Source organism: Streptomyces zaehneri (genome assembly GCF_032248645.1).
Lineage (GTDB): Bacteria > Actinomycetota > Actinomycetes > Streptomycetales > Streptomycetaceae > Streptomyces > Streptomyces coriariae.
This window is the reverse complement of record NZ_JASTTJ010000019.1, coordinates 57,672-170,985: the sequence shown is the minus strand read 5'-3', so window position 1 is coordinate 170,985 and position 113,314 is coordinate 57,672. Positions and strand designations below refer to the sequence as shown.

Genomic DNA, 113,314 nt, shown 5'->3' with positions numbered 1-113,314 from the left:
CGCCGACCTGGGGCCGGCCTGCCCGCTGGGTCTGTGGGTCCGCGGCCGCGAGCGACTGCCGCGGCTGACCGGCAGCGCCGTCGCCGTGACCGGCAACCGGGTCCCCACCGAACAGGCCGTCGCCCGCGCGCACGACTTCGCCACCGCCCTCGCCGAGGCCGATCACACGGTCACCGCCACGCTCGCCTACGGCGTCGACGCCACCGCCCACCAGGCCGCCGCCGAGACAGGCCGGGCGACCCTCGCCGTCCTGCCCCGCGGCCTGGACGGTGCCCACCCCCACGCGCACGCCCCGCTGCTGCGCTCCATCCTCGACAGCGGCGGTGCGGCAGTCAGCCTCTACCGGCCCGGCACCGAAGCCAGCGGCGCGACGCTGAAGGCCAGCGCCGCCCTGCTGGCCGCGCTCGCCCGGGCAGTGATCCTCGTCGAGGCCCTGGACCACGTCGTGGCGATGCACGCGGCCGAGACCGCGGTCGGCCTACACCGGCCCTTGCTCGCCGCGCCCGCCACTGGCGACGTCCGCTCCAGCGGCAACGCCCGCCTCATCGACAAGCAGCTCGCCGTGAACAGTCCCGGCCCCCGTCTCGCGCTCGCCCTGCCGCACGCGCGCGTGTCCCGCGCCGGAGACGTCGCGGACGGCGACCTGCTCCTGGCCGCGGTCGGGAAGGACGGCGCCGACTACTTCAACACCCCCTACATCGCCCACCCCGAGCCCTTCGACCCGTCGTGCAAATGCGGCGTGTGCTGCCTCGTCACGAAGCCCGGCGAGGTGGTGGTGCTGTCCCAAGGCGATCCCTGGGAGTCCTGCGACCCGTGGCCCGCCGACGACCTCCTGCTCATCGTCTCCGCCCAGCGGCTGACCGACCGGCACCTCGAGGAGTGAGAGCCGCCATGTCCCGTACGACGTACACGCCGTCACTGCCCGGCCTCAGCGCCGCCGACGACGACCTGGACACCATCATCAACTGGGGCGCCGGCGCTGACTCCTCGGCCTACATCGCCAAGATGCTCACCGCCCCGGACGCGCACGGCATCGACCTCGACCGCACCGCCGTCCTCTACATGGCCACCGGCAGCGAGTGGCCCGAAACCCGGCTACTGGCCGACGAGTTCATGATCCCGCTGCTGCGCGAGAACGGCGTGCGCTTCGTCCAGCTGGCGCGCAACGGGCACCTCCAGTCCGACGGGTTCACGATCCTCGACGACTCCCGTCACCCCGAGCAGCTCATCGCGCGCGGGCCGTGGACGCTGTGGGACGACCAGGAGTCCGTCGGCACGGTGCCCCAGGTGGCCGGCACCCGCAAATGCTCCCTGTGGGCGAAGGGAGACGTCGGCGACTGGTGGCTCAAGCAGGTCTTCGGCGGCCGGCCGTTCAGGCAAATCATGGGCTTCAACGCCGACGAGGAAGGCCGCCGCCTCGGCGACCAGGTCACCTCGAAGATGCCCGGGCGCACCGGGGAGTTCCCGCTCATCGACTGGGGCTGGAACCGGCAGCGGTGCGAGGCCTACCTGCTGGAGCGGTTCGGCGTGCACTGGCCGAAGTCGTACTGCACGTTCTGCTGCTTCTCCGCCTCCATGGGATCGCTGCCCGCCCACATGGAGCGCATGCGCTCCCACCCGGACATCGCCGGCGAGGTGCTGCGCCTGGAGTACACGGCGATGAGCCTCAACCCGAACGCGAAGCTCTACGGCCGCAAGACCCTCCTGGAGATGTTCGACCCGACCCAGCCGCGGGACCGGGCCTGCCTGGAGGCGTTCGAGCGCGAGCTCGACATGCCGTGGGCGCTCTACCACGTGCGCCGCCTGTTCCTGGTGACGGAGGACGGCAGGCGCCGGCCGGTGAAGCGCTCCACCGAGCGCGTCGACCTCGGCCGCCCGCATCAGCTCGCCCGGCGGCTGATGTCCGTCTCCGAGCGGCACGGCATCGACGTCGAGCACGACCCGGTCTACGGGCGCGCCCGGGCCTGGGTCCGCCCCCGGGCCAAGGGCTGGCCGATGGCGGAGGAACTCTTCGCCACCGCCCCCGCCCGCGTGATCGACAAGCAGGACCAGAACTTCGAGCGGCACTGGGACGCCCTCGTCTCGGGCTCCGCCGCCCAACTCCCCCTCGCCTGAACCGCCCCTCACCGCCACCTCCGGAAGGACGTCCCGTGCGCGCACCCATGCCCTCAGCCCCTGCTCCTCCCCCGCTGCTTCGCCGTGCTGTACCTGGCCACGCCCTCCGGAGCTGACGTACGGGCCGCCATGCAGGCCGGACTCCTGGCCTGCATGACGACCCCGGCCCAGGGCAACGTGATCCCGCCCGGCGCCCTGTACGCGTGCGACAACGGCAAGTTCGGCAAGGGATGGCCCGGCGAGCAGGCCTGGTTCTCGTGGCTGACGGCGACGGTCGACCGCTACGGCCCCGAGCTCTGTCTGTGGGCCGTCGCCCCCGACGTCCCGATGGACGCCGCGGCCACCCTCGCCGAGTCGCTGCCCTGGCTGGAGCCCATCCGCGCCCTGGGGATCCCGGCCGCGTTCGCCGCCCAGGACGGGAGCGAGCACGGGCTCATCCCCTGGGACTCGATCGACGTGCTGTTCCTCGCCGGCAGCACCGAGTGGAAGACCTCATCGGCCGCCCACCGGCTGGCCGTTGAGGCCCGGGAGCGCGGCCTGGCCGTGCACATGGGCCGCGTCAACTCCCGCCGGCGGCTGCGCATCGCGCAGGCCTTCGGCTGCACCAGCTGCGATGGCACCTACCTCGCCTTCGGGCCCGACACCAACCTTCCCCGCCTCCTGGCCTGGATGAACGAACTCCACGCCGCCCCCACTCTGTTTGGAGACGAAGCATGACGACCCGCCTGCGCCATATCGGCGCCGCGATCATGGGCATCCTCGACCCCATTCCCTCCACCGTGCCCTCGCCGATGAGCGAGGAGGAAGGCGCCTGGGTCCGCGCGCACGCCTGGACCAAGGGACTGCGCAAGATCGAGAACGCCTACCCCCGCGGCTTCCACCGCTGGTGCTCCTGCGAGCGCGGCATCTGCACCGGCTGTGCCTCCGGGCACCACGACCGGTGCGTCAGTGCCGGCGGCCCCCGCGTCGACGAGCACGCCGACACCATCACCGACGCCTACGGGTTCGTCGTCGCCGTGATCCGGTACGGACCGGGCCAGCGGCCCTGTCGGTGGCTCTGCCCCTGCCCTCACCCGGCGGCCGTCGAAGAGACCGCCGACGCGGGCGAACCCGAGATACCCCCGGCACCCCAGCACGCAGTCCCCGCGCAGCGGCCTGCAGCCGCCCCGGAGGGACAGCTCCCCCTCTTCGCGAGCGGCACGCAGGAGCGCGGGGACGGGGAGGCACCGTGAGGTTCCCGGTCCAGGAGGCCCTGCCGTTCGAGGACCTGCCGGAGGTACCAACCGCGTCGCCCTGGTGCCAGCGGTGGCGCGACCGGAAGCATTCCTGGGCGCATGTTCGCGACGGAGGCTTCGACGCCCGCCGATACACCGTGGACGTCATCCCCGACGAGGAGCCAGCCAAGGGGTTCGTGCTCGCACACCATTACTCCGGCTCGTACCCGGCGGTGACGGTGCAGTTCGGCCTGTACGACGTCGTCGACGGCGAGCGGCGGCTGTGCGGGGTGGCTGTGTTCGGGGTGCCGGTCAGCACCGCCGTCCTCACCAAGCCACTGCCCGAGCTCCGGCCGTACACCGAGTCGCTGGTGTGCTCGCGGTTCGTCCTGCTGGATGAGTGCCCGGCGAATTCGGAGTCGTGGTTCCTCGCGAACTGCCTAAAACGCCTGCTCGCCAGTGGTGTACACGGAGTCGTCTCGTTCGCGGATCCTGTCCCGCGCCGGACCGCTTCGGGAGTTCTGGTCATGCCTGGGCACGTCGGCACGATCTACGCCGCCACGAACGCGCTCTACGCCAGCCGGGCCACGGCCCGGACCGTGAAGCTCCTGCCGGACGGCACGGTCTTCCACGAGCGCACGGCGCAGAAGATCCGCCGCCAGGAGCAGGGCCACCAGTACGCCGAAGCCCAGCTCATCGCGCTCGGGGCTCCGGTGCCGCGGGCGGGGTGCAATCCGGCCGTCTGGCTCCGGGAGGCCCTGGTCGCGGTCGGCGCCCGCAACGTACGGCACCGCGGCGCGCACCGCTACGTATGGCGGCTGGGCCGAAGCCGGCGCGAGCGCGAGCAGATCAAGCTCGGCCTCCCCGCCCAACGGCCCTATCCCAAGCAGCCCGACCCCGAAGCGATCGCGGTCTGAGGGCTGTTCAGCCGCGCAGTCCGTACCGCCCGCCGCAGTCGCCCCTCTCACCGCCCGTTGCCTCGTGCTCCCTCAGGAGGACACCCATGCCCGCCCTCTGGAAACCGCCGCCGACCCTCTCAGTGCACCAGCTCGAAGGCTTTCCCGTGATCGGCCACGCGCACGGCCCCAAGGACACCGCCCCCTGGTCGACGCGGCCCGGGAACCGAACCCGGTACAGCATCCACGCCGTCGACACCGCCCAGAACAAGTTGCTCGTGTCGGTCAGCAGCGTCGTCCTCGGCGGAGGCACCGAGTACCCGCACCCCCAACGAGGCGTCACCGGCTGGGCTCCCCTCACGTGTTTCGGCCTCATCCTCCTCACCCATCTGCGCACCAGCGGCTCGTACGCCGGACACCAGTGCCACCACCACGTGCGTGCCTACCCCGAGGCACGGCCCTGCTGGCACTGCAAAGCCCGTCCGCCGGAGGCCCAGTGCACCCACTTCACCGATTCCCAGCCCCATCAGACCGGCCCCGTCGGGGATGCCCGCTAACCCGCCCACCAGGAAAGAGGAACCATGTCGCACCCCACCCCCCTGTATGCCGACCCGGTTGCCTTCGCCGCGACCCGGCACCGCATCGTCATCAACCTGTCCGGCGGGAAGGACGGACTTGTGGCCGGCTTGATCGCGATGGACGCCGCCCGCCAGGCAGGTGTCGCCGACCGCGTCTGGACCGCCCACGCGAGTCTGGGACCGATGGAGTGGCCCGCCGTCACCGTGGACGGAGTTCGCTGGCCGAGTGCCAGCGAACTCGCTGCCCAGCACAGCGCGGCCCTCGGGGTGCCGCCTGAGCGGCATGTCGAGATCCGCCGCAGCCGTGAAGTCGACGGTGAACGGGTGCCGTTCGATCTGCTGACGTTCATCGCGGAACGAGGCGACTGGCCCTGGCTCGGCCGGGCCCGCACCTGCACGGGTCCGTGGAAGACGAAGATGGTGTACCAGGCGTTCACCCCCCAGGTCCGCGCGCTCAGGAAGGAGACGGACGGACCGCTGATGTTCGCCAACGTGCTTGGGATGCGGGCCGAGGAGAGCGCGGACCGGCGCAACCGGGAGGTGTGGCGCCGTACGACCGACAACTCAGCCCGGGTCGTCGACGAGTGGCTGCCCGCCCACCAGGTGAGCACCGAGGAGGTCTGGGAGCGCACGATCAGTGCGGGGCTGCCCTACCACTGGTGCTACGACTCGCATCCCGGTGCCGGGGACCGGCGTGGCTCCAGTCGTTGTTCGTGCTCGGCCTGCACCCTGGCCAACCACCGCGATCTGCTGCTGATGGCCGGGCGCCGGCCGCGGCTCGCCGAGCTGTGCGCGCTGGTCGAACGCGTCCGCCAGGTGCCGTTCAACCCGAACATCACCATGGCGGAGCTCATCGCCCTGTCCCGCCGGCGCGATGCCCCGGACCCCGGCATCGAGGTTGAGGAGAACGCGGACTTCGAGCGGATGGAACGCGACGTCCATGCCGCCCTGCGCAAGCCGCCTACATGGGACTCCAAGGCCCGCACCGGGCCGGGCGAGCTCCTGCACAGCGCCGCCGGGTGCGACAGCTGCCACTGACCACCACACCGCCCACCGTCCCTATGGAGGGATACTCCTCATGATGACGACGACCACCCAGCGCATCCTCGATCTCGCTGCAGCGGCGCCGGCCAGCCACGGCGAGGACCTGGTGCTGCTCCTGGGCGAGGCAAACGAGCTGTACCAGCAGGGCCTGCAGGCTCTGCACCGGGAAGTGGCAGCGCGTCTCGACGGGCTAGCCACCGCGGACCTGATGTTCGCCGCGGACACCGCCGGTATGCCCTGTGATCCCTCGCAGGACCGAGACGAGGTGATCCTGCTGCTGGCCCTGGTCGAGTGGGAGATGACTCCGGCCGCCATGGCGTTCATGGAAATGGCTGAGGCCGCCGCGCGTCGCGGGGTCTGCCTGATCCCCGAGGAGTAGGCCGGAAGCCAGCGCGGCCGCCGACGGAAAACTACGAGCCGCGGACTGGACCTCCCTCCACACCTTCTGCCATTATTTGGTTTGTGAGCCGGGCTGGCCGGCGCACGCTGACAGAACGGACGGTTCTGCCATGACCTCGCGCCGTGAGCCTCGCCTGGCCGACGCTGCCGAGATCGCGGCTGAACAGGGTCTGACTCCCGCGCGGATCAGCCAGCTCTACACCGAGCACACGGAGAACACCGCTGGCAAGAAGTTCCCCGAGCCTGTCGACAAACGCGGCCGCGCCCGCCTGTGGGACCACGCGGAAGTCACCGAGTGGTTTTCCCATCGCTCGTCGCCGCGGCTCACGGAACACAGGCCGCCCTCCATCGACCCGCAGACGCTGCTGAACGCCTCGGACGCCTCGAGGTACCTCGGCTACAAGAACACCAACCAGGTCAACACCTTCGTGCGCGACCACCCCGGTTACTTCCCCGAACCGGACGTCGTCGAAGAGAAGGGCACAGCCGAGAACCCCTACCGCCGGCAGCTCTGGAAGGTCGCGACCCTGCAGGAGTGGATGGCCAGCCGGCCCGGCCGCGGAAGACGAGCCGGAGCCAAGCAGGCGCCGCCCCTGCCCAAGGTCTCCGCCGACGGTGATCCCGACGAACTGCTGGGGGCAAGCCAGGCAGCCGCCCTGCTCGGGTACAAGAGCGTCGGCTCCTTCTCCAGCGCCCTGTCCCAAGGCAACCTTCCGCTGATGAAGACCACGGACGGGGTCGCCGAGAATGCCGGCCGCCAGAACGGGCGCCGCCGGTGGACGCGCCGGCGCATCCTGGAACAGGCCGCCAAACGGTCCAAGAGGTAGTACCCGGCGGTGAGCGGACCTCCGCACACCCCCCCATGAACGCGGCTCCCGGTTTTGGGAGTTGGTCCCTTGCGGACCGGGGGTCGCACGATGGCCGGCATGGCGTGGTTCGCCACCACGCCCCGCAGCAGCAGATGCTGCTGCGGACCGGCCATCGCCTGTCTTCCGACCGCTCGCGCGGACGGCTCCAAAGCCCCTTACGGCCAGTCGCGTGGTCGGGTCCCGTGACCCCGACCACAGCCCCGACCACGAATTCGTTCTTGGACCGTGACCGTGGTCGGGGTCTCGTGGTCGCAGGCTGGGTCGGGGCATGAGGGTTGTCTCCCTTCCATGACCCGACCCACATCAGGCGTTCCGACCGTCGAACTGGCCCCCAGCCCTTCTGAACCGTTGCGCTTGCAGGTCCTCACCGCGCTCGCCCTGCACCGGATGGCCACGACCGGCCAGCTGCTCCAAATGCTGCGGCCGAACGGCTCACGCCAACTGGTCTCTCGAGTACTGAACAAGTTGCGCTCCACAGGCTTCGTCGACCTCACTCCGCTGCCGGACTCGGACCGGTCGCGTACGCACGTCTGGTACCTCACCCCTGAGGGGGCGCGTCTGACCCGCGATCTCCCCGTCCTTCGAGGGCGACCGCCCTACCCCATCACCTCGACAACCGCAGCGTCGCTCAAGACGCCGCACACGCTGACCGTCGTACGGTCCCACCTGCCGTTCGCGGCAGACGCTCGCCGGCTCGGGCACGAGCACGGCCCGTGGGACTGGACTCCTGAGGTGGCTCACCCCATCGGTGAGGGCGAGCGACTCGTGGCCGACGCGGTCATGCACTACACCGTCATCGACGGCGAGCACCGACGGAAGCTGCGCGCGTTCGTGGAAGTCGATCGCACCACCATGAGCAGCGAGCGACTCGCCGTGAAGCTGATCGAGTACGCCAGACTGTTCCAGTACGAGGCCCAGCCCGTCGGCCGCCGCAGGCAAGCCTCCATGGGCCCGGCCTGGCTCCGCTGGTATCCGGTCTTCCCCCGCGTACTCTTCGTGCTCACCGGCGCCTCCCGTGCCAGGCTGGGAGACAGGACCAGAGACCTCCAGGCGATGGTCGCCCAGCACCCGCTCGTCGCAGCACTCGCCCGCGAGGTTCAGCTGGGAGCCGCGGTCCTCGATGACATCGAGCACCACGGTCCCAGTGGGTCAGTGTGGGTACCGCTGGCTGGGGGCGAGCCGCGCCCGTGGACTGCCTTGTGAGGGCTCCGACCGCGCCCCGGTGTGCAGCCACGTGACCTTTCGGCTGGACCTCACCCTGAGCCTGATACGCGAACGCTAGTTCGCGCGCGGGGCGACTACCGTTCGCGTGCGCATGTTCTGTGCGCCGCAGTCGGCACATAGCTCGGCTCCCCAGTCGATGACCTGGGGAGCCGAGCTATGTGCCAGGTATGTGGTGAGTTCTATGCCTTCACCGGCGGCCCGCTGAACAGCCCGGCCGCCGTATCCGTCTCTCCCACCTCGTCCGTATCTGTGTCCGTGGCCGGCTCACGAACGTCGGGCGAGCGGGGTGAGCAGGCCGTCGCCGGGCCACAGGTCCTGTTCGGCCACGAGGCTGGCGAGGAACGCGCCGACTTCGGCCAGCGCGGCAGCTCGTGCTTCGGAGCCGTAGTCGATGAACTCCTCAGCCGCGGCATCGAAGGCGCGAAGGTGGCTGTCCGGAGTGGTGCAGACGAGGGCGCGCGCGATCTCGGGCAGACCGAGGCTGAGGGCATCGCAGTAGCCGGAGTGGACGAGCTGTACCAGGTCGGTGGTGACGCGCTCCCAGTCGCCGACGGCCGGCCAGTCGGCGCCGCCGCCCAGATCGTAGGTGAGGGTCGACAGGGGAACGATCTCGCCCGGTTGCCGTCCTTGGGTGAGGAGGTCGTGGATCCTCATGCCGTCGGGCTGGCACACCTGCGGGTGGAGCAGAGAGCCAGCGGCAACGACGGTGGTGTTGATCTCCTCGGTTCCGGGGCCGGGGTAGTACGGCGCGTGCGCGAAGAGCAGGTACACGTTCTGGTTGCGGGCCGGGCTGGGTTCGGGCTTGGGCATGAGGAGGGTTCCTTCCATGGGTGGTGTGCCAGGGGTGCGGTGAGGTGCCGGCGGTGTCGTCGGCCGAGCGCCCGGCGGATACGGGCCTTGCTGCGGTCCGGGCTCACGGGTCTGGTCGGTGTGGGCCGCTCCGTGCTTGGAGGCGGGGCGCATCTGGGCCAACCGGTGGTCTAAATGCAGCATCAGCCGCTCGTAGGCGATGAGGCGGAGCGGGTGTCCTGGGCCTGGAGGAGGCCAGCGGCATCCCAGAGCAGGTTGTGGCCGAGTTCGGCCGAGCGGCGCAGTTCGTGGCAATCGCTGGTGACGGCGGCCTGGACGAGCGAGGCCTGCAGGGCGGCGAGTCGCTGCGGTATCCGCACGGACCGTCGCCTTCCACGATGTGGACGAGCACGAGTTCGCAGGTGGCTGCGCAGGTGTGGTCGCGGATGTGGCCGGTGAGCAGGGCGCGGGAGCGTTCCACCGTTCCGGGTCGCGGGCGAAGGGGCGCTTGTGACGCGTGGCTGCGGTCGGCGACGGGGTATTGAGGGTGGCTGTCACGGGGTGCTTCCTTCCATCGGGTCGGTCACGGCGGAGGTGCACGTCGTGCAGCGGCCGTCGCTGTCGGGGTGGGCGCGCCGGGGCGTGGGCCCCGGGCAGGTGCGGCACGGTGGCCAGCCGAGGCAGGCCGGGCAGAGGTCCTCGCCGGGGGCTGTGCCGGGATGGCCGCAGCCGGCGCATTCGACGAGGGCGCGGTAGGTGAGGGCCTCGCTCACCGTGCGTGCGGCCGCGGCGGGGCTGGTCGGACGTGGCTGCGGGTCGTCCCACGCGGGCTCGTCGTGGTGGTCGGCCGCGATGGCGGGCGGGGGGTAGGCCTGGGCGGCTCGAAGGCGGGCGGCGATGATCGCGCCGACCGTGGTCCGCACCGGATGGGGCAGGGGCCGGGCGGCGATGACGTGAAGCAGTTGCTCGCGGCTCCAGCCGGACTCCAGCATCACCGTCACGACGCGGCCTTGATCGGTCAGCGCCTGCCCGGTCAGCAGCAGCTCGGGCCGAGCCGCCGCGAGTTCGAGCAGCAGCTGGATCCCGGGGTGCATCTCATCCGCCGCAGGCCCGGCCGGCGAGGACGTCAGTGTGGCCGGGTGGTTGGTCCATCCCGGTGTTCGCGTAGCTTCGGCGCGGCACGGACGGAGGGGTCTGGTGTTCTGCTTGGTGGTCTTCTTTCTGTTGGTGTTCTTAGTGGACCGATCAGCCAACGTAGGGTCATCCACTGGTGGAAAACCCGACTCTGGCTGTGACCTGCTTCTTTGCAGAGCGGGCAGGTCGGTGAGGCAATAGGCCGCCGCACCGAGGGTGCCGTCTGGGCCGCGCTCGCGTTCCCGCACCAGGAAGCCATGCTTCCCCAGCTCCTGCAGCCCGCTCTTGACGGCTGAGTCACCGTCGCGGCCACGGCGGGCGATGTCAGCAACCGTCATCCGCCAGCCGTCCCGATGCGTGGAGAGCAGGCCGAACAGGCCCTTGGCCTTGAATGACAACTGGGAGTCGCGGAAGAGCCCATTGGCGATCTGGGTGAACTGATCGCCCGCCATCACACCCCGGCGAATCCCCGCCTGGAGGCCGCCAGGCGGCTCGGTATCGAGGGACGTGACCATCACGTCAGCTTCGATCAGCGCGATGTCCAAGGTGGCCGGTCGGTCCGTAATGCAGTAAACGATCTCGCCGAGGGTGCCGTCCGGGCGGCGCAGGCGTTCACGGATCAGGTAGCCGTGCGCCTCGAGCTCCCGCAGGCCGGTGCGTACCGCTTCTCGTCCGTCCGGTCCCAGGCGGACGAGGTCGGTGACCGTCACCTGCCAGCCGTTCCTGTGCGTACTGACGTACCCGAAGATCCCCTTGGCTTTGAACGACAGCCCGGAGTCACGGAACAGCGCGTTGGCGATCTGGGTGAACTGATCGCCCGCCATGACACCCCGGCGGATCCCCGCCCCGAAGCGGCTCACCGCCGTGTCCCCGGCGCATGCCGCGGGCGGTGCCCACGGCTCCACACCGGGCTCGACGCGGTGGGGCCGGCCGGGGGTCCTGGGCGTGGAGGCGTGCGTGTGTTCCATGTCGTCAGCTCACCGGCCGGCCCCGACCATGCTGACGGCCACGAACCCCGACCATCGGTCACGATCCGGCAACGGAGCCGTCTAGCTGCCATGGTCGGGCTCATGGTCGGACCGACCATGCGCCTTCAGCCCGGGCGCTCAGTGATTGCGCAGCCGACTGCGCAGCCCCGGAGCGGCGTTGCGCAATCGGGCTGCGCAACCGGCCGGGGATCCTGCGCAGTCGAGTTGTGCTGCAGCGGCTGCGCAGTCCGCCCGGACTTCCTGATCTCTTTGCGCAGCTCCGTCTCACCCACTGCGCAGGCGGCGGTCACGGCTCGGCCGGCTTCCGTCTGCGCATCGGATTTCACCCCTGTGGATGGGTGGCATGTGATCGCGCGGCGGTCGCCGGTCCGGGCAATGTGCGCCGGACGCGGTGGCCTGCCGCCAGATCGCGGGCAGACCCATGGTCGGGGTCATGGTCGGGCCGACCATGACCCCGACCATGGACTTCGTGTCCCCATCGTGACCATGGTCGGGGGTTCATGGTCGGTGGTCGGGTCGGGGTCGACGGGTTTTCTCAAGGTCAGCAACATCCTTTCTGACCTGGGAGTTTGACCATGTCCCCTGGCAAGCAGGCCTCACAGAGTGAGGCCGCTGCTCCGATGGCGGCTGGCACCCGGCTGGAGGCGATGCGCCGCCGTGTACGCCTCTCACGCGTGGCGGTGTGGACCGTCATCGCGGCCGGCCCCATCGCACTGTGCGTCGCCGTCGCCTCCGCCTCGACCACGGTCGCGGCCGGCCCCGCGGCCAAGCCCACCGCCGTGCGCACCGCAACATCCGTCGCCGACCCGGGCGGCTATGCGCAGGTGTTTGTCGGCGCCTGGCTGCGCAGCAGCGCGAACGACGAGACGAGTGCGCAGGCGCAGCTTGCGCACTCGATGGCGCCGGACGTCGAGCTGCCCGACCCGGCCGCCGATGCGCAGTCGGCGCCGGGCTCCGTGACTGCGGTGCGCAGTGCGCAGCGCGGCGCCAGCGCGTGGTCGGTGACGGTGGCTGCGCAATACGCCAACGGGTCGGTGCGGTACTACGCCGTGCCGGTGGCCTCCGACAGCACGGGCTCCTCATTCACGGTGACCGGTGCGCCCGGCGTGGTGGCCGGCCCGGCCCGGGTCGAGGCGCCGAAGTCGTCGTACGGCGCGAGCGTCCCGGAGGGTGATCTGTCGTCCACCGTCGGGCAGTTCCTCGCCGCCTACCTGACGGGAGCTGGTGAGGTCGACCGCTACCTCGCGCCCGGCGTGCACCTCACCGCCGTCTCCCCCGCCCCGTACTCGGCGGTCGCCGTCCGGGAGGTGTCTTCCGTCGAGGAGGCCGCGGCCGCCGAGCCGGTGCCGGCGGACGGCATGACGGTTCGGGTGCTCGCCTCGGTGGAAGCTCGTGACGCGACCGGCCGGTGGCCGCTGGCGTACGAGCTCACGCTTAAGGCCCGCTCTGGCCGGTGGGAAGTCGCCGCGCTTCGGTCCGGGTCTGCCCAGGCCGGAGGTGCCCGATGAACGCCGTGCACAGCCTGATGCTCGCCGGGCAGCTGGACGACCTTGGCAACTCGTGGATCACCATGTTCGAGGAGTGGGCGACGAAGGGTCTGCAGGCCGGTCTGATCTGCCTGGTCGTCGTCATCATGATCCAAAAGTTTTCTCTGAAGGCGGGGATCGGCGCCCTGCTCCTGATGGTGATCGCGCTCGGTCTGTACAACTCGCGCAACGACCTGGCGAACATGTTCACCGACGAGGTGAAGAACCCGTCCAAGGGTGCGCCCATCGTTCCTGGGGTCGTCCGGTCCGAACTCCCGGCCTCTCGTGACCACTCGCCGGGCGTCGGAGGCTGGCTGTGAGCGCGGCCGCCGCGGCACGGGTGGGCCGCTTCTACACCTCAGCCCGCCGCCACCCCTGGGTACTGGGCAAGGTCGCGGACTGGAAGATCCCGCTCGGCCCCTACACGCCCGCGCAGATCTCGGTCGCCGTCGGCGGCGGCTTCCTTCTGGTCAAGACGATCAGCTGGTGGTCGTGGATGGGGCCGGTCCCCATCGTCGGGTGGTTCCTGGTCATCTGGATGGTGCGCCGGCCGAAGGTCCGGGGCCGGGCCCCGATGCAGGCCGCGTTGGGCTGGCTGCTGCTCGGCTGGCAGCCCCACGGTGGGCGGATCGGCGGGCGGGCCGCCCGCGACCGCACTGCCCGCCCACTGCTCGGCGGCTTCACCATCGAGGGCGCGCCCTCGCCCGGCCCCGCTGCGCAGGCCGCACCTGCTCGTGCGGTGCAGCGGCGTCAAGCCCGGGCGCCGTACTCGAGCCCGGCCGCAGGCCGCGCGTCCTCACCCTGCCGCACACAGTCGGCTGCTTCCGCACCGGCAGCGGGGCCGGTGTCGGGCGTACAGCAGCTGCTGGCGCTCGCCCAGCAAGAGGGTGCGCGGTGAGGGTTCCGATCCGTCACATCGCTGGGCACCTGGTGTGGTCGATGCAGGGCAGCGTGTGGGCCGTCTACCGCCTGCACCCCGGCCCGGACGCTCACGGCCAGCGCGAGGAGACCGTCCAGGGCACCTACGTGCCCGCCCCCGTCCGCGACGAACAACTCGCAAAGATCACCCACTTGGTGCGCTCGCTGTCCGGGGCCCCGCGCCTGTACGGCATGTGCGCCCAGGTCGACCCGGGCGAGATCGCCCTGCGCATGATCGAGGGCATCGAACCGGCCGAGCCGGCACCCGGTGCAGGCCGGCACCCGTGGGTAGAGAACGTCGAGGCCGCCCTCGACCTGCTCGACGACCAGGAGATGCACCACCGCACCCTGTGGCTGGCCGTGCCCCTGCAGACCGAGACCGGCGGACTGCAGGTGTCGACGTCCCTGGGCGCGGCGTGGGCCGAGGTCGCCCCGATGCTGGGCATACGGCCGGCGCCGGTGGCCCGGCGCGAGGTGAGCGCGTATCGCGAGCAGGCCTCACGGGTGGAGGCCGCGCTCGCCGGCGGCATCGCCTTCCGCCCGGCCCGCCCAGCGGAGATCGTGTGGATGATCCAACACACCCTGCACCGCGGCCTTGCCGAGCCGCTGCTGGCGGAAGCCGAGACCAGCGAGATGTACGGCGGGCAGCTCAGAGACGGGGTGCTGCGCTCCCCCAGCTACGCCGACCTCGGCCAGGTCCGCTTGCAGGAAGGAGGCATCGACCCGGAACTCGACGGCGTCGACGAGCTCAAGAGCGTGGGCCGGATCACCCGGTCGGGCCGCAAGGCCTGGTGGCGAGTGAACACCGGCTCGCCGCTCGGGCGGCGCTGGCTGCAAGTCGAATCCGACAACGGAGTCGGCTACCAGGCGCAGTTGGCGCTGGCCGAGTGCCCGCCCGCGGTCAGCCAGGATGCCGCCGACCTGTTCGCCCAGCTTGAGATGCTCGACTTTCCCGTCGACTACACCGTCGACCTGACGCTCGTGCCTGCGGAGAAGGCGCGCGACCAGGTGCGGCGCAAGAAGAACGAGCTCATCGACCAGGCCGACCAGTACGACGCCCGCCCGACCGGGATGCCCGCGTCCCTGAGCGAGGCCGCCCGCGACTTGGGCGAGCTGGATGCCCGTCTCTCCCGCACCAGCGTGGAGGTCGAGGTGCAGTCCGTCACGGTGCTGACGGTGTGGGGGCCGACTGGCGCCGTGTGTGACGCCCGGGCGCGTGCCCTGGTCGCGCTGCTGGGGGGCGCCGACTACCGGGCTGTGCGCCCGGCTGGCCTGCAGGAGGCCCTGTTCACTCTAGGGCTGCCCGGCACCGTGCGGCCTGGTGTGGTGCGGGAGTTCACCCAGCACCAAGTCTCCGAAGACTGGGCGCTGGGCGGGGCCTTCACTGCTGCGGAGGTCGGCGACCCCAACGGCATGTTCCTCGGCATCGATCTGGACTGCGGTACCACCCGACCCGTCATGATCAACGTGGCGGATGCGCCCAAGGTCGACGCCTCCGCCTCCATGGGCATCGTCGGGGATCTGGGCGCGGGCAAGAGCGTCCTGCAGAAGCTGATCGCTGAGGCGGTGTGGGCGCGCGGCGGGTGCGCGATCTGCATCGACCGCACCCCTGTCCGCGAGTGGGCGACCTTCGCCCGCACCGCCGCCAAGGGACGTGTACAGATCATCGACGCCGCCCAGGCCGAGGTGTCCATCGACCCGCTGCGCATGTTCGACGGGCCGGAGGGCCGCCACTACGCCCTGTCCTACCTCACCCTGCAGCTCGGCATCGGCCCGATGAGTACCAACGGCGAGGTCCTCCACCACGCTGTCGAGCAGGCCGCCCTCAGCGACGCCCCGTCCATGCACCGCGTCCTTGAGGTCCTCGAGGAGATGGCCACACGCGAGGCGGGCAAGCGGCAGGACGCTGCTGCCACCCTCGCCGGCCTCATCCGGGTCGTCGCCACCAACTCCCTGGCCCGCATGGTGTTCGACCCGACGCTGCCGCCGGTGCGGCTGGACGCCTCAAGCGCCTCCGACATGATCGTGATCACCACCACGGGTCTGAAGCTGCCCCCGAAGGCCGCATTCGCCAACCCCGAGATCCTGCACCAGCAGCCGCTGGAGGCGCTGATCGGCCGGGCGGTGCTCTACCTGATTGCCGCGATCGCCCGGCAGACGGCTTTCGAGGATCCCGAGAGGTTCACCGCGGTTGTGCTGGACGAGCTGTATTGGCTCACCTCGTCCGCCGAGGGCACCGCCCTCGTCCACGAGATCCTCCACGACGGCCGTAAGCACGGCGCCGGTCTATTGGCGGGCTCGCACGACGCCGAGGAACTCGGCCCCGACCGCGGGCTGATGGCCTACCGCGCACTCGCCCGCACCGCCGACCGTGAACGCGCACGTCGCGGCCTGGAGTTCGTCGGCCTCGACCCGAACGACGGCGAACTGTTGCGGCTGGTGACCACCGGTCTGTCCCCCGTCGGTCAGAAGGGCCGGGAGGGCGAGTTTCTGCTGACCTGCCCGCGGCAGAACACCGGCCGCATCAAGGTCTCCATCCCCCGCATCCAGCGCATCACCACGTCCATCACCACCACGCCGGGACGCCGCACGAGCGGTGTCTCCCTCTCCGTGCCGGAACCGCTTGCCGGGGAGACCGCACAGACTCGTCCGAAGGAAAGCGTCTGATGACCACTTTGTCGTGGGACCGCTCGCGGCGCGTCGCCGCCACCGTGAGCGTCTTCACCGTGATCGCCGTCGTCGTCGCCGCACTGGTGCTCGTCCTCGGGGTGGGCGTGCCGCAGGGGTGGTGGCCGCACACCGGGCAGGCGTTCGCCTCCGACACCAGCCCCGCGCACCACGATCACTGTGCCTCGATCGTGGGCCCGGCCAAGCGGTACTGCGAGCGCGGCGCCACCACCACCGCCGCCGACCAGCAGGACATGGCCGCTGCCGCGTGGCGGCTGGTGCCCGCCGGTGCGGGTGTGGCTGCCCTGGTGGTGTGGCGGCTGCGGCACACCGCTGGGCAAAGGTGGCGCTGACGTGTTCCGTCCAGATCGCGCGACCGTGCGTTCCGCCGGCTGCGTCGTGCTGCTCACTGGTGTGTTCGTCATGGTGAACAGCCAGGTCGTGTACGCGGCCGCCAGCAGTGAGACCGGTGACCTGCTCGCCCCTTTGAACATCTACTCGTCCGAGGGTGTGCCGATCGACGGGTACGACCTGAACGCTTCAGGCGGTTCCATCGTCGCCTTTAGGACGCAGGCCCTGGCCTTCGCTCTGTCCGGGCTGTTCACCCTGATCCGGCTGCTGGTCGGTCTGGCGGGGTGGGCGATCGAGGTCGCCTTTCGTTTCCCGCTGCTGAAGATCCTCACCCGCCCGGCGCAGAAGGTCGCCGACACCTACGACAACGTGGTCGTCGACGCCCTCGGGCTGAAGGGTCTGCTGCTCGCGTGGGCGTTCGTCTTCGCCGGGTTCATGATTGTGCGCGGGCGGGTCGGGCGTGGTCTGGGCGAAATTTTCCTCACCCTGCTCATCGGGGCGTTCGCCGCCTCGGCTCTCATCCGCCCCGACACCCTGCTCTCGCAGCACGGACCGCTGGGACAGTCCCAGCAGGTGGCCGCCGAGGTCGCCCAGCGATCCGTCAACTCCTACGACTGGGGCGGGAAACTCGCCAGCTACGACCCCTGCGCGGGCATGGCCGGCAACGCCGAGATCAAGTGCGAGGAACGGGAAGGCGAAGGACCGGTCTCCTCAACCGAAGTGGCCCGTCCTATCCAGGACAGCGTCACCAACGCCTTGATCGTCAAGCCGTACATGCTCCTGCAGTACGGACGCATCCTCGACCCGGCCAAGCCCGCCGACCGCAAGGCCTACGCCGTCCACCTGAAATGGATCACCGGCGGATACAAGGTAGGCAGCGCCAAGGTCACCGACAAGGGCAAGAAGGCGTGCAGCAAGATTCACGGCCCGGCCAAGCAGTACTGCGAGCGGGGCTACATCGAGGGCGTCACGAACGCTGACAGCAGTGGCGACGGGCTTCCGGCGCTGACTCCCGGCGGTGAGCTGCTGGACACCACCAACGCGCTCGTCACCGACGAAGACCGCGAATTCGACGCCTTCCTCGCGGACATGAAACGGGCCGGCGAGGTCGGCAAGTCCTGCGCCGCCTACGCCGAGAAGCCCACCTGGTGGCGGGTCGGCGGCGCTGGGCTGCTGCTGATCGCCGCACTGTTCATCTGCGGCATGCTGCTCTCCTCAGCGATCGTGCTGCTCGGCACCCAGGGAATCTGCGCGGCCGCGGCGGCCGTCGGCGGCGTCACCTTCATCGCCGGCATGCTTCCCGGGCCTGCCCGCCAGTCGGTGTGGAAGTGGCTGTCCCTGTGGGGCATCGCAGTCCTGGCCGTGGTCGGGATCTGCGCGTTCATCCCCTTCTTCGGCATCGCCATCGACGCGACCATCACCGATGGGCCGGACCTGATGGTGGAGCGGATCCTGCTCATCGACGTCCTCGCCATCGCCGGCGCGGCCGGGCACCGCCGCCTGCTGAGCGGCATCACCTCCTTCGGCCGGCGCATGGCCCTGCGTATGCGCTACGCCAAGGTCGGCGGCACCCACCTGCCCGGCGACACCTCCGAGCTCGGCGCCGCCCTCGCCATGCACTCCCCCGCCGCAACGGGCGGATACGGCAGCGGACTACGCATGTTTGCCGGCGGCGTGGGCGGCCGGTACGGAATGCTCGGCACCCGCCAACGGCTCACGGGCGCGCTCACCTCGTTGCTCGACGGCACAGGCATGCCAGCAGACACCGGCGGAATCCTCGCCGAGGCAACGGCCGAAGCCAGGCGGGGGCTGGCCCCACTGACCGCAGCCTCGGCCGTGGGCGGGCTGGGCGCACGACTCGGCGCAAAGGGCGCACACTGGCTACTCATCGGCCGCAGCCCGGACAGAGAGCAGTTGGCCAAGTGGCGCAAGCCCACCGCCGACGGCGACCCGGGCGCGGACGGGCCGTTGGACGGCGGGGACGGTGGCCCAGGCGGCATACGACCGCGTCGGCCTTCCGGCCCGCCCGACCGGTACCGCAACGAGCATGGGCAGGTCGTCGACCGCAACACGGGCCAGGTGCTGCACGACCAGAACAGCGACCGGACACTGCTGTCGACGCGGGCCCACAACCGGCTGGTCCGCTTTCGCGGATACCGCATCCTCAACCGCGGAGGCCGGGCGGCGTACGGGGCGACTGTCGGCTTGCCGGCAGGCGTCCACCGGACGCGGTCGGGTGGCTCGCGCTACTCACAGGACGCCCGCCAGCAGGTGCGGGTGTGGGGCAACACCGTCCGCGAGGACGGCCGGGTCTGGGCAGAGACCGGGCGTCAGGTGGGCCAGGTCCTGCGGGAGAACAGCGACGCCGACGGACCGGGTCCCTTCACCGGCCGCCGCCTGCCGACCGTAGCCACACCGGCCGCCACCCCCCGACCGCGGCCTGCTGCGGCCCCTCCGGCCCCCGCCCCTGTACGGCGGCGCACGCCGTCTACGGACGGTCCCACGTCAGCTCCGCCCCCGGACCCGCGCCCGCAGCGGGACGACCCTGCGCCGCGGCCTCGCCCCGATCTTGGCGGGCCGGTTCTTCCCGGGGTGGGGAGAGCACGCAGCCGGGCGCGCGAGGAGGCACAGGAGCGGATGCAGGAACTCATGCGGCGGACCGCCCCCGAGGCCGAACGCGTGCGCCAGGAGCGGGCCCAGCGGCGGAACGAGAACGGTGAAGACGAATGACCCGGCCTGGACGCCGCATCCGGCGGTGGGGCTGCCTGGTGGCGTTGCTGATGTTCGCCGCCGTGTGCTGTGCCGCACCGGTCGGAAGCGCGATCAGCGCGTACGTCGCGCTGAAGACAGGGGCCCAGGACGACGGCGGGATCGCCGACGGCGGCAGCGCCGCGGACATCCCTCCCCGGATGCTGACCGCCTACAAGAAGGCCGTCCAGCAGGTCGGGGCCTACGCGCCCAAGTGCCAGGGCATGCGCTGGCCGATCCTGGCCGGGATCGCCAAGGTCGAGTCGAACCACGCAATCAGCCGCAACGTCGCCGCCAGTGGCGACATCCGTCCGAAGATCTACGGGGTCCTCCTCAACGGCTCCGGCACCGGCGGGAACACCACAGTCTTCCCTGACACCGACAACGGGCGCTGGGACGGCACCGCGACCGGGGAGCGTGCGGTCGGGCCGTTTCAGTTCCTGCCCTCCACCTGGGAGTCGATCGGTGAGGACGGCAACGGGGACAAGACTGCAGATCCCCACAACGCCGACGACGCCGCCCTCAGCGCCGCCGTATACCTGTGCGGCAATGGGCGTGACCTGGCCAAGCGCGGCCAGCTCCGGGCCGCGATCCTGCAGTACAACCACTCGGACGCATACGTGACCAACGTGCTCGGGTGGATCGACCAGTACACGGCGGCCGCCACGGACCCGGACCTGAAGAACGTCACGGGCAAGGTCCGCACCGTCATCGGGGCCGCGCTCTCCCAGCGCGGTGTCCCGTACTCCTGGGGCGGCGGCAACGAGAGCGGCAAGTCGTACGGCATCTGCTGCTCACCGAGCGGCAAGAGCGGCGCGGCGATCAAGGGTTTCGACTGCTCCGGGCTGACCCAGTACGCCTACGCGAGGGCCGGGATCAGCCTGCCGCGCGTCGCGGCCTCCCAGGCCGGTGCCGGCAAGCGGATCCCGGCCAGCCTCGGCACACTCGCGCTCAAGCCCGGTGACCTGGTTTTCTTCGCCACTGCGCCCGGCCGCGATTCCACCATCTACCACGTCGGGATCTACCTGGGCAGCGGACAGATGATCAACGCCCCCCGCCCGGGCGCCGTGGTGCGCCTGGACGCCGTCAACACGATGTCCGGCTACGCGGGGGGAGCACGGCTGCTGTGACCACCACCCCGCGCTCACCGCGTCTGCTGATGCTGAGCACCGTCATGCTCGCCGTCGCCGGCATCACCTTGCTGGGCGTGCCGAACGGCCAGGAGCCCCCTGCCGTGGCAACGGCCTCGCACGCGACTACGGACCCGTCGTCTGCGGCCGCTGTGCCTCCTGCCAGCAAGCCGGCCACCAGCACGGCTCCCTCCATGACGCACACCGCATCGACACCACCGGTCCTCGAGTCCGCTCTGCCGCCGCACGGCGAGGGCGTCGCCGGCGACCGGGCTGTCCAGCAGAACCTGGAAGACGCCTGGCCCGCTGACCTTCCCGCCGATGACGAGCGGGAGTTGCTCACCGCCGGCCGCGCGCTCCTGCGCGCAGACGCCACCGGAGTCGGCCGCGCGAAGTGGCCCACTGCCTTTCCCGACTCGGGCCAGGCGGTGGCCCCGGCGTTCGCCACCGCCCGTTTCCGCATCCAAGCCGCGATCGCCCGCCGCGACGGCAGCCCGGACAAGGCAGTGGTCCATCTGGTGTGGGCCGGCATGGACCGCGGCGGCACCTTCACCGACCTCCGCATCACCGACTGGTTCTTCACCCGCACGAGCAAGAAGGGAACAGCGACGTGGACTCCGCAGCCCCGTACCTGACAGGCCGGGCCAACGAGACAGCTGCCGGTCAGGCAGTCGGGCTGCTCAGCGCCCTCATCGACGCCGTCGGCTGGATCTACGACCACTGGTATCTGCTCGCCTTGGCTATCGCCGTGTGCTGGAGCGTGGGCGGGACGCTCGTGCGTCGGCTCGCGGCGCGGGCATCGGCTGAGCGGATGGCCTTGGAGCTCGTCCCGAACCGGCATTTCGACCCGAGCCTGGAGGAAATTTTCCGGCGCGGTGTCCAGCTGGCCCGGGCATCCACGGCCATGCCCTGGTGGGCGCCGCGCCGGGCGAAGACCGTGCAGATCCGACTGCGCGCGGACGGCAGTGCACCGCTGCGCTACCGCGTCGAGGGCCCGGCGGGCGGTGAACGGCTGCTTTCGATCACTCCGTTCGGACCGGACATCACCGTCAAGCGGACCCGGCCGATCGTCGACAAGCCACGGACGCACACCGTGCGGGCCGAGTTCATCCTGCGCGGCAAGCTCATCGCTCCGCTGCGGGAGGTGCCGCTCAACCCCGACCCGCTCCAGCCACTCGTCGATGCTGTGTCCGACCTTCGGGCGGAGCTCGGCGATCTCGCCGAGATACGGCTCGACATCCAGCGCGCTCCGAAGTGGGCCCTGAGGGCGCGCCGCCTGCAGCTGATGAGCGCCGCGCGCCGGTCCGAGCGCCGGGAGGCACAGCGGGCCGCGCGCTGGCTGCGGCAGGACGCCAGCGGCATCGAGGACTCCTGGGCCGGGCAGTTGCAGCAACTCCTCGGTGACAAACCCGGCTCAGGTTCCGGGCGGCGGCTGGTGATGCCGCCGGTGCCCCGCAGAGTGGATCCGGCCGAGGCGCTGGGCAAGCTCGCCGACGATGACCACCTGGTGAGGGTCCAACTGCTCGTGATGTGCGCCTCGAACACAGAGGGTCGCGCGCAGGCAAGGCTCGCCCAGCTCCAGGCCGCGTTCGATGTGTTCGGCGGCCGCTCCCGGTGGGCCATGCGCGGCTGGAGGCTGGGACCGTGGCGGGTCGGTGCGGACCATTGGCCCACCAGGGGTGGTTTCGAGCGCCGCTGGAATCTGGGGCACTGCCAGCCTCCGCGAGCGAACTGGGTCCGTCTGGAGGAGTTGTGCGGCCTGCTCAAGCCGCCGACCGTCAACTGCCGCCTGCCGGTACTCGCCGGGGACCTGCCGACCTTCGCCTTCGGCAAGCCCGAGTTGCTGCTACAGGGCATCTACCGGGGGCCGGACGGCCGGGAACGGTTGGTCGCGACATACGCAGAGGAGACTTTGTTCGAGGTCGGGGTGGGCAAGGCGGGTGGTGGCAAGACCGAGCGGGCCCTGGCGCAGGCGATCGGCTGGGCGCACGCGGGCGGAGGGCTGGTCTTCGTCGACCCTCACCGTGACTCGTGGCCGCGGGCCACCACGTTCCTCGCTCACGGTCACCTGATGCCGCGGATCGCACTGGTCGACCTCAACGGTCTCGGCCCCAACCCGCGCGTGAGTTCGTGGAATCCGCTCGGCATGCACCACGGACAGACGGCGTACGAGGTCGTCGAGGCAATCGCCGACGCCTATGCCTCCGCTCTGGGCTGGGACGACGCGACCGCTCCACGCGCGCTCACCATCCTCACCTCCGCGCTCGCTGTCCTGGTCGCGGTGAATGAGGCGGCCTGCCAGGCCAGCCGGCCGGAGGACCAGGCCACGATCTTCCATGTACGGGCCCTGCTTACCGACGCGGGGTTCCGCACGGCCGCGCTCGCCGCGGTGGCGGGCCGGCTGAATGAGGAGACCCGCTCGTGGTGGAACGTGGTGTTTCCGGCCCTGCCGCCCGACGCGTTCGCCGTGGTCCTCAACCCGATCGCCCGTCTCGCCGCCAACCCGGTCACCCGCGCCTTCCTCGGCCAGCCGGCCGGCGTCTACAACATCCGGGCGGCGATGGACTCGAAGATGATCGTGTGGGTATGCCCGGGCGGCAACGGGCCCACCGACCGGTTGCTGACCGCGCTGCTCGCCCGCGATCTGTTGCGGGCCGCGCGCTCCAGGCGTGACATGCCCGAGGAGAAGCGGGTGCCGTTCCGCCCGTATTTCGACGAGCTGATCACCCTGACCGGCGCGGCCCCGGAGACCATCGCCGCGATGTTCGAGGATCTCCGCAAGTACCGGTGCCACGTCCACGGCATGACCCAGCTGCTCTCCCGCCTGCCCACCCCGGTGCGGCTGTCCTTGGTGCAGAACGCGTCCACGCTGGCCACGACCGCCGGGTCGAAGTCCGCGATCGCGCCGGTCACCGCCGAGTGGGGCGACATCCCGAGCCCGGACCGTGTCGCCACCATGGAGCGCTTCGAGCACTACGTCTCCCTGAACGTGCGCGGCCGCCGCGTCGGGCCTGTCCAATTGCGCGGCCCTCATCTCGACGATGTCTTCGCCGCCCAGGCTCGACCGAATCAAGTCCCCGCGCTAGAGCGGGCCGCGCAGGCGAACGCCCAGGCGCTCCCTCTGGACCAGCTCACCGACCGCGCCGCGAAGCAGCTCGGCCGGGTCGCCGCCTTCCTCGCCGCGTGCGCTCCTGCCAGCGCCGCCGCTGTCCCCCTGTCAAAAGAGGAAAACGAATGGCACTGAGCACCGCAGCCGAAGGACCGGAAGCCGGCGGGTTCACTCCCCGCCCTGCCGATCCCATAAGCCTTGCGATTTACTCAAGCGAACATATAGTTTACACCTGCATAGCCCGGCTGCAACGAGAAACGCTCGACGAAACAAGGATGTTGGGCGACCCTGCGCGCTTCGGGGACGCCTACGCCATCCAGGGGATCGGTGACTTCGATCTCCCGGACCTGAACACAGTGCGCTCCCGCTTCCCCGACCGGCGCGTCACCCTCGACGGTGACGTGATCACTGTGTGGCCTCAGGTCGACAGCAGCAGGGAGCCTGGGGAACCCCCTTCGCCGAGGCCGACCGCAGCTAGAACCGGCGGAGCGAGATCCCGTTCTCACGCACAGCGGATTCACAAGGTGCGCTCGAAGCTGCGAACACGCCTCAAGACGCACGGGAGGAACGAGAGAAGACACAGACCTGCAAATCGACTTTCAGTTCCGAAAGCGACCAGATACGTCCCGAGTTGTACGAGTGAACTCGACTATCGAGCTGGGAAGTTGACTGGCATATGCGTAATCTTGCCGCTACGCAAACGGATCACCGCAGATGGACCAGGCCGCTGCCCCTGACTGCCGCCCGTCGGCGGCCCAGGAAGCGGTCATGTCACACCGCGCCGTACGGGGAGGCATCGTGAAACGTCGCGCACACAATCCTCAGTCCACTGTTCACTTACGAAGGGTCGGCGCCGCCACCATCGCGCTGGGCACTGCACTCGCTCTAACCGCGTGCGGCTCATCCGATGGGAAGGACGAGGCGCAGGACGAGACCCCAAGCGTCACACAGTCCCCCCCACCGTCTGCCACCGCCGACGCTGAGGACACGGCGAAGAAGGAAGCGATCGCCGCATATAGGGCCTACTGGCGGGAGATGGAGAGGCTATACGCCGACCGCACCGGCAAGAGCGCGCATCTCGATCAGTACGCCTCAGCCGCCGCTTTGAAGAACGCCGAAACAGACGCTAAGCGCGCCCATGACCTCGGCAGCATCTACACCGGCAGCATCGCCCTCACCGACCAGACAGTCACCAAGGTCATCCCAACGGGCAGGGTCCCCAACGCGACCATCTCCAGCTGCCTTGACATCTCCAACTGGCGGACCGTCGATGCCGAAACGAAGAAGCCGGTGCCTCTCCCGTCGAACCGGCTGACCAAGTACCTGATCGTCAGCACAGTCGAGAAGTTTGCGGAAGGTTGGCGTGTCACCAGCGATGAGCCCCAGGGGAAGCCATGCTGACACGCCGCATCGCCATCACCGCAGCATCCGTCCTGGCCGCGCTCTCCATCCCCGTCACCAGCTACGCGGAAGATGACCCCAAAGGCAGCGGCGGCATCCACTGCGGCCTGTTCAACTGCGAGGTCAACGTGGACGCCCCCGGGCAGGCCGGAGGCCAAGCAGGCGGCAGCGACAACACAGGGGGAACCGGCGGAGGCGGCGCATCCGACCCCACCAACAAGAAGGTCTGCAAATACAAACTCGCCGACCCGCAACCACGCGCCGGCAGCTTGGATTGGGAAGGCCACGAACCGGGCGACGGTGCAGTCTACGAACAGACATGCGGTTGGGTTGACTTCACGAACACCATCACCCGGCTGGTGTGGATGGCTGAACCGCCCGCCCAAGAGTCGGTCGATCCGGCTGTCTTGGCGCAGCGGGCAGTCGACTCGATGACGCTGCTTGGCCCGGACATCGCCAGCCCGCGCGCGGCCGGCAAGTACACCGTCGGTGTCCCGATGTGGTTGTGGGTCAACCAGAGCGCCACAACCTACGGACCGAACACCGCGTCGGCCACAGCAGGCGGGATCACCGTCAGCGCGACCGCCCAGGTGTCGAAGATCGTCTGGACGATGGGCGACGGCGACTCCGTGGCCTGCACCGGCCCCGGGACCCCCTACACATCGTCCGAGGGCATGGCCCAGTCACCGACCTGCGGACACGTGTACGCCAAGACCTCGGCCGGTGCCAGTAACAGCAAGTTCCCAGTGACCGCGACCTCAACATGGACGATCGACTGGCAAGGCGGCGGACAAGCCGGCCAGCTAACCGAGGTCCGGCAGACGAACGTGCAGGTGGCGGTCGGCGAAATCCAGGTCGTCAGGTAAAGCCGCCGGAAGGACAAAACCGTGAGCAAGACCCAATTAGACACAGCTCCGAACGGCGTCCCCCAGCAGGGACGTACAGCCAGGCCCGTGGCACCGCCCCGAGTGTCGGCCCGAAGGCGACGACCAGGTGTCATCGCCCTGTCGCTGGCGCTGATCGCCGCTGGAGGCGCCGGGGTTTCGGTCCTCCTGCTCCAGGTCGGCAACCGCACCGGCGTGGTGACCGTGGTCCGCGATGTCCAGGTCGGCCAGATTCTCACTGAGAACGACCTGGGCAAGGCGTCCATCGCCCTGGACCCAGCCGTCAAGGCGGTGCGCTCCGACGACCTGAAGTCGGTGGTCGGCAAGCGGGCCGCTGTGGAACTCAAGCCCGGCTCTCTCCTCGCCCCATCGCAGGTGACGAAGGATTCGCTGGTGAAGGCTGGCGAGCAATTGGTGCCGATCGGCCTCGAGCCCAAGCAGATCCCCGCCACGGCGCTGGTGCCGGGCCAGAGGGTCCAACTGGTGCATGTCCCGGCCCAGGGGACGGCGGACACCGGCGAGACGTCCGATGCCGCGCCGCAGACCATCGACGGCCGGGTCGTGAAGGCTTCCGGCGCCGCCCCCGGCACCGGGATTGTGGTGGTCGACGTCGCCACATCTGCCGCGGACGGGCCCAAGGCTGCCGCATGGGTAGCTACCGGGGCGCTGCGCCTGGTACTCGCCGCCCCGGACGGTAGCTGATGGCCGTCATCGCGCTGGCCGGATGCAGTGGTGCGCCTGGCGTGACCACCACCGCGTTGGCGTTGCTGTTGTCCTGGCCTCTGGCACCGGGCCGGCGGATGATCCTTGCCGAGTGTGACCCGGATGGCAGTGCTGTGTTGCACGGGCTGCTGCAGGGCACGCTCGGGGACCGCTACGGGCTGCGGAACCTCTCCGTCGCCGCCCGGCAGGGCGACCTCGGCGACGCGTTCTGGCGCCAGCTGATCGATCTGGGCAGCGAGGACGGCACGAAGGACACGCCCCACGACCGGTTGCTGCTGCCTGGCATCACTGATCCCGCGCAGGCGGCGAGTCTGGGCTCGGTGTGGAAGGCCCTGGGAGTCATCTTCCGCGGCATCGCGGCCGATCACGGTCACGACGTTCTGATCGACCTCGGCCGCCGAGGGGCCTTCGGACCGTCCGGTGTCCTGGCCGAGCAGGCCGACGCCGTGTTCGTCGTCGTGCGCAACACCCTGCGCTGTCTCCAAGCAGCAGAGGGGCGGGTGCGCGCGCTGGAGGAACGGGTCGGTGACGTCAGCGTGCTGATGATCAACGAGGGTCCGTATCCCGCGGGCGAGGTGCAGCGCGTGCTCCAGGTGCCGGTGGTCGCGACCCTGCCGTATGCACCCAAGGACGCCAAGGTGCTGTCCGACGGCGCGGAGCAGCCGCGTCACTTCACCAAGTCACCGCTGATGAAGGCCGCCCGTACGGGCAGCGCGCTGGTGGTTCAGCGGGCTGCGCTGCGGCGGGCCCGCCTCGATCCGGCCGGCGTGCGCGCCGGGGACGGCGAGGCGACCCGTGCGTGGTAAGCCCCTGCACACCGATCCCACCGTGGCTCCGCCGCCTGGCCGGCCCCAACAGGCGTGGAAGCACCAGGTAGACGTCGCCCCTGCTGGCGCTGCCTCGAGTACGCATCTGCTCGGTGCCACGGCACCTCAGGTCACGGTCGATTACAAGGTCGCTCGGCATATCGCGGCGCAGGTCGCCAAGCAGCGCGAGGAGCTGCTGAAGACGACACCGGACATGGACCGGGCGAGCGAGGAGCAGCGCTGCCTGGACTGGATCAATGAGGCAGTCGCCTTGTGGTCGGATGCCCAGGCGATGGCGCCTCAGGAAGACGAGGCTCTGCGGCGTGCCGTCTACGACCTGCTCTTCCGTGCTGGCCGGCTCCAGCCGTACCTGGACGACGACCGGGTCGAGGACATCATCATCCAGGGCCCGGGCGAGGTGTGGCTCGACTACGGCGACGGCGAGCGCCGCCGGGTGGGCCCGATCGCGGACTCCGAGGATGAACTGCTGGAGCTGCTGCGGGAGTTGGCCCGCGGATCCGGGCACAACGAGCGCACCATCTCCACCGCAAACCCCACCCTCGCTCTGTCCCTGCAGGACGGCTCCCGTCTCCAGGCCATCACCGGACTCGGCCCGATGACCTATGCCGTCATCCGCCGGCACCGGGTCTCCCACGCCGACCTGGACGACCTCGTACGGCTGGGCACCATCGACCCGATCCTGCGGGAGTTCCTCGGCGCGTGCGTGCGCGCGGAGAAGAACATCATGATCGCGGGGAAGCAGAAGGCCGGGAAGACCACTCTCCTGCGGGCGATGCTCAAGGAGTTCGACCCCGAGACACGCTTTGCCACCATCCAGACCGAGGACGAGCTGTTCGCCCACGCCAACGGCTACCACAAGCAGGTCGTCTCCCTGGTCGGGCGCGAGTCCAACGGGGAGAAGGACGTCACCGGCCGCAGCGCCGGCGAGGTCACGCTGCTGGACTTGATGCACCCGGCGCTGCGGATGTCGCTGGAGCGGATCGTGGTCGGCGAGGTCCGCGGCCCCGAGGTCGTGGCCATGATGCAGGCGCTGACGAACGGCTCGGGCGGCAACCTGTGCACGATCCACGCGCGTCGCCCGGACATCATCTTCGACCGGATCGCCGAGCTGTACGCACTCGCTCAGGGCAATCTGTCCGAAGCGCTGGCCTACCGGCAGACCGCCAACGGCCTGGACTTCATCGTCTACGTCGACATGACGGACGAGACGCAGATCGGCGGCCGCCGCCACCGCTACGTCTCCCACGTGCTGGAGCTGACCGGGATCGGCGAGAACGGCCGGCCCGCCACGAACACGGTCTTCTCCCCCGGAAGGGAGTGGGGGGACCTGCGGGCCGTTCCCCGGATGGACCCGGGCTGCGTCGACGACCTGCGCCGCGTCGGCTTCGACTCCTCCCTGCTCCAGCAGTCCTACGGGGCCTGGCAGGCACCGCTGCCCTTGCTGGTGGAGGCGCGCCGATGACGTTGTTGTGGGGGCTGCTCAGTGGCATGGCCGTCATCGGCGGAGTGATCGGCCTTGTGGCGGGTGTCGTGGGCACCACGGCGCCACGCCGGGCCCCGCTGCACCTGCGCTGGAAGGCCGCCCTGCGCAGCGGGAGGAACCAGAGCGAAGACACCTGGATGCGGCGGCGGACGCTCATGGTCGCGGCCGTCATGGTCTTCGTGACCGTATGGCTGGTCTCGGGGAACTTCGTCGGCGGCGCGCTGCTCGGCGCCGGCGTCATCGGCGTGCCCTGGCTGATCACCCCGGCGCAGATGGCCAAGGACCGCATCGGCCAGCTGGAGGCCTTGAGCGAGTGGACCCAGCGCCTGGCCGGCCTGCTGCGCCTCGGCATGGGCCTGGAGCAGGCGATGATGACCAGCCGCAAGGGCGCACCGGACGAACTCGCCCCGCAGATCGTCACCCTGTCCGACCGGCTGCGCCTGGGGTGGCGGCCGGAAGGAGCGCTCCGCGCGTTCGCCGACGAGCTGAACGATGTGACGGCAGACAAGGTGGTCGCCTCGCTCATCCTGTCGGTCAACGACCGCGGCCCGGGGCTGGCCCAGGCACTGGAGGACCTGGCGGGCACGGTCCGCGACGAGGTCGCGAAGAAGCGTGCCATCGAGGCGGACCGGGCGAAACCGCGGACCACGGTGCGGTGGATGACCATCATCACCGTGGGCGTCGTGGTGGCGGGGTTCTTCGTGCCCGGCTACACCAAGCCGTACTCCACGCTGCTGGGACAGCTGGTGCTGGCCTTCCTGACGGCCGGGTTCATCGGGGTGCTCGCCCTGATGCGGCAGCTGGGCAACTTCCGCCGCATCCCGCGCTTTTTGGTCACCGACCCGTCCAGCACCGTCCGCCTGCCCGCACCCGCAACGGAGCCGGACGCCCCGGTCGCCGGCCGCGAGCCGGAAGGAGTCGCGTCGTGAATCTGCTTCCCGTCGTTCTCACCGGCGGCACGGTCGGTGCCGGTCTGTCCTTGCTGGTGCGGGAACTGCTGCGCCCTCAGCCCGCATTGGGGCCGGCCCTCGCGCGCAGCGCACCGGCCACTTTGACGATGCCCGAGCCGGAGCTGGACCGCGAGGAGGTGTGGGGCCGGTGGCTGCTGGCTCGCCTCGAGCGGCTGCCGGGAGTTCGCGTCCCCACGACGAACCTGGCCCTGCTCGGTCAGGGGCCGGGCCAGTTCATGCTCAAGAAGACCGCGCTCGCCGCGCTCGGGCTGCTCTGCCCGGTGATCGCGACGATTCCGTGGATCATCGCGGGCGTCTCCCTGCCGTTCTATGTGCCTGCCGGTGTCGGAATGGTCATCGCGGGGCTGCTGTTCATCACGCCGGATCTCGCGGTGCGGGACCAGGCCAAGCGGGCGCGGGAGGAGTTCGCGCACGCCCTGTCCGCCTACCTGGACCTGGTGGCGCTCAAGCGGGCAGCCGACGCCGGCCCCGCCGAAGCGTTGGAGAAGGCTGCCGAGGTCGGCGAGGGCTGGCCCTTCCTGTATCTGCAGGGCGCCCTGCGCCGCGCCCGTTTGGAGAAGATCCCGCCGTATCAGGCACTCACAGAGTTGTCCGCCCAGTACGACCTGCCCGTCCTCGACGACGTCGCCGACATCATGCGCGGCAGCGCCACCGACGGCGCTGCCGTCTACAAGGCGCTGCGGGCCCGCACTGCCGCCCTCAACGCCGAACTGCTGGCCGATCAGGCTGCGGAGGCGAACGCCGCCAGCGAGAAGATGACCGCTCCGGGAGCCCTGCTCGCGGTCCTGGTCATGCTGCTGATGGCGTTCCCCGCGGTCATCCGCATGCTCACTGTCTAGACCCCCTCGAACTGCTGGACCGCTGAAGGAGCAAGGAGCACCGATCATGAAGGACACCGCAGCCCGCACCTACCGTGCGGTGCACTGGCTGACCACACGCCTGCAGGAGAGCCTGGAGGAGGCCAAGGAGCGACCGGACCGCGGCGACATCAGCACGACGACCGTCATCATCTGGGTCGCTGCCGTCACCGGTGCCGTACTGATCGCCGGGACCATCGCCCTCGTGATCACCAAGTACAACGGCAAGCTCAGCGGGCTGTGACCCGTGATGATTCGTCCCGATCGGCTGACGGACTGGTGGCGGGGGCGAAGATGGCGCGACGACCGCGGCGACACCAGCATTCAGATGGCGATCATCTTCCCGTTCGTGCTGCTCGCCACGGTCGCAGTCATCCAGGCCTCCATGTGGTACTACGCCCGGCAGATCGCCCTGACCGCCGCCCGGGAAGGAGCCACTGCGGCCCGCTCCTACCAGTCGAGCCCGGCCGACGGTGCCGCCCAGGCACGCAGCGTGCTGGAGCGCACCGCGGGAGACAGCCTCGGCGACTACAGCGTTTCCGCCAGCAGCAATGGTCAGCGTGTACGGGTACAGGTGTCGGGAACAGCCATGTCCATGATCCCGGGGGTTTCCGGCCTGCAGGTCACCCAGTCCGCGTCCGGGGCCGTGGAACGGTGGACGGTCCCGGGAGGGTGAACGAGGTGCGATACACGCCCCGCTGGGTTCGCATGCTCCGCAGCGATGAGGGCAGTGCTGCGATCGAGGCGGCCATCATCCTCCCTTCGCTGATCATGTTCCTGTGTCTGGCGATCGCCGGCGGCCGGATCGTCACGTCCGGCGCGAAGATCGACTCTGCGGCGGAGGACGCGGCCCGGGAAGCGTCCATTCACCGCACGGCAGCTGCCGCGCAGGGCGCCGCGCAGTCGGCGGCCGCTGAATCCCTCAACGACCAGGGCATCGAATGCGCGTCGACCAGCGTCAGCATCAACACGGGCGGCCTCAGTGTGCCGGTGGGCCAGGTGGGGACGGTCACCGTGACCGTGACCTGCACGGTCAATCTGTCGGACCTCCTTCTGCCGGGCGTGCCGGGTGCAAGGACGCTCACCTCGACGGCTACCTCGGTAGTGGATCAGTACAGGCAGCGGGGTGACTGATGACCTTCCGACAGATGTGCCTGCGCCAAGGACGGCTGGACGACCGGGGAGGCGTCACCGTGTTCGTCGCGGTGTGTGTCGTGGCGCTGATCGGCATCATCGGCGTCGCCGTCGACGGCGGCAGCAAAATGCGCGCAGTGGAACGAGCCGACTACATCGCCGGCGAGGCCGCCCGGGCGGGCGGCCAGGCCATCCATCCCGCCGAGGCCATCAACGGCGACCCGATCGTCGTGGATCCGCAGAACGCCCAGGCCGCAGCCCAGGCGTACCTGCGCTCGGCCGGCGCCACCGGCACGGTCAGCGTGTCCGGCGACGGCAAGACCCTCCACGTCCGTGTCACCGGCACGTACGACACGAAGTTCTTGTCGGTGGTCGGGATCGGCTCGTTGTCGGTGTCCGGCCAGGGCAAGGCCACCCTCCTGCATGGCGTCACCGCTCCCGAAGGAAACTGATGCGCACCCCCCACTCCCCCGCCGCGACAGTGGGCCGAACCCTGGCCCGTGTCGTCAAGGCCGTGCTGAGCCTGTTCGTCCTGGCCGCCGCGGTCGCGGGGCTGCCGTTGCTGCTGGTCTGGGTCACTCCGGTCATCTGGGCTTCCACCCACGACGACCTCACGCACCTGCTGGACCGGCAGGACACGGGCGCGGCGTTTTTGCTGCTGCTCGTCGCGGTGGGCTGGATCGGGTGGGCGCAGTTCAGTTTCTGTGCGGTACGCGAGCTGATTGCGCAGGTACGGGGCCGAAGCTGGTACGCCCCCCGAGGGATGGGTGCCTCACAGCGCGTCGCGGCCCTGCTGGTCGGCAGCATCCTGGTGCTGCTGCCGACCAGTTCGGCCCTGGCCTCCGATGCCCAGGCCGCACCAGCGACGACGGCGCCCACTGTTCCGGGCCAAGCTCAAGCCTCGCGGGGCGCTGACGGCGATCAGGCCGCGCCGTCGTCCATCGCGAGCACGCCGGCGTCGCGCACGTCGTACACGGTGCGCGAGACACGGCCGGCGGAGAGCCTGTGGGGCATCGCCGAGAGGGAGCTGGGCGACGGCGAGAGGTGGCGGGAAATTGCGAGCCTGAATGAGGGCCGCATCATGTCCGACGGCGAGACCTTCCGCGCGAACAGCTTCCTGCAACCCGGCTGGCAGCTTCAGATGCCCGATACCACGGCTCCGGCAGGAGGCGTCCGTACGCAGCTGGGGGACAGCCCCACGGCTTCTGCCGGGAAGAGCGCACACACCGTCACGGCCCACTCGGGCGACTACCTGTCGAAGATCGCAGAGGAGGAACTCGGCGACGGCGACATGTGGCCCGAGCTGTTCAAGGCCAGCGAGGGCAAGCCGCAGCCGCACGACCTGCCTGAGATCACGGATCCGGATGTGATCTACGCAGGGCAGCAGATCACGGTGCCCGGCGCTCAGCCTGCCCAGCAGGCACCGCCGCGAGACACCGGTAACAGCGATGAGACGGGCAGTCAGGAGAGCACTCCCCCGGCTACCCAGGCGCCAGACGGCGAGCAGAAGCCGGGCGATGACACGGGCGAAGGGCAGGCGCCCGCTCCGGGCCAGCCCACGGCGCCCGCGCCGAAGTCGTCGGCTCCCAGTACACCGAGCAGCCATCCCGCCGAGCAGCCCGGCCAGGAGCACTCTCCTTCCACAGCTGCTTCAGCAACACCGCAGCCCACCACCAGCGCCTCCCCCTCTGCCGCCCCGCCGTCAGCGTCGGATGGGCAGTCCGGTGGGCAGTCCGGTGCCCGGGTCTCCCCCGCCGCCACGGCGTCCCAGACTCCGGCTGCGGCTCCGGCCGACGGTCCGTTGGTACTGCGCACTGTGCTGGGCGCCGGTGCGCTGCTGGCCGCAGCCATCACCGGCGCTCTCGCCCTACGGCGGGCGCTGCAGCGTCGCCGCCGCAAGCCGGGCGAGAAGATCGCCATGGCGTCAGAGACGTCCCCGGCCGAGGCGAAGCTGGCGGCGGCCGCCGAACCCGGCGGCGCCGCCCGCCTGGACACGGTGCTGAGGACCATGGCCCACCAGGCGGCCCAGCAGGAGGACGCTGCAGTCCCGCCACCGCTGCGGGCTGCTCGGATCGACACCCGCACGGTAGAGGTGCTGCCCGAGGACCTGGTCCAGGAGCCGCAGGCGCCGTTCGTCTCCGGGAAGGGCGGTTGGTGGGTCCTGGACTCCGATGCCGTCGTCCTGGACGAGGAGGCCGCCCGCGAGGTGCCGGCGCCGTATCCGGGGCTCGTCACGATCGGCAGTACCGCAGCGGGGGACCTTCTGCTGCTCAACCTCGCCCGGGTGCCGGCCGTTCTGCTGGACGGCAATCCGGTGCACATCACCGAGGTGTGCACCTCGCTCGCCCTGGAGCTCGGGGTGAGCCCGTGGGCGAGCGAAGTCGAGATCGTGACGGTGGGGTTCGGCGAGGACCTGCCGCAGCTACTGCCCACCGCGCGGATCGCCCACATGCGGCAGGCGACGCATGCGCTGCGCGACCTCAGCGAACGCCTGCTTGAGGCCCACCAGATGCCCGAGACCAGTCACCAGCCCTACGTGCTGCTATGCGCATCGCCTCTGGACCCGGACACAGCGTGGGAGTTCGCCGACGCCATCGACAAGGCCGGGACAGTTCCCGTCACCCTCATCGCCCCAGCCAGCACGGCTGCTGCGCACTTCCCCGAGGCGGAGATCCTCAACGCCTCACTCAGCACACCGCAGCAACTCGACTCTGTGGGCGCCGAGATCACGGTTCAGCGCCTCGAGCACGCCTCCTACCTCCAGATCACCACCGCGTTGAAAGTGTCCGCGCAGCCGGCGCACCCGGCTGAGGGCCCGTGGCAGGACGTCCCGGAAGAGCCCGACAGCGTGCACCAGCCCGAGCACCCCCATCCCCACGAGCCGACCGCACCCGCGACCCACGCGGGCACGAGGTCCTCGGTGACGTCGGCAGCAGACGTGAGCAGCGACGTCTTCCCGGCCCTGTTCACCGCCACCACCGACCCGACCGGACTTCGTCTCCTGCCTACCGCCGCACCGGCACCTCAGGCCAAGGAGAACCCCGCGCCGGTGACCGAGACTCCGGTAGCCCCGGCCGCAGAGGGTCCAGAGCCCAAGGAGACTGACGCCGAGCACGCCGCTGAGGAGGCCTCGGCGCCGGAGGGGGAAGCGGGCGCCGTTGAGGGGGCGGCTCATGACCTGCACGCGCCGGAGATCCGGGTTCTGGGCCCGGTCGAGGTGACGGGAGTGGACAGCACCGGCCACGGCCCACGGATGGCACAGCTCGCTGCGCTCCTGTTCTTCCGGCCCAGGCGGAGCGCGGAAGTTGTGTGCTCCGACATGGATCCCGTCAGCCCGTGGGGACTGAGCACCCTCAACGCCCGGATGCAGGGCCTGCGCCGCTCCCTGGGCAACGATCCCGCCGGCAACCCCTACGTGCCGCGCCGCAAGTCCGGCGAGGACCCCTACCGACTCGCCCCCGGCGTGCGGTCCGACTGGACCCGCTTCCTACAGCTCGTCGAACGCGCCCTGCCGCTGGGCCCGGCCGGCCTGACCGATCTGGAGAAGGCGCTCATCCTGGTCCGCGGCAGGCCGTTCGGGGGCACACCGCTGCCCTGGGCCGAGCCCTATCAGCAGGAGATGATCACGCGGATCATCGACGTGGCGCACACCGTGGCCACCTACCGCACCCCCGCGGGACCACACCACGATCTCAGCGCAGCCCGTCAGGCCGTCGCAACCGGCCTCGACGTCGACGACACAGCAGAGCTGTTGTATCGGGACTGGCTCAGAATCGAGTATGCGGCCGGGAACCGGCAGGGGCTGCACACCGCCATCACCCGCGTCCAGCTGGTCAACCGGGCGTTGGACTGCTCTCTGGAGATGGAGACCGAGCAGCTCATCAACGAGCTCCTCAACGGCTCGGGCTCGCCAGCGCGCAAGGTTCTGTAGCGGTGGATACGCAGATGCGCAGCGCGCCGCTATCAGCTGGGGGCGACGTCGCGTGCTGCGTACGCAAGCAGTTCGCTGATGGAGGCCTCGTTGGAGCGGGAGGTCGCGCCACTGCGCCAGCGTCTCCCGAACGGTCTGCGCAACTGCGGTCGCGTGCTGGACCAGGTCGTCGTTGATGGCGCTCTTTGATTGAAAGCAGCCACCCCCTGCTCTGGGTAAACCCAAACCTGCTCAGTGGCTCTCCCCACCCATCAGGCACCTGACCTGCGGACGTGCACCACGAGGAAGGGGCCGCCTGTATTGGCCCCCGCCGCGACGTCTTCGTCTGGCCGCGGCGAGGAACGAGCGGAAGTGGTCCATCTCAGCCGTCGCGTCGTGTTCGTCCCTGGGCGGGCTCTGTCTGACCGTGCTGATCGGCTGGCGGCCTGCTCGATCTGTACCTGGTTCTATGTCACAGGTGTGTTCGGCGGTCCGACCGTCGCGAATACTGGCGGGCATGACTGAAGCCTTCGGCGCGGCGATCTCTCACCAGGCGCCCATCGCCGTCTTTGTCAGCGCGGATGATCCTGTTCTGTCGCGCGAGTTTGAGTACGGTCCAAGGATCAAACGGGCGATCCTCTCTGCCATCCTCACCGTTGATGAACCCCGACGGTGCCAGTTCCAGACGTACTGGGGCTCACTCATGTTGCCGACTCGCCGCTGGGAGAGTTCCTCCTCCGACGGCAAGTTGACGTTGGCGCACGATCCGTTTCTCTTGTGGTCTTCAGCCTCCACGCTGTGCCGAGGCAGGGAAGGCCGCTGGAGCACGCTGGGTGCCCACGCGCCGTGGGTTCTCGGGACATCAAATGTCTACGTCGGTGTGATTTCGCAGCTGCCGAGCGAGCTGCGTGCATCGCTGGACGACCGGCTTCGGGCGTTTAGCTGGTACCTCGGTGCGATCGAAGTCGACCCGAACGACCCCCTCCACCAAGAGGTGTTCTCCCTGCTTCCCGGGTGGCGGTATTCGCGGGGGTGGATGGATCACCCGGGCGAAGAGGGCATCTCGACGGAGGAACTCTTCGCGGGTATGGCGGTGGCTGGCATTGGCCTGGAAGATCATCCGATCGCCGAACGCCTCTGTCAGATCCCGTGGAACCCCGCCCCGGTTCCGTCCGAGGCTCCGGTAACGCTAGGCGCCCTCGCGTTCTCCAGTGGCAGGACCTACCAGGAGTCGGTCGCGGCCCTCGTTCATCAGTACCAGGAGGCCGAACGTCGCTTGTCATTCGAGGTAGGCCGTCAGCAGCCCCTGATGGACGACCTGCGGAGCAAGTTGCACGACTACGCTCTGAAGCTTGACCATCCCGATGGCGGACCGAAGGCGAGGTTCTTCCAACAAGAGCTGGGAATCGAGCAGAGCGACTGGAGACTCCTCGCGATCCAGCTGCTCTCAGCCCTGCATGGTGCCGAGCCGCAGAAATTCAGAGACGAGCCAGCGCATGGAGACACGCAGCATCTCCGGTTCGAGATCAGTGCTCCGGTTGTCGGTCTAAACGGCCAGACCAAGCCGGTCACGGCTGCGTGGAAGATCGAGGATGGTGCTCCCGCCCAACTTGTCACGCTGACCCCCGGGAAGAAGATCCCTGGCGCCGTTGACTCGCCAGCGATAATTCCTGGCGACTGGGCCGGCCTTTACAAGATCGCGCTGAAGGTCGCGGACCGGGCCAGGCAGGAATGCCGATCTACGCCCATCGCGCTGGAAGGCCCGGAAGGAGTCGAGGTCATCGCTGAGGGGCTGGTGGGGTTCGCGTGGGTCTGTTTCCCCGACGCTGATACCGAGTTTGTCCAGTGGCTCCTGCGTGCAGGGCGTGCCTCAGAGAGCCAGCCCGGAGCACGAATCAGCGCTCCGTGCTTCGACCTTGAGCCGGCGGCAGCGTGGGCCGAGGCGATGGCCAGCGTATTCCAGGCAGCGGACCAATCCTGCTCCGTCATACAAGAGGTGGACTGACCCTCCGTTCCTCTTGCGCTTGGAGGCAGCGACCAGTAACCGTCGGGTCAAGATCATCCCGTAGCGGGTTTTCGGCGTATCTGGGTCACACCCCGCCTGAGGGCGGGCGAGCGCTGCCGCAGGCGCCCTCGACCGGCTGGCACGGGCCGCACACTCCACGAGCGGGCGGCCCCAGTCGACAACCTGCGAGGCGCTCGCTGAAACTCCTCACTCGCTTGAACGACGGAGCAAGTGGGGCGACGAGCGGCCCTGGCCGATTCCTCATCATCGTCAAGTGCTGTCACGTCCCCGGTCTCTGTGCGGCCCGTGACGACGATGGCCCCGGTTAGCGGGCACAGGCTTATACCGCGCCAGGCGCTGGCCGGCGCCCATGCGGCCAGTGTTTGCGGGAGCCCGGCCTGCCGGCCGCTGCCGTGGATGTGCATCACGGCCCGCGGGTGGTGCGCCCCCTGATCGACGGCGTCAGGGGCTCCGAGGAGCTCCCGGATCTCCGGATGCGCATCGGTCTGCGTGAGGTTGAGGTCCGTGACGTTGGCGTCCAAGTCGATGCGCAGGGCTCGCATGGGGCTCCTCCCCGTAGGGGCGGTGGCTGCGCAATCGAGTGCGCGCAGGGCTGCGCAATGATCGCTTTGGCTGCGCATTCGTACTCTGATCAGGGGTTTCGCTGATTGCGCAAGTTGAAGGCACTGCTGATACGCACGTTGTGTCGGAGGCGTCTACAACTACGTACTGGCGTGGTGGCGGATGAGCGCTTGCCACCGGCGCTCGAAGTCCACGGCCTCTTCGGCGATGAAGTCGGGGGTGATGGGCTTGTTGTGCTGGCCGGTGATCCCCCGGTCTGCGCAGGCTTGCGCAAGGTCCGAGTGCGCAGGGCCTTCGGCATGCGCCCGCTGCTCAGCCCAGACTTTGTAGACGCGCCATCGCAGGAAATGACGCCGCAAGTTGGCCGGGCTGATGGGTTTGTTGCCGCGGCCGAGCAGTCCCTTGGCTGCGCAGTAGGCCGACAGCTCCTTGTCGCTGGGCTCGCTCCCCTTCTCCTCTTGGTACTCCATCCATGCGAGGTAGTACCGGTCGGGAGTGGTGAGGCCGCCTCCGTTCGAGGCCTGCGGCGGCTCGTCAACCGGAGCATCCACTCTGGGACCGCGCGGCTCCTTCGCCGCCTGTGCTCCAGCGCCGACAGGTGCCGACTGCGTGACACTCGTCTCCGGGAGGGGTTCTTCGGCTTCCTGCTCGACCGGATCGGCGGCGTCCTCGGATGGGGGCTCGGGCTCACCGAACTCTCGCTCCTGGAAGGTCGCGACGAAGTCCGCCAGGTCCTCGCCCGTGATGGGGTTGCCGCCGTCGCCCGTAATGGTGTCCCGCTCGTACACGTATGCCGCGAGGGCAGCAGCGTCGGGATGGATGCCGCGCTCATCCGCGTAGCTGCGCCAGGCGCTGTAGAAGTAGTCGTACCAGGACTGGTCGGTCGACTGCGGCTCTTCCAGGTCGGCGGTTCCCACGGTGGAAAGCGCATAGCGGTTCTGCAGAACTCGGAGCAGGGGCTGCAGTTGCCCTTCAGAGAGCGGTTCGCCGGCCCCGGTGGAGATGCCGTACACGTCGCGGAGCCAGAGGGCCCACTGCGTGGCAGTCGGCTCGGCTTGGAACTGCGTGATGAACGCCTGGTACGCCTCAGCAAACCGCTCGGCGTCCTTCTCAGCGGATTCCGGCAGATCACGAGACCGCTCGGGTACTTCGGCCGGAGACTGCGCCGGTCGCACCTCGAGGCTCTGCACCGCCGGATCTGGCTGCTCGTGTGGCGTGGCCTCGAGCGCCGAGCTTTCAGGCTGGTCGGGGGAGGAGACGCGCTCGACAGTGAAGAAAATCGGTGGTCCTTCGATGCCGGCAGCAGCGAGGCCAGCAGGCGCAGTCTCCCTGAGCGGGACGCCGAACCGGGCAAGCCGCAGGGGCAGCAACGCCTCCACAGGGGCCTTGCGCCGCCATGCGCGACCGAAGCGGGAGCGGAGACTGGCCTGGTAGACAAGCCGCTCCTGCTCCAGCTTGATGACCTGCTCGTAAGAACGCAGCTCCCACAGCTTCATCCGGCGCCAGAGCAGGAATGTGGGGACCGGAGACAGGATCCAGCGAGTGAGACGGACGCCCTCCATGTGCTTGTCCGCGGTGATGTCGGCTATCCGGCCGATCGCGTGACGGGCCGCCTCAACGGCAACGATGAACAAGATCGGGATCACCGCGTGCATGCCGACGCCGAGCGGGTCGGGCCAGGCTGCCGCGCCGTTGAACGCGATCGTCGCCGCCGTCAGCAGCCACGCCGTCTGACGCAGCAGCGGGAAGGGGATGCGGATCCAAGTCAGCAACAGATCCAGCGCGAGCAGCACACAGATGCCGGCATCGATGCCGACAGGGAAGACGTAGGCGAAGTTCCCGAAGCCCTTTTGGGCAGCGAGGTCACGGACTGCCGTGTAGGAGCCTGCGAAGCCGATTCCGGCGATGATGACTGCGCCGGTGACGACCACGCCGATGAGGATCCGTTGTGCCCGAGTCAGCAGGATCCGGTTCCCCCTGCCCGGTCGGCGCATCTCGCCGCTCCCCGTGCTCACGTCCCACTCCCCTGTCTCGCCTCACAACTGAGCTGTTCTCACACTCCCACGATGTGCGTCGGGTTGTGGCCCTTCGGGATGGGCTCTGGGCGGATCGTCCGCGAAAAGTGATCAATGAGGACCATCTGCGGCAGTGGGCAGTTGGCCCTCCGGGTCAGTGTTGTCTTGCTTACGGCAGCAGTGCGGCGCCCGCCCCGGGCTGCGGGGTCAGGCGCCGCGTGCAGGGTATTCCGTCGGAATACGCGTCATCGCTTCCGCGTGGAGTTGAGGCGTTGGATGCCGAGGGCGTCCGCAACAGCAGCAATGTCCTCAAGTGCCTCGTTGCGGGGGTCAAGGAACCGCAGTGGGCGCTGGGTCACGATGGTGTCCTTGAAGCGCTGCTTGCGTCGGATGATGGGCAGCAGCTTGTCGTGCCAGTCGGGGTTGCTGCGGATGGCCTTGATGGCATCGTCTGCGACAGCTCCCCCGCTCCGCCGGATGTTGCCCTGGGCGTCGAGAGGGATGTTTGTGGCAAGGATGTGCTGGACCTCGGTCTTGAAGCCGAAGCGGCGGAACTTACGCGCACCCTTGTCCAGGGTGTCTTCGAGGTCCTGCAAGCCGATGATGTACTTGAACTCGTCGGCGACGCATCCGATGACCTCAGGGCCGACCATGGCGATCGACAGCAGGAGAATCCCGAGTGTCGGTCCGCAGTCGAAGAACATGATGTCCCAGCGCCCTGCGGGCAACTGCTCGTCCAGCACGTTCTGCAGCCACAGCACACCGGCGGGGTCGAGACCGAGGTTGACTTCCGCATCCGCCATCTCCGGCGTGCCGAGGATGAGGTCGAGGTTGGGGATATGGCGGAACGCGCTGTCGTCTTCGCCTTCACCGACGCGGTAGCGGGCCGGTACGACTGCTTCCTCAAGACCGTTCTTCCCTTGCAGAACATGGAAGATGGTGGGCTGACCCTCAGGTGGGTCCTGGTAGCCGAGGATGTGGGATGCGGTGCGCTGGGGGTCGAAGTCGGCGACAGCGACGGAATACCCTCGTCCGGCTGCTTCAACGGCGAGGTTGATGACGTCCTGAGTCTTGCCGGCGCCACCGGCGATGACGGAGCAGGCGAAGATGCGCGGCGCATCGGACGCGTTCGTGGTCTTCGAGGTTGGCAATGGTTCTCCTGAGGGTCGTGCTGGGGCGCCCTCGTATTCCGTCGGAATACCGCTGACTCAGCGATCGCCGTATTCCGACTGAACACGATCCTGCCTCACTTGCCGCCGAGGCGGTCCAGCTCCCAGTTGGTGGGCTGATAGTTGACGGCGGACTTGAGGTGGGCGAGATAGTCGCGGTCCTGGACGTCCCAGGGCCGGCTGTCATTGGCCGCGCGCTGCTCGGCAACTGCCAGGGCGACAGCCACGGCGACGTGGGCGGTCAGCCTTGCGTCGCCGGATGCGGACACCTCCGCGAAGTACTTGTCCGGCTTGCTTACGTTAGGCCCGATGGGCTTGGCGGCTGACTGGAGCCACTCGTGGGCCGTCTCCCGCGCGGTCTTGCTCGGGGCAGCGAGAAGGGCGGGGGCGAGAAGACGCAAGGTCTCCCGCGGGTTCGATGGGACCCCCAGTTCCAAGATTGTGCGGCAGGCCTGCACTCGCATTTGTGCCGCTTCAGCGCTTGGATCGGGTTTCGGTTCATTCTGGGTCTCGAGGGTCGTCCGCCCGGTTTGTTGGACGGAGGAGTCGAGGCCGGAGCCGCCTGGCTTGGTCTTTTCAGAGGCGGCGACCGTTTTCGGAGCTACCTCGGGTCGTGACTCGTCGGGGGAATGCTTCTGCTGCTGCGGGACGGGAGGAGCCGGCTCGGCCTTGGAGGTTGTGGGTGTCGGCGGTGCCAGAACCTTGGCCGCGGCGAAGGCGGCCTTGATTCCCTCCTCCTTCATGACCAGCCAGGCCTGCAGGTGGTGCTCCGGCGTAGGCAGCCTGTCGAGCAGGATCTCTGCCTCGCTGACAGCGAGTCCGTCCATAACGGCCTTTTGAACTTCGGTGGGCAGCTTCAGGAGCTTGATCCGGCGCGAGATGTGAGGCTGCCTGCAACCGGTCTGTGCGGCGACCTCCGCTTGAAGCAGCCCGTCGTCGAGCGCTCCTTGAAAGCCCAAGGCCTCTTCGATCGGGTTGAGCGGGATCCGCCGCATGTTCTCCGGCAGGCCGAGGAGTCGCGCCCTGGGGATCTTCGAGTTCGTGACTTTGCAGGGAGCAGTGTCGTGGCCAGCCCGTGCCAGCGAGATAGCCCTGTTGTGCCCGATCAGGGTGACGTAGTCCCCTGCCGGGACCGATCCCAGCCTTTCCTCCAGCTCGTCAAGCTTCTCCGGCTGGGTCTCAGCGAGGCGGGCGCGCCAGTACTCGAGGAAGCCTTCAACTTCAGCGACGGACAGGTCCTGCAGGACTCCGCCTTCTGCCTTGATCGACTCGGTGAGATCGTCGATGTCCTCGTCCCGGTAGACGAGACGGGGGTTGAATGGGTTGGGGTGGAGTTGCTCAAGGGGGATTTCGACGACCTCAACGGCATCAGGGTCGTCCCAGATGCTTCGGGACTTCTTCTTCTTGCCGAAAGTCATCGTGGGCCCGGAGGCGCCAGCGGCCATGAGGGGTACTCCTGAGACGAAAGGGTGCTAACTGCAGGTGACCCTAGCGGGCTGGTAGCCCGGTCCTCGCCAACGGGGCGGTATTCCGTCGGAATATCCGAGACTGCGAGGCGATCATTACACCCACTCTTGATAGCTCTCGTCCCGTTGTGTCCGCCCATCCAGCATGCAGCCGTGCATCGGCCTGGGGGACCGATATTCCGTCGGAATACTCGATCGGATGACCTCTCCCTGCGCCGCGTACCACGCTGGGTGTCAGGGACGGCCGAGCCAAGGTCCGGCTACAGCACGGAGAGACTCACAAACACGAAAGGCCCCGCACCCCGGATCTGTGTCCGGGGTGCGGTGCCTCATGGTCACGGTCTGTTGGCTGGACGGCCGCCAGTGGGTGGCCGTGGTTATCCGGCTTCCACGGAGCCGAGGAGCGCGCCGTACGCGAAGCAGGCACTCTTCCAGATACGGGCGGCTTCTTCGTATCCCTCCTGTGCGTGCAGGCGTGCCCAGAGATCAGGGAAGTTGCGGCCGGAGCCGTCCCCGTCTGGGTCGCTGTCCATCAGCATGGCGAGTTGGTCCGGGTCCCTCGGAACGTGTGGGTCGAGGTAGTCGAGCCAAGGGAGATGGGGATGCACGGTCACGGTCGTGCCAGGGACGTGCTGGGTGCTGGTCCGTTGCAGACGGAGGCCGGTGGCGATGGACACGGCCTGGTGGAGGTAGTCGTAGGGGCCGAGGCGTATGTCGGGCAGGCCCGGCCTGGCGAGGACGACGGCGTACTGCACTTCTGTTTCGGACGTCAGGAGACGGGAGGGTCGGGCTTCCCAGGGTTGCGGGGTGAGATCTTCGCGAAGCCGAAGCGGGTGGTGGGGGTGGCCGCCTTGCGTGATGGCGAGCGTGCTCAGCCGGTGCATGCCGGGAAGAGCGAGGACGTCGGTGACGCGTTGGGGATGGGCGTGCGTTCCCCACCCCGCGACGAGGGGGCCGCCGGTGTGTTCGGCGACGGCGGCCGCGACTCGGAGATAGGCAGCGCTCTCCGGCCCGACGGGGTCGTCCACCGTTGCCAGGTCGCGGGGCTTGGTGGCCCGCCACGCGTACAGGTTGACGATGAGGAGGGCTCCGCAGCCCCAGCTCTGGGCGTACTTGATGCAGCGCGCGGTGGTGGCGTCGTCCGTGGTCGCGTCGGCGGTGGACGGGTTCAGGAGGACGAAGACGGCGCTTTTGCCTGCGTCTGCCCACTCGCGTGCAAGCAGGTAGCGGTACTGGCCGCAGTCGGACAGGACGGCGGAGCGCCGCACCTCACGGGGTTTGACGGGTAAGGGTTTCGCCATCGGTGATCCGTTTCGTGGTCGGAGTGAATCTGGTCTTGGGCCGGCCGGTGTCCAACGCGGGCGGAGCGGTTCGACGTCTAGTCCTGGAGCTGACCTGTGGTTCAGGTCAGCCGGTCGGCGTGTTGAGAACGCGAGGCAGGTGGACGTGGAGGTGTTCGACCTCAACCTCCAGGCCTTGTTTGCGCAGGTTTCGCGCGAGGAGTTCGGTGAGGCCGCTGGCCCGGTGGCGGCCGCCGGCGCATCCGATGGCGATGTGTCGGGGCCCGGCGGGCAGCTGGGCGTAGGCGGTGAGGTTGTCGAGGAGCTCGCGGGCGCCGGGGGTGGCCAGGACGACGTCCTGCACGCGGGGGTTGAGGCCGTCGAGGTCCAGGATGTCGCGGGCGGCGGCAGGGTCGCGGAGGCGGTCGCGGACGTCCTCGATGCGGTCGGCCTGTGGCGGGACCGGGCGACCTTTCGCGTCCTGGTCGAGGTGGAGGTATCCGAACGACGTGAGCTTGATGCTGCGCTCAGACATGTGGATGGAGGGTCCCTTCGAAGAGGTGGGGGATCAGCGAGCGGCCGGAAACGGAGAGCGAGCCGCCCCGCGCGGTCAGTTGGCGGCGTGTGCGGTGGCTGCGAGGAGGGCGGCCAGGGCGCGGGGCTGGTCGGAGGCTTCCAGCGTCCACAGTCGGATGGGGGTCTGGTCGACGGTGGTGTCGATGAATGTCATCCGCCACCAGAGCCAGTCGGGCATGCCGTCCTGGTGGGGCTCGGTGGTGCCGTAGGCGCTGGCGCCGGTCCGGTGGGCGGTCGTGTTCAGTGCCTGTGCCCAGGTCTGTAAGGCTGTCCTGTCTTCGACCTGGATCAGCGCGGCCGGTCCGAGGCCTTTCACGTCGGCGGCGTCCACTGACTTCGCGGAGAGGTCGGGGTGGGCGGCCAGTAGGGCGGCGGCCGCGTCGGAAGCCCTAGTGCTGGGGGTGGGAGGGGCGGTCATGGTTCCTCTCGTTGCCGTGGTTCGCGGCGGCCGTCGTCAGGCAGTGGCCGCCGGGGTGGTGGGGTCGGCCGGCGGGGTGCTGGTGGCGGCGGAGGTCGCCTGCCGGGCGCGTTGGGCGTCGAGTTCGGCGTGGCGATGCTGGAGCTGGTCCATGGCCGTGTGGTCGGTCAGGGCCGTGGTGATCAGGTCCCGCTGGTATTCCATGCCGGCGACGACGCCTGCGTGGTAGCGGCACTGGTCCTAGGCTTCGAAGCAGGCCGGGCAGTCCTCCCAGGACACGTCGTACGGTGCGGTCTCCGGTCCCGGCCGCTCCGGGTCCGGCCGGTGGCCTGCGGGGGAGTCGGGGCTGGGGGTGAACAGGTCCTCCTGCCAGGTGGGCGGCAGTTCACGGAGGTAGCCGGCCAGGGCGGCCGCGATCGGCCGGTAGTGCTCGAACAGCGACGCCCAGACCCTGCGGGCTTCGGTGTCCGGGTCGAACCGTGGGGGCAGCTCATGGGCCTCACGGGCGTAGGAGCGTGCCTTCTCGCGGCGCTCTTCCCAGTGGTTGGTGTCGATGCCGGCCTCCACGGCCGCGCCCAGGATCTGGGTGTCGTGGAGGAACTCCGGTGCTAAGAGCGACGCGGCGAGGGTCTCGGCTGCGGCGGGGTCGCGGCGGGCGAGCGCGCCCACGGCCCGGTCGGTGAGGAAGGCCCAGCGGCGAGCCCAGAAGTCCGCGTCAGTGTAGGCGGTGGCGAGCATCCGGGTGCGCAGGCGGGTGAGGTGAGGGGTGCCGGTCATGAAGAGGAGTGCTCCTTCGTGCGGTGGGTGCCGGCGGGCGGCCGGAATCTGCGTCGACGGCCGCCCCGCAGGCATGAGGCATCCCGGTCGGGCCGGGCATGGGTTCAGCGCGTGGCGAGGGCGGCGCGGTGCTCCTGGCGGTGCTCGGTGGCCGCGGGCTCGGCGAGCTGCTTGACGTGGTGGGGCGTGCCGACGTCGCCGTGCTCGGAGCAGACGACGGCGTAGGCGGTGCGGCCGGTGCAGCCGGAGGCGGGGTCGCGCGGCTTGCCCGAGGGCTTCACCTTGTGGTCGCAGGTGGCGTTGTCGGCGTGTCGGGGTTCCACGTGGATGGTGACGCTGGCCATGGCTCTCATGTGGGGACGCAGGGAGCGCCGTGCCCTGTCGACGGGGACGGGGCACGGCGCTCGGGTTGAGGTGGTCAGGGGGTGTCGACGACAACGAGGAACTGGTCCGTCGGCAGGTTCATCACGACGCGGGCGCCGATGCCCTGGTCGCGCCGGGCGGCGGCGAACTCTTCCGCCGGCCACGAGCCGCGGGGATCTCCGGCGGGGAACCGCTCCAGGACGGTCCGGGTGGCCTGCGCGGTGGTGGTGGCCATCAGGCGTCGCCGCCGTTCACGCGCTCGTGGATCTCGATCAGCGTGCCGATGGTGTCGGGGCTCTCCGCCTCGCCGACCCACTGCCCGAGGGCGGTGAACACGGGCACGGCGTCGGTGTCGGCGTCGAACACCACGACGTAGTCGCCGTACCTGTCGAGAACCATCTCCTGGAGTGCGCGGGCCGGTGCGGTGGCCAGGACCTCCAGGGCATCGACGGTGAGCCGGGCGGGCTTCGCCGGGTTGTCGGGCTGGGTGAGGACGCCGGAGACGTGCAGCAGGTCCCCGGGCTGGATTTCGGTGAGCAGTGCGTGCACGATTTCGGGTTTGCTGGTGGTGCAAGACCAGATCACGTCGTCCACGACGTTGTCGGTGGGCGAGACGACCAGCTGGAACTGGGCGGTGTACAGCGTGGCGCCGGGTGTGGGGACGGTGTCGAGGAAGCCGTTGACGGTGAGGTTCTTGGTATCCATCAGATCGCCTCCACCAGGGCGGTGGTGCGGTGGGCGGCGTCGTAGGCGTCCAGGACGGCCGTGGCCGGGTTGCCCGTGTCGGCGACCCGGTATCCGTTGGCCCGCGCCCACGTCCGGATCGCGGCCAGCTCTTCCTTGCTGCGCTTGCCGGTCGCGGCCGGGGCCGTTGCGGGGGTCGGGGGTGTGGCGTCCTGGACCGCCGTGGCGGCGCGGCCGCCGGCCTTCACCGCGCGCAGCTGCTCGTGCGCGGCCTCGAGTTCGGCCTTGGCCTTGGCGACTCGTTCCTCTGCCTCCCGCTGGGCGGCGTCGGTGGCGCGGCGCTCGGTCAGCTCAGTGAGGTTGCTGCGGACGCGGGCAGCCCGGTTGCGGATGCTGGCGGCGGGGTGGCTCTCCGCCCAGGACAGCAGGGCCTCGATCCCGTCGGTGTCCGGCGTGCCGTCGAACGCCGGGACCACCGCCTCCGGGGCGTTGGTGCTGTCGTCCGTGTTCGGGACGGGGACGGCGGTGGGGGTGGGCAGGTCGGCGTGCTTCACGGCTTCGGCGAGTTCGCTCTCTGACAGTCCGAGCGTGCTGCGGACGTGCTCGGGGCTGTCGCCGTTCTTGAGCATGGAGGCGGCCGTGGCGGTGAAGGCGTTGGCGGTCATCGGATCTCCGGTGGCGGTGTCATCGGTGGTGGTGAGGTGCGGGAGCAGTCGCACGAGGTCGTCTTGGGCGCAGGGCAGTCCGAGGGCGCCCAGCAGGTCCGCGAGGTCGTCTTTGTCACGGGCGTGGTGGGCGACCACCACGGAGGCGGCGCTGCTCTGGTCACTGCCCAGCGGGGTGAGTTCAAGGGCCTCGGCTTCGAGGGCCTCTTTCATGTCGGTGAACATGGCTGGCCCTCCTACGCGGCGGTGGTGCGGGGCTTGCGCTGCGCGAGATCCAAGAGCTCGCGATTGCGATTCCGCTGCGCGTCGGTGAGCGGCCGAGCCTTCGCGCCGTGCCGGTGCCAGAGCGAGGATGCGGGCGGCTCCGGGTAGGCGAGGGCGTGGTCGACGCCGCGGTGGGTGTCACTCATGGGAGCCTCCAGGCGGAGGAGTCAGGCATGGTCGTCGCCTTGGCCCTGGGACTTGGGCTTCGGCTTGGTGTCCGAGGCGAACCGCCCGAGGCGGGCCTCGACGGGGTTGGCGGCTAGCCAGCTTTCGGCGCACACCTTGTGCACGGGCTCTTCGGAGTGCGAGCGCATCGGTGTGGGCCTCCCGCACAACACGCACGGCAGGTCCCTCCAGCGGTCGAAGTGCCGAGCGTCGCGCCATTCCAGGAGGCCGCCGGGAGCCGGGATCAGGCCCGGCTCGAACGGCGACTCCTTCTTGCTGGGACAGCCCTTCACGGCCTGAAGCCGGGCAGCTGCTGGAACACTTGCGCCACCAGGTCCGGCGACGGCTTCCAGGGCACGACCTGCCCACGTGCGGGGATGGGCAGGGCGAGCTCCTGGACGTCGTCGAGGACCAGGTGCCAGGCGGCCGGGTGGGCCCACTCCGAGCAGAGCGGCGCTCCCTCGGGGTCCTGGTGGCAGTCGGTGATCCGGGCAACGCCGATGACCGCGCCCGTGACCAGCTGACGGCCGCGGATCGTGCGGCCGATCAGCGGGGTACGCAGGGCGGGCTGGTCGATGGTCTTGCTCGTGTGCAGCAGCACCCAGCCGGTCCGCCACTGGCCGGGGCGGTTCTCCACGGTCTTGGCCCCGGCGAGGATGCAGGCCGCGTACGGCTGCCGGATGCTGATTCCGCGGATCCAGTCGCCCTCGGGCAGGGTCGCGGCGCTCATGCGGCCCGCCCCCACACCGCCGTGCCCGGACGCCCGACGCGGCGGCCGTTGATGGTCGGCACCATGGCGTGCTCGGGTGCGACGATGGCGGCGCGGCCGGTGTGCTTGCCGTCGTACAGCGCGGCGTCGGCGGCCCGCTGCAATAGGCTCAGGTCGCGGGAATCGACCGCGGCCGGGATCGCGGCACCCACCGAGGCAGCGACGTCGACGGTGCGGCCGTCGTCCAGGACGACGGGCGTGTGGAGCATGCGGACCAGCTGCGCAAGGCGCTGCTCCAGGCGGCCGGCGGGCAGCTCCAGGACGACGGCGAACTCGTCACCACCGAGGCGGCCGACAGCGCCGCGCGGGCCCGCCCAGGCGGTGAGCCGGGCGGCGGTGGCGGCCAAGACGGCGTCTCCGGCCGCGTGGCCGAAGTCGTCGTTCACGGCCTTGAAGTGGTCCTGGTCGATAAGGACCACGGCCGTGTCGTCGCCGTGGCGGGACAGGAGCCGGCGGGCGCGGACAGTGTATGAGTCGCGGCGCAGCAGGCCAGTCAGCGGGTCGCGGCGGGTGGCCGCAAGCTGCCGGTGCAGGGCGACAGCGTGGACCGCCCAGCCGGTCAGCGGCAGGGCGGCGGTCGTCAGTAAGAGGGTGCGCTGGCCGATCCGGCCCTGAACGCGCAGGAGGGAAGACATACTTGGGTTCTCCGTCTCGTCTCGTACGGGATGGATGGGCCCGGGGCAGCCGACGAAGCCGCCAAGCAGAGCGGCTGTCCCGGGCAGAGCTACAGCTAGTGCTCGGTGATGAGGCACTACCGCGACCGCCCCGACCTCCGTCGAACGGGGGCCGGGGCGGCACGGAGCGTCAGTCACGCGTGGCGCGGCTGGTCAGAACTCCCGATGGATCGTGATCGGCCGCCGGGGAGTTCGACCGGAGTGAGGGGTCGGTCACGTGGGAGGTGCTCCTGGTCTCTGTGGTGGGTGGCTGTAAGGCCATGGGATGGCCTCAGTGGTGACGGGCTACGTCAGTCGTCTGTCAGGTGTCGGGGGCGCGGGCTGCGTCGACGCTGTGGTGTGTGCGGGTCGTCGCAGTGGTCCGTCAGCGGGGTGTGCGGTGGACGCGCCGGAGGCCGGCCGAGCAGGCATCGCACAGGAAGCGGCACACCGCGGCGAAGGGGTCGGTCGTGCCGGTCCCGAGCTCGGCCAGGCAACCGCAGTTGTCGCAGACCAGGCCGAGGAGCTTGCGGAGTTCGTCGAGCTGGCTCGCGAACGCGGCGCGCTCGTCGGGGAGCATGGCGGCGACGATCCGCTGAGCGTCGTTCCGGTCACCGTCGAGTACGGCATGCACGGCTGCCGTCTCCGGGATCGTGGCAATGGCGCGTCGGTCGGGGGGCAGCAGGTCGGCGGCTGGAGGTCGAGGCCGTCGTCTTCGGCCGGGTCGGCGTCGGGGGGGCACCAGCGTTGCGGGCGTCTCGTACGGGGCGGTGATCTTGTCGAGGGCGGCGCGGATGCGGTCGGCGTTGCCCAGGACGAAGGAGCGCTGCTGCTCGGGCGTGATGCCGTTCAGGTGAGCGGCGGTCTCGTCCTCGGGCGGGCGGGCCGTCTCGGCCAGGTGCTCCAGATGGAGCGTCGCCACGACCAGCTCGCTGATCATCGGTGTTTCCGTGGCTCGGGTGCTGGGGCCCACGGCCTCGGCGGACTCGGGTGCCTCCGTGCGGCTGTGGGTGATGTCCATGGTCGTCATGGGGCGCTGGCCCTCCGTGTCGGTCGGAGCCCGTCTGCCGGGCCTCTGCACTGCCCCGGCCCGCGAGGGGTCGGGGCGGCACAGGGGTCCGGCAGGTCAGGCGCTGACCGGCTGGTCCTCCACCTCGTGGTTGAGGTGCTGCTCCAGGAGGTCGCGCACCTGGTCCATGGACGTGACGGGGACGGGCTCGTCCTCGGTCTCCGGGGCGACGAAGGCGTATTCGTGGGTCGCGAACCTGCCGTTCTCGTTCTTGCGGTAGTGCACGTAGGCGCCGTCGGTGAGGGGGAACAGGGCGCTGGTGGCGTCGATGCCCACCCACAGCTTGGTCTTGTGCAGGAGGTTCCCGGCGGGGTCGACCCTCCCGGAATACATCGCGGCCTCGTGGGCGCCGCCGGCCCGGGCGGCCTCGGTCAGGCGGTCGATGAGGTCCTCGGCGTCGGTGGGCAAGTCCTCGTCCGTCTCCTGCGCGCCCAGCCCGTAGGCCGGGGAGGTCGAGGTGCGGGTGAGGGCGCGCAGCGGCGACATGAACGAGTCGAGGAGCTCGCTGACCCCGAAGGCGAAGGCGATTGCGATGAGGCCTGCGGAGAAGGCGGCCCAGGTCGACGTGGTGCTGGCGGGCCAGCCGTCGACCCCGGCGTCGATCAGCAGGGCGGGCGCGTTGTAGCCCAGTACGCCGCCGGTTCCGGCGGCGGCCAGCATGACGACGTTTTCGAAGCCTGCCAAGGCGATGGCGGCGGTGGTGCGCATGGTCTTGCCCATGGGCTTCTCCTCCTTGGGGAGTCCGGGAGCAGGGTGGAAACGCGGGGAGGCCGCCTGATCCGGGATCAGGCGGCCTGTGCGAAAGGGCCGAGCAGCTGGTGGTGCGCGTCGCGTTGACCGGCGACGGTCCCGTGCTCGTCCTGAGGTTCGATGGGGTTCTCTGCTGCGTTGCCGTCCGGGGCGGGCACGGGCGTGAGGTCCATGGGGGCACCTCACCGTGGAGCCCCGACCAGGGCGGCGACCATCAGCCCCGACCACCGGTCACGATCAGGCAACGTGTTCTGGGCTGCCGTGGTCGGGGTGATGGTCGGGCCGACGATGACGGACCCGGGCGCTGGAGTGCTCGGTCCGATGCTGTGGTCGGGCCGACCACGCGGTGGGGAGGTCGTGGTTTCAGGCCGCCGTCGTGGCGGGGCCCGGGCGGGCGTCTGTCGGCGACGCGTCCCCGCTTGTCTCCTGGTCTTCGGGGGCGGCGGGCGCGAGACGGAGCCTGCGCTGGTAGAGGCGCTCGTTGATGACGTCGACGGCCTCGGTGTGCGTGACGTCGACGTGCCTTCAGCAGCCGCCCGCCGCTGGATGACGTCGCTGGTGATGCTCGCGCACGTCAGGTCGTCGTCGGGCTGCTCGGCGAGAGCCCGGTCGACGATGCGGGCGAGCTGGTCGGCGCGCTCGTCGGCCGGGAAGGGCATGGCGTGGCGGGAGTCGAGCAGCTGCAGGAGGTGTGCCGGTCCGGTCGGGACGGTGGTGCCGTCGCCGGTCTCCAGCGTGTACTGCTCGGTCCAGCCCGCCGACAGCGTGGTGCCGAGATCGCTGTAGTCGGGCTGGTATGTCCGCGTCGTGCATCGGGCCACGCATCCGGGCACCAGCCAGCGGGTTCCGTCGGGTTCCTGGGCCCAGTAGCAGGCCAGCGGCGGCCGGGGGCTGTTCGTCGGCGTGCTGGTCAACTGCAGTGTCCTTTGCGGGGTCTGGCCGTTCTCCGCCCGGTCCGCGCGGCGGGGGCGGGCCGGACGGGCAGCGGTCAGGTTCAGTTCAGCGACGGCGGCTGCTGGGTGGGGTCGTACGGCTTGTACGGGGTGATTTGGGGTGGCACGTGGATCTCGGCGCGCACCGCGGGGGCCTCTACGTCGACGTGGACGTCGACGATCACGGGCCGGGTGAAGCTGATGCCGCGCAGGGCGAGAAGGGACAGGGCAGTCCAGGTGAGGACGGCGATGCCGGCGGCGACCTGGCGGCCCGGCTCGGGGGTCGCGATCCACACCATGGTCACGGTGGCCGCTCCCCATGCGGTCCAGGTGAGGCGGGCCGGGGTGTTGCGGAGGTAGCCAAGGAGGAAGGCGACGACGCCGACGGCCTGCCAGGTGCCGTACGCGGTGGTGGCGGTGATCGGCAGCGTCTGGGTGTGGGTGGAGAGGTAGGAGCGGACCGGCTGGTCGATGGTGGCGAGCAGGCCGGTGTGGTCGTCGCTGGTCGGGGTGGACCACGGCAGGGCACGCGCCATGTCGATCACGGTGGTGCCGATGCCGTACATCGAGAAGAGTGCGGCGAGGACGGCAGCCATGATGATGCCGGTTTTGATCCATCCGGCCATGAGCTTCCAGCCGTAGGTGGGGGCCATCCGCAGTTCGTTCAGGCGCAGGCCGAGCCAGCCGTGTGTGCCGCTGAACTGCCTCCACCAGGTGTAGGCCGGGGCGTGGGCGGAGGGCTCCTGCTCGCGCTCGGCGTGGGTGTCGGGGAACGGGGTGACGCTCATGTCGTGTCGCCTCTCGGGTCGGCGGGATCGCTTCGGTGAGTGCTGGCAGGGCCGGTCGGCCTGGCCGGTCCCCGGAGCCACCGCGAAGGTGCGGGGCGGCGGGGACCGGGCGGGTCGGCGGGTCAGGTAGCTGGAGCTTGAGTGGCTGCGCAGTCGCGGCACAGGTACTGCCGCTGGGGGCTCAGCGGGTCAGTGAGAACGTTCGTGCCGATCGGGGTGAGGGCGTCGCAGCGTGGGCCGAGCAGCTCGCGCAACTGATTCACTTGCTGGGCGAGTTTGCGCGCGTTCGCTCGGCAGCATGCCGTCGACAATGCGCCGGGCGGCGGCAAGGTCCTCGGTGAGGACGGCGTACAGGGCCGCGGTTTCCGCAAAGGTGATGATGGCGGGAGCGGTCATGCGCTGCTCCCGGCGGTCAGGGTGGTGACCTTGTCTACCGGCCAGCAGGGCCCGGCGCACGGCGTCCGGTCGAGCAGCCGGTGGGGGTGGAGGATAGGAGCGCCGCTGGCGGCGTGCATGCCGCGGTAACGCCACACGATGCCGGGGCGGCGGCGGGCGTCGTCGGCGGGCACGTAGTCGGCGGCCAGGTCGTAGGTACGGCCGGTGGCCGGGTCGGTCCATGTGGTGAGCTGCTGCGATACCTGGTTGATGAGCCCCTGGCCGGGGTCGGTGTACCGGTTGACGAGGGCGTCCAGGCTGGAGCGGATCTTGTCGGCGTTGGTACGAATCCAGGCGAGGACCAGGTGCTGCTGGCCACCGGGCGCGTAGTAGGCGGCGCTGACGTGCGGGTCGGCCTCGCGTGCCTGGTCCAGGTGGGCGAGGGCGGCGACCATCTCGGTGACGACAGGGGCTTCGACGCGGACGACTCTGGCGGCGTGCTGGCAGTACTGGATCTCGGTAGGAGGGGTGGGGGTGGTGGTCAACGGGGGCTCCTTGCGGGCGGGTTGAGGGGGTGGGGCCGGGCGGCCTGGCCGGACCTCGGGGACGCCCGTTGGGGCGGACCGAGGACCAGGCAGGTCGGCAGGACGAACTCGGCGACGGCTACTGCTTGTTGCGGTTGCCGTCGCCCCACTGGATGTTCACGTCACCGCCACGGCCGATGACCCGATTGCCGCCGGTGTCGATCTGCGGGGCGAAGATGACCGTCTGTCCGCTGTCCGTACCGGAGCCGGTGTCGCCGCCGGCGTAGGCGGCGGTCTTGGCGAACAGGCAACGGACGACGACTGCGGCGCCGAAGAGGATGACGGCGAGGACGAGGGCCACCTTCCACAGCATGTCGAGCACGTCCACGAGCCCTCCCAGGGCCGGCGCGGCGATGCGGAGGGCCAGCGCGCCTCCAAGGGCAAGAGCGGTGAGGCTTCCGGCGACCATGCCGATCGCCTTGGCCCAGCCCGGCATCGGATCGTGCGGCGGTCCTGCGGGGAGGGGGTCCAGGCAGTGTTCCACGGGGCGGCCCCACGCTATGCGGCCGTCGGGGAGCTGCACCTGGACGGCGCCGGGTACGGGCACCTGGTAGAGGGTCAGAGAGGGGGCGGCCGCCTGCTGGACAAGCGGGTACTGCTGAGGCGCGGGCTGCCAGATGGCGGTGGGCACGGTAGGGGAGTGGTGGCCGACTTCCTGGTCGACCAGGTGCTGCTCGGTGTTCATCGGGCGCTCCAGGGGAGTCGGGCACGGCCGAGGCCGGCCACTGGGGAGAAGGGGCCGGCCTCGGTGACACGGGGGTGGAGGGTCGGAGGATGTTCAGACGAGGAGGAGTTCTGTGCGGGCGCAGGCGCTGAGCGGCTTCTCGGCGCCGCAGGTCTGGCACCAGAACTCGTCTTGCGGATCACCGCACGAGCGCATGCGGCCGTCGGTCCAGGACGCCACGCGGCAGCACTGGGGGCATTCGTAGAGGCCGCTCCAGTCGGTGGCGCCAATGGTCTGGAACTTGGTGATGGCGCTCATGGCTTCGTCGCGGTCCATCAGGACCGGGTGCGCGTGGGTGGTCAGGTCGACCTTCCCGACGATGCCTGCTCCGTAGAGCTGGGCGAGGATCGCGCGTGCGACTTCGAAGCTGACGTCGATGTGGTGGTCCTGGTGGAGCCGCCGTTTGATCATTGATGGCGAGCCGTGCCGAGGGCCCTCGGTGACCAGTTCGGTGGCGATGTGCAGGATGGTCCTGTTCTTCACGGGCTGTCTCCTTCGCGGATCAGGTGTCGACCAGGTGCTGTCCGGTGTTCATGAGGTGCTGTGTGACGGGCACGGCCGCAGCCGTGCCCGTCAGGGGAGAAGGGGCCGGCCGCGGTGACAGGGGCGTCTACCGCTCGCCGCGGTCTGCGGCGTCGTTGAGCTCAGCGAGCGTGGCGTACTGGGGGTACAGCCGGGAGCGGAGCTGTACGCGGATACCGACGGCGCGGCCGCTGGCCGCGAGTTCGGTCAGCAGGTCGCGGGCGGCCGGGTCGGTGAGGAGGTCGGTGGCCTCGTCCAGGACGACGGTGACCGGCCCGGCGGGGGCGGACTCGCTACCGCGGTGGGCGGCCCGTTGGCGGACCAGGTCGGTGGCCGCGTTCAGGAGCGGGAGCGCACTGAGGTCGGTGCTGGACATGGGCTATCTCCTTCGCGAGGGGGATCAGGCGGCGGCCATGTAGTCGGCGTGGTCGGTGTGGACCCAGGCGCCGTGACCGAGGTTGGTGACGGGCACCTTCGGGTCGTCCTTCATGCGGTTCAGCGCGGTGCGCACCCGGGGGCCGGGCACGCCCAGCGACCTGGAGATGATCGCCGGGGCTGCGGGCTTGCCGTGCTTGAGGAGGAACGCGACGATCTGCCGGGTTGTGTCGGACATCGTCGGGCCGTCGGGCTCCACGGCGTCCGGCACCTTCTCCATGGCCACGCCGGGCACCGGCGGCCTGGCGGGGTTCTTCGCCGGGGACGGAGCCGTGCCGGTGAACCGCTCGGGGTCGTAGGTGTACTGCTGGCCGGCGTTTCGCAGGGCGAGCATCAGGGCGTGCTCTTCGAGGATGTGCCGGATGATCGGCAGGGCGTCGATGCTGGCCTGCTCGATGCCGGTGGTCTCGCCCTCGTGGGCCAGGCCGAAGGGGTCCTCGACGTACGGGGCGCGCCACATCGCGGCACGGTTGTCGGGTCCGGCGAGGTAGCCGAGGCCGCCGGTGCCGGTGCCGTCGTTGAACTCCTTCGGGATGGCGCCCGGGTCGACGCCGGCCAGCGCGGTGCCGGCGGCCCGCTTGCCGGTCGCGGACGAACCGGAGCGCAGGACGGCGTTGTTGCCGCCCTGTAGCAGGTCGCGGATCAGGGTCTCGCCGCCCAACTCGCTCGCGTTGGGCGACTGGTTGGCGAGGCGGAACTTGATGCCGACCTTCCGGGCTTCCTTCGCGAGGTCCCCGATGATCCTTACGGCTTCCTCGCCGTACTCGGGGTCGTTGAGCAGGTCGTGCGCCTCGTCGAGGGTGATGGAGATCAGCGGGTCGGGATCGCCGGGCACGAAGAAGGCGCGGCCGACGCGGGTGCGGCCCTTCTCGTCGACCCACTTCATGCGGTTGTAGCGCTGGCTGCGCTCCTTCATCAGGGCGTGGACGGCGCGCAGGACGACGATGCCGAACGCGTTGCCGGGGGCGAACACGGCCACGCCGTCGGGCCAGTCCGGCAGCGACAGGCCGGCCTGCGGGTCGATGACGATCGAGCACACCAGCGGGCTGCGCCGTTCGATGCCGAGCAGCCCGTCCAGCAGGCGGGACTTGCCGGAGCCGGTGGTGCCGGTCACGAAGGAGTGCACGGCGCCAGAGCCCGGCAGGAAGAACCGGTAGTGCGCCTCTTCGCCGTCGTAGTAGATGCCGATCGGGGCAAGTCCGGTCGCCGGGTCCAGGACGTGCTGGGGGCCGAAGAGGGTGCCCTTCTTCAGCGGGTTCTCGGTGAACACGCTGATGCGGCCGCGGCGGGGACCGAGCCGCTCCATTGCGATCAGGTCGAGGTCGTCGATGTCGAGCGCGGACGCGGTCTCCACCAGCCGGATCTCGAACGTCTTGTTCCGCGGCAGGAGGATCTCCGACGACCAGCCGCCCTTGGGCAGGGCGAGCGGCGAGACGAGCTTGCTCTTGGGGTACGGGCCGTCCGTCACGGCGGCGTACTCCACCCAGTCCAGCATCTGCCGGGTGAGCTCGGGGGCTTTGGCCGTCGGGCGTCGTCCCCAGCGGCGCCAGGTCCAGGCGCCGTAGCCGAGCGACCAGGCCAGGGAGGCGCCCCACCAGGGGTTTTCTCCCCACTCGGGTCCGCCGACGCTCGCCATGATGGTGAGCAGGGTGGAGCCGGTGACCGGCATGGACAGGCCGATGTAGCGGTCGGTGTCGGAGGGCAGGGTGCGGGCGGGCCGCCACTCGCCCTTCCACTTGATGAGGCCGGGCACCCAGCCCCAGGCGCCGGCGCCCGCGGCCCCGGCGAAGCCGAGGGTGAGGGCGGTCTTCCAGCCGTCAGGGGTGGCGGACAGCACTTCACCGGCCGGGCCCATGTTGGCGGCCAGGGAGGCGAGGGTGAGGCGGCCGCGGTTGTCGAGCGCCCACTGCTGGAGGGTGCGGGACTGCTTCTTGCCGGTTGCCGCCTTGGCCAGGGTCTCGTTGTTCTGCGCAGCGACAAAGGAGGCGAAGTCGACCACGCCTTTCAGGTACTGGGGGCTGTGTTCCTTCGGGGCACGCACGGCGGTATTCCCTTCATGCTCGGGGCGTTGGAGGACGGGGTCGGGGGCCCGGTGCTCCCCACCGCCTCCGAACCGCGCCGGCTGGGGCGCGGGTCGGGGGCGTCTGGGCAACACAGGGACCGGGCCCGCCAGATCGGCGGGCCCGGAAGCCTGGTCTGCTGCGGCTGGTCGGCGCTATTCGGCGTCGTAGAAGGTGTTCTGCGCCATCGGGACGTCGGCGTCGTCGACGGCGTCCTGGATGCGGCCGTGGTTGCGGTGCGCGGTACGCGCGGCGGTCTCGGCCTGGTTGACGGAGATGTCGGTGGCGTTCTTGTACGCGTCGGCGGCCGTCTTCTGCCCGTTGATCAGGTCGCCGAGCATGTTGACGTTGCCGACGGTGTACGTGTCGACCTTGAGTGCCTTCAGCTCCTCCGCGATGCCGTTCATCCGCTCGGCCATCTCGGCGGACCAGGCGGCGAGGTTGTTGACGTCCTCCTGCCGCGACTCGACTTCCGCGCGGATGGTGTTCAGGGCGTTGAGCAGGGCGCGGTGGTTGACGACGTCACCGATTTTCGTGATCGCCATGGGGCGGGTTCCTTCCTGTTCGGGGCCGGGTTCGGAGGCGACGTCCTCGATGACGCCGCTGAAGTCCTCGGGGGCGTCGATGTCGGCGTCCGGGGCGATCAGCCCGTATCCGGGGTCGTCGGGGGAGCCGAGAGTGACGATGTCGCTGTCTTCCCAGCGGCCCCGGTCGCTGTCGCGCTCGTAGTCGGCGTCGAACCAAGGCAGTTCGTCGCCGGGGTGGCGGGGGTCGTAGATGACGGTGGTGCCGATCCGCGTGTAGTGGACGTTGACCTGCCGGCGGATGCCGTGCACGTCCTTGTACTCCCACACGTACGGTTCGACCCGCCGGGGCTCGCTCACCGGTCGTAGTAGCCGGCCTGGGCGGCCCGCTCGACCGGGGACGACTGGACAGCCTCGGCGATGCCGCCGTGGGACTTGTAGGCGGCGGCCGCGGCGGCCACGGCGAAGTCGCCGGCGTCCTTGGCGGCCGCCCCGTATGCGGCTGCGGCCTGGGACTGGGTGCGGATGGAGTCGCGCAGCTCGTCGATCTCGGCGCGGGTCTTGTCGTCGACCTCCAGGTCGGCCAGCTCCGCCTCGATCTGGTCCAGCCGGTCGGACAAGGCCTTGTCATCGGCGGCGATCGCGATGGCCTCCTCCGAACGCATCTCGCACATCGCCTTCGTGAGCGTGAGCGCGTTCATCAGCCCGTCCAGGGTGCGGATCTCCGGGATGACCGAGGCAGGTGAGGACATGAAATCTCCGTTCTGTGCGGGGTCGGGCACCACGCTCAAGTGGCGGCGCTGTGCGGGTGCTTCGGGTTCGGTACCGGCGGGCTTCGGCTCGGAGGCCTTGGCTTCGGCCGCGCGGGCCCGCTCCTCGGCCGCGGCCTCACGTTCCTTCGCCTCGCGGGCTTCCTTCTGCGCGGCAAGGACCTTGTCCCTGGCGGCCTGGGAGCGGGCTTCCTCGGCTTCCTTCTTCGCCCTTTCGGCCTTCGCCTCCGCCTCCTTGATCGCCTGATCGAGGGCGGCGTTGAGGTCTATGTAGGGGCCGCCGGTCAGGAACGGGATGCCGGTGCCGTCTTCGGGGGTTGCCGGGGCGGCTTTCGCCTCCTCCGGCTTTTCATTCGCGTCCGGATCGTCGGCCTTCGCGTCGAGGTCGACGGTCTTCGGCGGCTCGGTCGGCTTCGGCGGGTACGGCGGGTACGGCGGGCGGGGTCCGGCTTTCGCCTGCGCCGCTTCCGCCCTCCTTTTCGCCTCGAGCTCTTCCTTCTTCCGCCGGCGTTCCTCCGCCTTCACCTCCATCTTGCGGCGGTGCTCTTCGCGGATCTCCGGCCACCGCTCGCGGTAGCCCTCGCCGACGGCCTTCCACATGGTGGAGCCGGTCTCGGTGATGACCGCGAGCGGGTAGGCCGCCTTGCCGCCAACCTTGGCGCTGCGTGGCGCCCGGGAGCTGAAGGTGCCGCCCGGCTCAGTCGGGCTGGGCGACTTGACCACCGTGGTGGTCTTGTCGTCTGTCGAGCCGCTGGCGGCGACCTTCTCGACGACCTCGCGGGACTCGGGGGTGTCGTAGCGGCGGTTGTTGACGCCGGCCACCTTCTCCACGCCGCGTGCTCCGGCGTAGGCGATGGCGACCAGCAGCAGCAGTTCGAACACGACTCAGCTACCTCCCTGTTCAGGCCAGGCCGAAGGCGCCGGCGACCAGGCGGCCGACGGTCGTGACGACCCAGGCCAGGGAGGACTGGATGAAATCGCCGATGGGGCCGGGGATGGTGGAGGCGAGCACCGGCAGGATGGCGCCCAGGATCCGGGTGCGCATCTCGACCTTGCGGGTGACCAGGTCGTTGACGAACACGAAGGTCACGGCCAGGGCGGGGAAGCCGGTGACGATCAGGCCGGTCCACTCGCCGATCGAGCTGGTCGCCCAGGTGTTGATGGTGTTGACGGTCTCGTTCCACCAGCGGCCGGCCGGGGTGGCGACCATGGCGGCCGAGGCGGTCGCGATCAGGAGGGCCTGGGCGCGGTCGGTGTGCAGCTTGTTGGTGATCTTGTTCAGGCCGGGCAGCTTCTCCGCGTAGTACAGGAGAGCGGCGGACCCTGCGCAGGCCCCGCCGGCCGCGGCGCTCACAGTGGCGTCGATCATGGAAAAGTCGTCCTTCCGGTACTGGGTTGGGGATTTGACGGTTAATCACGGAACGTCGTAATCTCGCGCGCGCACGGGCGCGCCTGTGCGCACGGGTGTGCGCGGCCGCACGGGTGGGGTCTGTTTCCTCTGTTACAGCGGCTTGTCACAGGGCTCGTAACAGCTCGCGTAACAGCCGGGCGGTCACTGTGCGTGCGTCTCGCGGATGTTCTCGAGGGCGGCCGCGACGGCCTCGTAGGCGCGGTCCCGGGCCTCCTGGGGGAGCTTCTCGAGGACGCTGCGGAGACGGTCGAAGGTGACCTCGGCGACCGCGTCCGGGCCCTCCTTGCGGGCGTCCTCCAGGCGCCGGCCCCAGTGCTCTGCCTGCCGGGCCTGCTTCTCGGCCCGCTTGCGCCTGAGCGGTTTCTTGCGCTGCGGCGGGTTGTTCCACGGCGCGGTCTGCGTGTCGCTCACCTGCGGTTTTGTCTCCTTCCGGGGCGGGTTCGTGGCAGGGTTGGTATCGGCGCTTCGGCGCCTTCACCGCGTCCCCGAGTTGTCATCAGCAGCTCGGGGGCCGGTGGAACCGTCGAAGCGGATCGTTTTCGCAGGTCAGCGGGCTTTCCGCCGGTGCGGGAAGTGCGGGTGGCACCACCAGCAGCCCGGCCCGTGGCCGTGCTCGGTACGGGCGTGGGCGAGGAACGTGAAGGTGGCCGGGATGCCCAGGAGGCCTGCGGCCACGGCCAGCGTGCTGAACACGTACAGGACGGTGTTCACCGTCGGCTCCTCTCGATCGGTTGAAGGTGCTGGTCAGGCCGCGTCGGCGATGCCGAGGATCCGGCGGGCGCGCTTGCGGCGGTCGTGGGCGGTGGTCACCGACACCCCGAGGTACTCGCTGATCTGTTCCAGCGTCAGGTTGTCGTCGCCGTGCTCGCGGATCAGGTCCGCGACCTTGCGGGCGTCCCTTTCGACCGGCGTCATTCGGGCTTCGGCTTCGAGCTCCGCGGCTTTCGCCTCGGCCTGAGCGGTCGCCTCCCGGTCCTGTGCGATCCGGCGTCCGGCGGCGGTCTTGTCAGCTTCCGCTTGCATCGCCTTCGCCTCTTCTTCGAGGCGCAGCCGGTTGCTTTCGGCAGCCGCGCGCCTGCTTTCGGCGGCCTCGGCAGCGGCCTTCTCGGCGGCGGCTTCGGCCTCCTGGGCCAGCTGGTCGGCCTGCGCCTGGCGGGCGCGGGCCTCCGCGATCTCCGCGGACTCCTCGGCCTGCGCCGCCAGTTCCTGCCGGCGCCGCTCGGCGTCCCAGTTGAGCTGGGCTTCTTCCTGCTCGCGGCGGGTGCGGTGAATCTCCGCGTCGGTGTCCGCCTTGAGCTTGATGACCTCCGCCTCGGCGCGTGCGGAGCGCAGCCGAAGCTCTTCTTCGGCCTTGCGAAGCTCGATCGTGGCGGCGTTCTGGGCCTCGGTCCGGGCGATCTCCAGACGGCCTTCGGCGCGGATCGCCTCGGCCTCCGCGTCCAGCTTCGCGGCGCGGATCCGGGCCTCCGTTTCGACCTGGCGAAGCTCGCTTTCGGCTTCCCGAAAGCGCGCCCGCTCGGCCCGAAGGCGTTCCTTCTCGGTCTCGGCCTCGGGGACTTCGAGGGCCTCTTCAACCGAAAGTCCGAAGTCGGCGAGCTTGATCGGCAGAAGCTCATCCGAAGACGCGGTCCGCCGCCACTTGCTGCCGTAGCGTTTGCGGAGCATCTGCCGGTAGACCATCCGCTCCTTGTCGAGTCGGAGGGCGACCTCGTACGAGGTGATCTCCCACAGCTTCATCTGCCGCGAAATGCGGGCGGTCGCGATCGGGGAGAGGAACCAGCGCGACAGCCGGACACCGTCCATCGACGGGCGACCCTTGGCCTCACCGATGTGCGCCGCGTACAGGTGGGCGAAGATCTCCGAGAAGACCACCCACAGCGAGGCGAGCACCGCGTGACCCAGCTGGGCGGGCAGTGAGACCGACGACTCCCAGTTGAGGTAGATCGTGGCGGCGGTGCCCAGGCGCGGCACCCACTTGACCCAGCCGAGCGGCTTGTCGAATCGGATCAGCAGCAGGTTCGCCAGGGAGAACCCGAGGATGGATAGGTCGATGCCGATGGGCAGCATCCACGGGAACTCGAACTGCCAGCCGCCCTCCGTGATCGGGGTGGCGGCCTTGTCCTCCACGGCGCTGTAGGAGGAGACCAGGCCGAGGCCGGAGACGCCGCTGGCGAGCAGAATGCCCAGGCCCATCAGCCACTTCTCGCCCGTGCCGAGCGGCAGGGACTTCTTGCCGGGGCCGCCGTCGGCGTCGACGACGCCCTCCGCCAGGACGACCTCGTCGTCGGCCGGTGCGGGCAGCCGCTCGCGCTCCTGGTCGTGGGGGGCGTCCGGGGGACTGGGCGCAGTCATGAAGAACTCCTTGATTGTCCGGGACAGAGACGGTGGGGGCCCGACCCAGCCGCCAGGGTTCGGCGGTCGGTGCGGGCGGATCAGGCAGCCGTCAGGCCGTGGCCACGAAAGGCCGGCGCGGGGCGATGACCCGGCCGTCGGGGAGCAGCTCGCCGGTGTCCTCGAAGAGCAGGAGGCCGTTGCAAAGCAGGCTCCAGCCCTGCTCCGGGTGAGCGGCAACGACGTGCGCGGCCTCGCGGTCCGAGCTGTGGGCCGTCGGGCACTTCGGGGTGTGCGTGCACAGCGAGTCCGGCAGCCGAGTGGTGTCGGTGGTGGTCGTCGCGGTGTCGAGCTGGGTGTTGCTGCGCATGGGCTCTCCTGCGGGGATGCGGGCCCGAGACTCTCCCGGGCTGGAGGCGTGCGAAAGGCCGGCCGCCCGTCGTGCGGGCGGCCGGCCTGGTCGAACAGTGCGGAGTAGGAGCGAAGTTGGATTCCCGTCCCGTGTGCGGGTCAGCCTCGCGTCTTCTTCTGCCGAGCGAGGTAGGCGTCCTGGAGCCGTTCGAGCGACTCGGACAGGCGCTGGCCGGTGCCGCATCGCGCGTCCGGCGAGCACCCGGTGCAGGTCTCACCGTGTGCGCGGTTGGCGGCCGCGGCCTTCATGTAGCGGTCGTACAGGGACTCAGCCATGGGCACGACGGCCGAAGTCGTGTTGCTCGTTGGTCCGGCGAACCGGGTCCTCCAGGCGCTTCTGGTCGGCGTCCGTCATGCCGTCGCCGCCCTACTGGCCTGGAGCCGGCTGCGGGCGGCACGGCGCTTCATCGAGCGCCGTTCATCCTCGGACAGTCCGCCCCAGACGCCCTCCTGCCCGGACTCCAGCGCCCACTGCAGGCACTGCTCGATGACCTGGCAGCGGCGGCAGACCGCCTTGGCCTCCTCGATCTGCAGCAGCGCCCCACCGGTGTTGCCGATCGGGAAGAACAACTCGGGGTCTTCCTCCCGGCAAACGGCGCGATGCCGCCAGTCGACGCCGGCCTCGGAGGCGGGCAAGTGGGGAGCCGAGAGGCTGACGAGGTCCTGGATGTCCTGCATGGGGGTCCTCCGTTGAGATCGCAAATGGGGCAGCCCCAGGAATGCGGCGTCCCTGGGGCTGCGGGGGGGGAGTGGGGGCGGCTGGGCGCGGTGATCTGCGGCCCCGCCAGGTGCGGTGGTGCTGCAATGGCAGAAGCTGACCTTCCGACCGTCCGCCCGTAAAACAGCTGGTGTTACTCAGCGCGAAGGCGGCACCTGATCCGCTTGCCGAGCGGCGACGGCTCGACCGTCCAGTGATCGGTCAGCAGGTCGAGCAGGTGCAGACCACGTCCGGACATCGCCTCGGCGCTGTCCAAGGCGCCATCGCGGCGGTCCGGCTGGCCCGGCACGGCGTCGTGAACGATTACCTCGACGCCGGACGGGACCGCGGACACCTCGGCGATCAGCAGGACGGGCTCGTTCTCCGAATTGGCCCGCAGCACGTTGCCCATCAGCTCGGACACCACGAGTTCGGCGGAATCGGCGAGGCCCGGGTCAGCGCTGTACGTCGTCGCCACCGCGCGGGTCAGCGCGCGAACGGCGCTGAAGGCCTCCCGGGAGGCCGTCATCTCAGCGCAGAAGCCCCGCCGCCGCTCGGTCAACGCCAGACCCGGCACCGAGTCGGGGACCATGAGTCGTTCGTCCACGGCCGCGGCGTGCAGAGTGCCGGTACCGAAGACAGCGACCGTCACCGGGCCCCACTCCTCTGGTCGTGCTCCCTGGCCCGGCGCAGGCCCTCGTCTTCCTGGCTCGGGTGCTCGTCCCCCTGTGCACCGAGCGGTGCCCGGGATGCCAAGATGTTCTTCAGCAAGGTTGTTCTTCCTCTCACTTGAGATGGGCGGACGATCGACGACGGCCCCGGGGCGCAATCCCGGGGCCGTCGTCGTTGTTCGGTTTTCTCGGGCTGGGTTGGCCTCCCCTAGCGGAGGCCAACCCAGCAGGGCTGCTGTGACCTGAAGGATCCTGCTGCCCCCTGCCATCGCCGCTCGTCAGACGGGCGGCGATCACAGGTAACGCAGGTCACGCGGTGCGCGGGGATCAGGTGTAGAGGTTCTCGCGCTGCTGGTAGGCGTCCTGCGCCTGCGCGAAGTGCTCCAGGATCGGCGCAGCCGCTGCGCAGTACTGTTCTCTCCTACCTGCCGATGCTGGGCTTGACGCGGCGTGCGCGGTGGTGGGTAGGAGGGCGAACCCTTGCGGATGCGAGGCCCGGGCCAGATTCCGAAGCCAAGCGGTCCTGGATCGCACGGCCGGTCCCGCACAGGTGTCCTGGGCGGCAGTCCGTGCAGGCGTAGAGGGCGTGGTTCAAAAGCGGGCCGCGCAGCCCTTGTACCTCGCGTTCGCGGTCGGTGCGCCGGACGGTGGGCTCCAGGCGCCGCCAGTCCGATGCCCGCCTGCGGGCATTGCTTTGGTCGCGGCCGCGCGCCCAGTTCTCATCCTCCCGCTGTTCGCGGATCTGCTGCCGGGCCACGTCCTCGCGGGTTCGTGCCGTCCAGGCCCTTCGCTCGGCCAACTCATAGCCCATGGGGCAGTACTGGCCCCGCTGGCAGTCGGCGCAGTCGACTCGGTGACGGGCGACCGCACGTAGTGCCTGCTCCAGCGCCGCCAACCCCGATCGGCCTGCCTCGCGTTGGGCCAGAACCATCGGCATCCGGCACCGCTTGCCGCCACGGCAGATCTTGCAGTTGCCCTGGTGCCGGACGATCGCCTGCCGAGCACGCTCGAGCGGCGACATCTGGGCGGTGTGGGACATGCGGTGGACCGGCTGCCCTGCGGGCGGGGCCGGCTTGCTGAACTGCCGTGCACTCCGCCGCGCACGAGTCGCGAGGTCGCCCTCGACCAGCGCGGCGCCCCACTTCTCCCGCCATTCCTCAAGGGTGAGGTCGCCGAAGTCGATGCGGCGTGCGCTCCCCGGACACCGCTTCCCGGGCTTCGGGTAGTGCGGGGTCAGGAGGCTGCGCTGCACCGAATGCCAGCACTCGCACTCCGGGCATTTGAGCAGGGGAAGCTCGCCTTCGCGGAGGTTGATGTGCTGCGGCCGGAAGTCGCTGAGCCGGTACGGGGGGAGCTTGCTGATACGCAAGGCGGGCTCCTAGACACGGGGGAGTGACATGGGCTGCGTTCCCTGCCGACCAGGAGCCGTCAGCGGAAATCCGCTGGTCGGATCGTGGAGGACAGGCAGCGCAACTGCTGTCTGGCTGCCCTGCTCTCACCCATCGGGGGACATCGTGTCGACCTTGTGGTCGGTCACCCCGGTGCCGCATGTAAGCGATGGCGAGCAGGCTGCGCTTTTCGGTTGGTCGTGCGAGGTGTCAGGACTCGATGTCCGACTCCCTGTCCGGCTCCGCTTGCAGCGGTTCTGGGTGGCCGATCTGCCTAGGACGCAGCGCCAGGTAGCCAGCCCGGCGAATCCGGAAGCAGGTTCTCCACAGCTTCGATATCGAAGATGCTTCCAGTGAAGGCTATGCTCGCTATCGAAGTCAAGGGTCTCGCTATCGAAATGTAGTCGGAGAGTCACAGATCGGACCGTCCAGCCGCCGCGATACTGGCGTTAGACATCGAAGCCCCTAGGATCGCTAGCGAGGTGAGGAGTCGAATGGCGGAAGAATCGGGTGCCGAGCCCAAGTACCTTCAGATCGCTGACGCGCTGAAGGCAGCGATCGAGATGGGGGAGTACGGCCCTGGGGACCGGCTGCCTGGGGAAAACGTCCTCGCGCCGCAGTACGGCGTTGCCCCCATGACTGCCCGCCGAGCACTCCGTGTGCTTACGAGTCAGGGCCTCGCCGAGTCCCGGAAGGGGGCCGGCTTCTTCGTCCAGGCCTTCCACCCAGTCCGACGACGAGGCATTCAGCGCCTGGCGCGCGATCAGTGGGGCAGCGGAAAGTCCATCTGGGCCGCAGATGAGAGCCGGCCGCTGACCGTGGATCAAGTCACTGTCGAGGAGGTCACTCCGCCAGCCCACATCATCCGCATGCTTGAGCTTGGAGAGGGGGAGACGGCCTGCGCTCGCTCGCGGCGCTTCGTACTCGAGGGACGTCCCGTCATGCTCGCGACGTCCTATCTGCCTTTCAGTCTCGTAGCAGGGTCGGCGATCACTCAGGCGGATACAGGACCAGGTGGGACGTACGCGCGTCTCGCCGACCTTGGACACGCGCCGGTCCACTTCCGCGAGGAGATCCGCGGCCGTCTGCCGACCAGTGTCGAAGCAGCTGCCTTGGGGATGTCCATGGAGCGGCCGGTGCTCAAGGTCTGCCGAACGGCGTTCGACGCTGACAAGCGTGTGGTCGAGATCAACGAAATGACTCTCGACTCGGCTAGCTACATTCTCGACTATGAGTTCGACGCCTGACGCCATGGGTGCTTCCGACCGATCGCTGAGTGGCTGGTTCCGACGTCAACCAGCTTCTGAGGTTCGGACGTTGAGCGAGATGCCCCTGCGTGGAAGCAGTGTGGACTCAGCGTGGCAATACGGTATCGTCTGCCTGGTCAAGGACCATTTAGGGGGTGTGTAGTGATCGCTGTGGATCGGTGGACAGGTGAAGAGGCGCTGCTGCTGCGGTCGGTGAAGCGTCAGTCGGTACGCGCGTTCGCAGAGGACCTCGGCATCAGCCCCCGGACGGTTTCCCACTGGCGTGAGAACAAAGATCGCGAATGCCGTCCTTCAATGGCACAGATCCTCGATGCGGCACTCACTCAGTGCACTCCAGAAGAGCAGGAGGCATTTCGCTTCCGGCTGGCGGCACTGCGGGGGGACTCTGTTAGTAGTGCCACAGGGACTGAGGACGCCCAGCCGGCGCCTTGCACCGTCGTCTCCCACAAGTTCCTACCCGTGTACCTGGGTGAGCGGCTCGGCTCGCTCTACGAAGCCGGGGCACCACGACCGTCGGGTCCTGGAGGCCTTGAGCAGCGAGTGCTACCCGGTGGGCATCGAACGGCACACTCATCCACGGTCCACGTCTACGCATGTGGGATCGCGTTGGTGCTGCTGGAAGAGCACCACCGTGTCGACTCCCTCACTGAGTTAGCGGTGTGGCGGTACCGCTCGTATCTGACTGATCGTGCCTGGGTTGGCCAGCGCATGACGCACCTGTTGGGGCAGTACAGCCCGGGTGGGACTGCGGTTGTTCCTTCGCCGGATCCGGAGTACGTCCTGTCGGTGTACGAATTGCGTGACCACTCGTGGACCAGGCCCGGGCTCGGCACCGCTCTGCAGCTATTGACGACACCGTCGGTTCTCGTCAACCGCCAAAACCCGCAGAACATCACGCCTCTCGGGACCGGTGTCGAGGACGTCAAATTCCGCGACGGCTGGGCGCACCCGGAAGCCGTGGCGTTCGACGGTGGTGCTTCGCGGGGAGTGGCTGGCTGGTCTGGGGTGGCTTACCACCCGCAGCCGGACGAACGTGCCCTGACAACGAGCCAGATTGTGTCCTTGGAGTTGGATGTTCAGGCGCTGTGGGCTCTGTCCTCGCACGTCCTGCACATGATCGAGGAAGGCAAGGACCCGGTGATGCCGGCCGAGTACGGGTGGCGCTTCCTGCGCGGCGCCTACGTCCGGCTTACCACCGCCCGGCCGACGGAGACGGCCCAGCACCGCGTAATGCGAGAGGCGATCCTCGCCACGAGCGAACTTCCTGATCGGCTGCGTGCTGCCCAGGATGCCCTTCGGGACAGCATTCAATGACGGTCATGGGAAGGCGGACTGTGTGGAACCTCGTTCGACGGCGCTGCTGGTCATCGACGTACAGCAGGGCTTTGTCAACCGGCACAGTGGTGGCGTTCTCCCCACTATCGTGCGGCTCGTTGAGGGGTGGCGGGCGGCTGGCGGTCCCGTGGTGTTGACGCGGTTCTACAACGCAGTTGGCTCGCCGTACGAGACGATCACTGGCTGGACGAGGCTGCGCACACCTGAGGAGCAGGCTCTCGTTACTGAGCTCGCGCCTTTCGTCGATGCTGCGGCCGCTGTCATCAACAAGGCGCAGGCCTCCGTCTTCACACCCGAGGGTGCCGAGATCCTTCGGAGGTCGGGATGGACCGATCTCGTGCTGTGCGGCATCGACACGGACGCATGCGTGTACGACTCCGCAGTGGCCGCCTATCAGGGCGGCTATCGGCCGTGGATCGTGACCGACGCCTGCGCGTCCAGCGGCGGAGCTCAGTACCACGACGCCGCACTGCTGCTCGCCGCGCGGAACATCGGCGCATCCCAGCTCATCACCAGCGAGGCCGTCCTATCCCGAATCAGCGGAACCGAGGGAGCGCAGACGTGAGCGCATCGTCGTACGACGCAGACGTGCTTGTGGTCGGCGCCGGCCCGGCCGGGGTGGCAGCCTCGCTCATGGCGGCCAGCGTGAACCTGCGGGCCATCGTGGTGGAGTCCGGCCCGGTGGGCGGCAAGCTGCACAGGATCGGCGCCATGGACAACGTTCCGGGCTGCTGGTCGACCGGCCCTCAGTTGGCCGAGGCCCTGACCGCAGACCTTGAGCGTCTGCAGGATGCCGGCCGATGCACCCTTGTGCGGGGCCACGGGCTGAAGGTCAGTGGGCACGACGACCGAGCCGAACTCGTCCTCGCCGACGGACGCGTGTTCACTGCGGGGTCCATCGTGGTCGCCACCGGTGTGACTGAGTTGTCTCCCTCCGAACTGGAGTGGGTGAGCGCACCCACCGACTTCTCCCCTTCTCCGCTCTGGCGCGCCACTCCCCAGGAGCTCACGGGCCGAACGTACGTCCTCGGAGCTGATCGTCCGCTCGGGACCTGGCTGCGAGCGCACCCGGACGCGACGACGACGTTGCACGTGCTTTGCCCACCATCCGACGAATACAAGGCGGCCGAAGTCGAGGACGACGGTCGTGTACGACTGGTCCCTGTGTCGCACGCCGCCATTTCCAGGCCCGCGTCCGGCGACGGCTGGACGGTCGAGGTGAAGGGCCAGGACGGGACCAAGAACGTCTACGCAGCTACGTCGATACTCAACAACCTCGGGAGCAAGCCAGCTGGTCTAACTGGATTGATCTCTGATGGTGACGGCTACCACCCGTCCAATCAGCAGCACCGGCGCATCCGAATCGCGGGGGACCTTCGATCTGCCCGCTTCCAACGCATTGCAACCGCCCAGGGGTCAGGGGCCGAGGCGGTGCTCGCTTACTACTACGACACCGCGCTTCGACCGATGAATGGAGCCACCAGGTGATCCGCCGTGTCTCGGTGTGCTTCCGGCCGTTGGCCGTTGCCGTCGACCGGCCGGAGAGCGTCCAGGGCGGCCTGGAGCGTGGCCGAGTCGCGGCTCCAGCGTTTGGGAGCGATCAGCTTCAGCCTCGGCGCCTCGGACGGCGCCATGACCTGGCTCTTGCAGTCGATGACGGGGACGAGGCCGAGGTTGTGGGTGAACAGCAGGACGGGCTTTTGCGCGACCATCGAGCGAAGCTCGAGGCGGGCAACGGGTCCGAGGACGTGGACACGACTACCGAGGCGCTTTGGCCTTCCGATGACGACGAGTCCGTCGAGCTGGTCTACGAGCGCTTCCCAGGCGTAGGGCTGCCCCTCGAAGGCGGACCCGTAGTGGAGGAGCTCGACGCCGTCGGGCAGGTCCTCGGTGATGCGCTTGAGCCAGCGCTGCCAGTTGGCGTCGGTCGTGGTCTTGGGGGCGGCGCTGACGTATACGCGGACCGGGTCCCCGGTGCGGCGCTCTGCGGCGATGCGGTGCATGGCCGCGGTGTAGCGGCGCTGCTGCTCAGGACGGGCGAAGGTCTCCACGTCCAGGGGATCGTCGTGCGTTGGCATCTGCGTCGCGTGCATACCCCTCATCATGCCCGGACGGTGCCCCGGGTGGGGAACAGGGCAGGTGACCGAGAGGTCTGGCGCTCCGTCAAGGGGCGTTCATCCATTAACGACACGAGCGGTACCGGGGTGTCGCCGCGGGATCTAGGAGGGGTACCGTGTCCCCTAAATAAGATCCATATGGACATGGTTAAGCCCCGCGAGGTGGTGCTCCGGGGCACGGCCGCAGACCTATCTAGGGAAGGTCTCGACATGATGCAGGGTACCCGTACCCTCCGACAGGCACACACCAAGGCACCCGCCGTGGCAGCGACAGCTCGTACGTCGCTCCGGTCGGGTGCCTTCTTTGCCTTCCCGCGCCGATCCGGCTGCGGGCGTACCTCTGCCCCGGAAGGGGGCGAGATGGAGTAGGTGCGATGGGCGGCGCCCGCTGAGCGGGTCTTTCAACCGCCGGGACGCCCGGCCACCCAGGTGATTAGCAGTCACCTCGGCTATGGCGTCCCATCTTCCACCGGGCGGGCTTAGCAGGCCCTCCCGAAGGAGTCGACCAGGCAGTTAGCAGCTGTCCGGTCGGGTCGAACTCGGTTCTCCCCAGAACCAGCGCCAAAGGCGCCTTTTTCATGCCTCCAGAACCATCCAGGAAGGCACGACCTATGTTGCAGCATGCTGCTGCCCTTTGTCAGCCCATCCATGCCCGGTTGGCGCATTTTGCGCCGTCTTACCGGTCACACTTTCCCTATCACTCGGCCACTCCGCCATGTGAGCGGGCCAGGACGGCGTCCCGAGCGTGGTTCTCCGGGATGTCGACGTGAGCGCCGTTTCGGCAGTGGCCACGACGCTTCCGGAGTTCACCGACGACGCCGTGATCGACGCTCCGGTACTTCCCCGGCAGCGAGATGTTCTGCGCTCGGTGCCGGGCGAGGGGCGCTCCGGCCGCGAGGACCTGGGTGACGCGCTGCGGCTGGGTCGGGGAATGCGGCTGCGGCTACTGGCCGCGATTCGGGCGCTGCTGGAAGATCCGTCGATCGCCGGGCTGAAGGATGCCCCGAAGCTGGCGGCGGTGGTGCTGTACGCGAAGTCCCGGGCGCCGCAGGGCCGCGAGGGCGACAACCAGTCGTCGATCTGGGGTGCGGAGCTGGGCCGGTGGCTGGGGATGAAGGAGTCCACGGTCCATCACAAGGTGCTGCCCGCGCTACGCGGCTCGGACGCGCTGCACACGAGGGTCGTGACGGACGCGAAGGGGCACCCGACCGGGCTGGACTGCCTGGTCATGCCGCTGTGGAGGGCGCGCAAGAGCGGGGGAACGGCCGATCCGCTGGCGTTGTCGAAGGCTGAGCTGGCGACGCTGCTCCGGTTGATCGAGGCGTTGTTCGGGCCGGGCTGGACACCGAAGGACAAGGACCCGATTCCGGCCGGGCTGCTGGCCGGCCGTACGGGCAAGGGGGCTGCGACCGACCGGCTTGGGCTGCTCTTGATGGTGCTGAACACGAGGGCGTCGGGCTGGCTGCAGCTGTGTGGCGGCTCGGTGCGGAAGAAGGAGGGGCGTGGGGCGGCGACGCTGGCCCGGCTGCTGGGCTGCTCGCCGTCGGGGGCGCGGAAGGTGCTGGCCAGGTTGACGAAGGCGGGTGTGGTCGCCCGGGGGCGGAAGGCGACGGTGACGCGGATGAATGGTCGTGGCCGGGTCATGCTGCTGCCCGTCGCCCGCGCGTACGGCCGTGTTCTGGACCCTGTGGAGCCGGTTTCGAGCTCCCGGTCGGTGTTTTCGCAGCGTCCCGATGGTGCGGTCGGAGATCATGTTCCCGGCTATGGTGCCGACACCCTTGGTACGTCTGGAGTTTGTGGTGCTGAGGCGGCCATGGAGGCGGAAGATCGGGAGCGTCCCGATGGTGCAGAGTTCCACGCAGACCACGCTTCTGTGGTTACTCCCGTCTCTTCTCCGCCACTCTCTGGGGGTTTTTCCGGCGAAGGCCGTGGGGGTGAGGGCCGTCGGCCGGAGCGCGTGTACGTGCGCGAGGACCAGGCCGTCGGCGGCGAAGACGCCGCTGCCGAGCCAGCGTTGCCGGTGGCAGAGGTCGGCCCGCTCCGCGGGGAAAAGCCTGGCAAGTCCGCGGTCAGTGAGCAGGGTGGACAGCGTGCTGCCGGGTTCCAGGCCGGTGGACGGCCTAAGGCCGTGGTGGGTGGAAAAACGCGGCAGCAGGGGAGGGCGGACCTTCCCGAGGATCTTGGTCTGCGGGTGGCTCTGGGGCCGGTCGCGTGGCTGTGGGCGGGGCTGAACCGCTGGCAGCAGGACCAGGTCGTGGCGGCCGTGAACGCGGAGCTGGAGCGGCTGAAGAACCTGCTGATGCAGCCGGAGGGCGCGCCGCGGCTGCTGGCCGATCGGCTCACCGACCGGCTGGAGGAGACCGGGGGCGAGGCCCGGATCAACAGCCCGTTCGGCTGGATCACCCGGCGGGGCCTGGTGCAGCGGCCGGCCTGCTCGGACCTGCGCTGCGACGACGGGATCCGGCTGGACACCGGCAGCGACTGCGCCAACTGCGGCAACGTGATCCACATCCGCCGTGCCCGCCGGGTGCGGATCGCGGCTGACGTCGACCGGGAGTTGCCCGGCATCGGTGGGGCGGAGCGCCGCCAGGTCCTCGAGGACCGGATGCGTGAGCACGCCGCGATCGAGGCGGAGGACTTCGTGTGGCGCCGTGAGCAGGCGCTGGCGGAGCAGGCACGGCGGGAGGCGGCCCGTGCGGCTGCTCGGGAGCGGGGGGAACGCGAGCGCCAGGAGGTGGCGGCCGCCGAAGTGGTCCGCCAGGCGTTGCCGTGCGAGGACTGCGGGCAGCAGCGGTCGGCCGGGCTGTGCGAGACGTGCGGTTACCGGCGCCGGACCGAGGCGGCGCTTGCGGAGGCCGGGCTGGTCGCGGCCACCTGGGCGGCCGACCTGACCGACCCGGGCGACGTCGCTGCGGTCACCGCCCATGTCCGCGCAACGCTGGAAGCCGACATCGAGACCGCCCTGAAGCAGTTCCTGGAGCTGATGGAGCCGGGCGAACTGGAGGCGGACCCGGTCGCGGCGGCGTCCGTGCTCGCCTTCAACGCCCTCCAGGTCGTACAGCAGGCCCTGCCGGAGTACCGCAGCAGCGCCCTCGGGCGGCTTGGCCGGACCGAGGAAGCCGACGCGGAGGCCCGCCGGGCGTACAAGACCGAACAGAACCGCAGGTGGTTCCGCGCGAACCCGACCCGCGCGGACGCCGTCGCCGCCGCGACAAAGGCCGCCGACGCCGCCCGAGAGCGCACTGCCGAGTACCTGCTGGCGGTGCGGCTGGAGCAGCTGCGCGAGCTGACGGCGCAGCGCACTGACACGGCCGCGGCCGCTCCGTGGTCGGCCCGGCTGACCGATCTCGCGGCCCGGCCCCTCGATCACGAGACGGCCGAGGCGGTGATCGCGTGAGCAGCGAGCTGAGCGGGGTAGACCTCGCACGCCAGGCCCTGGCCGCGGCCCGGGAGGCGGCGAAGAAGAACGGCGGCCGCCGCCAGGAGAAGCCGAAGAGCTCCCGGACACAGGTGGTGCGGCACGACGGCCGCGAGCCGCTCGGGCTCCGTGCCGCGATCAACATGCTGATGACCGAGCGCGGCATGGTCGCCCCGGCCGCCGGCGGCAGCGTCCTCGCCCAGTTCAACGACGTCCTCGCTGCGGCCGCGCCTGAACTCGCCGGTCACGTCCAGGCCGTGGGGTTCGACGCGGACACCGGCCGCCTGGACGTCGTCCCCGAGGCCCCCGCGTACGGCACGAAGCTGCGCTGGAGCGCCCCGAAGCTGATCGAGACGGCCAACGCTACGGTGCCAGGCGCGAACGTGCGCATCCTGAACGTCCTTTCGCCCGCACCCGGAAAGGCCAGCCTTGCCACGCCGGTCGCCGACCCGGACCCGCGCCCGACTGCGCCCGCCGGACCGGTGCACACCCGTGAGACCGCCTCGGACGGTTACCACCAGGCGCTCGCTGCACACCAAGCAGCCCGGCCAGAGCGACACGTAGACCCAGCCATCGCCGAGGCGATCGAGGCACAGACCCGTGCCCTGCGCGAGCTCAGCCGACGCGCGTTCCCCGATCCGGACCCGGACTCGATCGAGAACACCCGGGCCAAGCGCCACCGCAAGGCCAAGGCCACGCACGCCCAGGCTCCGCGCCGAGCCCGCGCCGAGCGCGCCCAACGCGTCAGCACCGCAGCTGGGGAACAGACCCTGTCTGACCGGCGTACAGCATGAACGTGCAACTTGGCCAAATACCGCTGTACTAAAGGGTTTTGGTTCGTTGTAGAAGGGGGCATTGAAGTGCTGTACTAGATACACAGCACTCACCGGGAAAAGAAGGGCAACACTTTGTCGCACTACTTCCGACCGTTCGCGAACGGCACCCGAACCGATCACCCGGTCCCAGGCCTGCCGTTCGTCGACGACTCCCATCTCCCGCTGGACGAGGGCCCCGAGGCCATCGAGGCGGTCGGCCGCCACGAGGCCCAGGGCACCTGGGGGCGCTTCGACCCCGAGCGCTCCAACGGCGGGTGGCGGGCCTTCACCACGGACCCCATCAACCACAACCTCGCCTGGGCCGTCCGCTACCACCCCGAGCACGGCCGGACCGTGATCCTGATGAGCGACGGACACACCTCATCCCTGCACAACGACTGGGCGGGTGACCCGCTGCTGTACCGGGCGGGCGGCTACTGGTGGGACGGCACCACCTGGTACCGGCCCGGCCAGATCTGGGACCCAGTCAGCCAGGACTACGAACGCCGCAAGGCACAGGCCGCGGTCACGGTCACCGCGTCCGACATGCTCGACGGCCGCGCCGACCCCTCCCGCGCGCACGTTCTGAAGGTCGCCACCTTCGACCGCGAGGCGCCGACGCCGGAGAACTGGCTCGACCACCTGGCCATGTGGGCACAGCTGCACGCGCAGCAGGAGAACGCCCTGCCGCTGGACCGGTGCGTGGTCAACGTGGCCAGCCCGGAGCTCTCCGGCGACCAGCTGCTGGGGGTCCCCGAAATGGCCGCGAGGGGGGAGATCAGTGCCTCCACGCTGCGGGCCTACATCTCGCGCCGTGAGAGCGACGTGCCGCTGCCGCAGGCGACCGTCGGGGGCCGCGCGCAGTGGTCGCGGCCGGTGGCCGAGGACTGGGTGGAAGCACGCCGGCGCTCCGCCGACGGGGTGCGGGCGGCCATGTCCGCCGGTGACCGCGACGAGCTGTCGCCGGGGGCCGCCGAGGTCCGGGACCGGTTCGCCAACGACTTCCTCAGCACCCTGTGGGAGCGCCCGGACGTGCGGAAACGGTGGATCCTGCGGCAGCGCAACGAGGCGTCGGTCAAGGAGGTCGCCGACAAACTGGCGTGGAGCGTCGCGGTCAGCCTGGACCGCATCCTGCCCACCGACATCCTCGGCGCGACGATCCGGCACGCCGTCCTCGACGACTTCGCCGAGATGCTCAGGCTCCGCGATGCGAAGAGCAGGAAGAAGGCCGCCGAGAAGCCGTACTGGTGGGACCTCAATCTGACGATCCCGGTGGCGAAGATGCTGGACTGGTTCGTCCGGCACCATCCCGACGCGGCCCACTGGACGATCGGCGAGATCATGCGCGAGGCGCACAACCGCTGGGACACCCCCGCCGACGCCACCGTCAAGGCCCTGCGCAGCGCGCTGAACATGGACGGTGAGCTCAGCGAGGAGGTCCTCAAGGACTACTTCGACCGGCTCGGGCCCGGAAAGAGCACCTCCTGACAACTGCCCGTACGACGGTCGGGACCGTCGACCCGCACAGCACATCCATCAACCGCACCTGAGAAGGAGGACCCCGTGTTCGACCGGTTCGCCATCGACGACGGCCGGCACCTGCCGGAGATCGTCATCGACGAGGACGCGTCCACCCGTGCCGGCGACGCCAGGTTCAGGGCCGCCTGCTCCTGCAACCGGATGCCGAGGCATCCGGCAGGCTCCCGCGACCAGGCCCTCGCCGCCCACATCGCCCACGTCAACACCCGCATCGGTCCCTCCAAGGGCCCGGACTGGCTGCCCCTCGAAGCCCGCCTCATCCTGCTCGTCCTGGGCTGCGCGGTCCTGTGGGCCGGAGCGTTCATCGGCGCTCTCACCCTGGCCGACGCCGTGCACCTGACCGGCTCTGCTGCCGCCGGCGCCCGGGTCGGCGGAGTCCTGACCGGATTCGCCGCCGCCGGGTGCCTCATGGTCGCCGTCCGGCACTACATCGCACCCACCCGGGCCTGACCCGCACGGCGACGACACACGGCGCCCGAAGCCATTAGAGGTGGCTTCGGGCGCCGCTCGCGACTGTAGCGGCATCCCCGGCGTGGCGGCGTGCAGGTCCGTGCCGGAGATCTTCGCGCCGTCTACGACCCGGGTCCTCCGGGTGCAGCACCCCCCGCAGGCGTTCTACTGGCGGTAGAGTGGCCTTATGGGTGAGCAAGACACCAGCATCAAGACCACGAAGGACGTCCGCGACCGCCTGCGGATCCTGGCCAGCGAGCGCGGCACCACCATGAACGATCTCCTGACGGAGCTCGTGACGCGGGAGCTGACCGAGGAGGAGAAGGAACTGCGCGCGCAGCAGGCTCTGGAAGAGGTTCGGCAGGCGACGGGCGTGACCGTCTCTGAAGACGCACGTACCCGGGCGCGATCCTTCCTGCAGGGCCTCGGACGGGAGCACCACGCCGCGTGATCCGCGTCCTGCTCGACCACACCTGCATCATGGCGCTCGCCGACGGCGACGAATTCCTCAACGGCCTGTACGTCGAAGCCAGCTACGGCTACGCCGAGATGGTGATCCCTGCCCTGTCCGCAGCGGTCGCCGAGCGTGAACGACCAGGCGCCGGACAGCACATTCTGGGGCGCCGCTTCACCACGGCCGCGGACTTCACCAGTGCCCACGCCCTGGTGGCCGGCGCGTGGCGGCAGGCGGACTGGCGGGTGCTGCATCCGGCATCCTCGGTGATCGTGGCCCGGCAGGCCGGGGAGGACGCCACCCTGCTGTCCCTGGACCCCGACCTGTACGCAGGCACCGGGGTGAGCCCGCTCAACCCGATGAGCCCCTGACACCACCACTGCTTCGCCTGCCGTGGGCTGGGCGTCGGCACCTCGCGCGTGTCGCCGACTCATCTGGCTGCTGGCCGCGGTTGTCGTGTCGCTATCTGCCGACGTCAGGCCGTCGGAGGACACCTTCGCCTGCACCCACGGCTGCAACGAGTAAACAGAGACGGTGACGCTGCCCGCCGCGCTGGCTGGACAGCGAAGGAGCCACCCGCGCCCGGTGGCGGGACATGGTCACCGCACGACGCGACCTTCTTCCCTGTAACCCTGCGAAGGGAAGACGTGATGTCCGAGGATGAACGCGGCGGCTTCGGTCCAGGGACCGATGCTTGTGGTGCTTCTTAGGGGAGGGATCGCGCGTGGGGCGGTTATTCGAGATGCCACTGGATGACAGCGGCACAGAAAGAGCCGTGTTCGAGATTGATGACGACCTCATGGGCACAGACCTTGAACTGGCAGCCGGTGATGGCGCGATTGCTCGTGCACGGGTGTCCGTGCACGATGCCCTGAAACAGGTGAAACCGACGCTGTCGCGGGTAGCTGAGGCAGTCCGGGAGCTGAAGCCGGACGAGGCGGAAATCGCGTTCGGCCTGAAGATGGGCGGCGAGACCGGCGTGATCATTTCCAAAGGGACCGCTGAAGTGAACTTCACCGTCCGGTTGGTCTGGAACCGCCCCTAACTCACATGGGCATGCAGCGTGAGGGCTTCCTCGTCAAGGTGCGCCTGGGGACCAGCGATGCTCCCGTCGGCGTCGGGTTCGTTGTGGGCAGCAAGGAAATCGTGACGTGCGCACATGTGGTCAACGCGGCTTTGGGACGAGAAAAGGGCACCTGTGAGCGTCCCCCGGCTGAAACGCGTATTCAGGTCGAGTTCCCGCTGCTGGGTGACGCCGAAGGCGCACCGCTGCGCAACTGCCGCATTGCCGCTTGGGATCCCCCTCCCGGCGCTGGCCGTCCAGGCCGTGACACAGCCGGACTGGTCCTGGTCGGCGGAGATGCATTGCCGCCGAGCGCCGGAGCAGCACGGCTGGTCGATGCGCGAGCGGGCGCAGCCAACGATGCTCAGGTGGCGGTGTTCGGTTATCCGGGCAAGCCGTCCCGCAGAGTCAACGGCGCCTGGAGTACATGTGTGCTGCGTGGAGCCGTCGGCGGCGGCCTGATCCAGCTGGACTCTGGCAGTGAGTCGGCTCTGCGAACGCAGCCCGGGTACAGCGGAGCGCCAGTGATCACTACCGACCGGTGGGGAGACGCAGTCATAGGCATGCTCGCCGTGGCGAGCCGGGACGGCGCGGCGGAGGACGCCTACGCGGTGCCGCTGTCAGAAGTGGCTGCGGCCTGGCCCGAGGTGCTCGGCCACAGCGTCCTTCCGCCGTGCCCGTACCGCGGTCTTCAGACGTTCACGGCTGCGGACGCGCAGGCCGGGGTCTTTGTGGGCCGGGAACGCGAGGTCGAGCGGCTGCGGAACATGGTCAGGGCGCAGCCCCTCGTCGTGGTCACGGGCCCGTCAGGGGTGGGCAAGTCGTCGCTCGTGGCGGCCGGCTTACAGCCAGCGCTGGCGGCGGACGGATGGGCCGTTGCATCGTTCCGCCCAGGCGCAGCACCGTACGAAGCCGTAGCCCGGGCCTTGTTAGATCTTGAGAGACCGGCCGGGGACTACTCCCTTGAACAGCTGGACACCCGGGCCCGTTCACTGCGAGAGGAGGGCTTCTGGCCGGTCGCCAGCCGAATAGCATTGCTCACTGGCCGACGGCTGGCGTTGATCGGCGACCAGTTCGAAGAGGTAATCAGCAGTGACCGCAACGCCGAGAAGCCACTGGAGTTCCTTCAGCACATGCTGCCACCCCCGGACACCCTGCGGAACGCAGATGTCCGCCTAGTGTGTACCCTGCGAGCGGACTTCCTTCCCAATCTGCTCGAACTACCCGACGTAGGACTGCGCCTCCAGGACCGGCAGCTGAATGTCTCGCCACTGGATGAAGCAGCATTGACCCGGGTGATTGTCGAGCCAGCGGAACTCTCGGGCGTCACCTTCACCCCAGGACTGGCGAAAACGATCGCCCGCGAAGCGGGTAAAGCAGCGGGGAGCCTCCCGCTCCTGGAATTCGCCCTGACAGAACTCTGGCCGACACAGCAGCAGCGGCGCATCAGCTTCGACAGCTATCACGGTCTGGGCGGAGTCTCTGGAGCCCTGAACCGGCACGCGGAAAAGGCGTACTACATCCTCGCGCAGCAGGTGGACGAGCGCCGGATCCGCCGTGTCCTGCTTTCGATGGTGCGAGCCCGCGGGGGTGCGGGCAGTGCCGTCAGAGTCGCCGCCCAGCGATCTCACCTCGCCACTGACTGGTACATTGCCCAACTCCTCGCACAACCTGAACAGAGACTGGTCACTCTCGGCTCCAACGGACCGGACACCGCGGAAATCGCACATGAGGCGTTGATTCGAGAGTGGGACCGCCTGGCGGCCTGGGTCGATGAAGACGCCGAATTTCAGCAATGGCTCGCTGTCATGGAGGAGCGTGCCTCCGATGGAGACTTACTATCCGCCACTCGGGTGGCCGAGGCACAAGGGTGGCTGGAGGAGCGCAGCGCCGACATTCCCCAGCAAGTGGCCAGTCTGATTGAGAACAGCAGGTCAGCAGTCCTGGAGCAACAGCGGACCAAACTGTTGCTGAGCGAATCACAAGAGCTGGCCAAGCAGCTGCAGGTCTCGAACGCCGAGCTGGAGGAGAAGGCAGAACTCTTGGCTACCTTGAACCGCGATATCGAGGTGAAGAATAGCGAGATCGAGCAAGCCCGACAGGCCCTGGAGGAGCGTGCCGAACAACTCGCTGTCTCCATGCGCTACACGTCCGAGTTCGTGGCGAACATTTCGCATGAGCTGCGCACACCACTGAATTCGCTGCTGATTCTCGCGAAGCTCCTCTCCGCTAACGCGGAGGGCAACCTTTCGGAACGGCAGATACAGTTCGCCGAGACCATCCACGGCGCGGGCTCGGATCTGCTGCAGCTGATCAACGACATCCTGGACCTGTCCATGGTCGAGGCAGGCAAGATGGACGTGCTTCCCACCCCCATCGCCCTGGTTCAGCTGGTGGACTATGTTGAGGCGACTTTCCGGCCGCTAACAGACGAGAAGGGCCTGGACTTCTCGGTCAAGGTCTCCCCAGATCTGCCCGCGATGCTGCACACCGACGAGCAGCGGCTACTGCAAGTGCTGCGCAATCTGCTGTCCAACGCAGTCAAGTTCACAGACAGCGGGTCGGTGAAGCTACTCATCCGCCCGGCCAGATCAGATATGCCGTCCGCGATCCGCGAGCACCTGCTGGAGATGGGTTCACTGAGCGACGCGGACGCCGAACTGATCGCGTTCTGCGTGAAAGACACCGGAATCGGTATCGCAGCCAGCCAGATGAAGGTGATCTTCCAGGCGTTCCGGCAGGGCGACACCACGATCAGCAGAAAGTACGGCGGTACGGGACTGGGGCTGTCCATCGCCCGCGACATCGCGCACCTGCTTGGCGGCGAAATCCACCCGGACAGCGAACCAGACCACGGCTCCACCTTCACCCTCTACCTCCCCCTGGCACCCGACTGGGCTCCGCCAGACCCGGGTGAGCCAGCCGATGCAAGTCCTCAATTCCTCATACCGAGCTCCGCAGCCGCCACCCAAACGCTCACCACGCGCGAGAACGGCGGACCCCCTACCGTCCAAGACGCACAGTTACCGCCCACACTGCTCGCTTGCCAATTCAAAGGTGAGAGGGTGCTCCTCATCGATGACGACATCCGCACTGTGTTCGCCCTGGCGAGCGTGCTGGAGCAGCATGGGCTTGACGTGATGTATGCGGAGAACGGGCGTGAGGGCATCGAAGTATTGGAGCGGCGTGACGATGTGACGGCCATTCTGGTCGACATCGCCATGCCGGAGATGGACGGCTACGCAACCACGGCAGCGATCCGACGGATGCCGCAGTTCGCCGGGCTTCCGATCATCGCACTCTCCGCGAAGGCCATGGAGGGAGACCGGGAGAAGGCCATCGAATCCGGTGCTTCCGACTACATAACGAAGCCAATCGACACTGATCAGTTACTGCGCGTTATGGAACGGTGGATCCGTCGTACATGACGAGACAGGCCATCTGCAGAACTCCCGTATATCCGGCGTCGGCGCCTGCGGTACGAGTTGCTCGGCTCCTTACTGGTCGCCGGTGCCTCAGCGTCAGAAGCTGCGTGCCTCTTCCGCGCGTCGCCACGTCATGAGACGCGGTGGTGACTCTACTTTCCGTCTGGCCGTGAACGACCTCGACGACAAGGCGCTGCGTGGCTGGCTGCGGGAACAGAAGGCCGCCCCTACCTGCACATGACAGATCCCGTCGCCGCCCAGCAGGTGCTGGCCGGCGCGCTGGACGAGAACCAGTTCGGCGAGGCCGCGCAGTTCCTGTCCGCCGAGTACGGCGACGGTGTCAACCTGGTCCTCACACAGGTCAACAACCTCTGGGCACTCTGCCGCGCGGCAGGCCGCCGAGAAGGTCCAGCAGGAGCAGGTGATCCGCCTCCTGGTCCACGATGCTCCCCCCGCTGTATCCGTACAGCACGTCGCGGACTGCTTCCTGCGCCGCCTTCTTCGACGGGTACTCCCGGGATCCGATCCAGAACTTGGGCATGGGCAACGGGTCCTCTCCTCTTCTGTGTGTGGCAGTGCTGCCCGCCCGTGGTCTGGTCTATTCGGTCTCGACGAGCTGTCCCGAGGGGTTGACCCGGCACTGGAAGAGGTGGAAGGGGCCGCCGCGTTCGGACAGGGCGGTGGGGTGGCCGGTGAGCTGTAGCACCCGCTGTCGGTAGCGCCAGCCCGTTCCGTACTGTGCCCGCCGTACGCCGGCGGGGTTGGTCTCCCATTCGGCCAGGTGCTGGACCAGGGCCTCGAGCGTCTCGCCGTCCTGGGGTGTCATGACCGGCGAGGCGGGGGCCTCCTGCAGTACGGCGACGATGGTGTGCGCGGTCTGGGCGCTGAGCCAGGTCGCCGGGTTTGCGTCGGCCGTGCTGGACCGCAGCCGGACCAGGGTGTTCTCCAGCGGGTCGGCCGTCCACGGCTTGCTGTTGGCGAGCGCCGGCTCCTCGGTCAGCCAGTCCAGCAGGACGCCGCACTCGTGGCCGTTGAGGCCCACCCCTTCCATGCCCGCGAACAGGGCGTGGAAGGTGCGCAGCAGGACGTCGCGACGGCGCGGCTGCTGACGACGCTGGACCAGGCAGTGCCAGCACAGCCAGCCGATCGGCACGTAGGGGAGTTCCTCCGGGAACGGCGGGCGGCCGATCAGCTCTCCGGCGCTGTACTCGTCGCTGCACAGTGAGCACGTCCCCGGCGAGCTGGCCGCCTTGACTGACCGGGGCCGGGGCAGTCGGCCGATGCCTCCGGGCCGGTCGACCCGGGTGACGCGGCGCAGGCGTGCGCGGTACGCGCGCCGGCCTTCCCGCTCGCACAGGCGGAGCTCCCGGAGGATCTCCCGCAGGTCGTGGTCGTCGGCGTCCGAGAGCCGGGGGAGGTTCAGCAGCTTGAGGACCCGGCGGTACAGGGTCTGGGGGTCCTCGCCGACGGTCGCGGACAGCGCGGCCACCGCCTGGATCGCCTGCTCGCGCAGCTCGGTCCCGGCCAGGGTGTCCGACTCGTGGTCACGGTGAAGGACGTCCTCGACGCCGAACAGGGTCATGGGCTGGGTCCGTCTCTCTCCGCGGGATGGTTCCGCCCACACCCTGCACCTTTTGCTGGTACGCCGTTCGGCGCCACCACCCAATCGATGGAGCGGGGTTCACCCGTTCGGCGCAACGGCGGCCGTACGTGCCGGTGCGCGGGTCAGTCTCCACCGCCGCTCGGCTTACACAGATGAGGCAACCCTAGTAATCCCTTTGCCATCGAGAGGGGAGATTACTAGGGTTGCCTCATGAGTGAAGAGATGGGACGGCATCCCCTGGAGAGGGCTGACCGTGCTGAACTGCATTCCAGCCTCGACGACTTGGCGTGGGGATTTGCCCGGCGTGCGGCCGGTCTCGGGCCGGACGACCCACCGATCAGCCTCTACGACCATGGCCTCAGCGATGACCAGATCAAGGCCGCCCGGTTGGGCCGGGTCGCCATCTACAAGCACCTCGAAATGCTGGTCGGCTCCAGCATCCGCCTGGACGTCGGGCACGCCCTGGAGCACGGGGCCAACTGGGACGAGGTCGCCGAGGCCCTTGAGGTCAGCCGTCAGGCCGTCACCAAACGGTTCGGTGACCTGCGGCGTGGCGAGAACGTCGCCGTGGTGATCTCGCGCCGCGACCGTGTACGCGAGTACCCCGATGACGCACGTGTCCGTGTCGGAGAAGTCGGCGGTCCCGAGCAGTACGACAGTGACCGCGGCGTCTGGCCCATCGGCAAGAAGGTTCGCGCCGAGGCGAAGTACGCCATCGTCGCCGTAGACGGCATCGTGCGGCGCGTCTACGAGCTCGACCCGGCCGGCTGGCGCGAGGCCGAGCCGAACAAGTGGGAGTTCACGGCCGTCGGCGGCCGTGCACTCGACGCCGAGGCGGTCACCACTGCGTACACGGCGGGGGAGCTTCCGCTCCGGCCCGGCGACGACTGCCCCACCCGCGTCGGCGGCGCCTACCGTCCCCACTGGTTCTGACCGAGGCGGAGAGCACCCGATGACCAGCCGCAGCTACTCGTCCGAGGCGTACCACCTGGGTCCCCGGGACGGCCGCCGGCTCCAGGAGAAGAAGAAGGGATTGCGGTGAAGGACGCGGATGTCCGCCCGGTCGTGCTGCCCGATCCCGAGCACGAGGAGATCCTGGCGTCGCAGATCTTGCCTGCCTGCACCAAGGATGCTGTTCCGCAGGATCAGCCCGTGGTGGTGCTCGTTGCCGGGCTGCCGGGCAGCGGAAAGTCCACCGTCTGCGAGGTGCTGAAGGCGGTCCTCGACCGGCGGGGCGGCGCGGTGTTGATCGGCCGCGATCTGTACAAGAGTGCTCACCCCGCGTACCAGCGCCTGTTGCGCAGCGATGAACGCACCGCGGGCGTGCGGGTGCGGCCGGACGTGCTGCGGTGGCAGGCGGAGGTGGAAGAGCACGTGCGCGAGCGGCGCTTCGATGCGGTGGTGGAAAGCCCCGTTGCCGACCCGGAGCAGGCCCGCGCTTACCGGGATGCCGGATATCGCGTCGAGTTGGTGGTGCTGGTCGAGGCGGAGGCCGTGACGCAGCTGAGCGTGCTCGACCGCTACCTGGCCACCGGCCGGTACGTGTCCTGGGACAACTTCGACCGCTGCGTGCATGCCCTGCCCCGGTCACTGCAGATCATTGAGGCTGACCGGCTCGCCGACCGGGTGACGGTGGCGCGACGTGGTCTTCAGGTGCTGTACGACAGTGATCGGGCCGCAGGCGGGCCGGGGCACTCCCCGGCTAACTCGATCCAGGCGCTGGAGGCGGAGTGGGCGCGGTGGTGGACGGCGGGCGAGACCTGGCGGTTTCGCCGCTGCGTGGTCGAGGTAGAGCAGCGGACGCACCACCCGTCGGTGAGTACTCCTGAGCGGCGCCTAACGGTAGCTGGCGGTGTGGAGCGGGCCGCAGCGCTGGCCGAGCCGGTGCGCCGCATCGCCCAGCCGCTCACCGTGCCGCCCGGAGTCGACTTCCACCGCCTATCCGCCGACGAGCACCGCTTCGTCTTCGACGAACTGGTCGTGCCGATGTACCTGAGCAGCATCACTCCGCACGATCAGCCGATCGCGCTGTATGTGATGGGGGCGCAGGGGGCCGGCAAGAGCTACACGGCGCGAATGCTGCGCCGCATGCTGCGCGCCCGGCGCCCCACGCGCATCGAGGGCGGGATGTTCAAGGCGGTCCACCCCGACTACCGGCGGCTGCTGGAGGAGGAGCCGCGCACGGCCTCGGCCCGGATCCGTCGCGACTACCGGGCCTGGCAGGAGATGGCCGAGTCGTATGTACGCGAGCGCCGCGGCGACCTGGTGATCGAGATCGCCCCGGACAGCGCCGGTCACTTCCTCGACGGGGCGCGGCGCAACCATGAGGCGGGCTACCGCGTGGAGTTGATCGTGCTGGGCGTGCGGGCCGCGGACAGCCGACTGGGCACCGCGACGCGGTGCGCCGAGCTGGCCCGCAGCGGTGGCACTCCTCGCTTCACCCAGGCCGCCGCCCACGCCCGGACCGACTCCATGCTGCCCGATGTGGTTCGCGCAGCCGAGGACGAGCCGCGCATTGTCCACTCCGTCTCCGTGATCCGCAGGGACCTGACTGCGGTGTACCGCAACGAGCGCACCCCGGGCGGTGCCTGGGCGCAGCCGCCCCAGGGTGGGCACGTGGTGGAGGTAGAGCAGCGGCGGCGGTACACCCCGGCTGAAGCGGCGCAGTTCCTGGCCACGCTGCAGCAGGTGCAGAGTGCGCTGCCCCAGTACCGGTCGGATCTGGTCGGGATTGCCGCGCTGGCCTGGCCTCTTATGCCCGTCCACTTGCAGCCGCGTGCCCTCGCCTCCACGATCTCTACGGCGGCGCTGCCCGTTCTCCACCAAGGGCCTGGTTACTGGCCCTCGAGTTCCTTCACGCGGGCCGCGTAGCGGGATGCGATCTCTGCGACTTCCTCCTCGTCGGCGTCCTGCAGGGCCTGCTGGTCGGCGGCACATGCCGCCAACTCTTCCTTCAAGGTCTTGAGGCGGCTGGCATCGGGCGCGCCGGCACGCCGCTCCTTGATGATCTGCTCGGCGTACCAGGCGCTGACCTCCTGCACCAGCTGCTCGACGGCCTCGGGGGTCACGTGGTCAGGCAAGGGATGTCCTTCGGGTATCGGGGGTGATGGCCCGTCATTGTCCCTGGCCGAGAAGATGCGCCCCGGCGCCCGTGGTGCGGAAAACCGCCGCAGGGCACTACCGGGGATCGCATAGGTTGCTACGCTGATGATCTTTCCTGGGGGGGTGTCGTGGCGCGGGATCTGCGGATGCTGTTCGGTGCGAATGACCGGTCGGTGGCGGCCGAGGAGGCGTTCACGAACCGCCAGGCCCAGTGGCAGGCCGTCGTCGCAGCGCTCTCCGACCATCTGCAGCGCGTCGCCAACCCGTCGTTCGACGTGGAGGACTTGGCCAGCCCGCGCCACAACGTTCTGGTCGCCCACGGGGTCGGCGGGATCGGGAAGTCGACGTTCTCCCGCAAGACCGAGGCGTCGCTCACACATCCGGGCGGGCGCCCCGAACAGTGGGCCGCTCCTGGGTGGCCGATCGAGCGGCTGTTGCCGGTGCGCATCGACCTGGCCCGCGCCAGTGGCGTCGACTTCGAGCGGGTGGTTCTGTCGATCCGCCTGGCGGTCGCCGCCCTGGGGCGGCCGATGCCCGCCTTCGATCTGGCTCTGCGCCGGCACTGGGAACGCAACCACCCGGGCGAGCCGTTGGAGGAGTACCTGCGGCGCGGCGGGATGCTCAGCCGGTTCAGCAACGCGGTCAATCTGCCGGGCCAGCTGCAGTCCTCGCTGGCCGATGTCGCCCAGGCCCTGGCCATGCCCGGCACCATCGGGGGCGCCGTTGGCCAGCTCACCACCACCCTGGTCGGCGCGCTGCGCGAGCGGCGACAGACCGTACGCGCGCTGGCCGGCTGCAGCCGTCTGGCCGACATACTCGAAGCCGAACCGGACCTGGAGACGCTGAGCTTCGCCGCTCATCTGCTCGCCTGGGACCTGGCCCAAATCCCCGCTGCTCAGCGGGTTACCCCGGTGGTCTTATTCGACAGCTTCGAGGAAGTCGGGGACCGCACCCACCGCGACTTCGAACGGCTGCTTCAGCGCATCGTGTGGTTGATGCCCAACGCGTTCTTCGTGATCACCGGGCGGGACCGGCTGCAGTGGGCCGAGGACGGCCTGCACGGACAGCTCGACTGGACCGGCCCCACCTCGTGGCCCGGCCTGGCCGGACACGTACCGGGCGCCCGCACACACGGCGGCCCTGCAGTACGGCAGATCCTGGTCGGCGACTTCTCACCCGAGGACTGCGACGACCACCTCGCCCGCCGCCTGGCCCACAACGGGCAGCCGCTGATCGGGCCGGACCTGCGCCAGGCCATCACCGAACGCTCCCACGGCCTGCCCCTCTACCTCGACCTGGCCGTCATGCGGTTTCTGGAAATACGGCGCAGCGGCCGCGTGCCACAGCCGGATGACTTCGGCGACTTCCCCGCCCTGATCTCCCGCACCCTCAGCGACCTGACCAGCGACGAACGCCACGTGCTGCGCTCGGTGTCCTTGCTGGACGCCTTCTCGGTGCCGCTGGCCACCCAGGTGGCCGGGCTCACGCGCGATGCGGCGGCCCTGCGGCTGACCGAACGTCCCTTCATCCGCGAGGACCTGACGGGGCTGTGGCCCTTCCACCTCCATCAGGTAGTCCGCTCCGCGATCCGCAACGCCGACGACCAGACTGACGACCGGTGGTCCGAGCAGGACTGGCACCGGGCCGCCCTGCGCGCGCAGGCCGCCCTCGGCGAGGAGTGGGCCCACGGGCCGCGCAGGGACCGCGCGGTACTCATCGGTGTCCTGCGGCAAGGGCTGCGGCTGGCCCGCGACTTCAACCTCGCCGAGCTCGGCTGGCTCGCCGAGGCCGCCTTCACCTACGTCGGAGACTCCGTGTGGGAGCCGCTCGCGCCGCCCGCCCACGGACACGACAGCGCCGAGCTATCGACGCCGGCCGACGCGCTGGTCGAAACACTCAGCGCCCTGGCCCGCCGTCAACGCGAGCACCGCGCCCGCACCGTGGAGCGGCTCACCGCCGTCATCGACTCCGGCCTGCTGCCCGCCGAACTGCAGGAGATGCCGGTCTACTACCGGGCCAAAGCACTCCGCGACATCGGACGCGCCCACGACTCACGCCGCGGATACCAGCAGGTGGCCGAAGGCGAGGGCCGCCTGGCCCAGGCCGCCCGCCGCGGACTGGCGCAGGCCGCCCGGCTGGCCGGCGACTTCCCGACCACGCTCGCCGCCGCACAGACCCTCGGGTGGGAGGGCCGCCACCAGCGCGTCCTCGGTGACCTGTACTGGATCCAGGGAGAACCCCAGCGCGCGGCAGAGGCGTACCTGGCCGGGCGCCTCGAAGCCGAACAACACGCCAAAGCCGGCGAAGCCGCACACAACCAGGCCCTGCGCGCCCTCACCCTCGCGTTCGTCGACCCACGTCAGGCCGACGACGAACTCGACCTCGCCGAGCAGCTCCTTGCTGGCCTCGACCTGCGCGCCACGACGATCAACGCCGCCATCGCCTCCCTCATCCGCGACGCCGGCAGCCCCGCCCTCAACGACCGCGTCCGCACCCTGCGCACCGAACTCGACGTCGCGGGCCTCACCTCCATGACACCCACCCTCGACGTCGCCGTCGCCTTCCACCAGGCCGTCCTCGACGACCACGACGCACTGACCGCCACCATCGCCCGGCTTAGCGAGCAGACGAGCGACGGCACCTACGCCTACTACACCGACATCGCACACTTCATGGCCGACCTGCCACTACCCGCCGACCACACCCCGCCGCGCTGGCTGGACGGCGAACACACCACCCGCACCCGGTGGCGGGACCTGGTCACCGCACGCCGCGACCTGCTGCGCACCGCCCGATAGCCACCGCGGCCCGCAGTCGGACCGACGACGTGCTTGGGCAGTTGAGGTGTGGGCTATGCGCCGCGGGGAACGAACAGGCCGCGTCACAGGTCCTGGCGTTGGAGAGCGTGGACTGGTGGAATCGCGCCCGCTGACTGTCCGGGCCAGCAAGCAGCGGGGAGCGCGTACCTGATCCCGGCTCAGCCTGTCGGCGGGCGCGCAGTGTCTCCGGGACCAGGAAGGCGTGACTGCACTCGGCGGTGCGGTGGCTCACACGCCGGACTGGCTGCGGGTGGCTCCGCCTCGGCCGCGCAAAGTAACGCCGGCTTCGGTGAGGAGGCGGTGGACGAAGCCGTACGAACGACCGGTGCCCTCAGCCAGGGTCCGGATAGAAGCACCGCTCTCGTACGCCTTCTTCAAGTCGGCGGCGAGTTTGTCGCGCGCCGCGCCCGTGATCTTCGTTCCCCTGCCCACCATGCCTCGTCTCCTCCACCGCGTCCCGGAAGGCGATCATCGCGCATCGGCTCGGAGTCCGGCGACGAATCTAGTCGTTTACGGGGTGCCATCGACGCCGGAGGACGTGGCGTTCAGCCTGCCGACCTTGCGACGGTAGCGGCCCTGGGCGGCCTGCTCGGACTCAACGTCGAGCGCTGCGGCGATCTTCTTGAACGTCAGCAGGGGCTTGCCGGTGGTCGCGCTGATGGAGCGGGCGGCCAACAGCAGGGTGCCTTCCAGGCCATCCAGGTCGGCACGAGCGACCCGCAGCAACGCCAGAGCAGCAGCGACGTCCTCAGCTCGGTCTTCGACCTCCACGACGCGCCCTGTTGTCTTCTGCCAGCTCGGATCGGACGCGATCAGTCGACGGACTTGGTGGGCGTGGACCGCGTGCAGCAGTACGGGCACTGACGCCTCAGGAGCGCGGTCCCGGACTTCGGGTAACGCGTCGGCGTAGCGGCCAGAGAGCTGGGCGAGCAGTTCGGCCTGCCCCTTGTCCATCACGTACGGGACTGGCCAGGGCGGATGATTCGGTTTGTCAGTGTTGGTCATGTCCCTCACCTTCCTGGCACAGCACCGCGCTGACAACACAACGCTGTCAGCGCAGTGTTGCGCGCCAGGGGCGCATGGGCGCGCGTACCCCACCACGATCTGCCTCGCCCGGTCCACCACGACAGGCCACCGCACCCGCTCACGCGCCATGCGGCACGTGTACCCCTTTGCGTCGGGCAAGCCCTGCGGGCCGTGGCGGATCAGGCGTTCGCCGAGGCGACCGCCGCGCGGAACTCCTGCGTCATGAGGGTGACCGAGCCGCGCTGGACAGGCGCCTCGCCCGGCTCGCCCCACACCTTGGCGAGCGCGGCACTCATGCGTTGCTCCACTGCTGCGTCGACCACCGCCCGGAATTCCTCGGGGACGTCCCGGGTGTCCTGGACCGCGACCATCGTGCCGAAGCGGGTGCCGATCATCCCGATCGTGGTGACCTTCCAGCCGAGCTGACGGGCCGCCCTGCGCATGGCCGCCCTGATCAGTTCCACGCCGCCCAGCCCGACGGCCTCCTCATCGTCCAGATTGACCTGGTACGAGGCGCCGAACCCGCCGGCACCCTCGGGACAGGCGCGACGCAGCAACGGGACCAAGGCTTCGGCCATGGCGATGCAGCGCGGATCCTTCGCGTAGGAAGCCATCTGTGCATCGTAAAGCTGTGCAGACGGCGCGCACCGTGGTTCGGCGGGGCGCTCACTCGAAGAGGGCCGCGTCGTGCCGCGCGGGCCTGCCGGTCAGACGGGTTCCAGGAGGTCGACGACGGAAAGCCCGGTCTCGCCGTTGACGAGGTTGAGGGCGACTTCGGCCCGGGCCGCGAGGTCGAGCGGGTCGAGGTCTTCGGCGTACGCGGCGTGCAGGATGCGGTCCAGGCCCGCGCCGACCAGCGGTGCGGCGGTGCGCAGTGAAGCCTCCAGGGCCACGCCCTGGGTGGCGCCGCCGTGCAGGACGATGTTCCGCGTGCGGTACAGCCTGCGCAGCGCGATCCGGAAGGCGCCGGCGACGTCGCCCAGTACCGGGCGGGGGTTCTGGACCAGGTCGGCCATGCGCTGGGCAGCCGGCCGGTCGCTGTACTTCGTGGACGCGCCGGTGAAGTCCAGAGCGGAGGCACCGCTCGTGTGGAGGGCCTCGGCGACCAGGCGGGCGCGTACCTGATTTGTGGCGCCCGCGGTGATGGCCCGGGCGAGGTCGTCCTTCGTACGGGGTTTGTGGCGGTGCGCGAGGGCGGTGAGCTCGGCGCGGGGCCACGAGCAGGCGATGATGGCCGCCATCCGGTCGGCTGACACTGCCTTGCCGGACCGCTCGTGCTCCGCCTTGGGGTCGTCCGGGTGCATCAGTAGCGATTCGACGGCGGCCCACACGCCGGCGACGGCCGGGGCCATCGGGCCGCGGTTGACCGCGGCCGCTAGTTCCAGGGCGTCGTCGATCCGGCTGCGGGTGCCGGCGACCCGGTAGAGGTGCCCCTCGTTGACCAGGGTCAGGACATCGGCGCCCCGCGCCGGGGGATCGAGCGGGATGGGCCGCGCGTGACCGGCGACCCAGATATAGGGGAGTGGCTTGACCCCGCCGCGGTCCTTGCGCAGGAACTGGGAGCGCGCGGTCATCCGCTCCACCATCTGGCGCGCCTGCTCGGCGGCGCTGAACGGATCCAGCGCCGTGAACCGGTAGACGAACCCGCCGCCCGGCCGGATGCCCGCGGTGTCGTGGCCGTGTTCGCGCAGCCAGGCGACGACCTTGCCCTTGTCGTACCAGTGTTCAAGCGGTTCGGCGAGCTGCCGCTGGGGCACCTTCTCCAGCGCCACCAGCACCTCGTACGCGCGGACCGGCGTCCGCGCAAGCCCGGCGGCACTATCCGCTATGTCCGCCGTGGTGGCGCGCGCGTCGTAGAGATCTTTCGCCCAGGCCTTGAGGTGGCTGGCGCTGTAGCCCAGGTCAAGGAGGTGGGAGGCCACCGTGCGGGAGTACCGCTCCGGCTTGACCCGCTCCTCGACGGGAACACTGACTGCCGCCGCCCACCGCTCCAGATAGCCGACCCGGACGTGCCCGATGATCTCCTTGAGACGGCGGCGCGCGGGGCTGGGATCCGGCAGCGAGTTCTTCAGTAGACCAGTGAGCTCCTTGCGCAGGTCCCTGTCGCCGAGACCCCGGTCGGGGCCGATCAGCGCGTTGAGCTCGTTGCGCTGCCAGTCGCACGCGGTCGGCGAGAGCACCCCTTGGGCCTGCCAGGAGCCGGCCTCCCAGAGTTCCTCGAGCGCGAGCACGGAACCTATGTCCCACAGACGGCGCGCCCACGGCGTGCCTTCGTCAGTGAAGAAGTCCGACATGCGGGCCAGCACGTGCCGCGCGTAGGGATCCGAAACAGCTGGGGCTGCGACCATCGCAGCACCCTAGCCGAGGTGATCGCGCACACCGCGCGCGGCAACGATCACGTGGTATCCTCGTCCCAGACTTAAAGGGGCACCCGCCGTCTAACGGCCGCTGCCCCTTTCTTCTTGTCCGAACGGCTTCGGCCGGGGCCGCACCCGCTGGTACCGTCGCTCGTATGGACCAGAACGGACCCCAGGTACCGCCCTTCGCGCCGGAGGAATACGAGCGCGTCACAGCGGCCGCCCACCTCCTCGGCAAGTCCCCCGAGGACTTCGTCCGCGACGCGGCGCTCGCGGCCGCCGACGATCCGTTCCTCAAGGCCCTCGGCAAGACCCGCGACCGCGTTCCGCAGCTCGCCGACGTCTTTGCCACCCAGGACACCCGCGCAGCCGATACCGGCACGGCCACCTGGCCCGACCCTGCGCCCATGAGCAGCCGCGACCTGCACGAGAGCCAGCAGCACGGTCACGCCGCGTGACCCGGTTCCTCACCCCGCAAGAGCTCCTGCAGATCGCGCAGACCCTCCCGGGCGACCCGGCCTGTCTCGACCTGGGCGTCCTGGACGCCGCCTGCGCCCGGGTCCAGGCCCACTACATGGGCCGCGACGTGTACGGGAGTGACTGGCTCAATGCCGCGGCCATGCTGGAGACGATCGCGCTCCACGAGCCGCTTGAGGCGAAGAACGAGTTCTTCGCGTGGCTGGTCGCCGAGACCTTCCTCAACACCAACGGCCAGTATCTGCACTACGAGCCGGAGGAAGCCCTCACGCTCGTCATGCGCTCGAAGCACAAGGGCGCCCGGGTCCAGGAGGTCGCCGCACAGTTGCGCGCCTGGTCCTCCGGCTGAGGTCCCGCCCGGAGCCGGGTCTACCCCTTCTCGTCATCGTCGGGCACCGCGAACGTGATGGCCTGCTCGTTCTCCGCCTTTTCCGCAGCACTCAGCCGCTCGATCTTGTACTTCTCGTCCAGGACGCGGGCCTGCAGTCCCCAGGACAGCGCGCGAGCCCGCATCCCGTTGTCCCCGGTGATGACCGTGACCGGCGCAGGAGCGATTGCCTGCTGCAGGTGGCAGGCGCGGGCGACGATCTCATCGTCGTTGTTCGGCAGCCGCATGTGCCCAGGCTCGTCCCGCAGGACGTCGACGACGGTCTCCCCGTTGTTGACGACCGCCCGACCGTCGGCCTCGATCTGGGTGAGTGTCTGTTCCAGGAGTGCGAAGACTGCACGGGCCCGCTTCCGGACGCCGGTGTCGTGGGTGTCATACGACTTCTTGTCGATCTCGTCGATTACGACGTGCGGGATCATCACAGATGTGCCCGGGCCGAAGAGCCGCTGCCAGGGAATCTTGTCGAAGCGCATGTAGTGCAGCAGGTCGTTGGTGTCCAAGACCACCGTTCGTACCTGGTGACTGGTGAACCGGTCTTTCATGAGGCGCAGTTCGTTGGCCAGTTCCATGAAGTAGGTACGCAGATCTTGCAGTTCGGTGTTGATCAGGAATGTCCACCGGTCGGGGGTGAACTGGCCGTGCACGATCGCGTTGTACCGCTCGCCCCGCAGCCGCGCCGGCACAGCCTGGTCGGCGAACGCCTCCAAGAGCTCGGCTGCGGCCTGCATCGTCCACTGGTCGTACTGACGCACCACTGGAATGACTGCCCTCTCCCAGCCCTTCGCCTCGTCACTGGACCAACTCCCTACGACGGTCACGGGCCGGGGGATGTGGGGGATTGCGTTCTGGACGTCGTTGAGCCCTTGCCAGGTCAGGCTTTCCAGCAGCTTGATCGCCTGATCACAAGTGGTGCCGGGCTTCAACAGCATGCACGTGCTCCTCACGGTACGGACCGTCCGCAACATCCGAACGGAGCTGAGCTTAGGCTCCGTTCGGTGGAGACGCTCTGGATCACCGCGATGGCCGTGCTGTGGGGTGCCAGCACGGGCCTGCTTATACCGCGCGCCGCGTACCGGCTCTCCGTTCCGCCGGAGGAGCCGTGGCAAACGGACTGCCCGGTAGGGCACCCTCTCGACGGGATCGGGGGCGGGTGGCTGGGGCGGGCCCGCTGCAGCGACGGGGATACGTTCGGGCCGAGCACACCGGCCATCGCCCTGGCGATGGCCGTGGTCTGCGCCGTGCTGGCGGTGGCCACCGGCGACCATCCCGAGCTGCTTGTGTGGCTGTTGCTCGCGCCGATTGCCGTGCTGCTCGCCACCGTCGACTTCGCGGTGCACCGGCTGCCCGACGTCGTCACCCTGCCGCTCTCGGTGTCTGCGCTCGTCGGGCTCGGAGGGGCTGCGCTGTTGCCCGGTGCCGGCGGCAGTTGGCGCACCGCGCTGCTCGGCTCTCTCACGCTCGGCGCCTGTTACCTCGTGTTGTTCCTGATCAACCCCAGGGGCTTCGGCTTCGGCGATGTGAAACTCGCACCTGCGCTCGGGGCCGTCCTGGGCTGGTACGGCTGGGGGATCCTGCTGATCGGGACCTTCGTCGGGTACCTGTTCGGTGCGCTGTTCGGCGTCGGTCTCATCCTCGCGCGCCGCGCCGGGCGCAAGTCAGCGATTCCGTTCGGACCGTTCCTCCTGGCCGGAGCGTTCGTCGGGATCCTCCTGGGTTCCTGCATGTAGGTTTCAGTTCTGATGTCTCCTTCCATCCTTCGTGTCCCGGTCTGGCCCAGGGGACACGAAGGATGGACGTCCACCTGGTGCCGTCCGACCGGGGCATTCAGAGCGATCAATCAGGCGGTGGGGAGTCCCGGAAGCCGGTCGTAGGCGGGATCGCCGGGGAAGGCGATGGACTCGATGTGTTGCGGGGGGATCACGTTGCGGTAGAGGACGTCGGCGTTGGCTGGGGCGTAGCCGATGGCCTTGCCGACGAAGGTGTGCACCACCGACTTGAAGACGCTGTGCCTGGGACTAGAGAGGTCCAGGTGGGCGGTGACCAGTGCGGGCCGGCCCAGGGCACTCAGCTTTTGAGCAACGCCACCAGGGTCGTCGCAGTGCCGCCAGTAGATCGCCTCGCCGCCCCAGAAGGACAGAAGCCGCCACACCCCGTTGATGTCGTGGGAGGTAGCCTCGGCGGAGAGCGTCAGGCAGACCTGGTCCTCTCGATTGCCCAACTTCCGCCGCCCCGAAGTGACCATGCTCTGGGAGCGCAGTACCTCCCGCTCAGCGTCGGTGAGATAGCCCCTCTCATGGGCCTGGTTCAGCCGGTCATCAACCAGAGCGGCATCCAGGAGGCGCAGGCCATGAGCACGGATCGCATCGGCGTCGTGGTCGAGCAGCCTGGTGGCGTGCTGCGCCCGCAGAAGGTGGCCACGGAGTAGGTCGTGGACCTGTGACTCCCGGTCCTCCAGCTCCAGGTCGACGTACAGGTCCGGCTCGTCCAGCTCGGTTTCGTCGGCGATGGAGTAGATGAGATCTGCCAGCGGCCCGGGCCAAGAGTCACGGTTGTCCACATCCACGACCCGCCGACCGTTGACAGTGTGAGCCGGTGTCATGGCGAGTCAGTATTCCATCGTCCAGACCATCAGGCTCCGGACCGGTCCTGCTGACTCGAGGAGGATGCCGCTCTGCGGTGTCTGTTCTGATGGCTCGCGTGGCGAGGTTCCGCCTGGCTAGCCTGGCTTCGTGGCTCCCGTCGCGGGCGCCTGCACGGCGAGAGGAAGTCGATGACCGACCAGGCAACCCGGTCCCAGCCCAAGGCGGATCCCAGCACACTGAGATTGGAGTTCCGGCATGTCCACCGCCTGATCGACCCCGCCGCGGAGGGCGTCCAGACCTGGCAGATCTCCCTCCTCGCCGACGACGAGACGGTGGGCAGTCTGCGCGCTACACGCGGCCTGTACTGGAAGGCCCACAACCTCCGCCAGCGCATGGCCGACGAGCAGTCCTTCGCCGCGGTGGTGGCGGAGCAACTCCTCGATGCCGCCGGTCAATTCCGCCCAGAGTTCGAAGAGTTCGTCGACCTCCTGGGCAGCATCCTCGTGATCGACGACCTCCACATCGCCGCGCCCTGGAACGATCCCCAGGTTGTCGCCGCCCTGACATCCAGCGTCATCGACCGACTGGCGGACAACCCATTCGCCGTCGTCCTCCCTCGTGTCTCCGGTGGCACAGAGGAGGCACTCCTCACAGAGGCGGGCGTACTGCTGAGCGCCGAGGCGTTCTCCGACGAGCTGCTGATCATCGACACGTCACTCGCCGCCCCCGAGGAGTCCGCGCACCGTGTGCGCGAGCACCTGCGCTCCCGCGCCCGCTACGGCGGAGCCGACCCCTGGAGCGACGACTGGGACGAAGAAGACGATGAAGGGGACGAGGTACTCACCGCGCGCACACGCGAGATTCTGCGCCTGGCCCTTCAGGAACTGTCGGACCAGGCATGGCAGGAGGTGTCCGCGCTGGGTGACCAGCCGCTCCAGCCGGGCGCCGGCGGGCTCTTCGGCTCCCTGCCGCGAGTGACCTGGCACCAAGACCGTCTCTGGCGGCGCCAGATGGCCCGGGCCTTCGATGACCTGGCCGCCGACTGCGCGTCCACCGACGGAGTCGAACCGCGCAGCACCAGCGAGGAGATGGCACTCCACCTTGGTATCGCCCGCGCCCAGGACCTGACACGAAACCGGCCGCGGTTCGTGTCCGACGCCGTGGCGGCCCTGCCCGAAGACCGACAGGATTTCGACTGGGATGCCTGCTCCGACGTCCTTTTCCAGGACCACGACGTGCTGATGCTGTTCGACAACACCCTCGACGGCATCGAGGACCCCGACAACGGCATCCATCAGGCCATGGGCATGGTCAACCTCGCCCCGAACGAGTGGTTCGCCCCGTTCGACCAGGGCCGCGACCCCGACCGGGGCTTCCGACACTCCTGATCGCAGGGCTCGTGGGTAACGGTGCGGCGTCCAGATCGGTCACCGAGGCCGGGCCATCAGGTGAGCGGAGAGGAGGCCAAGTTGGGGCTCAACAGGCCTACGACGTCCCAATACGCAGTCAGGGGCGGCGAGCGAGCAGGACGTCGAAGCTCGCATGCTCGATCAGGACGCCCACATCGGCGTGTTCGGTCAGCAGCGCGAAAGCCCGCTCCTCGAACTCCTCCAACCGGTCTCCGAAGAGGGGACGAGAGGCGAAAGACGTTGAGTACAGGTAACCAATCACCGTCCGCGGGGTCCAGGACCGCTCGACGGGGATGGCGTGTTCCTCGACATCGGCGAAGACGGACTCAGCGAGGATCTCCCGATAGGGGCGGTCGTGCGCCGCGTAGGTCTTGTCCTTGCCCGCCCGGCGTTTGCTGCCGGTGTACTCCTGGATCAGGGTCCGCAGAGCGTCCGTCCATGCCGAGTGCGCCGTCCAGAGGCTGCCGTCTCCCATGACGACGACGGATGCGTCCTTGGCCGTGCAGCCGTCGAGCAGCGACAGCACGGCTGGCTGGTCCATCCAGTGGAAGGCACGGCAGACGGTGACCAGGTCGGCCGCCCAGTCGGCGTGAGGCGGGACGAACTCCTCGGCCGGCTTGTTGTGCAGACGAACCGTCGTGCCGGGCAGTCCGGCCAGGGCTTTGTCGGACTCCCCGAGCATGCCTGGGTCTCGTTCGACGACGTCGATCTCGGCGAAGGCCTCGTGCAGGGCGGCGGGCACTTGCCCAGTTCCCGATCCGAGGTCGAGGAGGACCGGGTGCTGCTTGCCGGCGACCGCTTGGCTGAGCAGGCGGACGGCCGCCTCGGGGATGCCGGGCCGGTAGGCGGCGTAGTAGGGGGCGGTGCCAGCAAACTCGCTCATGATGTTGTCCTTGCGATGGTGGGGGCGAGATGTTCAGAGCATGTTCCGGTTTGCGCCACTGGCCCAGCACGCGGAGTTCTTCCGTAGGTGTTGAGGGCGCTACGCTGCGGTGGGCCATGCAGTCAGGACAACGTCCAAGACCATCGCGCCCCACTCCAAATCGGCGCGCCCGCTGGCGAGCGGTACGCGGCAGCCCCAGCGAATGAAGGACAGGTCAAGGTGAGCAGGGAAGAGCCCGCGGCCAAGCGCAGGGTCGACGTCGTCGTGCTCACCATGAATGACCGGGATCGGGAATTCCGCACGGCGATGAGCTCGGTCCTCGCCCAGCAGAGCGTGGATCTGCGCATTGTGATCGTTGGGAACGGCGTGGAGCCGGACTACGTACCCGATGGCGTGCAAAGTGTCACACTCTCGACCAACACCGGTATTCCGGAGGGGCGCAATGTCGGGGCCAGGGCGCTCGCCGCTGGCGACGCCGAGTTTGTCCTGTTTTTCGACAATGACGCGATCCTTCCAGATCCTCACACCCTCACCCGGCTGATCGCCGAGTTCGACCGACACCCAGACGCCGCGTACGTGCAGCCCCGGATCGCAGACCCCGCCACCGGCGAGACGCTGGGCCGGTGGGTTCCCCGGCTGCGGTCCAGCGACGCCCGGCGTTCAGGGGTCGTCACCGTGATGGCCGAAGGGATCGTGCTCGTACGCCGGGCGGATTTCGACGCCGTGGGCGGCTGGCCTGGGCATTTCTTCCTCTTCCACGAGGGGGTGGACCTCTCGTGGAGGCTGTGGGATCTCGGTCGGGTCGGCTGGTACGCCGGTGACATCGAGGTGCACCATCCGGCGACGAACCCGGCGCGGCACGGGCCGTTCTACCGGATGGTCGCCCGTAATCGGGTGTGGGTGGCGCGGCGGCGGCTGCCTGCTGTGCTGATCCCGGTGTATCTGGCCACCTGGGTCGTGATCAGCCTGTGGCGTTTCCGTTCCTCCGGGAACCTAGGCGTCTGGTTCAGGGGTTTCGCGGAAGGCTTGCGCGGGGGGCAGGGGGAGCGCCGTCCGATGTCGTGGCGAACGGTGTGGCGGCTGACGCGGGCTGGCCGCCCACCGATCGTCTGACGTTCCTGGGCAGGGAGCTACGTCAGCTGACGGCGGTGACTCTTTCGCTCAGGTCCCGCACGGCCGGCAGGGTCTGGTGCGAGGCCATGGTGCCGACGAGATCCTGGAGCGGCCCGACGGTCCGATGCGAGCTGATCTGGTCGGTGAGGTCCATGGCCTGGTGCGCCGTGACGCAGGCCTCTTCGTGGTGTCCCTGGCGCCACTGCGCGTCGGCCTGTCGTGCGAGGTAGAGGGCATGGGTGCGCACTGCGCCGCCGTCGAAGGCCTGTGCGGCGGCCTTGAAGGTGGCTTCCGCGTCGCGCGGCCGTCCCATGGCCAGCTGAGTGGAGGCGCGTGAGCCCTGGAACTCGGCGAGGTTCATCCAGTACGCCCATGCCGGCTCGCCCTCGTCCTTGCTCTGCTCGGCGCGATGCAGGTGGCGCTCGGCGAAGTCGAGGTCGGACCAGCAGCGTTCGTCGCCGAGGTGGGAGCGGGCACGGGCCCGGCGGGCGTAGACGAGCGCTTCTACGCGGGGTGAGGCCTTGCCGCGCACCGCGCTGAGCGCCGCGGTGGCGATGGACTCGGCGTCAACGGGCCGGTCGCAGTTGTAGGCGGCGGCGGCCCAGAAGGTGAGAATGTGCGCCCCGAGAGCCGGATCGTCCGCGCTGTGCGCGGAGTGCAGGGCGGACTTGAAGATCCGGTCGTCGCATGAGCCGTGGACGTCGAAGATGGCCCAGGCGCGCATCCGTTCCAGGTCCGCCGCGGCGGCGTAGAGCCGCCTGCCGTGGTCGAGAGAGTAGCTGCGGTTCTCCAAGAGGTCGGCGACCATCGCGTTGCCCGCTTCGGCCTCGCGGATCAGGGTGCCCCCACCGTCTTCGTCGTCGGTGCGGCGCAGCGCGCTGACCTTGCGCTCGATGTGTGTGACAGCGGCCTCGCCGATCCGGCGGCCGCTGGTGATGCCACTTGCGGCCGCCGGATCGGCGGTGAGCCAGGAGAACAGGCTCGCTGTCAGGGCCGTCGAACTGAAGATGAAGGACCGGCGATGCATGTCACTCCCGACTGAGTCTCGGAGGGCGTCCAGCGCACCTCGGGGGGTCCACGGGAAGTCGCTGTACTGCTGAAGCGGGTCGAACTCGAGCCATGTGGGCCAGGGGTGGGTGTCGACGAGGCACGGGTCGATGTCGAACAGCTCGGCCAGCAGTTTCTGCGCCTCCTTCTCCGGCTCGCGGCCGTCCTCCCAGCGTAGGACCCCCGAGGGCGCGGTTCCCAGAGCCGGTTTGCGTTCAGCGCTCAATGTGCGCAGCGCGCGGGCGAGATCAGGCCGCCGCATGTTCCGGGCCTGGCGTGCGATGACTAATCGATGGATCTTCGGCACTGCGCCTCCTGTGGAACCCCTTGCGACCTCGCCTATCCGATCGACGCTAGCGGCCCGCCACCTGGGGCGGAAGAGGGCGAGACGGTGCTCCGACAGTGCTCCCTGCCGCACGCGAACGGCACTGCCGAAGCGGCTTCCGAAGCCTGGGATGCGGCGGCCAGGGTGAGACCACCCGAAGCCGCGGCAGGCACCTGCTGTCCGGCACCGACCGCCATCGTGCGGCCACGATCGGAGCACCCACCTTGTCGATCACAGATGCGGACATGGACTTCCGCACCCCGGAGTTGGACGCCCTGGCGTCGAGGGTGATCCCCGCCCAGCACTTCTTGCTGCGGACCGAGGACGCCCGCGACAGCTACTTCACCGACACCAGCACGCTGGACGCGAAGCAGTTGGCGCACGACCGGTTCCGCACCAACCCACTCGCTCTGCACGACCACCTGGTCCGGTCGCTCGACCTGCGCGGCACCGAAGAGCTGCTGGATCTGGGCTGCGGAAACGGCGAGATCCTGGCGCGAATCCGCCCCCACCTCGCCGCCGGCCACCTCGTCGGATTCGACATCGCCCCCGCCGTTCTGGACGCGGCCCGCCAGCGACTGGAGGGCGTGACCACCCCGTGCGACTTCGTCGAGGGCAGCGCCGATGACCTGAGCGCCTTCGCCACCGACAGCTTCGACCGGGTCATGGCCGTCTACATGGCCCACTACGTCACCGACCTCCAGGCCTGCTTCGCCGAAGTCCGACGCGTCCTGCGGCCGGGCGGCCGTTTCGTGCTCGCCACCGACCGGCCTGCCTCCATGATCGAAATGTGGAACGTCCACTTCGCGGCGCTGCGCGACATGGACGCCCCGCAACACCTGTTCCGCGCCACCCCGAAGGCCCGCATCTCCCTGGACAACGGCGCCGAGCAGCTCGCACCGCACTTCGCGGCGGTCGAACGCATGGACTGGCAGGACCAGCTCCAGTTCGGCAAGGCCGAGACCTTCATGGCCTTCTACCGCAGCTGCAACTACTGCTGCGCCGGCTCCAAGCCGGGGGAGGGACTGCCGCCGGCGTTCTTCACCGAGCTCGAACACCGCGTGCACGCCCGCGTCCAGGCCGCCATCGAGACGACCGGCTACTTCGCCCTCACCAAGTACACCGGCCACTTCATCTGCTCCTGACCTATCCACCTCACCTGGAGAGCTCCGTGACCTCTCAGCCGCACGATGACCTGACCGGCGCCAACGTCCTGATCACCGGCGGAGCCGGATTCATCGGCACCGCTGTGCGCACCACCCTGAGCCGCGCCGGTGCACGCCCGGTCCTGCTGGACGACCTGAGCGCCTACGGGCCCACGACCCTCACACTGCTGGGCACCGGGCCCACCGACCCGGATCTGACCGTCGGCGACATCAACGACGAGGCCCTCGTCCGCCGCCTGGTCGCCGACGCCGACTACGTCGTGCACGCTGCCGCCCATTCCTCCGTTCACGGCTGCACCACCGACCCGCAGACCGCCGTCCGCTCCAACCTCACCGGAACCGACACCCTGCTGCGCGCCGTGGCCAGCGCCTGCCACGTGCGCCGCTTCGTCCTGCTGTCCACCGCGCAGGTCTACGGCCACGGCGCCCCGCACACCCCCCGCCCCGAACAGCCCGGCTTCTTCACCGAGGACCAGCCACTGGACCCCCTGAACATCTACGCCAACTCCAAACTGTGGGCCGAAGGGCACACCCGCCAGCTCCTGGGCATGGCCGAGCGCGACTTCACCGTCCTGCGCCCGTTCAGCGTCTACGGGCCCGGACAAGTCCCCAAGCAGGGCGCTGCCTCGTGGGTGGTGGCCCAGTTCACCATGTACGCGGCCCTGGGCCACCAGGTCCTGCTCAACAACGGCGGCCGCCAGGTCCGCGACTTCATCCACCGCGACGACGTCGCCGACGCGATCACACTCAGCCTCACCACCCCCGCAGCGTCCGGCCAGACCCTCAACCTCGGCACCGGTACCCAGACCTCCGTCCGCCAGGTCGCCGAGCACGTTGCCCGGCACTTTCCCGACGCTGAGATCGTCGACGCCCCTCGCGTCGCCCAGGACCCGCTCGGCGCCTGCGCCGACACCACCCTCATGCGCACCGTCCTGGACTGGAGCCCCTCGGTGGCCCTCGCGGACGGCATCGACGCCTACGTGCACTGGGTGCGCACCACCCCGAACGCCATCCCCGACTGGATGCGCGCCGAGACCAGCGCCAGCCGCATCAACGCCTGGCGCGCCCCCACCCCCCTGTGACCCGCCGGTCGCCTGCCCTGGAGGAACCTAGTGAAGAAGCTGCGTACCGCGGTCGTCGGCCTGGGCTGGGCGGGCACCGTCCACGCCCGCACGATGGCCGCCCAGCCGGGCATCGAGCTGGTCGCCGTGGCCGACCTCGACCCCGCCAAGCACACCGCGTTTCCCGCCGTGCCCGCCTTCACCGGCCTGGAAGCGCTGGGGCATCTGGACCTGGACTACTGCGTCATCGCCACCCCGAGCGCGACCCACGAGCACTACGCTCTGGCGCTCGCGGCCGCCGGAGTACCCGCGCTGATCGAGAAGCCGCTCGCCCCCACCGGCGCGGCCGCCCGGCGCATCAGCGAGGCCTTCACCCGCGCCGGGATCTTCGCGGCCGTCGGGCACACCGAACGCCACCAGGCCCCCCTTGCCGAACTCGCCCGGCTCCTGCACGGCGGCGACTTCGGGGAGCTCTGGCAGCTCACCACACGCCGCCAGGGGCCCTACTCCGGGCGCATTCTGGATGTCGGCGTCGCCCTCGACCTGCTGGTCCACGACGTTGACCTGGTCTCCTGGCTCGCCGGAGCGCCCATCAAGTCGGTCACCGCCGCCACCCGTGTTCTGGCCGGCCCCTACGAGGACACGGCCACCGCCACCACGGTCCTGCAAGGCGGGATACTCGCCCACCACCACGCGGACTGGATCACCCCGTTCAAACACCGCACGGTCCAGGTCCACACCACGGCGGGGGTGCTGACCGCCGACACCGTCGCCGGCACCCTCACCCACCACCCCAACACCGCTGCCCCGGCCCGCGCCGGCGGCTTTGCGGGCGTACGTCCGGGCGAGGCCCGCTCAATCGCGCTGCCCGAGCGGGAGGCACCGTTCACGGTCCAGCACCAGCTGATGCGCGACGCACTGCTCGGCGCTGGTTCGCGCGGCCTGGTGTCCCTCGCCGAGGGCGCGGCCGCCGTCGCCGCGACCGAGGCCCTTCTGACGGCGGCGGCCACCGGCCACTCCACCTCGGTGTCCGCCCCCGCTCTTGTCTGACCCCACCCTCACCCCACCCCCGGAAAGGAGAGCCTCGTGCACGTACAACCGGGGCACTCGTTACGCGACTTGGCTGCTGCCCGCACACCGCCAGACCAGCAGATCATGGACGCCGCCACCCTCGACTGGATCGCCGCCACCCCACCCCCGGCCGTCGACACCCCGGCCCTCGTGGCAGACGACGTCCTGCTGCTGAGTCCCGACCCATCGTGGTTCACCACCGGGGACCGGGCCGACGGCCTGCACGGCATCGGCCACGGTGCCCGTACCTGCGTGCTCGCCTTCCTCCTCGCCCGCGCCCACGGCCTCGACCAGCAGCACACCGCCGCCCTGTGCACCGCGGCCGCCGTCCATGACTGCCGCCGGCACAACGACCGAACCGACCCCGAACACGGCCGACGCGCAGCCAGCTGGTTCACCGAACACGCCGAGACGGTCCTGCACACGCTCGGGCAGGACGTCCCCGCCGCACTCCGCGCGAAGGCCGCCTCGGCAATCGCCGTGCACAACGTCCCCTACGACGCCTTCGGACCCGGAGAACACGCCGCCTACGAGCGGGCCCCGCACCTGACCGACCTGCTCAAGGCCGCGGACTCCCTGGACCGCTACCGCCTCCCCTTACGCCGGTGGTGGCCCGACCCCACCCGCCTGCGCGTCGCCATCCCGGCCTGGCTGTTCCCGTTCGCGCATGGCCTGGTCGTTCACAGCGAGCGGGCCCGCCTCCACGGCGCCTCACACCACGACGCGCTCACCGACGCCCTGACCACCCTCACCCGCTAGAGGAAGGAGACCCTGTGCACGCCGCCCCCGACTGGGACCAGGTCCACACCAACTTCGCCGACCGCACCGCTCCGCCCGGCCCGTACGGCACCGCCGAGAGTCCCGACGACTGGCTCACCACCCACCGCCAGACGCCGAACGGGCACCTACTGGACGTCAGCGGCAACGCCATGCTCGCCTCGCTCACCAGCGGCCGGCCCCTGCACCTGATGCACACCACGCTCGCCCTGGACGCCATCCGCGCCACCGGCGAGCTGCACGGCGCCGCCGGGTGCCTGGTCGGAGCCCTGTACTGCGCCCCGCTCACCCCGACCGCCAGCGGCCTGCGCCCGCACAACCTCGGCGCGTACCTGTTACAGACCAAGGCCGACACGAGGACCCTCGTCCTCGACATCCGCCCCGAACATCCCGCACCCGCCAAGGGCCTGAACTACCTCCGCCTCGGCGGCATCCACCTGGACACCTACCGCAACCACCGCAGCTTCCTGTCCGCCCCTGAGGACCACCACCTGCGCCAGGCTGCCGTGCGGCGTGTCCGCGAGACAGCCGGATTCCTCGACCTGCTGCTGGCCGACGCCCGCGGCGTGCGCACCACCTCGCCGACCGCCTTCTTCCACCAGCTGGCAGCGGCCGTCCCACGCTTCCCGTTCCTTGGCTACCTCTACTTCGAGGTGCTCTCCGAATACCTCTGCCTGCACTCCACCAGCGCGCAGACCAAGGCCTACGCGGCAGCAGGCGAGATGAACAACCACCTCTACAAACAGCTCGCCTTCGCCGCGGTCGACACCATGGGACGCCTCTTCGACCTCGCCCTGTTCAACCCCGACCACGCCCAGCTGACAGAGCTGATCGGCCGCATCGAGCCAGGACTCGCCCTCGGCGCCCCCGCCTACACCCGGCTCCGTCTGCCGCACCTGTTCGCCTGCGCCGCACTCGGCCCCGGCCAGGAAGCGGGCACCGTGTCCTTCAAGGACGCGGCCGCCGACTTCGACTCCCTCACCACGGCGGCCCCGCACCTGGCCGGACAGCTGGTCTTCCGCGAGATGCGGACCCTGCCCCGCTACCCCGCCCTCTTCCCGGTGTTCGAGCAGGCCAAGGCCACATCGGTGTACGACTACTGGAATCGCGAGGAGATCGCTGCGCCCTTCAACGGGGTGCTGCCCAAGGGCGAGATCGGCTTCAACCTCGCCTTCCCCCGCGCCACGGTGACCGCATGGGTGGCCGAGACCTGCGAGCGCGGCCTGCTCCACCCCACCGAGCAGCTCGACCTCCTGCCCGTCCCGCGCCTGGCCGACCTACGCGGCACCGCTCTGGGCCGGGCCGCCTTCCCGGCCCCGGCCAGCCACACCAACAGCCCCATCCGCGTGCCGGCGTCGGACTCCGCGGCCTCCACCGCGTAGCGCCTGCATCGTCCCGCCCATCTCCCAGAAGGAGCACCCTGTGCGCATCGTCCTGCTCGGCGGCGCCGGCTACATCGGCACCGTCGCCACCCGCCACCTCACCGGCCTCGGCCACCACGTCACGGTCGTCGACGGACTGATCTACCAACGCGGCGACGACCCCCGCCGCCTCCTGCCGACCGCCAGCACCTTCGTCCACGCCGACCTGCGCGACCCGGACGCCCTGCGCCAGGCGGCCAAAGGCGCCGACGCCGTCGTCCACCTCGGCGGCCTGGTCGGCGAGCCCGCCTGCGCCCTCGACGAGACCCTGGCTGTCGAACTCAACTACGCCTCTCCGGTCCTGGCCGCCAAGGCGGCCCGCGCGGCCGGGGTGGAGCACTACGTCTTCTTCTCCTCGTGCAGCGTCTACGGCAGCCACGCCGGCACCGTCGACGAGGACACCGTCCCCAACCCGCTCGGGATCTACGCCCGCACCAAGGTCCTCGCCGAACGCACCCTCACCGACACGATGAACGGCCACGCCCTGACCGTGCTGCGCCTGGCCACCGTGCACGGCCGCTCCCCACGCCAGCGCCTGGACTCCGTCGCCAACCGCATGACCGCCCAGGCCATCGCCACCGGCCGGATCCCGCTCAACGGCGGCGGCCAGCGCCGCCCGCTCGTCCACGTCGGCGACGTCGCCGACGTCCTCGCCCAGACCCTCACCACCCCGGACGGTCACCGGATCTTCAACGTGGGCGCGGACCGCGAGAACTACACCATCGCCGAGATCGCGGCCGCCGTGAAGCAGGTCGTGCCCGGGACCCACATCGACACAGGGCCTGAACGCGACGAGGCCGACGCCCGCGACTACCGCACCTCCTTCGCCCGCCTCGCCTCCGCCTTCCCCGGCGCCTGCCCCACCACCCTGACCCACGGCGTCCGCGAAGTCGCCGACGCCGTGGCGTCCAAAGAACTCGACGACCCCGACCTGCCCGAGTACGACAACCTGGCCGGCCTGAAGAACTCCCTGGCCGAAGACCGGATCCGCCCCCTGGGCAGCGACGAATGCACCCGTCTGCACGCCGCCTACACCCACGCCACCTGGAGCGAGCGATGACCCACGCAACCACCCCCGCACCGGCCGCCACCGGCCCGATCCCCTGGAACCGGCCACTGATCGGCGAGGCCGAAATCGCCGAGGTTGTCGACACGCTCGAGTCCGGGTGGCTGACCCACGGACCCAAGGCCACCCGCCTCGAGCATGCTGTGCGCGAGCGCCTCGGAGTAGAAGACGCCTTCGCGGTCACCTCCTGCACCGCCGCCCTCCACCTCGCCTTCCTCGCCAGCGGCATCAGCGCCGGCGACGAGGTGATAACCCCCAGCCTCACCTTCTGCGCCGCCCCCAACGCACTGCTACAGGTCGGCGCCCGCCCGGTCTTCGTCGACGTCGACCCCCTCACGCTCAACATCACCCCCGAGGCGGCCGAAGCCGCGATCACCCCACGCACCAGGGCAATCACCGTGATGCACTACGGCGGCCACATGTGCGACATGCGGGCCTTCCGCGAACTCGCCGACCGGCACGGCCTGCTGCTCATTGAGGACGCCGCCCACGCCCTGCACGCCCGCCGCGACGGCCTGCACGCCGGAAGCGCCGCAGACTTGGCGACGTTCAGCCTCTACGCCAACAAGGTCGCCGCCGCCGGAGAAGGCGGTCTGCTCGCCGGCCGCGGCGACCTGGTCCACAAGGCCCGCCTGCTCGGGCGGCACGGCATCGACTCCTCCGCCTGGCAGCGGCACGGCAAGCACAACACCGCCGACTACGAGGTCACCGTCCCCGGCCTGAAGTACGTCATGTCCGACCTCACCGCCGCCCTCGCCGTCGTGCAGTACGGACGGCTGGCCGAGTTCACCGCGCGCCGAGCTGCCATCGCCGCTGCCTACACCAAGGCCTTCGCCGGGCTGCCCGGTCTGATCACGCCCACCGTGCTGCCCGGCACCGAGCACGGTTGGTTCCTGTACGCCGTTCTCATCGACCCTCACGTCGCACCCATCGACCGCGACCAGACAACGGCCGCACTCCTGGACCGCCACCAGATCTCCACCAGCGTGCACTTCAAGCCCGTGCACATGCTGGGTCCCTACCGGGACCCGATCCAACGGCCGCTTCCGGTCACCGAGACCGCGGCCGCCCGGCAACTGTCCCTGCCGTGCTACTCGGCGATGACCGACGAACACGTCGACCGCGTCATCAACGCAGTCCGCGACCTGTGGCTGTGCCAGGCGGGCGCGCACCGTACGCCCGGGGAAAACACCACTGGCTGAGAGGGCGCTCTGGCGGTGCCCCTCGCAGGACTCCCGCCGACGCATTGGTCTTGTCCTTGCCCGCCCGGCGTTCGCTGCCGGTGTCCTGGATCAGGGACCACAGAGCGTCCGTCCATGCCGAGTGCGCCGTCCCGGCGCGGCAGGCCGGGACAACCCGGTCCGACTGAGCCGTGATCTCCGTACGCAGGACCGACGGCAGCGATCGCCGCTCTGAGGCCCTGGTGGCGGACGGTCAGCCGGACTGGGGCGGGTCGACGGCGAACTCGTAGGCCACTTCCCAGCTGCGGTCAGGGACGACGATGTCGGCGGTTTCCACGGCGCGGCCGTCGCTGGCGAAGTACGTCCGCTCGATCGCCAGGACCAGGTCGCCGGCGTTGAGACCGAGCAAGTCGGCCTGCTCGGGGGTAGCGCGGGCGGGCCGCGGGATCTCCAGCCAGGTTTCGATGTCGACGCCGATGGAGCGCATCCGCTCGACCACGCCCTTGCCGGCGAGGGGCCCATCTCGGGAAGAAGGATGGGTGTGTCGCCGGTGATGGCCATGGGCTCCCAACTGACGGAGAACTGGGCGGGCTTGCCGTCGGCGAGGAACTCGTACGCCGTGCGCACGGTCGGGTCACCGGGCTCGATGCCAAGGCGCCGGGCGATGCGCTCCGGGGCGGGCGTGCGGGCCTCGGAGGCCGATTCCCAGGTTCCGTTGCTGCCGACCTCGTACATGTCGGCGCGGAAGGGGCTGCCGCCGCGGCGTTCGCGGTGCCGGGAGCGGATCATCCGGCGCCGCTCGCGTGGCGGGGCCACGTAGGTTCCTGACCCCGCACGGCCCTCGAGGAGCCCTTCGACAATGAGGCGCTCCATGGCCTTCTGCAGCACGTTGGGGCCCACGCCGTAGTGCTGGGCGAGCTGTGCGCGGGAGGGCAGCCTCGCGCCCACCTCCCACTCGCCCTGCGCGAGTCGACGCCGCAGGTCGCTTGCGACCACCTGGTGCGGCGGCGGCTCGGCGTTGCCCATGCGCGGACTCCGTACTGGTCGGCGGCTGTTCTCGGTGCCGGTTCACGGCTCTCGATTGACAAGTTAATGCATCAGGTTCAAGCTAATGCATCAGATATACGTTACGTGATCACGCGTGTACAGGGGAGATCCGTGAGCTCGCCGACGACCAGGGCCACCGCGATCGCCTCCATGCTCAGCACCGCGCTCGGCATACCTCTGGACGACGACGATCCCGAGGCCGTCCGGACCGAAGCCACCGATACCGGTCTCCGTATCTCGGCACCGGTCCCCGCCGCGCTCAGCGAAGCGGTCCACGTCCACGTGCTCGCCTTCCTGACGCGAACCGCCGACCGCTTCGGACACCTCCAGCACGACGGCGCTTCCGTCATCTGGGCCGAGATCGAGACGGCCGGCGCCGGAAGGGAAGCCCCGTGAGCTTCCCCGCCTACACGGCGATCCGCCTCCGTCAGCTGCATCGCGCCGAACGATCACCTCGAAGGCTCTGGAGCTGACGGCATGACCCATCCGACACCCATCACTGCCGGCCCGCCCCGCACACCGGGGGCGGACGCCCCGGCCGGTGCGGACGTCGTGCTGTACACGACCAGCATCAACTCCCGGATCGCCGTTCAGACGCTCGCGACCCTGCGCAACTTCGCCGAACAACAGGGGTGGACCGTCACGCACGAGGCATACGACCTGGCACCCCTGCACATCCCGGCCCGACAGCGCACCGGTTGGCGCACCGTCGAACGGCTCCTGGCCACCGGCGAGGCAGCCGGCCTGGTCGTACCGGCCGAGCACGAGGTAGCCACCACCCCTGCAGAGCAGCGAGAACTTCGCGAGTGGCTGCTGAGCCTCCTGGCGTTCGCCGCCTACCCCCACGCCGGACACCACGAAACGCTCCCGCCCGTCACCGAGGCCTCCGGCGGCCCGGAGGCCGTCCTCACCGTGCCCGTGGATCGGGAATGGTCCCGTTCCTACGCCATGGCCCCGGCGAGCCTGCGCCAACTCCGAGACCATGCCCGCATGTTCCTTACGCTGCTGGGATGGCCCGGTGACATCGCCACCGCGATCGAGGTGCTGTCCCGGCTCGCGCACAACGCCGTCGTGCACGCCCAGCCCGACGACAAGGCGCCGGCGCGCATGGCCGTACGCCTGGCCGTGACCGAGGACGATGCGCTGGTGATCGACGTGCAGGACCCGCGCCCGGACGTCCCGCTCAGCGACGCCGCCCGCGCTGGCGAGAAGGGAAGAGGGCTGAAGTACGCACGCCTCCTGGGCGCGAGGCTCAGCTGCTTCATGTCCGAGGACGCCCGCTTCAAGACGGTCCGGGCTCAGCTGCTGCCGGGCGAGGTGTCACTGTGACCCGCTCGCAGTCCTCCATCGATGCGGCAGGACATGAAACCGGCAGCCCAAACGGAGTGCGCCTGTCGCCCGAGCAGTGGGACCACTGGTACCAGACCGGCTGGCCCACCATGGTCAGCCACAAGGAAGCCCAGCTCTTCTACAACCACGTCGCCCCGAGCCCCGGAAGGTCAGCCGTGGACCTCGCGTGCGGCAACGGCCAGTGGACTCGGCAGCTCGCCGCCTGGGGGCTGAATACACAGGGCTTCGACTTCTCCGCCGAAGCCCTCCGCCAGGCCGCAGCGGCCGGGGCGCCCGACGTTACGTACGCGTACTGGGATATCGACGGCGATCCCATTCACCACAACCTGCGTCCGGGCAGCGTCGACCTCGTGACTTGCCGCTACGCGCTCCCGTATCTCCAGTACGAGCGGCTGCTGACGGACGTCGGACGCTGGCTGCCTCCCTCCGGCACCTTCTACGCGCTCGTGTACGTCGACCAGCCCGGCGTAAGCAGGAAGCCGGACGCCGATCCCTTCCACCGTGGCTTCACCGAAGACGAGATCCAGGCTCTGAGTTCCGGATGGGCATTCCGCCGGACGTACTCGCTGAGCCGGAGCCAGAAGGCGGTTGTACTGCGCGGTTACAGCTGAGCACGCCCCTGCCGTCCGGCCAGCGGTACGCGGGAAACTAGCTCCCGGCGCCGGGCCACGCCCCTTCCCCCGAGGGCGGACCCGGCGCCGGGTCTTGCCACAGGCCAAAGCAGAGTTCAGCGGCGGACGTGGATACGGACCTGGACAGTTCCGCCAGTGGCGGCCGCCGCGGCTCCGAGTCCGATCACGGGTGCTAGGTAGTCGCTGTTGCCGCTGAGAGGGAGCACGATGACGGCGATGATCGTGCCTAGCACGGATAACGCGCTGATCCAGGTGAGCGCCTTCGCCATGGTCGATGAAGGCGCCGAGGGGCTACGGTCGGTCTGAGTCACGGGGATGCACTCCTCCAGTTCCGGGGTTCTTCTGTGACCCGGGGAGAAGCCGGCCGGACCGGCGTGACGGGCTGTCCAGCCCGGCTCCCCTCGGGAGATCGTGTGGTGCAGTTCGGACCGGTGCGCGCGCCGGCATTTCTCCGATCGAAGCCGGGCGCGCTGCGCGCCAACACCCCCTTCGGGCGGCGGACTCCGCTAACGCCGTTAAAGATCGTTAAGCGGGCGTGAACCTTGTGAACGGTGCACGCGATGCGCGAGAACCCGCGATCCGTGTACGTGAAGTGATCGAAGCACCTGGTGCTGCGCGAGCAGAGGCCTCTGCCGTAAGTGGGGTGAAGTGGGGAGCAGCCCGCCGGAGCCCCGGATTGGGGTGCTTTACACCTTCGCTCCCCAGCCCCGGAAGTCCGGTACGCCCCGCTTAGTGGATCTGGGCTGCGCTCATGGAAGTGGGGCGAAGTGGGGGACCACTGCCCCTTGACGCGTCGGGTCGGTGTGTCGAGCTGGAGATGCTCGAAGCGCAGACCTGCACCTTCTTCTCCGAGGACGTCGTAAACAGTGTTCCTTTTACGAGGGATGGCGGGTTATGGTCGCGCTCTGCGAGATCTTGTACGGAGGTGCCCCGGATGGAGAACGCCGCGCCCGCGCGCCGAGGTCGTCCTCCGGGTATCCGGACTGACGAGGGGGAGCTGACGAGCCGCCAGGCGGCGATCGTCCGCTGTATCACGGAGGCGGTCCGCCGACAGGGCTACCCGCCGTCGATGCGGGAGATTGGCCAGGTCGTGCATCTCGCGAGTACATCCTCGGTCGCCCACCAGCTGATGGCGCTGGAACGCAAGGGTGTCCTCTACCGTGATCCGCACCGTCCCCGTGCCTACCGGGTGCGGCCCTCGTGGGCGCCCGATCTGGGAGACCGGAGCGAGGCGCCCGTCGACGTGCCGCTCGTCGGTCGGATCGCCGCCGGCGCACCCCTGCTCGCCACGGAGATGGTCGAGGACGTCTACTCCCTGCCCCGCCAGGTCGTGGGCGACGGCGA

Annotated in this window: 116 protein-coding genes and 3 pseudogenes (2 of these 119 only partly in view); 64 read left to right on the top strand and 55 right to left on the bottom strand. The window is 69.5% G+C overall.

Features of this window, described 5'->3' with window-relative positions; translation table 11 throughout:
• The 10 genes from QQM72_RS28260 to QQM72_RS28215 all read left to right on the top strand — a co-directional run.
• Positions 1-883: the 3' portion of a DNA-processing protein DprA gene (locus QQM72_RS28260; protein ID WP_314223665.1), read on the top strand. 236 nt of this gene lie to the left of the window's left edge; 883 of the gene's 1,119 nt are visible here — the last part of the coding sequence; its start codon lies off the left edge, out of view; it ends in the stop codon at positions 881-883.
• 8 nt (positions 884-891) lie between these two features.
• Entirely contained in the window at positions 892-2,115 is a 1,224-nt protein-coding gene (locus QQM72_RS28255) for a hypothetical protein (RefSeq protein ID WP_314223664.1), read from the top strand.
• Between the two features lie 84 nt (positions 2,116-2,199).
• Positions 2,200-2,832, top strand: coding sequence for a hypothetical protein (locus QQM72_RS28250; RefSeq protein ID WP_314223663.1), 633 nt, complete (start codon positions 2,200-2,202; stop codon positions 2,830-2,832).
• Positions 2,829-3,347, top strand: a complete 519-nt coding sequence (locus QQM72_RS28245; RefSeq protein ID WP_314223662.1) for a DUF6248 family natural product biosynthesis protein — start codon at positions 2,829-2,831, stop codon at positions 3,345-3,347. The genes QQM72_RS28250 and QQM72_RS28245 overlap by 4 nt, the downstream gene beginning before the upstream one ends.
• On the top strand, positions 3,344-4,246 hold the full coding sequence (locus tag QQM72_RS28240) for a Mom family adenine methylcarbamoylation protein (RefSeq protein ID WP_314223661.1): 903 nt from the start codon (positions 3,344-3,346) through the stop codon (positions 4,244-4,246). The genes QQM72_RS28245 and QQM72_RS28240 overlap by 4 nt, the downstream gene beginning before the upstream one ends.
• Positions 4,247-4,332: 86 nt before the next feature.
• The gene (locus tag QQM72_RS28235; protein WP_314223660.1) at positions 4,333-4,782 is read left to right on the top strand and encodes a hypothetical protein; all 450 of its coding nucleotides are present in this window, start codon (positions 4,333-4,335) and stop codon (positions 4,780-4,782) included.
• 24 nt (positions 4,783-4,806) lie between these two features.
• Entirely contained in the window at positions 4,807-5,841 is a 1,035-nt protein-coding gene (locus tag QQM72_RS28230; RefSeq protein WP_314223659.1) for an adenine nucleotide alpha hydrolase family protein, read from the top strand.
• Positions 5,842-5,881: 40 nt separating this feature from the next.
• The gene (locus QQM72_RS28225; RefSeq protein ID WP_314223658.1) at positions 5,882-6,226 is read left to right on the top strand and encodes a hypothetical protein; all 345 of its coding nucleotides are present in this window, start codon (positions 5,882-5,884) and stop codon (positions 6,224-6,226) included.
• A 130-nt stretch (positions 6,227-6,356) separates the two neighbouring features.
• Positions 6,357-7,073, top strand: coding sequence for a hypothetical protein (locus QQM72_RS28220; protein ID WP_314223657.1), 717 nt, complete (start codon positions 6,357-6,359; stop codon positions 7,071-7,073).
• Between the two features lie 330 nt (positions 7,074-7,403).
• Positions 7,404-8,318: a replication-relaxation family protein gene (locus QQM72_RS28215; protein WP_314223656.1), complete on the top strand. Its 915-nt coding sequence runs from the start codon at positions 7,404-7,406 to the stop codon at positions 8,316-8,318.
• Between the two features lie 285 nt (positions 8,319-8,603).
• On the opposite strand, the gene QQM72_RS28210 is transcribed toward QQM72_RS28215, so the two are convergent.
• The 3 genes from QQM72_RS28210 to QQM72_RS28200 form a co-directional block, all read right to left on the bottom strand.
• Positions 8,604-9,149, bottom strand: coding sequence for a hypothetical protein (locus tag QQM72_RS28210; protein WP_314223655.1), 546 nt, complete (start codon positions 9,147-9,149; stop codon positions 8,604-8,606).
• Positions 9,150-9,331: 182 nt separating this feature from the next.
• On the bottom strand, positions 9,332-9,508 hold the full coding sequence (locus QQM72_RS28205; protein WP_314223654.1) for a hypothetical protein: 177 nt from the start codon (positions 9,506-9,508) through the stop codon (positions 9,332-9,334).
• 174 nt (positions 9,509-9,682) lie between these two features.
• On the bottom strand, positions 9,683-11,122 hold the full coding sequence (locus tag QQM72_RS28200; protein WP_314223653.1) for a hypothetical protein: 1,440 nt from the start codon (positions 11,120-11,122) through the stop codon (positions 9,683-9,685).
• A gap of 749 nt (positions 11,123-11,871) precedes the next feature.
• On the opposite strand from QQM72_RS28200, the gene QQM72_RS28195 reads away from it, so the two are divergent.
• From QQM72_RS28195 to QQM72_RS28090, 22 genes are all read left to right on the top strand, one after another.
• A complete protein-coding gene (locus QQM72_RS28195; protein ID WP_314223652.1) occupies positions 11,872-12,759 on the top strand; it encodes a conjugal transfer protein in 888 nt (295 codons plus the stop codon).
• Complete coding sequence (locus QQM72_RS28190) at positions 12,756-13,097, top strand: hypothetical protein (RefSeq protein WP_314223651.1); 342 nt, start codon at positions 12,756-12,758, stop codon at positions 13,095-13,097. The genes QQM72_RS28195 and QQM72_RS28190 overlap by 4 nt, the downstream gene beginning before the upstream one ends.
• Positions 13,094-13,675, top strand: a complete 582-nt coding sequence (locus QQM72_RS28185) for a hypothetical protein (RefSeq protein WP_314223650.1) — start codon at positions 13,094-13,096, stop codon at positions 13,673-13,675. The genes QQM72_RS28190 and QQM72_RS28185 overlap by 4 nt, the downstream gene beginning before the upstream one ends.
• The gene (locus QQM72_RS28180) at positions 13,672-16,362 is read left to right on the top strand and encodes an ATP-binding protein (RefSeq protein ID WP_314223649.1); all 2,691 of its coding nucleotides are present in this window, start codon (positions 13,672-13,674) and stop codon (positions 16,360-16,362) included. Before QQM72_RS28185 ends, QQM72_RS28180 begins: the two co-directional genes overlap by 4 nt.
• Positions 16,362-16,715, top strand: coding sequence for a hypothetical protein (locus QQM72_RS28175; RefSeq protein ID WP_314223648.1), 354 nt, complete (start codon positions 16,362-16,364; stop codon positions 16,713-16,715). The genes QQM72_RS28180 and QQM72_RS28175 overlap by 1 nt, the downstream gene beginning before the upstream one ends.
• Before the next feature lies 1 nt (position 16,716).
• On the top strand, positions 16,717-19,443 hold the full coding sequence (locus tag QQM72_RS28170; protein WP_314223647.1) for a hypothetical protein: 2,727 nt from the start codon (positions 16,717-16,719) through the stop codon (positions 19,441-19,443).
• Positions 19,440-20,591 carry a C40 family peptidase gene (locus tag QQM72_RS28165; RefSeq protein WP_314223646.1) on the top strand — a complete coding sequence of 384 codons (1,152 nt, stop codon included), beginning with the start codon at positions 19,440-19,442 and terminating at the stop codon, positions 20,589-20,591. Before QQM72_RS28170 ends, QQM72_RS28165 begins: the two co-directional genes overlap by 4 nt.
• A complete protein-coding gene (locus QQM72_RS28160) occupies positions 20,588-21,226 on the top strand; it encodes a hypothetical protein (protein ID WP_314223645.1) in 639 nt (212 codons plus the stop codon). Before QQM72_RS28165 ends, QQM72_RS28160 begins: the two co-directional genes overlap by 4 nt.
• Positions 21,202-23,835, top strand: coding sequence for an ATP/GTP-binding protein (locus tag QQM72_RS28155; protein ID WP_314223644.1), 2,634 nt, complete (start codon positions 21,202-21,204; stop codon positions 23,833-23,835). Before QQM72_RS28160 ends, QQM72_RS28155 begins: the two co-directional genes overlap by 25 nt.
• Before the next feature lie 663 nt (positions 23,836-24,498).
• Entirely contained in the window at positions 24,499-25,101 is a 603-nt protein-coding gene (locus QQM72_RS28150) for a hypothetical protein (protein WP_314223643.1), read from the top strand.
• Entirely contained in the window at positions 25,095-25,967 is an 873-nt protein-coding gene (locus QQM72_RS28145; RefSeq protein WP_314223642.1) for an ATP/GTP-binding protein, read from the top strand. The genes QQM72_RS28150 and QQM72_RS28145 overlap by 7 nt, the downstream gene beginning before the upstream one ends.
• Before the next feature lie 102 nt (positions 25,968-26,069).
• Entirely contained in the window at positions 26,070-26,687 is a 618-nt protein-coding gene (locus QQM72_RS28140; protein WP_314223702.1) for an SAF domain-containing protein, read from the top strand.
• Positions 26,687-27,514 (top strand): hypothetical protein, encoded by an 828-nt coding sequence (locus QQM72_RS28135; RefSeq protein ID WP_314223641.1) that lies wholly within the window; start codon positions 26,687-26,689, stop codon positions 27,512-27,514. The genes QQM72_RS28140 and QQM72_RS28135 overlap by 1 nt, the downstream gene beginning before the upstream one ends.
• On the top strand, positions 27,504-28,997 hold the full coding sequence (locus QQM72_RS28130) for a CpaF family protein (protein WP_314223640.1): 1,494 nt from the start codon (positions 27,504-27,506) through the stop codon (positions 28,995-28,997). The genes QQM72_RS28135 and QQM72_RS28130 overlap by 11 nt, the downstream gene beginning before the upstream one ends.
• Positions 28,994-29,947, top strand: a complete 954-nt coding sequence (locus tag QQM72_RS28125; RefSeq protein ID WP_314223639.1) for a type II secretion system F family protein — start codon at positions 28,994-28,996, stop codon at positions 29,945-29,947. The genes QQM72_RS28130 and QQM72_RS28125 overlap by 4 nt, the downstream gene beginning before the upstream one ends.
• Positions 29,944-30,828, top strand: a complete 885-nt coding sequence (locus tag QQM72_RS28120; protein ID WP_314223638.1) for a type II secretion system F family protein — start codon at positions 29,944-29,946, stop codon at positions 30,826-30,828. The genes QQM72_RS28125 and QQM72_RS28120 overlap by 4 nt, the downstream gene beginning before the upstream one ends.
• 46 nt (positions 30,829-30,874) lie before the next feature.
• Positions 30,875-31,090, top strand: coding sequence for a hypothetical protein (locus tag QQM72_RS28115; protein ID WP_314223637.1), 216 nt, complete (start codon positions 30,875-30,877; stop codon positions 31,088-31,090).
• Positions 31,091-31,096: 6 nt separating this feature from the next.
• Positions 31,097-31,522, top strand: coding sequence for a pilus assembly protein (locus QQM72_RS28110; protein ID WP_314223636.1), 426 nt, complete (start codon positions 31,097-31,099; stop codon positions 31,520-31,522).
• A gap of 32 nt (positions 31,523-31,554) precedes the next feature.
• A complete protein-coding gene (locus QQM72_RS28105) occupies positions 31,555-31,980 on the top strand; it encodes a TadE/TadG family type IV pilus assembly protein (RefSeq protein WP_314223635.1) in 426 nt (141 codons plus the stop codon).
• Positions 31,980-32,432, top strand: a complete 453-nt coding sequence (locus tag QQM72_RS28100; protein ID WP_314223634.1) for a pilus assembly protein TadG-related protein — start codon at positions 31,980-31,982, stop codon at positions 32,430-32,432. Before QQM72_RS28105 ends, QQM72_RS28100 begins: the two co-directional genes overlap by 1 nt.
• On the top strand, positions 32,432-35,911 hold the full coding sequence (locus tag QQM72_RS28095) for a LysM peptidoglycan-binding domain-containing protein (RefSeq protein WP_314223633.1): 3,480 nt from the start codon (positions 32,432-32,434) through the stop codon (positions 35,909-35,911). Before QQM72_RS28100 ends, QQM72_RS28095 begins: the two co-directional genes overlap by 1 nt.
• Before the next feature lie 496 nt (positions 35,912-36,407).
• On the top strand, positions 36,408-37,895 hold the full coding sequence (locus QQM72_RS28090) for a DUF6883 domain-containing protein (RefSeq protein ID WP_314223632.1): 1,488 nt from the start codon (positions 36,408-36,410) through the stop codon (positions 37,893-37,895).
• Positions 37,896-38,617: 722 nt separating this feature from the next.
• On the opposite strand, the gene QQM72_RS28085 is transcribed toward QQM72_RS28090, so the two are convergent.
• The 38 genes from QQM72_RS28085 to QQM72_RS27900 form a co-directional block, all read right to left on the bottom strand.
• Complete coding sequence (locus QQM72_RS28085; protein ID WP_314223701.1) at positions 38,618-40,471, bottom strand: DUF2637 domain-containing protein; 1,854 nt, start codon at positions 40,469-40,471, stop codon at positions 38,618-38,620.
• Between the two features lie 266 nt (positions 40,472-40,737).
• Positions 40,738-41,643, bottom strand: coding sequence for a ParA family protein (locus QQM72_RS28080; RefSeq protein ID WP_314223631.1), 906 nt, complete (start codon positions 41,641-41,643; stop codon positions 40,738-40,740).
• Positions 41,644-41,738: 95 nt separating this feature from the next.
• Positions 41,739-43,106 carry a ParB/RepB/Spo0J family partition protein gene (locus tag QQM72_RS28075; protein WP_314223630.1) on the bottom strand — a complete coding sequence of 456 codons (1,368 nt, stop codon included), beginning with the start codon at positions 43,104-43,106 and terminating at the stop codon, positions 41,739-41,741.
• 398 nt (positions 43,107-43,504) lie between these two features.
• Entirely contained in the window at positions 43,505-44,428 is a 924-nt protein-coding gene (locus tag QQM72_RS28070) for a DUF1643 domain-containing protein (protein WP_314223629.1), read from the bottom strand.
• A gap of 106 nt (positions 44,429-44,534) precedes the next feature.
• Positions 44,535-44,942 (bottom strand): RapZ C-terminal domain-containing protein, encoded by a 408-nt coding sequence (locus tag QQM72_RS28065; RefSeq protein WP_314223628.1) that lies wholly within the window; start codon positions 44,940-44,942, stop codon positions 44,535-44,537.
• A gap of 75 nt (positions 44,943-45,017) precedes the next feature.
• The gene (locus QQM72_RS28060) at positions 45,018-45,401 is read right to left on the bottom strand and encodes a hypothetical protein (protein ID WP_314223627.1); all 384 of its coding nucleotides are present in this window, start codon (positions 45,399-45,401) and stop codon (positions 45,018-45,020) included.
• 36 nt (positions 45,402-45,437) lie between these two features.
• Complete coding sequence (locus QQM72_RS28055; protein ID WP_314223626.1) at positions 45,438-45,605, bottom strand: hypothetical protein; 168 nt, start codon at positions 45,603-45,605, stop codon at positions 45,438-45,440.
• A 36-nt stretch (positions 45,606-45,641) separates the two neighbouring features.
• Entirely contained in the window at positions 45,642-46,178 is a 537-nt protein-coding gene (locus tag QQM72_RS28050) for a hypothetical protein (RefSeq protein ID WP_314223625.1), read from the bottom strand.
• Between the two features lie 104 nt (positions 46,179-46,282).
• A complete protein-coding gene (locus QQM72_RS28045; protein ID WP_314223624.1) occupies positions 46,283-46,522 on the bottom strand; it encodes a hypothetical protein in 240 nt (79 codons plus the stop codon).
• Positions 46,523-46,596: 74 nt separating this feature from the next.
• Complete coding sequence (locus tag QQM72_RS28040) at positions 46,597-46,776, bottom strand: hypothetical protein (protein WP_314223623.1); 180 nt, start codon at positions 46,774-46,776, stop codon at positions 46,597-46,599.
• On the bottom strand, positions 46,776-47,246 hold the full coding sequence (locus tag QQM72_RS28035; RefSeq protein ID WP_314223622.1) for a hypothetical protein: 471 nt from the start codon (positions 47,244-47,246) through the stop codon (positions 46,776-46,778). The genes QQM72_RS28040 and QQM72_RS28035 overlap by 1 nt, the downstream gene beginning before the upstream one ends.
• Positions 47,246-48,115 (bottom strand): Lsr2 family DNA-binding protein, encoded by an 870-nt coding sequence (locus tag QQM72_RS28030; protein ID WP_314223621.1) that lies wholly within the window; start codon positions 48,113-48,115, stop codon positions 47,246-47,248. The genes QQM72_RS28035 and QQM72_RS28030 overlap by 1 nt, the downstream gene beginning before the upstream one ends.
• Positions 48,116-48,126: 11 nt before the next feature.
• Positions 48,127-48,300 (bottom strand): hypothetical protein, encoded by a 174-nt coding sequence (locus tag QQM72_RS28025; protein ID WP_314223620.1) that lies wholly within the window; start codon positions 48,298-48,300, stop codon positions 48,127-48,129.
• A 21-nt stretch (positions 48,301-48,321) separates the two neighbouring features.
• Entirely contained in the window at positions 48,322-48,468 is a 147-nt protein-coding gene (locus QQM72_RS28020) for a hypothetical protein (protein WP_314223619.1), read from the bottom strand.
• A gap of 140 nt (positions 48,469-48,608) precedes the next feature.
• Positions 48,609-49,049, bottom strand: coding sequence for an ASCH domain-containing protein (locus QQM72_RS28015; RefSeq protein WP_314223618.1), 441 nt, complete (start codon positions 49,047-49,049; stop codon positions 48,609-48,611).
• Entirely contained in the window at positions 49,046-49,723 is a 678-nt protein-coding gene (locus QQM72_RS28010) for a GGDEF domain-containing protein (protein WP_314223617.1), read from the bottom strand. Before QQM72_RS28010 ends, QQM72_RS28015 begins: the two co-directional genes overlap by 4 nt.
• 403 nt (positions 49,724-50,126) lie before the next feature.
• Positions 50,127-50,771: a hypothetical protein gene (locus tag QQM72_RS28005; RefSeq protein ID WP_314223616.1), complete on the bottom strand. Its 645-nt coding sequence runs from the start codon at positions 50,769-50,771 to the stop codon at positions 50,127-50,129.
• Positions 50,772-50,867: 96 nt separating this feature from the next.
• The gene (locus QQM72_RS28000; protein WP_314223615.1) at positions 50,868-51,530 is read right to left on the bottom strand and encodes a hypothetical protein; all 663 of its coding nucleotides are present in this window, start codon (positions 51,528-51,530) and stop codon (positions 50,868-50,870) included.
• 65 nt (positions 51,531-51,595) lie between these two features.
• A complete protein-coding gene (locus tag QQM72_RS27995; protein ID WP_314223614.1) occupies positions 51,596-51,733 on the bottom strand; it encodes a hypothetical protein in 138 nt (45 codons plus the stop codon).
• 9 nt (positions 51,734-51,742) lie between these two features.
• Positions 51,743-52,474: a hypothetical protein gene (locus tag QQM72_RS27990; RefSeq protein ID WP_314223613.1), complete on the bottom strand. Its 732-nt coding sequence runs from the start codon at positions 52,472-52,474 to the stop codon at positions 51,743-51,745.
• 80 nt (positions 52,475-52,554) lie between these two features.
• Positions 52,555-53,280, bottom strand: coding sequence for a hypothetical protein (locus QQM72_RS27985; protein WP_314223612.1), 726 nt, complete (start codon positions 53,278-53,280; stop codon positions 52,555-52,557).
• Between the two features lie 189 nt (positions 53,281-53,469).
• Positions 53,470-53,676, bottom strand: coding sequence for a hypothetical protein (locus QQM72_RS27980; RefSeq protein WP_314223611.1), 207 nt, complete (start codon positions 53,674-53,676; stop codon positions 53,470-53,472).
• On the bottom strand, positions 53,673-54,200 hold the full coding sequence (locus QQM72_RS27975) for a hypothetical protein (protein WP_314223610.1): 528 nt from the start codon (positions 54,198-54,200) through the stop codon (positions 53,673-53,675). Before QQM72_RS27975 ends, QQM72_RS27980 begins: the two co-directional genes overlap by 4 nt.
• A 118-nt stretch (positions 54,201-54,318) precedes the next feature.
• Positions 54,319-54,924, bottom strand: a complete 606-nt coding sequence (locus QQM72_RS27970) for a hypothetical protein (protein ID WP_314223609.1) — start codon at positions 54,922-54,924, stop codon at positions 54,319-54,321.
• A 93-nt stretch (positions 54,925-55,017) separates the two neighbouring features.
• The gene (locus QQM72_RS27965; protein ID WP_314223608.1) at positions 55,018-55,446 is read right to left on the bottom strand and encodes a hypothetical protein; all 429 of its coding nucleotides are present in this window, start codon (positions 55,444-55,446) and stop codon (positions 55,018-55,020) included.
• A gap of 127 nt (positions 55,447-55,573) precedes the next feature.
• Entirely contained in the window at positions 55,574-55,861 is a 288-nt protein-coding gene (locus QQM72_RS27960) for a hypothetical protein (protein WP_314223607.1), read from the bottom strand.
• A 24-nt stretch (positions 55,862-55,885) separates the two neighbouring features.
• The gene (locus QQM72_RS27955; RefSeq protein WP_314223606.1) at positions 55,886-57,961 is read right to left on the bottom strand and encodes a hypothetical protein; all 2,076 of its coding nucleotides are present in this window, start codon (positions 57,959-57,961) and stop codon (positions 55,886-55,888) included.
• Between the two features lie 174 nt (positions 57,962-58,135).
• Positions 58,136-58,864 carry a hypothetical protein gene (locus tag QQM72_RS27950; RefSeq protein WP_314223605.1) on the bottom strand — a complete coding sequence of 243 codons (729 nt, stop codon included), beginning with the start codon at positions 58,862-58,864 and terminating at the stop codon, positions 58,136-58,138.
• Positions 58,861-60,156, bottom strand: coding sequence for a hypothetical protein (locus QQM72_RS27945; protein ID WP_314223604.1), 1,296 nt, complete (start codon positions 60,154-60,156; stop codon positions 58,861-58,863). The genes QQM72_RS27950 and QQM72_RS27945 overlap by 4 nt, the downstream gene beginning before the upstream one ends.
• Positions 60,157-60,175: 19 nt before the next feature.
• Entirely contained in the window at positions 60,176-60,643 is a 468-nt protein-coding gene (locus tag QQM72_RS27940) for a hypothetical protein (protein ID WP_314223603.1), read from the bottom strand.
• Between the two features lie 183 nt (positions 60,644-60,826).
• Positions 60,827-61,096: a hypothetical protein gene (locus QQM72_RS27935; RefSeq protein WP_314223602.1), complete on the bottom strand. Its 270-nt coding sequence runs from the start codon at positions 61,094-61,096 to the stop codon at positions 60,827-60,829.
• A 135-nt stretch (positions 61,097-61,231) separates the two neighbouring features.
• Entirely contained in the window at positions 61,232-61,396 is a 165-nt protein-coding gene (locus QQM72_RS27930) for a hypothetical protein (protein ID WP_314223601.1), read from the bottom strand.
• A 33-nt stretch (positions 61,397-61,429) separates the two neighbouring features.
• A complete protein-coding gene (locus QQM72_RS27925; RefSeq protein WP_314223600.1) occupies positions 61,430-63,037 on the bottom strand; it encodes a DUF2637 domain-containing protein in 1,608 nt (535 codons plus the stop codon).
• A gap of 91 nt (positions 63,038-63,128) precedes the next feature.
• The gene (locus tag QQM72_RS27920) at positions 63,129-63,320 is read right to left on the bottom strand and encodes a DUF5999 family protein (protein WP_314223700.1); all 192 of its coding nucleotides are present in this window, start codon (positions 63,318-63,320) and stop codon (positions 63,129-63,131) included.
• Between the two features lie 206 nt (positions 63,321-63,526).
• Positions 63,527-63,703, bottom strand: coding sequence for a hypothetical protein (locus tag QQM72_RS27915; protein ID WP_314223599.1), 177 nt, complete (start codon positions 63,701-63,703; stop codon positions 63,527-63,529).
• A gap of 75 nt (positions 63,704-63,778) precedes the next feature.
• Positions 63,779-64,105, bottom strand: a complete 327-nt coding sequence (locus tag QQM72_RS27910; RefSeq protein ID WP_449657439.1) for a WhiB family transcriptional regulator — start codon at positions 64,103-64,105, stop codon at positions 63,779-63,781.
• Positions 64,106-64,278: 173 nt separating this feature from the next.
• Positions 64,279-64,776, bottom strand: a complete 498-nt coding sequence (locus QQM72_RS27905) for an ATP-binding protein (protein ID WP_314223598.1) — start codon at positions 64,774-64,776, stop codon at positions 64,279-64,281.
• Between the two features lie 440 nt (positions 64,777-65,216).
• Positions 65,217-66,164, bottom strand: coding sequence for a hypothetical protein (locus QQM72_RS27900; RefSeq protein WP_314223597.1), 948 nt, complete (start codon positions 66,162-66,164; stop codon positions 65,217-65,219).
• A gap of 513 nt (positions 66,165-66,677) precedes the next feature.
• Between QQM72_RS27900 and QQM72_RS27895 the strand changes: the two genes are divergently transcribed.
• The 4 genes from QQM72_RS27895 to QQM72_RS27880 all read left to right on the top strand — a co-directional run bounded on the left by QQM72_RS27895 (position 66,678) and on the right by QQM72_RS27880 (position 70,274).
• Complete coding sequence (locus tag QQM72_RS27895) at positions 66,678-67,430, top strand: GntR family transcriptional regulator (RefSeq protein WP_314223596.1); 753 nt, start codon at positions 66,678-66,680, stop codon at positions 67,428-67,430.
• A 630-nt stretch (positions 67,431-68,060) separates the two neighbouring features.
• On the top strand, positions 68,061-68,765 hold the full coding sequence (locus QQM72_RS27890) for a hypothetical protein (protein WP_314223595.1): 705 nt from the start codon (positions 68,061-68,063) through the stop codon (positions 68,763-68,765).
• A complete protein-coding gene (locus tag QQM72_RS27885) occupies positions 68,740-69,351 on the top strand; it encodes an isochorismatase family cysteine hydrolase (RefSeq protein ID WP_314223594.1) in 612 nt (203 codons plus the stop codon). Before QQM72_RS27890 ends, QQM72_RS27885 begins: the two co-directional genes overlap by 26 nt.
• Complete coding sequence (locus tag QQM72_RS27880; RefSeq protein ID WP_314223593.1) at positions 69,348-70,274, top strand: NAD(P)/FAD-dependent oxidoreductase; 927 nt, start codon at positions 69,348-69,350, stop codon at positions 70,272-70,274. Before QQM72_RS27885 ends, QQM72_RS27880 begins: the two co-directional genes overlap by 4 nt.
• On the opposite strand, the gene QQM72_RS27875 is transcribed toward QQM72_RS27880, so the two are convergent.
• Positions 70,232-70,879: a hypothetical protein gene (locus tag QQM72_RS27875; RefSeq protein WP_314223592.1), complete on the bottom strand. Its 648-nt coding sequence runs from the start codon at positions 70,877-70,879 to the stop codon at positions 70,232-70,234. The genes QQM72_RS27880 and QQM72_RS27875 overlap by 43 nt on opposite strands.
• Positions 70,880-71,669: 790 nt before the next feature.
• Here QQM72_RS27875 and QQM72_RS27870 point away from each other — a divergent pair.
• The 9 genes and pseudogenes from QQM72_RS27870 to QQM72_RS27830 all read left to right on the top strand — a co-directional run.
• Positions 71,670-74,300 carry a hypothetical protein gene (locus QQM72_RS27870; RefSeq protein WP_314223591.1) on the top strand — a complete coding sequence of 877 codons (2,631 nt, stop codon included), beginning with the start codon at positions 71,670-71,672 and terminating at the stop codon, positions 74,298-74,300.
• Positions 74,297-75,115: a DciA family protein gene (locus QQM72_RS27865; RefSeq protein WP_314223590.1), complete on the top strand. Its 819-nt coding sequence runs from the start codon at positions 74,297-74,299 to the stop codon at positions 75,113-75,115. The genes QQM72_RS27870 and QQM72_RS27865 overlap by 4 nt, the downstream gene beginning before the upstream one ends.
• 114 nt (positions 75,116-75,229) lie before the next feature.
• Entirely contained in the window at positions 75,230-76,624 is a 1,395-nt protein-coding gene (locus QQM72_RS27860; protein ID WP_314223589.1) for a hypothetical protein, read from the top strand.
• 75 nt (positions 76,625-76,699) lie between these two features.
• On the top strand, positions 76,700-77,125 hold the full coding sequence (locus QQM72_RS27855; protein ID WP_314223588.1) for a hypothetical protein: 426 nt from the start codon (positions 76,700-76,702) through the stop codon (positions 77,123-77,125).
• A gap of 187 nt (positions 77,126-77,312) precedes the next feature.
• Positions 77,313-77,576 carry a hypothetical protein gene (locus tag QQM72_RS27850; RefSeq protein ID WP_314223587.1) on the top strand — a complete coding sequence of 88 codons (264 nt, stop codon included), beginning with the start codon at positions 77,313-77,315 and terminating at the stop codon, positions 77,574-77,576.
• Positions 77,573-77,950, top strand: a complete 378-nt coding sequence (locus tag QQM72_RS27845; RefSeq protein WP_314223586.1) for a PIN domain-containing protein — start codon at positions 77,573-77,575, stop codon at positions 77,948-77,950. The genes QQM72_RS27850 and QQM72_RS27845 overlap by 4 nt, the downstream gene beginning before the upstream one ends.
• A gap of 404 nt (positions 77,951-78,354) precedes the next feature.
• A complete protein-coding gene (locus QQM72_RS27840) occupies positions 78,355-78,624 on the top strand; it encodes a CU044_2847 family protein (protein ID WP_314223585.1) in 270 nt (89 codons plus the stop codon).
• 5 nt (positions 78,625-78,629) lie between these two features.
• Positions 78,630-80,408, top strand: a pseudogene (locus QQM72_RS40960) (nSTAND1 domain-containing NTPase); the annotation flags it as partial.
• Positions 80,409-80,600: 192 nt separating this feature from the next.
• Positions 80,601-82,070 (top strand): annotated as a pseudogene (locus QQM72_RS27830) (response regulator); the annotation flags it as partial.
• 358 nt (positions 82,071-82,428) lie between these two features.
• Here QQM72_RS27830 and QQM72_RS27825 read toward each other — a convergent pair.
• Positions 82,429-82,608, bottom strand: a complete 180-nt coding sequence (locus tag QQM72_RS27825) for a hypothetical protein (RefSeq protein ID WP_314223584.1) — start codon at positions 82,606-82,608, stop codon at positions 82,429-82,431.
• A gap of 57 nt (positions 82,609-82,665) precedes the next feature.
• Positions 82,666-83,649, bottom strand: coding sequence for a hypothetical protein (locus QQM72_RS27820; protein WP_314223583.1), 984 nt, complete (start codon positions 83,647-83,649; stop codon positions 82,666-82,668).
• 231 nt (positions 83,650-83,880) lie between these two features.
• Between QQM72_RS27820 and QQM72_RS27815 the strand changes: the two genes are divergently transcribed.
• On the top strand, positions 83,881-84,603 hold the full coding sequence (locus tag QQM72_RS27815; protein ID WP_314223582.1) for a hypothetical protein: 723 nt from the start codon (positions 83,881-83,883) through the stop codon (positions 84,601-84,603).
• A gap of 105 nt (positions 84,604-84,708) precedes the next feature.
• Positions 84,709-86,541, top strand: coding sequence for a zeta toxin family protein (locus QQM72_RS27810; RefSeq protein ID WP_314223581.1), 1,833 nt, complete (start codon positions 84,709-84,711; stop codon positions 86,539-86,541).
• On the opposite strand, the gene QQM72_RS27805 is transcribed toward QQM72_RS27810, so the two are convergent.
• Complete coding sequence (locus QQM72_RS27805; protein WP_314223580.1) at positions 86,505-86,738, bottom strand: hypothetical protein; 234 nt, start codon at positions 86,736-86,738, stop codon at positions 86,505-86,507. The two genes, QQM72_RS27810 and QQM72_RS27805, sit on opposite strands and share 37 nt — an antisense overlap.
• A 180-nt stretch (positions 86,739-86,918) precedes the next feature.
• Between QQM72_RS27805 and QQM72_RS27800 the strand changes: the two genes are divergently transcribed.
• Positions 86,919-89,570: an ATP/GTP-binding protein gene (locus QQM72_RS27800; RefSeq protein ID WP_314223579.1), complete on the top strand. Its 2,652-nt coding sequence runs from the start codon at positions 86,919-86,921 to the stop codon at positions 89,568-89,570.
• A gap of 249 nt (positions 89,571-89,819) precedes the next feature.
• Here the strand turns inward: QQM72_RS27800 and QQM72_RS27795 are convergent, their stop codons facing one another.
• The 4 genes from QQM72_RS27795 to QQM72_RS27780 form a co-directional block, all read right to left on the bottom strand.
• Positions 89,820-90,026, bottom strand: a complete 207-nt coding sequence (locus tag QQM72_RS27795) for a helix-turn-helix domain-containing protein (RefSeq protein WP_314223578.1) — start codon at positions 90,024-90,026, stop codon at positions 89,820-89,822.
• Positions 90,027-90,101: 75 nt separating this feature from the next.
• Positions 90,102-90,596, bottom strand: a complete 495-nt coding sequence (locus tag QQM72_RS27790) for a hypothetical protein (RefSeq protein ID WP_314223577.1) — start codon at positions 90,594-90,596, stop codon at positions 90,102-90,104.
• A gap of 200 nt (positions 90,597-90,796) precedes the next feature.
• Positions 90,797-91,231: a hypothetical protein gene (locus QQM72_RS27785; RefSeq protein WP_314223576.1), complete on the bottom strand. Its 435-nt coding sequence runs from the start codon at positions 91,229-91,231 to the stop codon at positions 90,797-90,799.
• Between the two features lie 93 nt (positions 91,232-91,324).
• Positions 91,325-92,965, bottom strand: coding sequence for a hypothetical protein (locus tag QQM72_RS27780; protein WP_314223575.1), 1,641 nt, complete (start codon positions 92,963-92,965; stop codon positions 91,325-91,327).
• 164 nt (positions 92,966-93,129) lie between these two features.
• Between QQM72_RS27780 and QQM72_RS27775 the strand changes: the two genes are divergently transcribed.
• Both QQM72_RS27775 and QQM72_RS27770 read left to right on the top strand, forming a co-directional pair.
• On the top strand, positions 93,130-93,432 hold the full coding sequence (locus QQM72_RS27775; RefSeq protein ID WP_314223574.1) for a hypothetical protein: 303 nt from the start codon (positions 93,130-93,132) through the stop codon (positions 93,430-93,432).
• Entirely contained in the window at positions 93,429-93,800 is a 372-nt protein-coding gene (locus tag QQM72_RS27770) for a fic family toxin-antitoxin system, toxin component (RefSeq protein WP_314223573.1), read from the top strand. The genes QQM72_RS27775 and QQM72_RS27770 overlap by 4 nt, the downstream gene beginning before the upstream one ends.
• 20 nt (positions 93,801-93,820) lie before the next feature.
• Here the strand turns inward: QQM72_RS27770 and QQM72_RS27765 are convergent, their stop codons facing one another.
• Entirely contained in the window at positions 93,821-94,768 is a 948-nt protein-coding gene (locus QQM72_RS27765; RefSeq protein WP_314223572.1) for a PIN domain-containing protein, read from the bottom strand.
• A gap of 90 nt (positions 94,769-94,858) precedes the next feature.
• Here QQM72_RS27765 and QQM72_RS27760 point away from each other — a divergent pair, with 90 nt between their 5' ends.
• On the top strand, positions 94,859-95,566 hold the full coding sequence (locus QQM72_RS27760; protein ID WP_314223698.1) for a prepilin peptidase: 708 nt from the start codon (positions 94,859-94,861) through the stop codon (positions 95,564-95,566).
• A 110-nt stretch (positions 95,567-95,676) separates the two neighbouring features.
• On the opposite strand, the gene QQM72_RS27755 is transcribed toward QQM72_RS27760, so the two are convergent.
• Positions 95,677-96,438: a hypothetical protein gene (locus QQM72_RS27755; RefSeq protein ID WP_314223571.1), complete on the bottom strand. Its 762-nt coding sequence runs from the start codon at positions 96,436-96,438 to the stop codon at positions 95,677-95,679.
• Between the two features lie 171 nt (positions 96,439-96,609).
• On the opposite strand from QQM72_RS27755, the gene QQM72_RS27750 reads away from it, so the two are divergent.
• Positions 96,610-97,809 carry a hypothetical protein gene (locus QQM72_RS27750; protein WP_314223570.1) on the top strand — a complete coding sequence of 400 codons (1,200 nt, stop codon included), beginning with the start codon at positions 96,610-96,612 and terminating at the stop codon, positions 97,807-97,809.
• A gap of 118 nt (positions 97,810-97,927) precedes the next feature.
• Here QQM72_RS27750 and QQM72_RS27745 read toward each other — a convergent pair whose 3' ends face one another.
• On the bottom strand, positions 97,928-98,713 hold the full coding sequence (locus QQM72_RS27745) for a class I SAM-dependent methyltransferase (protein WP_314223569.1): 786 nt from the start codon (positions 98,711-98,713) through the stop codon (positions 97,928-97,930).
• Positions 98,714-98,986: 273 nt separating this feature from the next.
• Here QQM72_RS27745 and QQM72_RS27740 point away from each other — a divergent pair, with 273 nt between their 5' ends.
• Complete coding sequence (locus QQM72_RS27740; protein ID WP_399078929.1) at positions 98,987-99,826, top strand: glycosyltransferase; 840 nt, start codon at positions 98,987-98,989, stop codon at positions 99,824-99,826.
• A gap of 22 nt (positions 99,827-99,848) precedes the next feature.
• On the opposite strand, the gene QQM72_RS27735 is transcribed toward QQM72_RS27740, so the two are convergent.
• Entirely contained in the window at positions 99,849-101,180 is a 1,332-nt protein-coding gene (locus QQM72_RS27735; RefSeq protein WP_314223567.1) for a helix-turn-helix domain-containing protein, read from the bottom strand.
• Between the two features lie 242 nt (positions 101,181-101,422).
• Between QQM72_RS27735 and QQM72_RS27730 the strand changes: the two genes are divergently transcribed.
• Genes QQM72_RS27730 through QQM72_RS27700 form a run of 7 tightly spaced genes read left to right on the top strand, consistent with a single transcriptional unit; the run spans position 101,423 to position 108,962 of the window.
• Positions 101,423-102,343, top strand: coding sequence for a class I SAM-dependent methyltransferase (locus QQM72_RS27730; protein WP_314223566.1), 921 nt, complete (start codon positions 101,423-101,425; stop codon positions 102,341-102,343).
• A gap of 26 nt (positions 102,344-102,369) precedes the next feature.
• Positions 102,370-103,446: an NAD-dependent epimerase/dehydratase family protein gene (locus tag QQM72_RS27725; RefSeq protein WP_314223565.1), complete on the top strand. Its 1,077-nt coding sequence runs from the start codon at positions 102,370-102,372 to the stop codon at positions 103,444-103,446.
• Positions 103,447-103,476: 30 nt separating this feature from the next.
• Positions 103,477-104,475 (top strand): Gfo/Idh/MocA family protein, encoded by a 999-nt coding sequence (locus QQM72_RS27720; RefSeq protein WP_314223564.1) that lies wholly within the window; start codon positions 103,477-103,479, stop codon positions 104,473-104,475.
• Positions 104,476-104,511: 36 nt separating this feature from the next.
• Positions 104,512-105,255, top strand: coding sequence for a hypothetical protein (locus QQM72_RS27715; protein WP_314223563.1), 744 nt, complete (start codon positions 104,512-104,514; stop codon positions 105,253-105,255).
• Between the two features lie 14 nt (positions 105,256-105,269).
• On the top strand, positions 105,270-106,655 hold the full coding sequence (locus tag QQM72_RS27710) for a hypothetical protein (RefSeq protein WP_314223562.1): 1,386 nt from the start codon (positions 105,270-105,272) through the stop codon (positions 106,653-106,655).
• Positions 106,656-106,695: 40 nt separating this feature from the next.
• On the top strand, positions 106,696-107,754 hold the full coding sequence (locus QQM72_RS27705; RefSeq protein ID WP_314223561.1) for an NAD-dependent epimerase/dehydratase family protein: 1,059 nt from the start codon (positions 106,696-106,698) through the stop codon (positions 107,752-107,754).
• On the top strand, positions 107,751-108,962 hold the full coding sequence (locus QQM72_RS27700) for a DegT/DnrJ/EryC1/StrS family aminotransferase (protein ID WP_314223560.1): 1,212 nt from the start codon (positions 107,751-107,753) through the stop codon (positions 108,960-108,962). The genes QQM72_RS27705 and QQM72_RS27700 overlap by 4 nt, the downstream gene beginning before the upstream one ends.
• A gap of 232 nt (positions 108,963-109,194) precedes the next feature.
• On the opposite strand, the pseudogene QQM72_RS27695 reads toward QQM72_RS27700, so the two are convergent.
• A pseudogene (locus tag QQM72_RS27695) lies at positions 109,195-109,967 on the bottom strand (GntR family transcriptional regulator).
• 132 nt (positions 109,968-110,099) lie between these two features.
• Between QQM72_RS27695 and QQM72_RS27690 the strand changes: the two are divergent.
• The 3 genes from QQM72_RS27690 to QQM72_RS27680 all read left to right on the top strand — a co-directional run bounded on the left by QQM72_RS27690 (position 110,100) and on the right by QQM72_RS27680 (position 111,949).
• Complete coding sequence (locus QQM72_RS27690) at positions 110,100-110,384, top strand: hypothetical protein (protein ID WP_314223559.1); 285 nt, start codon at positions 110,100-110,102, stop codon at positions 110,382-110,384.
• An 81-nt stretch (positions 110,385-110,465) separates the two neighbouring features.
• Positions 110,466-111,317 carry an ATP-binding protein gene (locus tag QQM72_RS27685; RefSeq protein ID WP_314223558.1) on the top strand — a complete coding sequence of 284 codons (852 nt, stop codon included), beginning with the start codon at positions 110,466-110,468 and terminating at the stop codon, positions 111,315-111,317.
• A complete protein-coding gene (locus QQM72_RS27680; protein ID WP_314223557.1) occupies positions 111,314-111,949 on the top strand; it encodes a class I SAM-dependent methyltransferase in 636 nt (211 codons plus the stop codon). Before QQM72_RS27685 ends, QQM72_RS27680 begins: the two co-directional genes overlap by 4 nt.
• 116 nt (positions 111,950-112,065) lie before the next feature.
• On the opposite strand, the gene QQM72_RS27675 is transcribed toward QQM72_RS27680, so the two are convergent.
• A complete protein-coding gene (locus tag QQM72_RS27675; protein ID WP_314223556.1) occupies positions 112,066-112,281 on the bottom strand; it encodes a hypothetical protein in 216 nt (71 codons plus the stop codon).
• A 623-nt stretch (positions 112,282-112,904) separates the two neighbouring features.
• Between QQM72_RS27675 and lexA the strand changes: the two genes are divergently transcribed.
• Positions 112,905-113,314: the 5' portion of a transcriptional repressor LexA gene (gene lexA / locus QQM72_RS27670; RefSeq protein WP_314223555.1), read on the top strand. 316 nt of this gene lie beyond the right edge of the window; only the first 410 of its 726 coding nucleotides appear in the window; its start codon is at positions 112,905-112,907; its stop codon lies beyond the right edge, outside the window.

Coding starts and splice junctions, on each gene's coding strand:
- QQM72_RS28255 (WP_314223664.1), top strand. CDS start 892: ATGTCCCGTACGACGTACACGCCGTCACTGCCCGGCCTCAGCGCCGCC.
- QQM72_RS28245 (WP_314223662.1), top strand. CDS start 2,829: ATGACGACCCGCCTGCGCCATATCGGCGCCGCGATCATGGGCATCCTC.
- QQM72_RS28235 (WP_314223660.1), top strand. CDS start 4,333: ATGCCCGCCCTCTGGAAACCGCCGCCGACCCTCTCAGTGCACCAGCTC.
- QQM72_RS28230 (WP_314223659.1), top strand. CDS start 4,807: ATGTCGCACCCCACCCCCCTGTATGCCGACCCGGTTGCCTTCGCCGCG.
- QQM72_RS28225 (WP_314223658.1), top strand. CDS start 5,882: ATGATGACGACGACCACCCAGCGCATCCTCGATCTCGCTGCAGCGGCG.
- QQM72_RS28220 (WP_314223657.1), top strand. CDS start 6,357: ATGACCTCGCGCCGTGAGCCTCGCCTGGCCGACGCTGCCGAGATCGCG.
- QQM72_RS28215 (WP_314223656.1), top strand. CDS start 7,404: ATGACCCGACCCACATCAGGCGTTCCGACCGTCGAACTGGCCCCCAGC.
- QQM72_RS28210 (WP_314223655.1), bottom strand. CDS start 9,149: ATGCCCAAGCCCGAACCCAGCCCGGCCCGCAACCAGAACGTGTACCTG.
- QQM72_RS28195 (WP_314223652.1), top strand. CDS start 11,872: ATGGCGGCTGGCACCCGGCTGGAGGCGATGCGCCGCCGTGTACGCCTC.
- QQM72_RS28190 (WP_314223651.1), top strand. CDS start 12,756: ATGAACGCCGTGCACAGCCTGATGCTCGCCGGGCAGCTGGACGACCTT.
- QQM72_RS28175 (WP_314223648.1), top strand. CDS start 16,362: ATGACCACTTTGTCGTGGGACCGCTCGCGGCGCGTCGCCGCCACCGTG.
- QQM72_RS28165 (WP_314223646.1), top strand. CDS start 19,440: ATGACCCGGCCTGGACGCCGCATCCGGCGGTGGGGCTGCCTGGTGGCG.
- QQM72_RS28145 (WP_314223642.1), top strand. CDS start 25,095: ATGCTGACACGCCGCATCGCCATCACCGCAGCATCCGTCCTGGCCGCG.
- QQM72_RS28135 (WP_314223641.1), top strand. CDS start 26,687: ATGGCCGTCATCGCGCTGGCCGGATGCAGTGGTGCGCCTGGCGTGACC.
- QQM72_RS28125 (WP_314223639.1), top strand. CDS start 28,994: ATGACGTTGTTGTGGGGGCTGCTCAGTGGCATGGCCGTCATCGGCGGA.
- QQM72_RS28115 (WP_314223637.1), top strand. CDS start 30,875: ATGAAGGACACCGCAGCCCGCACCTACCGTGCGGTGCACTGGCTGACC.
- QQM72_RS28110 (WP_314223636.1), top strand. CDS start 31,097: ATGATTCGTCCCGATCGGCTGACGGACTGGTGGCGGGGGCGAAGATGG.
- QQM72_RS28105 (WP_314223635.1), top strand. CDS start 31,555: ATGCTCCGCAGCGATGAGGGCAGTGCTGCGATCGAGGCGGCCATCATC.
- QQM72_RS28100 (WP_314223634.1), top strand. CDS start 31,980: ATGACCTTCCGACAGATGTGCCTGCGCCAAGGACGGCTGGACGACCGG.
- QQM72_RS28095 (WP_314223633.1), top strand. CDS start 32,432: ATGCGCACCCCCCACTCCCCCGCCGCGACAGTGGGCCGAACCCTGGCC.
- QQM72_RS28090 (WP_314223632.1), top strand. CDS start 36,408: ATGACTGAAGCCTTCGGCGCGGCGATCTCTCACCAGGCGCCCATCGCC.
- QQM72_RS28085 (WP_314223701.1), bottom strand. CDS start 40,471: ATGCGCCGACCGGGCAGGGGGAACCGGATCCTGCTGACTCGGGCACAA.
- QQM72_RS28075 (WP_314223630.1), bottom strand. CDS start 43,106: ATGGCCGCTGGCGCCTCCGGGCCCACGATGACTTTCGGCAAGAAGAAG.
- QQM72_RS28070 (WP_314223629.1), bottom strand. CDS start 44,428: ATGGCGAAACCCTTACCCGTCAAACCCCGTGAGGTGCGGCGCTCCGCC.
- QQM72_RS28065 (WP_314223628.1), bottom strand. CDS start 44,942: ATGTCTGAGCGCAGCATCAAGCTCACGTCGTTCGGATACCTCCACCTC.
- QQM72_RS28060 (WP_314223627.1), bottom strand. CDS start 45,401: ATGACCGCCCCTCCCACCCCCAGCACTAGGGCTTCCGACGCGGCCGCC.
- QQM72_RS28055 (WP_314223626.1), bottom strand. CDS start 45,605: ATGGAATACCAGCGGGACCTGATCACCACGGCCCTGACCGACCACACG.
- QQM72_RS28050 (WP_314223625.1), bottom strand. CDS start 46,178: ATGACCGGCACCCCTCACCTCACCCGCCTGCGCACCCGGATGCTCGCC.
- QQM72_RS28045 (WP_314223624.1), bottom strand. CDS start 46,522: ATGGCCAGCGTCACCATCCACGTGGAACCCCGACACGCCGACAACGCC.
- QQM72_RS28040 (WP_314223623.1), bottom strand. CDS start 46,776: ATGGCCACCACCACCGCGCAGGCCACCCGGACCGTCCTGGAGCGGTTC.
- QQM72_RS28035 (WP_314223622.1), bottom strand. CDS start 47,246: ATGGATACCAAGAACCTCACCGTCAACGGCTTCCTCGACACCGTCCCC.
- QQM72_RS28030 (WP_314223621.1), bottom strand. CDS start 48,115: ATGTTCACCGACATGAAAGAGGCCCTCGAAGCCGAGGCCCTTGAACTC.
- QQM72_RS28025 (WP_314223620.1), bottom strand. CDS start 48,300: ATGAGTGACACCCACCGCGGCGTCGACCACGCCCTCGCCTACCCGGAG.
- QQM72_RS28020 (WP_314223619.1), bottom strand. CDS start 48,468: ATGCGCTCGCACTCCGAAGAGCCCGTGCACAAGGTGTGCGCCGAAAGC.
- QQM72_RS28015 (WP_314223618.1), bottom strand. CDS start 49,049: ATGAGCGCCGCGACCCTGCCCGAGGGCGACTGGATCCGCGGAATCAGC.
- QQM72_RS28010 (WP_314223617.1), bottom strand. CDS start 49,723: ATGTCTTCCCTCCTGCGCGTTCAGGGCCGGATCGGCCAGCGCACCCTC.
- QQM72_RS28005 (WP_314223616.1), bottom strand. CDS start 50,771: ATGACGACCATGGACATCACCCACAGCCGCACGGAGGCACCCGAGTCC.
- QQM72_RS28000 (WP_314223615.1), bottom strand. CDS start 51,530: ATGGGCAAGACCATGCGCACCACCGCCGCCATCGCCTTGGCAGGCTTC.
- QQM72_RS27995 (WP_314223614.1), bottom strand. CDS start 51,733: ATGGACCTCACGCCCGTGCCCGCCCCGGACGGCAACGCAGCAGAGAAC.
- QQM72_RS27985 (WP_314223612.1), bottom strand. CDS start 53,280: ATGAGCGTCACCCCGTTCCCCGACACCCACGCCGAGCGCGAGCAGGAG.
- QQM72_RS27980 (WP_314223611.1), bottom strand. CDS start 53,676: ATGACCGCTCCCGCCATCATCACCTTTGCGGAAACCGCGGCCCTGTAC.
- QQM72_RS27970 (WP_314223609.1), bottom strand. CDS start 54,924: ATGAACACCGAGCAGCACCTGGTCGACCAGGAAGTCGGCCACCACTCC.
- QQM72_RS27960 (WP_314223607.1), bottom strand. CDS start 55,861: ATGTCCAGCACCGACCTCAGTGCGCTCCCGCTCCTGAACGCGGCCACC.
- QQM72_RS27940 (WP_314223603.1), bottom strand. CDS start 60,643: ATGATCGACGCCACTGTGAGCGCCGCGGCCGGCGGGGCCTGCGCAGGG.
- QQM72_RS27925 (WP_314223600.1), bottom strand. CDS start 63,037: ATGACTGCGCCCAGTCCCCCGGACGCCCCCCACGACCAGGAGCGCGAG.
- QQM72_RS27915 (WP_314223599.1), bottom strand. CDS start 63,703: ATGGCTGAGTCCCTGTACGACCGCTACATGAAGGCCGCGGCCGCCAAC.
- QQM72_RS27910 (WP_449657439.1), bottom strand. CDS start 64,105: ATGCAGGACATCCAGGACCTCGTCAGCCTCTCGGCTCCCCACTTGCCC.
- QQM72_RS27895 (WP_314223596.1), top strand. CDS start 66,678: ATGGCGGAAGAATCGGGTGCCGAGCCCAAGTACCTTCAGATCGCTGAC.
- QQM72_RS27885 (WP_314223594.1), top strand. CDS start 68,740: ATGCCCTTCGGGACAGCATTCAATGACGGTCATGGGAAGGCGGACTGT.
- QQM72_RS27875 (WP_314223592.1), bottom strand. CDS start 70,879: ATGCACGCGACGCAGATGCCAACGCACGACGATCCCCTGGACGTGGAG.
- QQM72_RS27850 (WP_314223587.1), top strand. CDS start 77,313: ATGGGTGAGCAAGACACCAGCATCAAGACCACGAAGGACGTCCGCGAC.
- QQM72_RS27825 (WP_314223584.1), bottom strand. CDS start 82,608: ATGCCCAAGTTCTGGATCGGATCCCGGGAGTACCCGTCGAAGAAGGCG.
- QQM72_RS27820 (WP_314223583.1), bottom strand. CDS start 83,649: ATGACCCTGTTCGGCGTCGAGGACGTCCTTCACCGTGACCACGAGTCG.
- QQM72_RS27815 (WP_314223582.1), top strand. CDS start 83,881: ATGAGTGAAGAGATGGGACGGCATCCCCTGGAGAGGGCTGACCGTGCT.
- QQM72_RS27800 (WP_314223579.1), top strand. CDS start 86,919: ATGCTGTTCGGTGCGAATGACCGGTCGGTGGCGGCCGAGGAGGCGTTC.
- QQM72_RS27795 (WP_314223578.1), bottom strand. CDS start 90,026: ATGGTGGGCAGGGGAACGAAGATCACGGGCGCGGCGCGCGACAAACTC.
- QQM72_RS27790 (WP_314223577.1), bottom strand. CDS start 90,596: ATGACCAACACTGACAAACCGAATCATCCGCCCTGGCCAGTCCCGTAC.
- QQM72_RS27785 (WP_314223576.1), bottom strand. CDS start 91,231: ATGGCTTCCTACGCGAAGGATCCGCGCTGCATCGCCATGGCCGAAGCC.
- QQM72_RS27780 (WP_314223575.1), bottom strand. CDS start 92,965: ATGGTCGCAGCCCCAGCTGTTTCGGATCCCTACGCGCGGCACGTGCTG.
- QQM72_RS27775 (WP_314223574.1), top strand. CDS start 93,130: ATGGACCAGAACGGACCCCAGGTACCGCCCTTCGCGCCGGAGGAATAC.
- QQM72_RS27765 (WP_314223572.1), bottom strand. CDS start 94,768: ATGCTGTTGAAGCCCGGCACCACTTGTGATCAGGCGATCAAGCTGCTG.
- QQM72_RS27760 (WP_314223698.1), top strand. CDS start 94,859: ATGGCCGTGCTGTGGGGTGCCAGCACGGGCCTGCTTATACCGCGCGCC.
- QQM72_RS27755 (WP_314223571.1), bottom strand. CDS start 96,438: ATGACACCGGCTCACACTGTCAACGGTCGGCGGGTCGTGGATGTGGAC.
- QQM72_RS27750 (WP_314223570.1), top strand. CDS start 96,610: ATGACCGACCAGGCAACCCGGTCCCAGCCCAAGGCGGATCCCAGCACA.
- QQM72_RS27745 (WP_314223569.1), bottom strand. CDS start 98,713: ATGAGCGAGTTTGCTGGCACCGCCCCCTACTACGCCGCCTACCGGCCC.
- QQM72_RS27740 (WP_399078929.1), top strand. CDS start 98,987: ATGAATGACCGGGATCGGGAATTCCGCACGGCGATGAGCTCGGTCCTC.
- QQM72_RS27700 (WP_314223560.1), top strand. CDS start 107,751: ATGACCCACGCAACCACCCCCGCACCGGCCGCCACCGGCCCGATCCCC.
- QQM72_RS27685 (WP_314223558.1), top strand. CDS start 110,466: ATGACCCATCCGACACCCATCACTGCCGGCCCGCCCCGCACACCGGGG.